General features: G+C 64.0%; 85 protein-coding genes and 4 pseudogenes. 50 read left to right on the top strand and 39 right to left on the bottom strand.

The features are described 5' to 3' along the window. The 7 genes and pseudogenes from ABD733_RS11405 to ABD733_RS11375 all read right to left on the bottom strand — a co-directional run. Positions 1 to 379 (bottom strand): annotated as a pseudogene (locus tag ABD733_RS11405) (hypothetical protein); the annotation flags it as partial. Positions 380 to 673: 294 nt separating this feature from the next. Continuing rightward, on the bottom strand, positions 674 to 1,213 hold the full coding sequence (locus ABD733_RS11400) for a hypothetical protein (protein ID WP_344796267.1): 540 nt from the start codon (positions 1,211 to 1,213) through the stop codon (positions 674 to 676). 194 nt (positions 1,214 to 1,407) lie between these two features. Then, positions 1,408 to 1,776, bottom strand: coding sequence for a hypothetical protein (locus ABD733_RS11395; RefSeq protein ID WP_344796265.1), 369 nt, complete (start codon positions 1,774 to 1,776; stop codon positions 1,408 to 1,410). A gap of 614 nt (positions 1,777 to 2,390) precedes the next feature. Further along, positions 2,391 to 3,227, bottom strand: coding sequence for an alpha/beta fold hydrolase (locus tag ABD733_RS11390; RefSeq protein ID WP_344796263.1), 837 nt, complete (start codon positions 3,225 to 3,227; stop codon positions 2,391 to 2,393). 573 nt (positions 3,228 to 3,800) lie between these two features. Then, positions 3,801 to 4,787 carry a PDDEXK nuclease domain-containing protein gene (locus ABD733_RS11385; protein ID WP_344796261.1) on the bottom strand — a complete coding sequence of 329 codons (987 nt, stop codon included), beginning with the start codon at positions 4,785 to 4,787 and terminating at the stop codon, positions 3,801 to 3,803. A gap of 2,182 nt (positions 4,788 to 6,969) precedes the next feature. After that, positions 6,970 to 8,637, bottom strand: a complete 1,668-nt coding sequence (locus ABD733_RS11380; RefSeq protein WP_344796259.1) for a RecQ family ATP-dependent DNA helicase — start codon at positions 8,635 to 8,637, stop codon at positions 6,970 to 6,972. A gap of 523 nt (positions 8,638 to 9,160) precedes the next feature. After that, positions 9,161 to 9,478 (bottom strand): hypothetical protein, encoded by a 318-nt coding sequence (locus ABD733_RS11375; protein WP_344796257.1) that lies wholly within the window; start codon positions 9,476 to 9,478, stop codon positions 9,161 to 9,163. 661 nt (positions 9,479 to 10,139) lie between these two features. Between ABD733_RS11375 and ABD733_RS11370 the strand changes: the two genes are divergently transcribed. The 3 genes from ABD733_RS11370 (at position 10,140) to ABD733_RS11360 (ending at position 13,092) form a co-directional block, all read left to right on the top strand. Next, entirely contained in the window at positions 10,140 to 11,126 is a 987-nt protein-coding gene (locus ABD733_RS11370; RefSeq protein ID WP_344796255.1) for a GAF domain-containing protein, read from the top strand. Between the two features lie 882 nt (positions 11,127 to 12,008). Beyond that, positions 12,009 to 12,545, top strand: coding sequence for a CHAP domain-containing protein (locus ABD733_RS11365; protein ID WP_344796253.1), 537 nt, complete (start codon positions 12,009 to 12,011; stop codon positions 12,543 to 12,545). A 103-nt stretch (positions 12,546 to 12,648) separates the two neighbouring features. Beyond that, a complete protein-coding gene (locus ABD733_RS11360) occupies positions 12,649 to 13,092 on the top strand; it encodes a hypothetical protein (protein ID WP_344796251.1) in 444 nt (147 codons plus the stop codon). Between the two features lie 717 nt (positions 13,093 to 13,809). Here the strand turns inward: ABD733_RS11360 and ABD733_RS11355 are convergent. After that, entirely contained in the window at positions 13,810 to 14,103 is a 294-nt protein-coding gene (locus ABD733_RS11355) for a DUF7882 family protein (RefSeq protein WP_344796249.1), read from the bottom strand. Between the two features lie 104 nt (positions 14,104 to 14,207). Here ABD733_RS11355 and ABD733_RS11350 point away from each other — a divergent pair, with 104 nt between their 5' ends. After that, positions 14,208 to 14,384: a hypothetical protein gene (locus tag ABD733_RS11350; protein WP_344796247.1), complete on the top strand. Its 177-nt coding sequence runs from the start codon at positions 14,208 to 14,210 to the stop codon at positions 14,382 to 14,384. A 259-nt stretch (positions 14,385 to 14,643) separates the two neighbouring features. Here ABD733_RS11350 and ABD733_RS11345 read toward each other — a convergent pair whose 3' ends face one another. Further along, entirely contained in the window at positions 14,644 to 14,922 is a 279-nt protein-coding gene (locus ABD733_RS11345) for a hypothetical protein (protein WP_344796245.1), read from the bottom strand. A gap of 373 nt (positions 14,923 to 15,295) precedes the next feature. Here ABD733_RS11345 and ABD733_RS11340 point away from each other — a divergent pair, with 373 nt between their 5' ends. Beyond that, positions 15,296 to 15,634, top strand: coding sequence for an SLAC1 family transporter (locus ABD733_RS11340; protein WP_344796243.1), 339 nt, complete (start codon positions 15,296 to 15,298; stop codon positions 15,632 to 15,634). A gap of 228 nt (positions 15,635 to 15,862) precedes the next feature. Here ABD733_RS11340 and ABD733_RS11335 read toward each other — a convergent pair whose 3' ends face one another. Beyond that, positions 15,863 to 16,807, bottom strand: a complete 945-nt coding sequence (locus tag ABD733_RS11335) for an AraC family transcriptional regulator (protein ID WP_344796241.1) — start codon at positions 16,805 to 16,807, stop codon at positions 15,863 to 15,865. A 73-nt stretch (positions 16,808 to 16,880) separates the two neighbouring features. Between ABD733_RS11335 and ABD733_RS11330 the strand changes: the two genes are divergently transcribed. Then, positions 16,881 to 17,858: an SDR family NAD(P)-dependent oxidoreductase gene (locus ABD733_RS11330; protein ID WP_344796239.1), complete on the top strand. Its 978-nt coding sequence runs from the start codon at positions 16,881 to 16,883 to the stop codon at positions 17,856 to 17,858. A gap of 300 nt (positions 17,859 to 18,158) precedes the next feature. On the opposite strand, the pseudogene ABD733_RS11325 reads toward ABD733_RS11330, so the two are convergent. Together ABD733_RS11325 and ABD733_RS11320 are read right to left on the bottom strand one after the other, a co-directional pair. Further along, positions 18,159 to 18,854 (bottom strand): annotated as a pseudogene (locus tag ABD733_RS11325) (NAD(P)-dependent oxidoreductase). Then, positions 18,851 to 19,348 carry a pyridoxamine 5'-phosphate oxidase family protein gene (locus tag ABD733_RS11320; protein WP_344796237.1) on the bottom strand — a complete coding sequence of 166 codons (498 nt, stop codon included), beginning with the start codon at positions 19,346 to 19,348 and terminating at the stop codon, positions 18,851 to 18,853. Before ABD733_RS11320 ends, ABD733_RS11325 begins: the two are co-directional and overlap by 4 nt. On the opposite strand from ABD733_RS11320, the gene ABD733_RS11315 reads away from it, so the two are divergent. Further along, entirely contained in the window at positions 19,347 to 19,946 is a 600-nt protein-coding gene (locus tag ABD733_RS11315) for a MarR family winged helix-turn-helix transcriptional regulator (RefSeq protein WP_344796235.1), read from the top strand. The two genes, ABD733_RS11320 and ABD733_RS11315, sit on opposite strands and share 2 nt — an antisense overlap. A gap of 58 nt (positions 19,947 to 20,004) precedes the next feature. On the opposite strand, the gene ABD733_RS11310 is transcribed toward ABD733_RS11315, so the two are convergent. Then, complete coding sequence (locus ABD733_RS11310) at positions 20,005 to 21,327, bottom strand: FAD-dependent monooxygenase (protein WP_344796233.1); 1,323 nt, start codon at positions 21,325 to 21,327, stop codon at positions 20,005 to 20,007. Here ABD733_RS11310 and ABD733_RS11305 point away from each other — a divergent pair. Further along, entirely contained in the window at positions 21,326 to 21,928 is a 603-nt protein-coding gene (locus ABD733_RS11305; RefSeq protein WP_344796231.1) for a TetR family transcriptional regulator, read from the top strand. The two genes, ABD733_RS11310 and ABD733_RS11305, sit on opposite strands and share 2 nt — an antisense overlap. A 47-nt stretch (positions 21,929 to 21,975) precedes the next feature. Here ABD733_RS11305 and ABD733_RS17585 read toward each other — a convergent pair whose 3' ends face one another. The 4 genes from ABD733_RS17585 to ABD733_RS11290 all read right to left on the bottom strand — a co-directional run bounded on the left by ABD733_RS17585 (position 21,976) and on the right by ABD733_RS11290 (position 25,088). Further along, positions 21,976 to 22,308, bottom strand: a complete 333-nt coding sequence (locus tag ABD733_RS17585; protein ID WP_425552909.1) for a DUF3024 domain-containing protein — start codon at positions 22,306 to 22,308, stop codon at positions 21,976 to 21,978. After that, positions 22,211 to 22,801, bottom strand: coding sequence for a recombinase family protein (locus ABD733_RS11300; RefSeq protein WP_344796229.1), 591 nt, complete (start codon positions 22,799 to 22,801; stop codon positions 22,211 to 22,213). The genes ABD733_RS17585 and ABD733_RS11300 overlap by 98 nt, the downstream gene beginning before the upstream one ends. 201 nt (positions 22,802 to 23,002) lie before the next feature. After that, positions 23,003 to 24,358 (bottom strand): sensor histidine kinase, encoded by a 1,356-nt coding sequence (locus tag ABD733_RS11295; RefSeq protein ID WP_344796227.1) that lies wholly within the window; start codon positions 24,356 to 24,358, stop codon positions 23,003 to 23,005. A 37-nt stretch (positions 24,359 to 24,395) separates the two neighbouring features. Next, positions 24,396 to 25,088, bottom strand: a complete 693-nt coding sequence (locus ABD733_RS11290; protein ID WP_344796225.1) for a response regulator transcription factor — start codon at positions 25,086 to 25,088, stop codon at positions 24,396 to 24,398. 143 nt (positions 25,089 to 25,231) lie between these two features. Here ABD733_RS11290 and ABD733_RS11285 point away from each other — a divergent pair, with 143 nt between their 5' ends. From ABD733_RS11285 to ABD733_RS11270, 4 genes are all read left to right on the top strand, one after another. Continuing rightward, positions 25,232 to 25,843, top strand: coding sequence for a hypothetical protein (locus tag ABD733_RS11285; RefSeq protein WP_344796223.1), 612 nt, complete (start codon positions 25,232 to 25,234; stop codon positions 25,841 to 25,843). 272 nt (positions 25,844 to 26,115) lie between these two features. Then, positions 26,116 to 28,374: an ATP-binding protein gene (locus tag ABD733_RS11280; protein ID WP_344796221.1), complete on the top strand. Its 2,259-nt coding sequence runs from the start codon at positions 26,116 to 26,118 to the stop codon at positions 28,372 to 28,374. A 330-nt stretch (positions 28,375 to 28,704) separates the two neighbouring features. After that, positions 28,705 to 28,998, top strand: coding sequence for a DUF4193 family protein (locus tag ABD733_RS11275; protein WP_344796219.1), 294 nt, complete (start codon positions 28,705 to 28,707; stop codon positions 28,996 to 28,998). A gap of 592 nt (positions 28,999 to 29,590) precedes the next feature. Then, positions 29,591 to 30,759, top strand: a protein-coding gene (locus ABD733_RS11270) for an IS3 family transposase (RefSeq protein ID WP_425552908.1) whose coding sequence is annotated in 2 segments (ribosomal slippage) — positions 29,591 to 29,882 and positions 29,882 to 30,759 — 1,170 coding nt in all. Because the reading frame shifts where the segments join, the coding sequence is not laid out codon by codon here. A 300-nt stretch (positions 30,760 to 31,059) separates the two neighbouring features. Here the strand turns inward: ABD733_RS11270 and sigK (ABD733_RS11265) are convergent. From sigK (ABD733_RS11265) to ABD733_RS17580, 3 genes are all read right to left on the bottom strand, one after another. After that, entirely contained in the window at positions 31,060 to 31,653 is a 594-nt protein-coding gene (sigK, locus tag ABD733_RS11265; protein WP_344796215.1) for an ECF RNA polymerase sigma factor SigK, read from the bottom strand. 248 nt (positions 31,654 to 31,901) lie between these two features. Beyond that, a complete protein-coding gene (locus ABD733_RS11260; RefSeq protein WP_344796213.1) occupies positions 31,902 to 32,141 on the bottom strand; it encodes a hypothetical protein in 240 nt (79 codons plus the stop codon). Positions 32,142 to 32,154: 13 nt separating this feature from the next. After that, positions 32,155 to 32,523 carry a MarR family winged helix-turn-helix transcriptional regulator gene (locus tag ABD733_RS17580; protein WP_425552910.1) on the bottom strand — a complete coding sequence of 123 codons (369 nt, stop codon included), beginning with the start codon at positions 32,521 to 32,523 and terminating at the stop codon, positions 32,155 to 32,157. 268 nt (positions 32,524 to 32,791) lie between these two features. Between ABD733_RS17580 and ABD733_RS11255 the strand changes: the two genes are divergently transcribed. The 5 genes and pseudogenes from ABD733_RS11255 (at position 32,792) to ABD733_RS17575 (ending at position 37,297) form a co-directional block, all read left to right on the top strand. Further along, positions 32,792 to 33,691 (top strand): bacteriorhodopsin, encoded by a 900-nt coding sequence (locus ABD733_RS11255; protein ID WP_344796211.1) that lies wholly within the window; start codon positions 32,792 to 32,794, stop codon positions 33,689 to 33,691. Beyond that, complete coding sequence (locus ABD733_RS11250; RefSeq protein WP_344796209.1) at positions 33,675 to 34,940, top strand: lycopene cyclase family protein; 1,266 nt, start codon at positions 33,675 to 33,677, stop codon at positions 34,938 to 34,940. The genes ABD733_RS11255 and ABD733_RS11250 overlap by 17 nt, the downstream gene beginning before the upstream one ends. Positions 34,941 to 35,023: 83 nt before the next feature. Then, entirely contained in the window at positions 35,024 to 36,061 is a 1,038-nt protein-coding gene (locus ABD733_RS11245) for a Brp/Blh family beta-carotene 15,15'-dioxygenase (RefSeq protein ID WP_344796207.1), read from the top strand. Between the two features lie 206 nt (positions 36,062 to 36,267). Then, positions 36,268 to 36,957 (top strand): annotated as a pseudogene (locus ABD733_RS11240) (YihY/virulence factor BrkB family protein); the annotation flags it as partial. Positions 36,958 to 37,048: 91 nt separating this feature from the next. Beyond that, complete coding sequence (locus tag ABD733_RS17575) at positions 37,049 to 37,297, top strand: hypothetical protein (RefSeq protein WP_425552906.1); 249 nt, start codon at positions 37,049 to 37,051, stop codon at positions 37,295 to 37,297. Between the two features lie 305 nt (positions 37,298 to 37,602). Here ABD733_RS17575 and ABD733_RS11235 read toward each other — a convergent pair whose 3' ends face one another. Then, positions 37,603 to 38,808, bottom strand: a complete 1,206-nt coding sequence (locus ABD733_RS11235) for a cation:proton antiporter (protein ID WP_344796203.1) — start codon at positions 38,806 to 38,808, stop codon at positions 37,603 to 37,605. Positions 38,809 to 39,104: 296 nt separating this feature from the next. On the opposite strand from ABD733_RS11235, the gene ABD733_RS11230 reads away from it, so the two are divergent. Beyond that, positions 39,105 to 39,650: a class I SAM-dependent methyltransferase gene (locus ABD733_RS11230; RefSeq protein WP_344796201.1), complete on the top strand. Its 546-nt coding sequence runs from the start codon at positions 39,105 to 39,107 to the stop codon at positions 39,648 to 39,650. Positions 39,651 to 39,729: 79 nt separating this feature from the next. Here ABD733_RS11230 and ABD733_RS11225 read toward each other — a convergent pair whose 3' ends face one another. Together ABD733_RS11225 and ABD733_RS11220 are read right to left on the bottom strand one after the other, a co-directional pair. Next, positions 39,730 to 40,809: an AI-2E family transporter gene (locus ABD733_RS11225; RefSeq protein ID WP_344796199.1), complete on the bottom strand. Its 1,080-nt coding sequence runs from the start codon at positions 40,807 to 40,809 to the stop codon at positions 39,730 to 39,732. 199 nt (positions 40,810 to 41,008) lie between these two features. Next, a complete protein-coding gene (locus ABD733_RS11220) occupies positions 41,009 to 41,692 on the bottom strand; it encodes a hypothetical protein (protein ID WP_344796197.1) in 684 nt (227 codons plus the stop codon). Between the two features lie 677 nt (positions 41,693 to 42,369). Here ABD733_RS11220 and ctaD point away from each other — a divergent pair. From ctaD to ABD733_RS11195, 5 genes are all read left to right on the top strand, one after another. Further along, positions 42,370 to 44,112 carry an aa3-type cytochrome oxidase subunit I gene (gene ctaD, locus ABD733_RS11215; RefSeq protein ID WP_344796195.1) on the top strand — a complete coding sequence of 581 codons (1,743 nt, stop codon included), beginning with the start codon at positions 42,370 to 42,372 and terminating at the stop codon, positions 44,110 to 44,112. Beyond that, entirely contained in the window at positions 44,113 to 44,445 is a 333-nt protein-coding gene (locus tag ABD733_RS11210) for a hypothetical protein (RefSeq protein WP_344796194.1), read from the top strand. Between the two features lie 166 nt (positions 44,446 to 44,611). Continuing rightward, positions 44,612 to 45,334: a DUF4396 domain-containing protein gene (locus ABD733_RS11205; protein WP_344796192.1), complete on the top strand. Its 723-nt coding sequence runs from the start codon at positions 44,612 to 44,614 to the stop codon at positions 45,332 to 45,334. A 5-nt stretch (positions 45,335 to 45,339) separates the two neighbouring features. Next, positions 45,340 to 46,551, top strand: coding sequence for a DUF2254 domain-containing protein (locus tag ABD733_RS11200; RefSeq protein ID WP_344796271.1), 1,212 nt, complete (start codon positions 45,340 to 45,342; stop codon positions 46,549 to 46,551). An 81-nt stretch (positions 46,552 to 46,632) separates the two neighbouring features. Then, positions 46,633 to 46,929, top strand: a complete 297-nt coding sequence (locus ABD733_RS11195; RefSeq protein ID WP_344796190.1) for a rhodanese-like domain-containing protein — start codon at positions 46,633 to 46,635, stop codon at positions 46,927 to 46,929. 67 nt (positions 46,930 to 46,996) lie between these two features. Here the strand turns inward: ABD733_RS11195 and ABD733_RS11190 are convergent, their stop codons facing one another. Next, positions 46,997 to 47,497, bottom strand: coding sequence for a DUF421 domain-containing protein (locus tag ABD733_RS11190; RefSeq protein WP_344796188.1), 501 nt, complete (start codon positions 47,495 to 47,497; stop codon positions 46,997 to 46,999). Positions 47,498 to 47,746: 249 nt separating this feature from the next. Between ABD733_RS11190 and ABD733_RS11185 the strand changes: the two genes are divergently transcribed. Both ABD733_RS11185 and ABD733_RS11180 read left to right on the top strand, forming a co-directional pair. Next, positions 47,747 to 48,703, top strand: coding sequence for an ROK family protein (locus ABD733_RS11185; protein ID WP_344796186.1), 957 nt, complete (start codon positions 47,747 to 47,749; stop codon positions 48,701 to 48,703). Positions 48,704 to 49,536: 833 nt separating this feature from the next. Continuing rightward, on the top strand, positions 49,537 to 50,016 hold the full coding sequence (locus tag ABD733_RS11180; RefSeq protein WP_344796184.1) for a hypothetical protein: 480 nt from the start codon (positions 49,537 to 49,539) through the stop codon (positions 50,014 to 50,016). A gap of 162 nt (positions 50,017 to 50,178) precedes the next feature. On the opposite strand, the gene ABD733_RS11175 is transcribed toward ABD733_RS11180, so the two are convergent. Together ABD733_RS11175 and ABD733_RS11170 are read right to left on the bottom strand one after the other, a co-directional pair. Beyond that, complete coding sequence (locus ABD733_RS11175) at positions 50,179 to 50,826, bottom strand: hypothetical protein (RefSeq protein WP_344796182.1); 648 nt, start codon at positions 50,824 to 50,826, stop codon at positions 50,179 to 50,181. Positions 50,827 to 51,148: 322 nt separating this feature from the next. Continuing rightward, entirely contained in the window at positions 51,149 to 52,231 is a 1,083-nt protein-coding gene (locus ABD733_RS11170; RefSeq protein WP_344796180.1) for a site-specific integrase, read from the bottom strand. A 402-nt stretch (positions 52,232 to 52,633) separates the two neighbouring features. Here ABD733_RS11170 and ABD733_RS11165 point away from each other — a divergent pair, with 402 nt between their 5' ends. From ABD733_RS11165 to ABD733_RS11140, 6 genes are all read left to right on the top strand, one after another. After that, positions 52,634 to 53,056 (top strand): DUF2185 domain-containing protein, encoded by a 423-nt coding sequence (locus ABD733_RS11165; protein ID WP_344796178.1) that lies wholly within the window; start codon positions 52,634 to 52,636, stop codon positions 53,054 to 53,056. 246 nt (positions 53,057 to 53,302) lie between these two features. After that, positions 53,303 to 54,073: a hypothetical protein gene (locus ABD733_RS11160; RefSeq protein WP_344796176.1), complete on the top strand. Its 771-nt coding sequence runs from the start codon at positions 53,303 to 53,305 to the stop codon at positions 54,071 to 54,073. Beyond that, positions 54,070 to 54,345: a hypothetical protein gene (locus ABD733_RS11155; RefSeq protein WP_344796174.1), complete on the top strand. Its 276-nt coding sequence runs from the start codon at positions 54,070 to 54,072 to the stop codon at positions 54,343 to 54,345. Before ABD733_RS11160 ends, ABD733_RS11155 begins: the two co-directional genes overlap by 4 nt. Positions 54,346 to 55,820: 1,475 nt before the next feature. Further along, positions 55,821 to 56,786, top strand: a complete 966-nt coding sequence (locus tag ABD733_RS11150; protein WP_344796172.1) for a ParA family protein — start codon at positions 55,821 to 55,823, stop codon at positions 56,784 to 56,786. Then, the gene (locus ABD733_RS11145) at positions 56,779 to 57,390 is read left to right on the top strand and encodes a hypothetical protein (RefSeq protein WP_344796170.1); all 612 of its coding nucleotides are present in this window, start codon (positions 56,779 to 56,781) and stop codon (positions 57,388 to 57,390) included. The genes ABD733_RS11150 and ABD733_RS11145 overlap by 8 nt, the downstream gene beginning before the upstream one ends. A gap of 201 nt (positions 57,391 to 57,591) precedes the next feature. After that, positions 57,592 to 58,713 (top strand): replication protein RepA, encoded by a 1,122-nt coding sequence (locus ABD733_RS11140; protein WP_344796168.1) that lies wholly within the window; start codon positions 57,592 to 57,594, stop codon positions 58,711 to 58,713. A gap of 1,506 nt (positions 58,714 to 60,219) precedes the next feature. Here ABD733_RS11140 and ABD733_RS11135 read toward each other — a convergent pair. After that, positions 60,220 to 60,933, bottom strand: a complete 714-nt coding sequence (locus tag ABD733_RS11135) for an SDR family NAD(P)-dependent oxidoreductase (RefSeq protein WP_344796166.1) — start codon at positions 60,931 to 60,933, stop codon at positions 60,220 to 60,222. A 159-nt stretch (positions 60,934 to 61,092) separates the two neighbouring features. Here ABD733_RS11135 and ABD733_RS11130 point away from each other — a divergent pair, with 159 nt between their 5' ends. Beyond that, positions 61,093 to 62,166 carry a hypothetical protein gene (locus ABD733_RS11130; protein WP_344796164.1) on the top strand — a complete coding sequence of 358 codons (1,074 nt, stop codon included), beginning with the start codon at positions 61,093 to 61,095 and terminating at the stop codon, positions 62,164 to 62,166. A gap of 1 nt (position 62,167) precedes the next feature. Continuing rightward, the gene (gene fabI / locus ABD733_RS11125; RefSeq protein WP_344796163.1) at positions 62,168 to 62,935 is read left to right on the top strand and encodes an enoyl-ACP reductase FabI; all 768 of its coding nucleotides are present in this window, start codon (positions 62,168 to 62,170) and stop codon (positions 62,933 to 62,935) included. Positions 62,936 to 62,957: 22 nt separating this feature from the next. Here the strand turns inward: fabI and ABD733_RS11120 are convergent, their stop codons facing one another. Then, entirely contained in the window at positions 62,958 to 63,281 is a 324-nt protein-coding gene (locus tag ABD733_RS11120) for a helix-turn-helix domain-containing protein (RefSeq protein ID WP_344796161.1), read from the bottom strand. Positions 63,282 to 63,583: 302 nt separating this feature from the next. Here ABD733_RS11120 and ABD733_RS11115 point away from each other — a divergent pair, with 302 nt between their 5' ends. The 10 genes from ABD733_RS11115 to ABD733_RS11070 all read left to right on the top strand — a co-directional run bounded on the left by ABD733_RS11115 (position 63,584) and on the right by ABD733_RS11070 (position 76,430). Then, positions 63,584 to 64,810, top strand: a complete 1,227-nt coding sequence (locus ABD733_RS11115) for a hypothetical protein (protein ID WP_344796159.1) — start codon at positions 63,584 to 63,586, stop codon at positions 64,808 to 64,810. Positions 64,811 to 64,823: 13 nt separating this feature from the next. After that, positions 64,824 to 65,165, top strand: a complete 342-nt coding sequence (locus tag ABD733_RS11110; RefSeq protein WP_344796157.1) for a hypothetical protein — start codon at positions 64,824 to 64,826, stop codon at positions 65,163 to 65,165. A 36-nt stretch (positions 65,166 to 65,201) separates the two neighbouring features. Beyond that, positions 65,202 to 65,927 (top strand): hypothetical protein, encoded by a 726-nt coding sequence (locus ABD733_RS11105; RefSeq protein WP_344796155.1) that lies wholly within the window; start codon positions 65,202 to 65,204, stop codon positions 65,925 to 65,927. 92 nt (positions 65,928 to 66,019) lie between these two features. Next, positions 66,020 to 67,381 carry a hypothetical protein gene (locus ABD733_RS11100; RefSeq protein ID WP_344796153.1) on the top strand — a complete coding sequence of 454 codons (1,362 nt, stop codon included), beginning with the start codon at positions 66,020 to 66,022 and terminating at the stop codon, positions 67,379 to 67,381. 88 nt (positions 67,382 to 67,469) lie between these two features. After that, a complete protein-coding gene (locus ABD733_RS11095; protein ID WP_344796151.1) occupies positions 67,470 to 69,107 on the top strand; it encodes a hypothetical protein in 1,638 nt (545 codons plus the stop codon). Further along, positions 69,104 to 70,675 (top strand): ATP/GTP-binding protein, encoded by a 1,572-nt coding sequence (locus ABD733_RS11090; RefSeq protein WP_344796149.1) that lies wholly within the window; start codon positions 69,104 to 69,106, stop codon positions 70,673 to 70,675. Before ABD733_RS11095 ends, ABD733_RS11090 begins: the two co-directional genes overlap by 4 nt. A gap of 26 nt (positions 70,676 to 70,701) precedes the next feature. After that, positions 70,702 to 71,964 (top strand): hypothetical protein, encoded by a 1,263-nt coding sequence (locus ABD733_RS11085; protein WP_344796147.1) that lies wholly within the window; start codon positions 70,702 to 70,704, stop codon positions 71,962 to 71,964. A 1-nt stretch (position 71,965) separates the two neighbouring features. Further along, positions 71,966 to 73,516, top strand: a complete 1,551-nt coding sequence (locus tag ABD733_RS11080) for a type IV secretory system conjugative DNA transfer family protein (RefSeq protein WP_344796269.1) — start codon at positions 71,966 to 71,968, stop codon at positions 73,514 to 73,516. Positions 73,517 to 73,518: 2 nt separating this feature from the next. Continuing rightward, complete coding sequence (locus ABD733_RS11075) at positions 73,519 to 74,031, top strand: DUF4913 domain-containing protein (protein ID WP_344796145.1); 513 nt, start codon at positions 73,519 to 73,521, stop codon at positions 74,029 to 74,031. 116 nt (positions 74,032 to 74,147) lie between these two features. Continuing rightward, a complete protein-coding gene (locus ABD733_RS11070; protein WP_425552905.1) occupies positions 74,148 to 76,430 on the top strand; it encodes an AAA family ATPase in 2,283 nt (760 codons plus the stop codon). A 95-nt stretch (positions 76,431 to 76,525) separates the two neighbouring features. Here the strand turns inward: ABD733_RS11070 and mobF are convergent, their stop codons facing one another. Then, entirely contained in the window at positions 76,526 to 80,536 is a 4,011-nt protein-coding gene (gene mobF, locus ABD733_RS11065) for a MobF family relaxase (RefSeq protein ID WP_344796141.1), read from the bottom strand. Positions 80,537 to 80,839: 303 nt separating this feature from the next. Between mobF and ABD733_RS11060 the strand changes: the two genes are divergently transcribed. Next, entirely contained in the window at positions 80,840 to 81,259 is a 420-nt protein-coding gene (locus ABD733_RS11060) for a hypothetical protein (protein WP_344796139.1), read from the top strand. A gap of 28 nt (positions 81,260 to 81,287) precedes the next feature. Here the strand turns inward: ABD733_RS11060 and ABD733_RS11055 are convergent, their stop codons facing one another. The 5 genes and pseudogenes from ABD733_RS11055 to ABD733_RS11025 all read right to left on the bottom strand — a co-directional run bounded on the left by ABD733_RS11055 (position 81,288) and on the right by ABD733_RS11025 (position 84,468). Next, a complete protein-coding gene (locus ABD733_RS11055) occupies positions 81,288 to 81,770 on the bottom strand; it encodes a hypothetical protein (RefSeq protein WP_344796137.1) in 483 nt (160 codons plus the stop codon). Positions 81,771 to 82,016: 246 nt separating this feature from the next. Next, positions 82,017 to 83,082: pseudogene (locus ABD733_RS11040) on the bottom strand (PDDEXK nuclease domain-containing protein). Positions 83,083 to 83,299: 217 nt separating this feature from the next. Beyond that, positions 83,300 to 83,881, bottom strand: a complete 582-nt coding sequence (sigK, locus tag ABD733_RS11035; protein ID WP_344796133.1) for an ECF RNA polymerase sigma factor SigK — start codon at positions 83,879 to 83,881, stop codon at positions 83,300 to 83,302. 75 nt (positions 83,882 to 83,956) lie between these two features. After that, the gene (locus ABD733_RS11030; protein ID WP_344796131.1) at positions 83,957 to 84,226 is read right to left on the bottom strand and encodes a hypothetical protein; all 270 of its coding nucleotides are present in this window, start codon (positions 84,224 to 84,226) and stop codon (positions 83,957 to 83,959) included. Positions 84,227 to 84,228: 2 nt separating this feature from the next. Next, positions 84,229 to 84,468, bottom strand: a complete 240-nt coding sequence (locus ABD733_RS11025; RefSeq protein ID WP_344796129.1) for a hypothetical protein — start codon at positions 84,466 to 84,468, stop codon at positions 84,229 to 84,231. 227 nt (positions 84,469 to 84,695) lie between these two features. Here ABD733_RS11025 and ABD733_RS11020 point away from each other — a divergent pair, with 227 nt between their 5' ends. The 3 genes from ABD733_RS11020 (at position 84,696) to ABD733_RS11010 (ending at position 87,015) form a co-directional block, all read left to right on the top strand. Next, on the top strand, positions 84,696 to 85,304 hold the full coding sequence (locus ABD733_RS11020) for a TetR/AcrR family transcriptional regulator (RefSeq protein ID WP_344796127.1): 609 nt from the start codon (positions 84,696 to 84,698) through the stop codon (positions 85,302 to 85,304). 88 nt (positions 85,305 to 85,392) lie between these two features. Beyond that, on the top strand, positions 85,393 to 86,358 hold the full coding sequence (locus ABD733_RS11015) for an AraC family transcriptional regulator (RefSeq protein ID WP_344796125.1): 966 nt from the start codon (positions 85,393 to 85,395) through the stop codon (positions 86,356 to 86,358). A gap of 318 nt (positions 86,359 to 86,676) precedes the next feature. Next, on the top strand, positions 86,677 to 87,015 hold the full coding sequence (locus ABD733_RS11010) for a hypothetical protein (protein ID WP_344796123.1): 339 nt from the start codon (positions 86,677 to 86,679) through the stop codon (positions 87,013 to 87,015). Between the two features lie 205 nt (positions 87,016 to 87,220). Here the strand turns inward: ABD733_RS11010 and ABD733_RS11005 are convergent, their stop codons facing one another. From ABD733_RS11005 to ABD733_RS10990, 4 genes are all read right to left on the bottom strand, one after another. Next, complete coding sequence (locus tag ABD733_RS11005; protein WP_344796121.1) at positions 87,221 to 87,697, bottom strand: MarR family winged helix-turn-helix transcriptional regulator; 477 nt, start codon at positions 87,695 to 87,697, stop codon at positions 87,221 to 87,223. A gap of 62 nt (positions 87,698 to 87,759) precedes the next feature. Continuing rightward, positions 87,760 to 88,542 (bottom strand): LamG domain-containing protein, encoded by a 783-nt coding sequence (locus tag ABD733_RS11000; protein WP_344796119.1) that lies wholly within the window; start codon positions 88,540 to 88,542, stop codon positions 87,760 to 87,762. Between the two features lie 107 nt (positions 88,543 to 88,649). Continuing rightward, positions 88,650 to 89,597 carry a S26 family signal peptidase gene (locus ABD733_RS10995; protein ID WP_344796117.1) on the bottom strand — a complete coding sequence of 316 codons (948 nt, stop codon included), beginning with the start codon at positions 89,595 to 89,597 and terminating at the stop codon, positions 88,650 to 88,652. 100 nt (positions 89,598 to 89,697) lie between these two features. Next, positions 89,698 to 90,345, bottom strand: a complete 648-nt coding sequence (locus tag ABD733_RS10990; protein WP_344796115.1) for a COG1361 family protein — start codon at positions 90,343 to 90,345, stop codon at positions 89,698 to 89,700. Positions 90,346 to 90,580: 235 nt separating this feature from the next. Here ABD733_RS10990 and ABD733_RS10985 point away from each other — a divergent pair, with 235 nt between their 5' ends. Continuing rightward, on the top strand, positions 90,581 to 91,063 hold the full coding sequence (locus ABD733_RS10985) for a MarR family winged helix-turn-helix transcriptional regulator (protein WP_344796113.1): 483 nt from the start codon (positions 90,581 to 90,583) through the stop codon (positions 91,061 to 91,063). Positions 91,064 to 91,454: 391 nt separating this feature from the next. Here the strand turns inward: ABD733_RS10985 and ABD733_RS10980 are convergent, their stop codons facing one another. Then, entirely contained in the window at positions 91,455 to 91,940 is a 486-nt protein-coding gene (locus ABD733_RS10980) for a hypothetical protein (protein WP_344796111.1), read from the bottom strand. Positions 91,941 to 92,165: 225 nt separating this feature from the next. Here ABD733_RS10980 and ABD733_RS10975 point away from each other — a divergent pair, with 225 nt between their 5' ends. Then, positions 92,166 to 93,203, top strand: coding sequence for a PDDEXK nuclease domain-containing protein (locus tag ABD733_RS10975; RefSeq protein WP_344796109.1), 1,038 nt, complete (start codon positions 92,166 to 92,168; stop codon positions 93,201 to 93,203). A 257-nt stretch (positions 93,204 to 93,460) separates the two neighbouring features. Beyond that, positions 93,461 to 94,039 (top strand): ECF RNA polymerase sigma factor SigK, encoded by a 579-nt coding sequence (sigK, locus tag ABD733_RS10970; protein WP_344796107.1) that lies wholly within the window; start codon positions 93,461 to 93,463, stop codon positions 94,037 to 94,039. Positions 94,040 to 94,412 lie beyond the last annotated feature (373 nt).

Genomic DNA, 94,412 nt, shown 5'->3' with positions numbered 1-94,412 from the left:
CGGTCAGGTTCAGGCCCGACCCGTCGTGCTCGAGGAGGCCCTGGACGTAGGGGCGGTAGTCGCCCTTGGGGGACCAGTACACGACCGAGCCGCCCGTGATGGGGAACTTGATGGTGCCGTCGGCGAGCGTCGCCGAGCCGTCAGTCGAGGGGGTCAGGCCGAGGCTCTTCAGCGCGGCGAGGAAGTTGCTGTCGAGAGCGACTCCGGTGTCACCGCCGAAGATCTCGGGGACCGCGGCGACGGGCGCCGGGATCTTCGCCGACGAGGCGGCGAGGTGGACGGAGGGGGCTGCGTTGGCGGCGGTGCCGATTCCGGCAGCACCGGCGATGAGGAGACCGGCGGCGGCGAAGCTGATACCGGCTTTGGAGATCTTGCGCATGAGCTGTTCCTTTGTTGGACGTTACGAGAACGTCTCATCGACGTCCGTTGGGTTTTCACCCGATGTGATGTGTTCGGCGCACCACGAAGGAAGGTTTGCTAGTGGAGTCGGTCGTGACCGTTTCGAGACTTTGGGCGTGCTGACGACGCTGCTGAAGGCCAAGCCTTGTCAGTCGTGAAGCCGAGGGTCGCCATGGCATGAATTGAGTCGAGTGCGGGTGAGAGTGCCGTCAGCGGGGGAGCCGCCAAGGGGGTTTGCTTCCTACGCAATGACGGGAGCTTCAAACTGCTCAGGTCAGTCGCTGTCGGTGGTGAGGCCGAGGGTCGTCATGGCGGCTTGGACGGGGTCGAGTGCGGGAGAGAGGGGTACGGTCGCGATGCCGGTCAGGAGTGGGCTGCGGACGCCGTCGGACGGTTGTTCGAAGACGGTCCAGAGTTCCTGGTCAGCCCCGAAGCGGGAGAGAAATCGGATGCCGTCGATGAGAGGAGTGCCCTCCTTGGTGGTCAACCGGTAGAGGCGTTCTCCAACCGCTTGGGTGAGAGGTCGGACATCCGCGTTCTGCAGAGCGGAGCCATCAAAGTCTGAAAGCCCTAGAGCTGCGGTTGCTCGAGGTTGGAATTCGGGCCACAGTGCAGCGACCGTTTCGGAGTGAGCGATGTCGCAGAAGCTCCCCGCAAAGGTTGCGGAGGTAAGCATGCGAGGTTCGAACCACTCCTCGGGTACCAGGCCCGCCGGAGACGTCGAGTAGAGCGCCGTGTCGGTCTCCTCGATGGCAATGCTGTCCATTCCCGCGACAAGTTGCGGGTCCGGTCGGAAGCGAGCAAGGACTTCCAAGAGTGCGCCTTCGGCGCGGGTAGCAGCGTATGTCGTGCGGTAAGTGTGAGGAACCGGGGCGTCCCACCGCCCAGAAAATGTGCCGGTGCTTCCGTCGGCGTATTTCCAGTCGGGCCAGTCCCAGGGGGATGGCTTCCGTCCTACCCGCCACACTGGTGCGGCCGCGCGGACGATGCGGAGCCTGTCGGTGGGGATCATCCGTTCGCGGCGAAAGCCTGCGCTGCGGCAATGACGCGGGGGTCGGCGCCGTCGGTCTCGAGAATGAACCGCGCCGGAGAGACATCGTCCAGTTGCGGGTTCATCCCTTGGAACCAGGCCTGCACTACGCGTGGGCGGTCCCGCTCGAGCAGGAGCTTGGTGACCCGAAATGCGACGCGGAGGCGCTGTTCCTGTCTCGGCTGGGGATTGCGGCCTTCTGCCCACTGCCGCACGGCGCGGGTCTCCTTCACTCCGGCTAGGTAGGCGACCAGCTGCGCACCGAGCAGGTTCCGCAACTCGTCGACGAGCTCGGGAACGTCTGTTCGCACCGATGCGGCGTACGCCGTCACTTCGATTGCAGCCATACCGTAATCCTATGTCGGATCCCACCCAGAATCACAGCTATGGTCCCGGCAGGACCGCTCAGGCGGATGAGAACACGACCCGGAGGAGCATCGCTCCAATGAGGGGGAACGGGTATTCGTGCAGCCGTGTGGAGTTCTTCCTCTGTGCGTAGAGAACCGCGGCCGGCCCGGGGGGAGGGCGCAGCCGCGGTCTCTGTGAAAGTACTTGCCTGGCCCCCGTCATTGTCCATCCTGGCGAGGGCGGTAGCCCCGGTCGTGGTTGGAAGTGGCCAAGCGGGAGTTCGAGGGAGAAGAGGGTGTGGTCATGCGCTGAACCTGACACCGATCAGCTGAGTCGACAAGTCCTCATAAGCGGCGACAAGACAGAGCAGGATCGTGGTCCCATACTCCGGGAACGCATGTCCTGCAGCCGCCGCGATGGCAGCTCGCCAACGGGGGGGGGGAGGAACATCTCTGTCGTCGCGTTGAGCTGCAAGTAAGGAGCAGCGAGGCGCCGGACGAGTCCGGCTTTGCGCAGCAAGGCAGGATCCCAACAGTCGCCTTCGTGATGCCGCTCGAGGGACTGGCGGCGCTGGCGCCCCTGTCGGTGGCAGGGGCGCCGCCGCGGCTCCGGGTCAGCGGGAGAGGAAGGCCACCACGACCCGGTTGAACTCATCTGCATCACTAACGTTCGCTCCGTGCGGGGCACCGTGAATCACGTGCAGCTCGGACCCGGCGATGGCCTCGTGCGTTCGCGCGCCCGACCCCTCGAACGGCACCGTGCCGTCACCGTCACCGTGGATGATCAGAGCCGGCACGGTGACTTTCGTGAGGTCTTCGCGGAAGTCGGTGTTTGCAAAGGAAGCCATTGCCTCGAGTGCCGCGCTCTTACTGGCCTGCTTGGCAAGCCGCAGAGCGTCCTGGCGTTCTTCTTCCGTGACTTTCAAGACGCCGTCGACGGAAAAGAACGAGGTGGTGAAGTCGTCGTAGAAAGCGTCTTCATCTTTTGTCAAGCCTGCTGTCATCTCGGCAGCGGCGTCCTTCGTCAGGGGACCATTCGGGTTGTCATCGGTCTTCATCAGGTACGGCGGAACGGCGGAGGCAAACACGACACTGCGCAGCCGCTCGACACCGTACTTGCTGAAATAGCGCGCTACTTCGCCGCCGCCCATCGAGAAGCCGACGAGGGTCACGTCGTTCAGGTCCAGCTCCTCGAGGACGCTGTGCAGGTCCTCGGTGAGGTGGTCGTAGTCGTAGCCGGTCTTTGGCTTGTCGCTCCGCCCGAAGCCACGCCGGTCGTAGGTGATCACTCGGTAACCGGCGTCTGCGAACACGTCGACCTGCTTGCTCCACGATTCACCGGACAGGGGCCACCCGTGGATGAGGACAACCGGGCGCCCGGTGCCGCCGGTGTCGTCGACGTGCAGGTTGGTGTCTTTGAAGAGTCCGTGGTGGGCGGTGATCTCGGTCATGGTGTTTCCCTTCCTCGGCCGCGTTTGCGACCTGCGTCTCTGTTCGTACTCGGTGACCCGGAGGACGGGTCGACACATCCGGAAAACGACCCAATCAGGTTTCTGCTTCGAGAAGCGCGACGCGACAGGCTCGCTGATCCAAGCATTTTCGAAGCCCGAACGCGCAATGCGATTCGCACCGAGCACTGTGGCTCGCTGCCCGCGGCAGAAACCGGCCCATATCCGATCGGCCCTTCGACGCAGAAGGCGTGGTCCTTTCGTCCACGACGACCTGCGTGCAGTCATTAGGGATCTGCCAGCGAAGTCGCTGAGCCCGTAAGCAACAGCCCAGGCAAGGGAAGGCCCTCCCTGAGGCTAAACCGAGCTGAGGCGGAGCGTCCTGACGCTTGATGCAATCCAACGGCTGCTGAATTCGAGACACAACAGCGATGGTCGGAGACAAGCAGGAGGTCTTCGTTTCAGCGGGGCCTGTCAGCCGATAATATTGATTATGTCAAGTAACACGTTTATGTCCCAGTCGAGGGATTTGGCTCGCTACTTCGAACAGGTCTGGACCGTGGCTATATCCAGACGTCACTCGTCATCCGGGTCCACCCGATTCAAGGCAGTAGCGAGGTCTTCCTCCGGCGGAAGAGCGGCTTGGATGCCTGGAGGGAGCAAGTCGTAGCTGGCAACTTCGATCGGGGTCTGCTGTGATCCGAGTGAGTAGCGGACGACAGCGTCGTTCTTGTTCGTCACGAGGAGCAACCCGACCGTCTCTGCGTGCTGGGGGCGGCGGAGCTTGTCATCGACCAACGCCACGTAGAAGCCCAACTGACCGAGGTTTTCGGGTTTGAATCTTCCTGTCTTCAGCTCGATGACGACATAGCGGAGCTGCTCGACGTGGAAGGACAGCAGGTCGACGAAGAGGTCGTCGCCCTCGACGTCGAAGTGAACTTGCCGGCCGACGAACGCGAAGCCGTCGCCGAGCTCGCGGAGCGTGTCGATGATCCGGTCGACAAGGGCCTGCTCAAGGCCGCGTTCCTTGACATCACCGTTGACGGCGAGGAAATCGAGAACGTAGGGGTCCCTTGTGATCTGCTGGGCGAGATCAGAATCTGTCCGGCCGAGGACTCGGTCGAAGTTCGACGGGGCCGCCTCGAACCTGGTGTGGGCCTGCGTCTTGATGTGGTGCTCGAGGACGTTCCGAGACCAACCATGGGCCAGTGCTTGGTCCGTGTACCAGGACCGGAGCGCCTGGTCGTTGAGACGATCCAGGAGGACGGTGACGTGACCCCATGGCAATTGCGCAACAGCCTGTTGCGCAGTTGCCGGATCCGGCCACGCTCCGGCGAGTGTCCGCATGTACGTCAGATTCCGTGGGGAGAAACCCTTCATGTCGGGGAACGCAGCGCGAAGATCTGCGGCAAGCCGAGCGATGACCTTCGCTCCCCACCCTTCCGCGGCCTGCCGTTCGGCGATCGTGTCGCCGATCCGCCAATACAGGCCCACCAGCTCGTTGTTCACGCGGCGTTGCGCGGTGAACCTCGCCGTGAGCACCTGGTCTTTGAGGGTCGCCAAAGTGGAGTCGTAGGACGATGGCACGGGGCTGGGTTAGACATCCCAAGCAGTCTGACGCAACCTGACGCCTCCGGCTTGGAGCGAATGTCATGACGCAACAGGCTGTTGCGTGATTGGAGAGACGAACCCAACTGCCTGAGGTTCCCCCGCAACGGGTGCTGCGCCTGCACTCACCCTGAGCCAGGCTGCCGCCGGCACCGGCCCCTTGCTGCCACGGGCGGGTACCGTCTGCGGAGTCGAAGGCGTTCACGACGTCTTCATTGGCCGGTGTTGCTTGCATCCCTGCCCGTGAAGCTTCTTGCAACAACATCGGCATCTTCAGAGGGGCACCGGTCTACTCGCGCCATTCCGGTGCCCCTCTTCTCCGCCTCAGAACTGCAAAGGGCTGAACTGCCCTCGACGGATTGCGTCGGCGGAGCGCGAGAGTTCGGAGAGCTCTTGCTGACTGCCCGGCACGTCGTTGCCGTCGCAACACCCTCCGCTCAGAGCAGAACTTGGTTGCACACTCCCCTGGCCATTGAACGGGGTCGGACATCATCAGTGGCGTCCCCGAGGTGCTTGCTGCGAAAGATGAAAGGCGCACTCCCTGACAAGTCCTCGACCTAGTCGAGCATCGCGGCTTCGACTTCCCGAATCCGACCCGGGGGAAGTGCTGCCTGGCGATCACCAGACCCGTCGATGCGCGTCAATCCATGTGCCTTGACTCCGAGATACAAGACACTTGTCTGATGGACATTCAGTCGGAGACCTTTCCTCCTCTAGAGCTGACGGCCTACGGGGGCGACCCAACAACCCCCTGGGCAATACCGAGAAGAACTGGCTAGAGGTCGAGATGGGCCTCTTGGAGTTCAGCATCCGTTAGCGACCGAGCATCCACGCGGCGCAGGATTGCCGCCCGAGCTCGCCTTTACCGGCTCGAGTGCGGTTGGCCTCTTCGCTAGCGTCGCGAGCCTGCTGACTTCGGGTGTCCCGCTGACCGTCTTCACCCATCGTCGTCGGCCGGTCCACCGAGCCTGATCGTCTTGGCTGATTCGGACGCGAAGCTCATCGATCGACGGCGAACACCACGGAGAGGCCTGCGAAAGAGATGGGGCGGAAAAGGCAACCCGAATGTCTCTTCCGCCCTCGTCCGTAACCCGAAACGGACGCCACCCTACTTAACGGTGATGACGACAGCCAACTCCTGAATAGCAACCTCTGGCCACAGGAATGAGGGGCCCGGCACGACACGAGGCAAAGCGCCTTGTCGCTCCTGCATTGCTGAAGAGAACCTATGAAACAGTAGGCCATGGTCGTCGGGGCGGGTCCTAGCTGCCGAGCCGAAGTAACGAGAAGGCAGCGGATCACTGCGTGGTCGTGACGTTCTTTTGAGGTGGCCTGTCTCGGCAGGCCCCTCGGGTGGGCCTGCCGAGAGAGGAACCGCCGGCCTTGTAGGGAGGCACGCGGCCACGGAGAGCAGAATTCGGGTTTTCTCTTCGTATTGCTGGTGGCTGACGCCACTCTACGGTCCCCCCTCCTGGGGACGCATAAGGCGATTGGCCCCACTTCGAGGGTCTAAGCGTTCGTCACGGTGCTGGCAGACGTCAAGCGCCATAATTAACGCCGCGGCTTGCACACCTGGGGTGTCGTCGGCGGGCATCCCGATCACAATCGGCGCCTCTTCACATGGCCCGCTACAGTGCCTCGTGATGAAAACCTGCATGACGTGGACGTTAGACGGTCAGCATTTCGAAGCATGTCAGTTTCACGACCGTGTCTCCCTGCACACGGGCAGAGATGAGCAGCGAGAGATCGTGGTGGTGGTGGCAAAGTCGACGTGGTCGACAAGAGTTGTCGGAGGGCGACGTTGGTTCTACTTTAACACCGGGTTGACAGTGGTCGCACCGGAGTTGATGGCTGCGCAGTTGAAGCGATGGTTCGCCGCCGTCGGCGCTATCGAGCTGTCGTAGGTGACCGGAGGACACTTCACTGGTGGTATCGGAGGCCGTTGCGGGTATCTGCACGCAGAGCAACCCCGCATGGCCATCCCGGTCATGACCATCTGACCGTGCTCCTTCGAGCAGATCCGGTCGCTACGCCCTGATTCCGCGGTCGGCGCTTTCTCGGCGATCCGGGGAGCAGTTCATGGTGGACGGCCCGCCGGTCTCATGACTGCTGAGGTAGACGGCCCGTGTCGGCGCGGTCAGGAAACCTCTTCGAGGAGGTGGTGCTCGGCGACGGCCTCGAGGGCGAGGACTTTGTATCCTTCCGATTTGAAGAACACGGTCATGCGGTCGGCCTCGTAGCTCATCACGGTGCCCTCGCCCCAGACGCGATGGCTCACATCTGCGTGGATCTGGAAGGGCACAGCATCCTGCCGGTCGGAACGCTCCTCGACACCCTGACCCGTGCCGGCCTCGACCCGGGCGCAGTTGTCACAGTTGCCGCACGATTCGGGAGTGTCCTCTCCGAAGTAGCCGAGGAGGAAGTGGCGCCGACGACTCGGGTGCTCGGCGAATGAGCGCATCATCTCGATCCGCGACTTCTCGACTCGATCACGTGTTTCGGCCACGTCCCTGGCCGAGGCGGCAGCGACCTCGGCAGTCATGGAGTCGACAGCGGAAAACCCTCTTCTGCTCTCGGAAAGGGCGCCTGCCTCGAGCAAGAGGTCGATGAGACGTGACACCGCGTTCTTTCCCAGGGAGAGTTGATCCTTGACAGCGGTGCGGCCGACGGGACGACCGGCAGCTTTGACAGTCGTGAAGACGGCTCGAAGGTCTGCCCTTCCCGGAAGCCCGGAAGCGAAGAAGGAACGAAGGGCGAGATCCTCAGGGCGGTAGTGCAGAGCCGCCGTGGCCGGACTGCCGTCGCGACCGGCACGACCGATCTCCTGGTAGTACTCCTCAAGAGAGTCCGGCACGTCCGCGTGAATGACGGTGCGGACGTCGGGCTTGTCGATCCCCATCCCGAACGCACTCGTCGCCACGACGATGTCGATCTCGCCAGCATGGAACGCTTCGTGGACCTGTCCCCGTTCGGACGAGCGTTGTCCGCCGTGGTAACCGACGACTCTGAGATCAGGACGCTCGGCAGAGATGGCCGCGGCGTAGACAGTCGTCTCTCTGCGCGTCGCCACGTATACGATCGCAGGCACCTGCGCCGACAGGGCATCGCGGACGACCGCCTCTCGCTTTTCGTGGTCCTCTTCGTGGCGGACCACGGACAGAGCGAGATTGGGCCGGTCGAAGCCCCGGCTTAGGACTAGAGGGTCGTTCATCCGCAGGCGCTCGATGATCTCGTCCCGGATCGGCTCGGAGCCGGTCGCGGTAAGCGCCAGGACCGGAGGGCGGCCCAGCTGCTCCGCGATCTCGCCGAGGTGGAGGTAGTCGGGCCGGAAGTCATGCCCCCACGACGACACGCAATGGGCTTCGTCGACGACGAGCAGCCCGACATCGGCCGACCGCAGCCTGTCCATCGTGGCATCGCTGGCGAGTTGTTCCGGAGCCAGGAACACGTACGTCACCGATCCCGCAGCCAGCTGCTCCCAGCCGGCGTCATTCTCCGCCTCAGTGTGTCCAGAATTGATGGCAATGGCCTTCGGCGCCAGGGGGTGCCCCACCAGACCAGCGACCTGGTCGGCCTGCAGAGCGATCAGAGGGGAGACCACCACGACAAGGCGCTCCATCACGGCGCCGGCGACCTGGTAGATGGCCGACTTTCCGACACCCGTCGGCATCAATCCCACTACGTCACGCCCCTCGAGGAGTGCCTCGACCGCTTCGAACTGAGCTGGGCGCAGGTCGTCCCACTCGAACAGCGCCGCTGCGGTACGCGCGATCTCCGCCGCCCGATCGGTGGACGCGTTCTTCATGAAAGACCCCTTGCTCGTGAGAATCCCACTTCATCCGGCCGCACGGCGACACGCCCACCACTGCCAGTCGATCCTCGGTATGTAGCCCCACCTGGCACGCGCAAGCCCTACTCTCTCGCGCTCCTTCACGCCCAAGCCGCTCACCCCAGCACCGACCTCCACCTGGCTTCGCCGCAGCTTCGGCACTACCAGCGCTGGCACGATCGAGAATGTGGCCCCGCGTCCTCGTCGCACAGACGACGCGCACATCGACATCACCCCTTCGGGCATCGAAGCCCCAGCGTGCGTACGGGCACGAGCTCCGTACACGGTGCGGCAATGACGATGTCCGGCTCAGGAAGACACACAGCCCAACCGGCATCGCCGAAGCGATGTTCAGGTATGGGCGCTAAGGGGAAAGGGACCTCTTGCGTGAGAGTCGTCTTGGCGAATGTTGAGCGCCGTCCCGCGTTACGTGCCGCTCTGGCGGCGGCCTGCCGCGAGAGGGTGCTTGTCGGGAGAGGAGGACGCGTAGGAAACGTCATCAGTGGACGGTGTTGGCCGTGGTCGGCCTCGGCAGTCGTCGGCGCATGATGCTCACCGGTTCATCCCACGGGCCGGCATCTGCCAGCACGACCGCGAAAACATCGTCGATCATCCCAGTGCGGATCTGCACACGCCGCTCCGCCGCAATGCGTCGCACCTGATGCCTGAGTTGTTCCACCGGCGTGGTCGTGTCGCACCGCAGAACCGCCTGCCCGCGCTCCTGCGCGCGATCGACCAACCTGCCTGCGAGAACCATCACGTCCACCCCACCAGTGTGATGGGCCGCGACGAAGACCGCCAGGTGGTCTGACTCCACCCAGCGATCCTCCTTCAGGTCACAGCACACCGTTGGCGCTGCTCCTGGCCGCATCGACCCTCCGGTTCCGTTTCCGGAACACGCGCAGGCGGCAGGAGCATCGCGACGGGTCGGATTTCACGTGTCCTCCTTCCACAGGTGCAGCAGACGAGGTCAGCTGCCGCCGGTTGCGGATCAGCGCAGCGACTCCGGCGGGCCTGTCCAACGGAGCCCGAACCGACGCCGCGACTGCGCGAAGTGCGACCCCGTTGTGGGGAGTAGGGACGACGCTCTACGGAAGGTAGTGTTGCGGCCACCACCTCAGACGGAGATGCGCTCACGCTCCATTACGGAGACCTGCATGCTGCCCTCCAGCCTGATTCCTCTTGCCCGAACCGTCATGCGCCAAAGGATGCGAACCGTGTCCGCCCGGTCCGCCGGTGTCCCGAAGCCCAACGACACCGCTCACGGCAGCGTCGACGCTCCCACCGGACACCGAATCCTCGTCCTCGGTAACGAGTACGCGGTCTCGTGGGGTGTCCGCACGCATGCCCTCGCCCTACCCGGCCAGCTGGCCCGCGAACTCGCTCTCAGAACCGGGCGGGGTGCGGACGTGGATGTTTGTGTCCAGCCCGGCATGTCGATCACAAACCTTCTCCATTCCCTCCCTGACAAAGGCGGGATGGAGTACGACGCCGTTGTCGTCCTCACCGGCGTGGGCGATGCCTTCGAACTCCTCGCCCCCTTGGAGTGGATGGGACACGTGCGCGCACTGACGGACGCATTGAAAGCATCGACACCGCCCGGGACCATGATCACCATGGTGGGAATTCAACCCGTCAGCTCGGTGAATGTGACTCACACCAAAGAACACGGCCTCGTCGACCGGTGGGCCGCTGCGTTGAACCAGATGACCCAGACCGTCCTCCTCGGCGATCCGCGCGCCACCTACCTGGCCCCACCTGACATCGCCGATGGAAGGCTCGACGACGTCGATCGGATGCGTTTCAAGAGCCCCGCGGTCTACAAATCCTGGGCGACGGTCCTCGCCCGTCACCTCGTGCCCGTTCTCGTTGGCCCCCCTCCGGTGATGAAAAGTGGCGAGGGTTCCCCGGCCGGTACCTCCATGTCGCCAAGTCGGTGGACGACATCCGGTACGACCCCGTCAGGGCTCACCGCCGCTGCGGGCAGCAACCCCTTAGAGGTACGGCGACGCCTCGCAGCCATTCACACTCTCGGGATTCTGCATTCCCCACCAGAAGTTCCTCTCACTGCGATCGTCCGCCGAGCACGGGACTTGTTCGCCACACAGGCTGCGGTGTTCTCCGTGGTGACCGACACATACCAGTGGAACAAAGCACAAGTGGGATTGCCCCACTCCCAAATCCCGATCGCAGAATCGTTTTGCGCGACGACCATCAAGACAGCAGAACCTCTCGTCGTCGAAGACGCCTGGTCGGACCCTCGCATCGCCTTCGACACACTGATCCGCTTCTACGCCGGCTGCCCAGTTATGGCTCCTGACGGGACACGAATCGGAGCGCTGTGCATCTTCGACACCCACCCTCGTGATGCTGCCACCATCGACGTGGGCTTCCTCCAACAACTCGCCCAAGACATCAGCGACCATCTCGTCACGCCCGACGACACCGATCGACTTACCGGATGACGCCAACAACGTCCGCGCCCACCAAGGGTAGGAGCCAGGTTGGACGTCGCCGGAGCTGCCCGACTCCCCCGAGCTAGCGGTTCCTGACGTCGTAGCGGACAAGACGCACGAGGAACACAAGCAGCAGAAGCAGACCCGGTCGCCGGGTCCTGTGTAAGATCGCGATGGAGTCGCGCCGGACCTCGATCACGTTCACGACCGCAACGAAGCACGTCGGCGCCTTTCGACAGCCTCCGACACTCACCTCCTGCACCACGACGACATCGCGGAAACAGGTCGCGGCAAAGTTCCGGTCGCTTCCTGCCTGTCGCGTGAAGCGTGCAACTCAGCACTCTCGAGAGAGAGCCCCATCAGATCGGTGCGCCTCAAGCGCTGTGATGCCTCTTCCTCTTTCGTTCAAGAAGCAGTAATGTCACCCGCACCGAGGCCGCCAGCCGGTCAGCATCGCGTCGGACACGACCTCGCGGGACCGCCACCTTCCTCGCCGGCCGCTGCTGGAGCATCGCCGACGAGGACACGGGAGACAAGGACGTCTCCCCCGGGCGGGCCGTCGCCGACCCGACGCCGACGGCCCGCCGGCTCCCCCTCAAAGTGCGCGATCGCCGTCGAGCCGAAAACCGCCTGCTTCTGCCACGGCCCCCGCAAAGCACCTTGCACAGGGTCCACGAGAACCGCACCTCGAGAAGGAATTACGACGTCCGTGACCCGAGGTCCTTCCACGGTAGGCCCCGGCGATGGGAGCAGTCGATGAGCACCGGATGGCCGGGGGAAGAAGGGCTGCCATGGCCGCGGTCCTCTCACTATGGCCCTGACAGTTGCGGAACGGTAGGGGCATTTCGGACGACTTGAGCTCTCCTCGGAGCCGGTGTGAGGGTTGCGCTCATGAATGATTCCTCAATGAAGATGGACACCTCAGCCCTGCTGAGCCGGCGCTCGCTCCTTGTCGGAGCTGGCGGACTCTCCCTCGCGACGATCGTCGCTCTCTCCGGCCCCGCCGAACGCGCTCATGCGGCGGCCCCGACCACCCCGTCGGACGTCATCACCCTCGCGAAGAGTTACGAGGGCAACAACCTCGCCCAGATGAATGCCATCTGGACATCGAAGTACGACACCTCAGCCGACTGGTGCGCTACCTTCGTCAGCTGGTGCCTGCGCGGCACCGACACGGGCTTCAGCCGCAGCTCCGAAGCGTTCTACGACCTCTGCACCCCCGTCTCCGCCGCCAACGTCCGCCAGGGCGACATCGTCTGGTACTACGGCGTCGGCCACATCGGACTCGTCCGCTCCCACAGCGACGGACACATCCGCACCGTCGAAGGCAACGCCGGCACCGGAAACGCCTCCACCAACCACGTCAAGCTCTACGAAGACCCCTGGGACACCACCGGCCGATACAAGTTCGCCCGCCCGAAGTACTGACAGCCCCGTCAGGCAGGCGGTCCCGCAGCATCCTTCGCATCACTCCCAGACCCGATCCGTCTCACCCACCTGCACATCAATGCAGATCCCAAAGGAGAATCTCATGAAACTTCGAGCCCGCATGCTCGCGGCGTCCCTCCTCGGCGCCGTCGCCCTCACCGTCGGCGTGTCCGGACCGGCGTTCGCCACCACCGCCTCGGAGAGCCACAACTTCACCTCCACCGACTCCAACGCCTCCGCGACAGTCACCCTCGTGTGGAGCACCAGCTCGACATACCACATCAGCTACGTCGAGCACGACCTGAAGGCCGACGGCAACGGCCCTTACATCAACTACAACATCCAGACCGTCGGCAGCGGCAACTTCGGCTACATCTCTCCCTGCACCAGCGGCGCCGGCGACAACTGCGCCGACCAGGTGCCCTCCGACAGCAGCGTCGGGGTGAAGTACGTCGAAATCCGCCTCTGCAACGGCCACGCACCCGATTGGGCCAGCCACTGCAGCAGCTGGTACGACTTCAAGAACAAGTACTACACCGCCTTCTGAGAACCCCCTCCGCGCGAGGACAGCAAGGAACGGACGGAGCGCCGCCGGAGCGACCGTCCAAGACGGGTGACCCGCACGACGAGTTCGATCAGCACTGGACATGGGCACGTTACTTGGAGCGGCGCAATCCTCCCCGCTCTCCGCCGCCCGTGATCGACCCAGCGGCAACCCTCCAGAAAGAGCGGATCTTCTCAGAACCTGTCCCGGTTAGGTCATGTCACCTGTCCCACCTGGCAACGAGAAAACCGAGCGCGGGCCGACGCGGGCCGGAAGGGGCTGGGTCCTCGCCGCGTCGACGCACTCCACTTCGCCGTACCAAGCAGCTGTTCGCCGCACCGGGCAACCGACCCGAACCGACGGGCCCTGTCGGTCTGCCGCAGCACCTCCCCCCAGCTCGGCGTGATCTGGCGCCGCCTCCAGCAGCCGCTGCAACCGCTATTCGAGGACGAAACAACCTAGGTCGAACGCGGGGACAGCCACATCCGAGTGTGGGGCCCCGATCCTCCAGGTCGACGATCTCAAAGACAACCAACATGGAGGCCGTCAAAAACGTAGAAATATGACGGCCGTTGTGAGAGTCAAAATCGACAAACGCCGGCCCCACAATCAGGGTTTCGAGCCGTTACCGTTGCTAGACACCGACATCGACACCCGCTGGCGACGTGTGACTGTGGTCTTCGTCAGGGGTGGATTCAGCCACTGGAGGACGACCTCAGGTCAGAACGGTTCCGGAGTGACGACGAGCCCGGTCCCGGTCATCGCGCTGTGGGCGAGCTTCTCGACCCACGCCCGGTTGATCCGTGGCACGCGGGACCCTTCGTACTCGAAAAGAACGGGTATCCCCGGGGTCAGCCACGCACTCAGCCGGCCGCTCCCCGAGTCCCTCGAAATCGGCCAGGTCACGTAGAACTCCCGGCCCCCGGCGCGAGCTTCGTAGATGGCGATCTGCAGATGCACGAGAGTGCGGTCGTCAAGCGGAAACACCTCACCGCCGTAGTGCAAGAACCCCATGCCGCTGACAGTACCCGCACACACCACCCCCGCCTGCAACGGAGACTTCTCAGATCCGAGATACGGACCGTGCGGTACAGCCCTTATGGGGGCACCCTGGAATGATGTCGACTTTTTCCGGTCACCTGCTCGTATTCTCATTCCTGGCGGTCCTCGTCACCGCCACCAGACCCCGCCGCTCAAAACCCGCCTATGCCCGCAGCGCCCAGACTCGGCAACACCCGTCCTTGAATAGCGCCGACTACGGCACCAACATCGGCACCATCCGCTTCACCGCTTGACGACTTCGGTCTGGATGTCGCGCGGCTACTCCTCAACTAGCCTGTTTTCCCCCGTCAAATCGCTACTCGGAGCTTGTTCGCCTCGCCGCCGAGCCGAACGGAAACCGCAAGGTCCGCACCGATGAAGTCCGCATACGCCGGCCCGGTGGCGGAGCACAACTTCACGCCGTCGCTTCAAGCAGCCAAACACCCTGCTCAGCATGTCGCCTCGCCCGGTGACGCCGACGTGGCGGCCGACCCGGATCCGAGAAGTGCGGTCCTAGAGAAGCCCCTCAAGCCCGAGGAGGTCGATCTCTGGTCCGGGCGGGTTCTCTCGCATCTCCTCGTACTCGCCTTCAGTCCGCTCGATCTGTTCGAACCGGACCGGACGGGTTGCGCTGACGAGAACACTCACAGTGCCGTGACCTACTGATTTAAAGTCCACGAACGTCGGTGACGTCCGAGCCGCGTCTTGAATGCGCTTCCGCAGAGCGAGGACATCTTCGGCCGAATCAAGGAGAAAGCTCTGCCCGTCGATCCGGATCTTCGTGATAACCATGCGCCTCCCACCGCTGGTTACGACGCTACGTGAAGAACCAACACACGCAACACCCTTGACATGTCGGGCCGTCGTGTCCTCCTGCGACAACCACCGGATAGTCCCCCCGCTCGAAGGCGTAACGATCGAAAAATGTCGGTGACGGTTGAAAACTGAGCAGTTGTGACGGTCGAAAAGTGAGCACTTCAATCCACGATTGGATGGGTGATCACTTTGGAAGATTGGGCGTTGATTCGTCGGCTTCATCACGGCGAGAAGGTCCCGCAGGCCGTCATCGCGAGGCAGCTCGGGATTTCACGGAACACGGTCGCGAAAGCGTTGGCGGCCGAGTCGCCACCGAAGTACGTCCGGCCGCCAGCGGGGACGGCATTCGATGCTGTCGAGCATCAAGTCAGGGTGCTGTTGGTCGAGTCGCCGTTCATGCCAGCGACCGTGCTGGCGGAACGTATCGGCTGGGACGGGTCGGCGTCCTGGTTCCGTGAACAGGTCCGGAGGGTCCGCCCTGACCTGGTGGTCGTTCACTTTCCCCGTCGATACCTGCGTCACCGGACTTTCGGGACTCGCCCTCCACACCGGGCTTATGGCCCTGCAAGTTCTCGCCTGCATCTACTACGCGGGACTCCTCGCCGCGTGGATCACCGTCGCGATCCGTACTTTCCACGGGAGCGTCATCCGCGGCACACTCCTCACACCACCACGCGCCACCGCGTAGAAAATGAAACGCCCGTCGGGCGGCGGTCAGCGCGTATGAACTCGTAGTCTCAGAAAACTAAAGATTTACGAGACGTCTCACTTGGCCACAATTCGCGCCACCATTCCTAAGAGTCGCAACGGTAGGTGGCCAACTTTTGGCACCGCTTGGCGGCCCGTGCGGGGATCTAGGGGGCAAGTCAGGGTCCGAGACTCCCCTTCGCCCAAAGAGGCGACTGCACTTTGATACCTATCCGTTCGCGCTCAGCAGCCGTCGGTAGTTGAGGGGAGAGTGGCCGACCTCGCGCTTGAAGGCGTTACTGAACGCGCTTTCGGACCCGTAGCCCAGATCTGTAGCAAGGGCTCCGACGCGGACGTCGGGGTCGCGCAGTGCCCGTTGAGCGAGCACCATCCGCCAGCGTGCCAGGTACGACAAAGGCGGGGTGCCGGACACCTTGCGGAACCGTTCGGCGAACCCGCTGCGGGACATGCCTGCTAAGCGGGCGAGTTCTTCAAGGCCCCACGTTTCTCCGGGTTGCTCGTGCATGAGTCGCAGCGCGGGGGCGAGCGTTTCGTCGGCGAGGAGGCGGAGCCATCCGACGGGCGGCTCGTCCTGTTCCATGTAGGCGCGAAGAAGCTCCAGCAGCATCATTTGACCGTTTTGTCGGATGGCGAAAGCGGAGCCAAGTCGCCCGCTGGATGCCTCTCGAAAAAGTTGTGCGACGAGGCTCGCCAGTCGGGATGCTGCCGGCGTTTCGGCGCGGACGTGGACGAGGCCTGGCAATGCGGTTTTGAAGAGCTCCTGCCCTGTCGGATTGACCTGAATCCAGCCGCCGATCAGAACATCGTCTGTTGTGAGATCGGCGGCGGACAGTGCCATCGAGTCAAAGCTCGCCTCCGGAATGAGGTCGGCCACTGGGCCGTCGCCTGTCCCCCCTCGCACCTCGACGGATGTGCGGTGGTTCAGCAGCACGACGTCACCCGCAGATAGGTAGACGGGGCCTTCCGACCCTCCGGGCCCGTCGACGCTCACGTCGGCAGACCCGGCGACGACCGCGATGAACTTCAGCGGCTTTGATACAGCCGTTCCTGCCACCCAGGGGCCCTGAACGGCGAACCCTCCGGTCATTATCGCGCGCACGTTTACCTGCTCGAACACGTCGGAGAGAGCGTCCGGCTGCGTTTCGAGGGGCATACCTGTACTTTTACGCATGTTTTCTGGATCCACAAGTATTCTTCGTCCACACTTCAGTGACGAGACTGGACCAATGATCAATCAGCAGATTTCCTTGGACACTCCCTTCACCGCTGCCTCGACTGCGTCCGATGTTCTTGCCGGACTCGACCTCACCGGCAAGGAGGTCATCGTCACCGGCGGTCACAGCCGCCTCGGTCGGGAGGTGACCCGCACCCTCGCCGCGGCCGGGGCCACCGTCACGGTCGCGTCACGAGATACAGCCCGCGCGGCCGAAGCCGTCGCGGGCATTGACGGCGTCCGCGTCGAGCAGCTGGACTTGACCGACCCCGTATCCGTCGACGCCTTCGCCTCGCGGTGGAATGAGTCGGGACGTCCGCTTCACATTCTCGTGAACAGCGCCGCAGTCCTGTTCGATCCGGAACTCCGACTCGATGCGCGGGGCATTGAACTTGCTTTCTCCACCTCTCACCTTGGACACTTCCAGCTGACGCGCGCACTTCTGCCGGCTCTCCGCGCGGCGCACGGAGCCCGCGTCGTCACGGTCACGTCCGGTGCGGCGCGCATCGGCGAGATCCGGTGGGACGACCTCAGCTTCAGCACCGGGTACAACCCGGTTGCCGGCTACGCTCAGTCGAAGCACGCCAACACTCTCTTCACCGTCGAGCTCGACCGCCGTTTCGCCGCAGACAACATCCGTGCCTTCGCAGTCCACCCCGGTGTTGTGATGGGCCCCGGCCCTCACGCCCCCGCCCGACTCGACTCACTGCGGGCACAGGGTCTCGTCGACGACAACGGCGAGACCATCATCAACCCCGAGGTAGGCAAGAAGACCATCGAGCAGGGAGCTGCCACGGTCGTCTTCGGTGCAGCAAGCCCACTGCTCGACGGCGTCGGCGGTGTGTACCTGAAAGACAGCGACGTCGCACCGATCGACGACGAAGTCCGACCAATGACGGCCAACAGCATCCCGGCCGACGCAAACTCGGCAATGCTCGACGGGGACGACGCATCCCGCCTCTGGCACCTGAGCGAACAACTCCTCGGCTAGTCATCGCGAGGCCCGTCCGACGCGTTGCTCACGGACGGGCGTCGCTCGCTATGAAAGCGCTAAGCGACTCCGGTCGCGACTGACCACACCCTTGAGCGTCTCGTAAAACTAAAGGTGTAAAGACATCTCACTGCTGTCCGACCGAGGGGCGCTATGGCCCACAGTTGGGCGCATATGTGGTGTCTTGTTAAGCCGTTTCGCGCCGGGCTGGGGATATTCGTGCGGGTCAGGCTTTTTCGAGACGCGCCGAAAGGTGGCATCGGGTGTCCCCGGGGACGGAGAGCGGTTGGCCCTACCCGGTCAGCGTTTGAGCATTTCGTGCCAGATCATGTAGCGGGCGCTGGCCGTCATGCCGGGGGTCGTCATCGCGGCGACTTTCCGGATGAACCGGTCATCGTCGAGTTGGTCCAGGAGCATCGCGGCGAGATCCTCCCGCGAGCAAATTCCACCTTCGATCCGGTCTTCCGCGACGGCGTACCCGGTGCCCGGCTGGTTGGTCAGTCCGGGCGGCCGGACGATGGTCCAGTCGAGGTCGCTGGCCGACACCGTGCTCTCCATCTCGGCCATGTCGTCTTACACGGTCTTGCCGACATGGTCTCGCATCAGCGCCCTGAAGAAGGTCCCGACAGGACCGGTCTGCTGAGGCGGCCCGAGCCCTGACGAGGTGACAACGATCAGCCGCCGCTTCTCGTAGCGGTCCATCGCAGCGATGAGTAGTCGTGCACTCGTTGAATACACCTTCACCGGCTGCCTGGTGAACGCAGCTCCGATCGTGCAGATGACGGCGTCGGCGTCCGCTACGGCAGCATCGATCACGGACGGATCGGTGGCATCCCCCGCGGTAACCTGCAGTCGCTCATGCCGGATCGGGAACGTCTCCGGGTGGCGCGTCAGAGCGTCGACTTGATGGCCGCGCTCAAGGGCCTGTTCGACGGTCCGCCGGCCGGTCGGCCCGTTCGCCCCGAGAATGAGGAGACGTGCGGAGTTGCCGGTCACAGTTCGACGGTGTCGTTGTGGATCGGGTCCTTGTCCGGGTTCTTTCGGACCGCAGCGCGCAGGGCCCCCGTGACGAAGGCGACAGTGCTGTTCGGGCCTTCCCAGTATTCCGCGCTGTCGGCTTCGACTTTGATCAGCGTCAGACCAGGAGTGTCGAGACCCTCCGGGAACCAAGCCTGGAGCACCTTCGAATACAGCTGCTCAGCCTTGGCCCGGTCATGGACGACATGGGCGGTGCCGGCGATGGAAGTCCACGAGTGATTCCCGTTGTCGGAGAAGGACACGTTTACCTCCGGCATGGTGCTGATCTGCTCGACCTTGGCCGAGTTCTCGTACGCGAAGAACCACAGGTCGCCGTCCAACTCGGCTTTCTGAAGCGCCATCGGACGGCTCACGTGCTTGCCCGCCGGCGTCATAGTGGTGAGCATGGCGACCTTCGCCTTGCTGACGAGGTCCGCCACGTGCTGGCGGTCGGTGGAGGTTGTGTCTGACATGGCGCACCCTTCGAAGAAGAAACAGTTTTCTGTAAGTTACGCCGTGTGCCTACTGTTGGAACTCAGGAAAGCTGAGAGGTTCGAGCGGTGTGAGCGAGAGGTGGCGCAGGTGGCGGCTGATGAAGACGGTGGTCTTGACGACATATTGACGTGGAACGCGGTCCGGGTGGCGCGGTTTCTCGGCGGACGGATGGCTGCACGGCTGGCGGGGCACGGGTTGAACCCGATCCACTTCGGGGTGCTCGCTTACCTCGCCGAACAAGAGGAGATGACAACAGCCGACATTGCCCGCTCCGTCCTTGTAACACCGCAAAGCATGTCGCCCCTTCTCGATGGTCTGGAACAACGCGGGATGGTCCGCCGGACGGGGGTCCGCGCTCGAGGTCAACGAAATCCCGTCCAAATCACGGCTGTCGGCCGAGAGGCACTCGCCACAGTGTGGGATATTGCACAGGCCACGAACGATCTCACGGACGCCGGTCTTACCGCCGATGAGAGCACGCAGCTAAACCGTCTCCTAAGGCAAGTCCTTGGTGCGACCAACGACACCGGGCAGTTGGACACTCGATTCGACGCCTCAGCCCAGATGGGGCTCTGAGAGATGCGCAGGCCAATGAGCATCACCCGCCGGATGCGAAGACCACACCCCGCGGGCGTCAGACCGCAGCACGGGCGGGTAGGTCGTCGTAGTCCGGCAGGGCCCAGGCGCCACCTCGGTCGGTCGACGCTCGTGCCGCGATACGTTCTGGTATTTTCAGAGCGCAGGCAAGTCGGAATGCCACTTGGAGCGCGGCAACACCGATCTTAGGTTTCGGCAACCCGAGGGCGAGCAGGCGTGGCTTAACAGCCGCCTGGATCTCGTCGACGAACGGCCTGAGGGTGGTGTCGTACCGGCGCAGAGCTCCTGCGAGGTCGTCCGGCGTTGCGGCGATCTCGCCCGCGAGGACAAACGCTCCGACGAGACCTCCAGAGATGCCCATGCCGCTGTAGGGGGATGCGCAATGCGCGGCATCACCAAGGAGAACAACCCTCCCTTTCGACCAGCTATCGATACGGACCTGCAGGACCTCTTGTGAGTAGAAAAACGGCGCCGTAGCCATGCCGTCAATAAACCGCTGCGCCTGCCAGCCGGCATCCCGGAACCGGTCACCCCAGAAACGTTGCTGATCCTCGATGGGGGCGCGGTGAATGGCGGAGGCTTCCTCTGACGAGTTCCGGAGCACAAAGTACGCCTGCGTCTCAGAAGGGTTATGGCTGCGACGCATGATCTGCCGCCCCCCGGCCGCCGGGTAGGTCTCCCGGACGTCCCCATCGGAAGCAACGCGGGGAACGAACCAGTACGCCATGTGCAGCCCAGTCCGCCAATACGGGTCTTCCCCCTCCGCCCTGATGGACCGACGAATTCTTGAGCCCTGACCGTCCGCGCCGACAAGAAGGTCGAATGTCTCCGCCGAGCCATCAGAGAAGTGCGCGGTCACGTCGTCACCGGTCTGATCGAAACCGTCAACGGACACCCCGAAACGATAATCGACGTTCTCTTTCGTCGCCCCGTAAAGGATGCGGACCAGGTCGCCCCGCATGATCTCGAACTCCGACGTGAGCGTCTGCTTGCCCCGACCGGATGTGTTGGCCATGATCGTTCCTAATTTCTTGCCCGCTGAGTCAACGAACGCGACCCCCGGCTCGTGGACCAGATTCGCCCGGACCTCATCCATCAACCCCATAGCTCTGATCACCTCGATCCCCTGCCCTCGCAGGTCGACCTGCGCACCCGTCGCTCGAAGCGCCGGGAACCGTTCGGCGACTGTGACCCTGTGTCCCGCCCGCGCCAACCAGAACGCCAGTGCGGGGCCCGCAACCCCGCCACCCGCAATAAGTACCTTCAGTGACTTCTTCGTGACCACAACAAACCCCTTCTCCCTATCAGTGATAGCTGACATCACGCAGTCTGCACCTATCGGTGATAGCTTGTCAACCATGGCCAAGATCGAAAGGGTCGCCGTTGTGCGCGAGGCACTGGCGCTGCTGGATGAGGTGGGGCTCGATGGGGTCAGCACGCGCGCCCTGGCTCGCCGGCTCGGGGTGGAACAGCCGTCGCTGTATTGGCACTTCCACAGCAAACAAGAGCTGATCGCGGCGATGGCCGCGGCCGCGCTCGAGCCTCACGACGAAATGCCCCTGCCGCAGCAGGGCGACGCGTGGAGCTCATGGTTCCTCGACAACTACAGAAGCTTCCGAAGTGCTCTTCTCGCCCGCCGTGACGGGGCAAGACTCCACGCCGGGTCCGTCCCGGACGTTGCATCACGAGATCGTTTGCTGAAGAAGTTCGCGTTCCTTGTCGAGTCAGGAGTTCCCCAGGCCGACGCCATTGCCGGGATGCTCGCCGCAAGCCGGTTCACCGTCGGTAGCGCACTCGAGCAACAAGCCAATCCCGATCTCGAAGATGAGCGCGAGATGAACCTGACCGTCCCCAGCCACGACCAAGCGTTCGAAGCGGGACTTGTCATGCTCCTCAACGGGCTTCAGCAAACCGCCTCACAAAAGATCCCGAATCGAAGCAAGGGGCTTGCCGTCCCATAGGTGCCCGCAAGGCAGCGAATACCAGCCGTTGGTTATAGGGCCGGCAATTATGCCGTCGCTGATCTCACTGTGGGTATCTCGGACATGACCCCGAGAGCGCGAGCCCGCCGGTTAGCGGAGCTAGCAAGCAGAGGCAGCCAGCCCCAGAAGATGGAGTCGCTACTACCGGCAATGACATCGAGCAGCTCCTGCATGTGCCGGGTCGCCGGCACTCGGTCGTACCGGTGGAACCGAACGTGCCGATCCCGCCAATACAGAGCCTTAAACCGTTCCAGGGCAAAGTCAGGAACCAGCACGAGCGATCTCCCGGGCGCGCCGGTAGAACGTCGACCGGGACAACCCAAGATCGCGGAGCACCCCGGCCGCGGCCTCTCCCCCATCGATCAACCGGATCGCGTTCCGAATCTGCCGGTCGGTGACCTTCTGCGGGCGTCCACCAAGATCCCCTCCCGAGGTGCGCCGCTTCGCGACGGAGTCCGTAATCCGTTCCCTTTTAATGTCGAGCTCCATCTGCGCCAGAGCCGACATGACCGTGAAGACCATCGACCCCATCGGCGTCGACGTGTCGACGTCCCCTCCCCCGAGGTTCAATACCCGAAGGCCTGCTGACCTGGCTCGGAGGCCCGCGGCAAAATCGAGCATGTTCTGCGTCGAACGACCCAAACGATCCAACGTCGTCACCACCAGGGTGTCCCCGTCATGGATCGCGTCGAGAGCTCGATCAAAGGCCGGCCTCGACGCTCGAGCACCCGAGACGCCCAGGTCAACATAGAGGTCGTCGCGGCGAACGCCAGCGGCCAGAAGGTCGGCTTCCTGCCGATCCGTCTCCTGCTGCCTCGTCGACACCCTCGCATACCCGATCAGCTTCCCCAACGCATCGCCTCCAGGTGTCCCAAAACCAACGATGAGCACACCAATTCAAGCAGATACTTTCAGCACATAGATATGGGAGCTTGGGCGTGCCGGAAATTCAAGCCACGTTGCGTTCAGATGACGCCCGCAGTAGGACATCCCATATCCCTAGGGATATGAGAGGGGCACTTCCCGCCAACCATGGTTCTAGCGCAAGAAGTGTCACTGCAACGGAAGCGTCACCTCAAAAATTGCCCCGCCGCCGGACGCTCGAGTAGCGGTGATGGTGCCCCCCAGGCGCCGTACCAGTCGTGCAGCGATCGAAAGCCCTAGCCCGGTGCCGACGGGCCGGTCGCCGCGGTAGCGGTCGTGGAGGACGCCGCGCTCGAACGCATCGGCCGTGTCGCCTGGGGTGAGACCGGGGCCCTGGTCGCTCACGGTGATTTCCGCACGCGGCACCGAGGCGTCCTGGGCCCGCGTGATGTCGGAGACCCTGACCGAGATGATGGTGCCGGCCGGTGACGCCCTCAGCGCGTTCTCGAGCAAGCCGTCGACCAGCTGTCGGACTCGCATCGGGTCGGTCGTGACCGGGATTGGCGACGGCGCGTGCACGTCGATACGTACCGACAGTGCGTCAGCCCGAGCCCGCCACGCGGTCGCCGACGACACGACAACTGCGACGAGATCGAGGGGTTCGGGCCGGATGACGAAGTCGTCGGCTTCGAGGCGCGCCAGCTCGAGCAGATCCCGGGTAAAGGCCTCGAGGCGCCCTGTCTCAGCCACGAGTGTTCGCCCGATCGTTGGCAGAGCAGCCTCGGGCACCAGCCCGTCGGCCAGAGCGTCGGCGTAGCCCCGAATTGCGGTCAGCGGCGTGCGGATCTCGTGCGAGATGGACATCAGGAACTCATGCTGGCGCCCCTCCGAAGCGGCCAGGGCGGCGTCGAGGGCTGCGAGGGCCTGCTCGATGTCGGCCACCTCCGCGATCCTCGTCTCGTCATCTCCGGATGTTTCACGGGCTGCCACCACACCGCGACGTCCGCCGGCAAGCTCTCGTGCTGACGCGGCTGCTCGACGGAGCGGGCGTGAGGCGAGGCGGGCCACCAAAATGCCGACGCCCACCGCCACGACAACACCGAGCGCCACGGCGATCGCGAGACGTTCGACGAGGCGGCGGTTCGCCGACTGCACGAGCGAGAAGTCCTGCGTGGCGACCACGGCCTGCGAACCCGAGATCGTCGTCCCCTCGACGAGCACGGAACGACCATTCGCGGTGACACGCTCGGAGACCGCGCCATTGCGAGCCAGCCGAGTGAAGGCCCTGTCGGAAACTCCTGCTCCTGAGGCGGGGGTAAGTCGCCCCCCCGGCCCGACAAGCACGACCCGGATGCCGCGAACGTGGCTGCGGTCGACGTTGCGCACGAGAGCGGCGCGATCGTTAATGGGCGCCGCTGCCACGACCTGGATCGTCGACCGCAAAACGTCGCGCGTCTGCGCCACCGCGACCTGGCGCACGAGTTGGAACGCCACGACACCGGTGGCGACGGCGGCAAGGAGGGCGACGCTGACGGTGGCGAGCACGATGCGCGACGCGAGTGACGAGCGACGACCCGCCACGTCAGCGTCCTGCCGACGGGGAATCCAGCGCGTAGCCGACACCGCGGATGGTGCGCAGACCAAACGCTTCGCCCAGCTTCGACCGCAGCTGGGCCACGTGCACGTCGACGGTGCGGCTCCCCCGGTAGTCGGCCAAGCCCCAGACCGCGGACAGCAGCTGGCTACGGGCGAACACCTGACCGGGGCTCGCCATGAGATAAGCGACGAGGTCGAATTCGGTCGCCGTCAGCTCGACTGGTGCGCCGCCGACCGTCACACGACGCTCACGCTGATCCAGGCGCAGCTGACCGAGCTCGAGCATCGTCGAGCGGCCGCCGAGGGCGCTTCGACGAACGAGGCCTTTGACACGCGATGCCAGCTCGCGGGCCGAGAAAGGCTTGGTCACGTAGTCGTCAGCACCGAGCTCGAGCCCCAGGATGCGATCGATCTCGGAGTCGCGGGCGGTGACGAACACAATCGGCGTCCAGTCGTCGGCGTCGCGCAGAGCGCGGCACAGCTCGATGCCGTCCATCACCGGCAGGCCGATATCGATGACGGCAGCGACCGGCCGCAGACGGCGGATCGCGTCGAGCCCGCTCTCGCCATCGCTCGACACGTGCACGGTGAAGCCCGCGTCGATCAGGTAGATGCGCTCGATGTCGCCGATGGCCGGCTCGTCCTCGACCACCACGACGAGGCCGCGGCTGTCGCTCATGACCCCATTCAAGCGGATGCGCGTCGCAGCCCCCGCAGCTTTACACGATCCGAACATGCGCCTGACGCTCCACCGACACAGCTCGAGCACGATGATCTCGGCGCCGATCGTCGGCGCACCCCGAAATGCAGGAGACCCACATAATGTCGTTCCGCCCTCTTTCGACCACCGCCCGCTTCGTGACCGTGGTCGCTACCACCTGCGCTCTCGCGGCCGGGGCGTCGCTCATCGGCGTCACCGCGGCCGACGCCGCGACGCCCACCTCGACCCCCACCGCCTCGTCGACCACCGCCTCGTCGACCACCGCGCTGGACGCCCCCAAGGCCAAGGTGACTCTCGCCGTCCCCTTCCGCGCCCTGAACCCCGCAGGCCTCCGCCAGCTCGTCGGCAAACTGCCGACGGCATTGAAGACCGACCTGAAGGGCCTTAAGGGCAAGAAGGGCATCGATCGCCGAGAAGCCGTCAAGGCGATCGAGACGAAGGCTCTCGACGGGGGCTATGGCACCGAGATCAAAAACGTCACCACCACGGCAGAGGCAGCCTGGAAATCAGTGCCCGCCGCGCTTAAGACCGACCTCAAGACGCTGAAGGGCATGGACCGCACGCAGCGCATGGCCGAACTGAAGAAGATTGATGCGAAGGCCCTGGCAGGCGGCTACGGCTCGTCGGTCGAGTCGTACGCCAAAGAGTTGCAGGCGGCAGCAGCGAAGCGCGCAGCCGCAGCTGCGGCACCCGCTCTTGGCGCCATGATCTAGCAACCCACAGCAGAACTTCAACGGGTTAGGTCTCTAACCACTCCACCCGAGTGTCCCAGAACCGGAGAGCCTCAAAACGCATGCATTTCAGGAGTGGCGAATAACTGCCTCCACACCTCGGACTTCCGCCGCGACTCCACTCCAACGGACTCCGACCACGTCCATGCCCCGTTTTGGGCCTAGAACCAGGATGACCGTGGCTCTAGCGTAGGGACCCGGGGCCAGGCCATGACCGGTGGCCCTGTTCCGACAAATGGGGGTGAACCGGTCCAATGCCGTTCACCCTTTCCACGATCCCGCCGCACTCTGATGGCGAGGGCTCGCTTTGTCTCGGCGTCGAGCGGGGCGTCGTCATCGTCATCAGTGTCGTGGGTTTCCTCCTGGCCCTGCTCGCAGTCCCGGATTTCTCCCACGATCACCTTCCTACGACCAGCCCATGGATGCTGGAATCCGTCGTCTTCGGGATGCTTCAGGTCGCCGCACCACCTCTCGCACTGACCAGAAAGGGCGCCCCGGCAGCCGTGTGGCTGTGGGTGTCGGTCGCAGCGAATGTAGCTCTCCTAGCGTTTGAGCCCTTCCTGCTCAGGACACCGCTGCCGGATGGGGCGACACCGTGGTTGCTGTCGATGGCTCTGGTCGGGTTCGGGTGTGTGGCTGTCTCGGAGAAGCGGCCCATTCGTGCGGCGGTGATCTGTCTAGGTCTCACGGCCGCGCTCACCACCGTTTACGCGGGCCGCATCCCAGCCAGTCACAGCATCATCGACGGGGTGGGCCTTGCCCTGCTGTCTTGCAGTCTGGTTGCGGGCATGAAAGTGCTCCGGGCCCGAGCCGACCGGGCCGACAGGATTGAACACGACGCTCAACTCTTGTTCGAAACACAGAACCGGCAAACGGCGCTGGAGAAGGAACGCACCGCCACGGACTCGCTGCTACATGACTCTGTTCTCGCGGCGTTCCTTTCCGCCGCCAGCGGCGAAGCCCCCGACCGGGCAACCAGCATGGCAGCGTCAGCACTGCGGGTCATTTCGGACACCAATGACCACCCGGTGATGCACGCCGCCACCATCCGGTGGGAAGACGCAGTCAAGAAGCACCTTGCCGAGTGGGAGCTTTTCCGCCCGCACGCGCGTATCGACCTCGCACCCCACCTCGACGTAATCTTGCCGCCAGCGACGGCGGATGCTCTCCTCGCGGCCGCTCTTCAAGCGCTGACGAACAGTGTCAAACATGCCGGCCCCGTATCCCACCGCTCCCTCATCGCCACATCGCTGCCGGGTGGCGGAGTGCAGATCTTGGTCTCCGACGACGGCAAAGGGTTCAACGCGTCCTCGATCTCAGCGGAACGCCTCGGCGTGAGGGTGTCGATCCTAGAAAGCGTCCATCAGGCCGGCGGCTCGGCAGACATCCGATCGATCCCCGGACAGGGCACCACCGCCACCCTCCGCTGGCACCCCCCGACACCGTCACAGACCTCAGGGAGCAAACCGAAGGCGGTTCGGATTGCTCTCATCCCGCAACACCAGATGCTCCGCATTTTATCGGCGGTGGTGATCATGGCGATCCTCACCGCGATCTCCGAAACCGCGTTGTTCTCCCGCGCCATCGGTCCCCTCATCGCTGCCGGCATCGGCCTTCTTCTCCTGCCGGCTCTTTTCCGGGGCGCCAAGACCGGGACCATGCGTCGGCTAACCGCGTGGGGTATCGCAGCTGGTGGAATGGTGCTGTGCTGCACCGCGACCATCGGTCTCGACCCTTCCGCGGTTAATGCCGGGTCCCTCTACTGGTACACCTGCGGCATCCTCGCCGGAGCCGTCATCGTCTGGACCACCGGCCACCCCGGGCCGCCCATCGTCACCCTTACCTTCCAAATTGCACAGCTCACTCTCTGGGCCGGTCCCACCGGCGCCATCCGGCTAGGGCTCGCCGCGGAAATTGTGATCGTCATCGCCGGCCTGATGATGCGGCGCGCCATCCGACGCGTGAGCGTCGCCGCAGACATCTCCGCCGACACCCAACGCACCCTCACCCTCCAACAAACACAACTCGACGCCTTCCACCTTGAACGCCGAGACCGCCTCCACCACACCCGCGCGACCGCGGCGCCCATGCTTCACCACATCATCAAGCAGCGCGGCCTGCTCGATCAGGTAGGCCGGACCGAGTGCCGTGTCCTCGAGCAAGCACTCCGAGACGAAATCCGCGGCCGACACCTGCTGAACCCGACCATGCGGGATGTCATCTCCACCCACCGGCGCCGCGGCGCTTACGTGCAAGTCCTCGACGACGGCGGACTCGACCACTACCACCCCGACACCCTTAACATCCTTATCGACAACGCGGCCGCCCAGATCAAACAGTTGCGCTCGGCCCGCATTATCCTCCGCACCGGAACCTCCGACACCGACACCGCGATCACGATCGTCGCGTCCACTCCCGACGAAACCGCCGCAGCCCTCGGCCTCGACGCCGACGACGACGTCGACCTCTGGGCCACCATCCCCCACCCCCACGAGGTGCAACTCGCCGCCTAGACACCAACAACCTTTACGCTCAGCCGAGCGTCTCAAATACGGTCCCGACCTGACATGGATGTCGGACTCGGCTACCAGGAAGCCCACTCCCCTAGCCGGAAGCCATCCCGTTTGGTTGATCTCCGGCAAGTCCGAAATGGGTGGGATACAGGAATCGACCTCGCTGCCGAGGGTGCTTCCGTCCACCGCAGACAGCAGGAAGGTTGCGACAAGCGCGAATAAGAGTATTTTACTCACTCGACGGCGACCGGGAATGAACACGTAGTCAGCGCTGTCTATAGTGGCGGCGGGCTGCCGCCCGACCACTCCCCCAGACCCGCAGGAGATCATATGGCTGCCGACTACGACGCCTCACGCAACCCACCGGAAGCTGACGACAGCGTTGTCTCGATCGACGCTCGCCCAACAAAGGCGACCGGTCTGGCGGCTGATCTCGACGATGGCGACTCGGCAGACGGATTCGAGCTCGACGCCTCCATCGTCGACGAAGCCCTCGACGTCGTCGTGCTACCGATCCAGGAAAACGAGTTCACCTGCATCGAGTGCTTCCTCGTACGACCCAGAATCCAGCTCGACCACGAAACAAAGCTCGGACCGGTGTGCGTGGAGTGCGCCGCCCTCTAGCCCGCACGCGACGCAGTCAGTGTCGCCTTTCGTTGAGAGCCCCGCGTACAACTGCCGCAGGACTCTCAACGGGACCCTAGAACGACGCCCAGCGGGTCCCTGCTTCGTGTCGTCTTGGGCTGTACCTCAAAGCAGCAATGCGACCGCCTATGGCGCCACCTGAGGGTGTGCAGACAGCGATTTGCTTTCATTCGAGAGCGATTCTGATCGACCGCGTACTGTGAGATCAGGTCGCCCCGGTCCTAGGTGCCTTTCCCTCCTGTCCGGCGAGTCGATGCTCAGTGCAGATTGCGACCTCATGACTTCTCTTCAACCGCGGCCTCCTGCGCCCACCACCCGGGATCATCACGAGTTCCCTCCCGGCTTCCGTGGCACCACTGCGGGAAAGGCAGCGAAACCCACCAGCACCTACACGGCCCTCCTGGCGAAAGTCCGCGACGCCGGCCTCCTCAAACGCCGCACCGGTTTTTACGTCACCACCTTCACCGTCGTGAGCGTGCTTCTGGCCGCAGCTGCGACCGGATGGGACTGCTGAGGGTTCGGTTGACTCCGATCGGTAGGAGCATGTGCTCCTGCTGGAAGGATGTTCATCATGGTGAAGGCCTATCCACCGGAGTTCCGGCGTGACGTGATCGCGGTCGCCCGCCGAGGCGAGGCGTCGCATCGACAAGTCGCGAAAGACTTCGGGATCTCCGAGACGTGCTTGCAACGGTGGCTTCGAGCGGCAGACCGCGACGAGGGGCTCGATCCGGTGTCAGCGTCGACCGCAGCTGCAAAGGCGGCTGAGCAAGCGGCCCTGAAAGAGGCGCAGAAAAGGATCCGGCTGCTCGAGCAGGAGAACGAGATTCTCCGCCGGGCGGCCGCGTATTTCGCTCAGTCCCAGCTCCCAAAATGAGTTACCCGCTGGTCCTTGACCTTGCCGCTGACGGGGTCCCCGTCACGGTGGCCTGCCGGGTGCTCGGCTTCTCGAAGCAGGCGTTCTATCGGTGGAGGAGCAACCCGGTCAGCCAGCGCGACTGGGACGACGCCCACCTCACGAACGCGGCTCTCGACGCTCATGAGGACGACCCGACGTTTGGGTATCGGTTCATCGCCGATGAGTTGAAGGCCGCTGGCCATCGGACATCGGAGCGACGTGTCTGGCGGTTGTGCTCCCAGCAGCGGCTCTGGTCGCTGCACTCGAAGAAGCGGGGCCTGAACCGCAAAGCTGGCCCACCGGTGCACGATGACAGGGTCAAACGGGAGTTCACGGCACCGGACGTGGACCGGCTCTGGCTCACGGACATCACCGAGCACGAGACGGCCGAGGGCAAGCTCTACCTGTGCGCTGTGAAAGACGCCTGCTCCCGTCGGATCGTGGGTTACTCGATTGACCACCGGATGAAAGCGTCCCTCGCTGTCAACGCGCTTCGGATGGCTGTCGACCGCCGGAGCCCGGCCGGCACCGTGGTTCACTCCGACCGGGGCAGCCAGTTCCGGTCCAAGAAATACGTCCGCGCTTCGAGCGAGGCGGGCCTGCTCGGCTCGATGGGAAGGGTCGGTGCGTGCGCAGATAACGCTGCAATGGAATCGTTCTTCGCGCTCCTGCAGAAGAACGTCCTGAACCGGCGGAAATGGGCCACAAGACAGCAGCTGCGGCTGGCGATCATCACCTGCATCGAGGCCAGCTATCACCGGAAACGACGCCAACGCGGCCTCGGCAAGCTGACACCGGTCGAATACGAAGCAATAATCAACCCCCAGACCGCAATCGCGGCCTAGGAAACCGAGTCAACTAAACCCTCAGCAGTCCCCATGGATCCAGTAAGTCAACCGGCAACCGATCAGGCAAGGCACACGCTGTCGCCTTCTGCTGGCACGGCAATCGCCCTAGCCGTCGACAACCCGGCCGGCTCAGTCTCTCCGGGCCCCTAGACCGGCAGGACCCGCCCCCGCCACTCCCCCACACGCGATGCGGGCGGGCCCTGCCCTTCACGAAGCTGCCGCCGAAGACAAACTCACCCGAGGGGCGACGATGTTGAGCCTGGCGACGTGATCATCAACGTTGCGGTGAAGCGTTGGTCAGGCCGCCGACTGCGGGAGGGAAACATCAACCAGCTTCCGAAGGGCGATGAGGCTGTCACGGAGGCGTGTTTTCATGGTTCCGACCGGTGCCCCGGCCACCAGAGCAGCCTCTTTATGCGTCAGGCCCTGAAAGTACGTCAGCTGCAACGCTTGCTGTTGAACGTCAGTGAGCTGCCGCATGGCCTTGGTGACGCGCTCATGCTCCGACCGCGTTTCGACCTGCTCAACGAAGTCCTCCCCGCTGTCCTGATAGTCGCGGATACCTACAGCAAGATCCCGGGTGCGGCTGGCTTGGGAGGCCCGAACTCGATCGATGGCGCGGCGGTGCGTCATCGTCAACACCCATGCCGCCGCATTGCCCTTCGCCGGGTCGAACCGGGACGCGCTCTGCCACAGCTCAAGGAACACGTCCTGGGTGACTTCTTCAGATTGCGCCGGGTCGATCAGGACGCGTTTCACCAGGCCGAACACGCGGCTGCTGAGCCGGTCGTAGAGCACCGCGAACGCGTCACGATTCCCCTCGGCAACGAGGACGAGAAGGTCGTTGTCCGTCCGAGGGGTATCGGCAGGAATGGCGGAGGCGAGAGTCATGAATGTCCTTGCCGGCCAAGGAGCCGTGGCCGATACGTCTCGTGAAACAGATCGGTCACGCACACCGAACTCTATGCCAATGCATGAAACTAGGGACCCCCACTTCAGGGGTAGACCGCAGAAACCACCACCGACTCCCACGACTGGGACCGGGAGGCGACGACGAAGTCGACCTAACCATTGGGGGAATGGACAACGACCGGATCGTCCTTTTCCGGCATCGGCTTGGCCATCCAATCGCTCCGTGATCAAGCGACGTCCACTTCACGAAACGTAGGCGCCGGCAGTTCTTTCTCCATCCGAGAAAACGCCGCCGCGATGGGGACGTCGGTGGACGAGTGCGCCACGATCGACACAGCGATCGCGATCACGATCAGGTGGATTAACGCCGCCGAGTGCACGGCACCGCTTTCAAGGACAAGGAGCCCGTAAAGAACGGAGAAGGCTCGCGGCTCCGAGGACGGGTCCAAAATATCGACGCTGATCAATTTGAGCTCTGGCCTAGGAATGTCGATTAGTCAGTATTCGGTGACCGAGATCTTCATCACCGTCTAGAGCCGAAGCGAGTGCTCGAGATGCCCGAACAAGAGCCTTCCGGTCAGGGGCGCTCAGAACCGTCAGGAGGGTGCTGAGTTCTTCTCGGCGCCGGTCAAGAGCGTCCCTCACGAGTGCTAACCCGCTGTCCGTGGCGGTGACGATCACCTCACGCCGGCTTTTCTGTCCCGCCTGCTTGAGCACATATCCAGCACCGATAAGCCGATTGACGATCCTCGTGATACCAGAGGCCAAAAGGCCCAACTCCAGCGCAAGATCGGAGCTGCGCATGGGGCCTCGGGTCCCTAGGAGGACGAGTACGCGGTATTGCTGCATGGTCACACGTTCCAAAGCTGGCGCGAGAGACTTCGCGATCAATCCGAAAGCCGCTATGGAACCCGCCAGAAGGACGTCAATGTCTTGATCATTGTCAGTCATCATGGTTGATTCTAAGCAACCTGCTTCAGGAAAAATCCCCCGACACTTGCTTAGGGACAATATTTGTCCCCCGAATGGTGGGAATGTCGTCCACTTTTTGGACGCAAACACTTGTCACAGAGCAAGCTTTAGGTGATCTCACTTTCTTCGACCCCGAAAGGCTCTGATGCAAGACTCACTCTCACCCTGGCAAGCACACCTGACCCTCGCGGAACACTCGATCATCATCTACGCCCTCTCCGTGGCCGGCCTGGCGCTGTTTGCATTCTTCGTCAAGTCCTGGACATCCCGTAACGAGGTCACCTCGAGGTACCGAGGCGGCATTTACGCCGGGATGGCCATCACCGGGATCGCTTTCTTGTCTTACGTGCTTCTCGTGGTCGAATTCGCGATTGGGTACCAGCGTCGCGGGAACATGTGGATCCCGAATGCGAACGCACTCCTGTCCTGGGCGCCCAGATACTTCGATTGGACAGTCACCGTCCCACTTTTGATCATCGAACTGCTCGCTGTTGCCACCCTGGCGGGGGCCGCGGCGCGTCGGCTCCGGGTCATCGGCGTCGGCGCCGCGTTCCTAATGATTTCTACCGGCTATATCGGTGGGGTCGTCGTCGACTCGGGAACGAAAATGGGCGCCCTGTGGCTATGGGGCATCATCTCTGGCATCTTCATGGTGATCCTGTACGTCCTCATCGTCTACATCGTCGTCAAGGGCCGCCGCGATCTCGCCGGCACGGAAGCTGCCGCCACCCTTCGCAACGCTGGCATGCTTCTGGTCGTGACGTGGCTGGCGTACCCGGTGATCTTCGGTCTCCAGGGCTGGGGTCACGGCGGAGCCATCATCACCTGGATGCAGGTCATCCTTTCCATAGCGGACATCATCGCGAAGGTCGGTTTCGGAACGATGATCCACAAGATTGCCAAGATTCGCTCCTCCCAGGACGTCACCCTCGGCGTCGACACCCTGCCGGAGGCCGTCTGGGTGTCCTCGGAGAAGCTGTCCGATGGTGTTGCCCCGCAAATGCGGTGGAGCGAAGCACACGCTGAGCATGACGCTCGGCACTGACCCGTCCGGTACCGCCACCACGACCGCCTCGGCGAAGGGGACTCCTCAACGGGGCTTCCTCCGCCGAGCGGTCCGGGAGAATATATTCCCGGTCGCTGCGGACATCGCGATCCTCGGCGGTGGGTGCGCGGGCCTTGCCACAGCCGTGGCCTTGCACCGCCTCCTGCCGGATCAAAGTGTCGTGGTCCTGGATGGAAGAACCGGCCCCGACCCGCGCACCTGGTGTTTCTGGGATCAAGGAGAAAACCCCGTCCCCGAGGCCGTCACGGGCACCTGGGACCAATGGGAAATCCGAACCTCCACCGGAACGTCCATCGGCTCCGACCCTCACCATCCATATCGAATGATTCACGCGGCTGACTACCGCCAGGCGATGACCCGCAGACTTACTCACACCGGCGCGGCAGCGACGGTCGCCGGCCTCCATATCGCCGATGTGCGCCAGGAATCCAACTCGTTCGTCACCTCCACCGCCCTTGGCACTGTCACGGCGCCGACCACCCTCGATGGGCGTGGGCCTGCACACCTCGACCCCGTCCCGGAGGGGCGTACCCGGTTGCAGCAACGCTTCCTAGGCCTGTGGGTGCACACCACCAAACCCGTGTTCGACACCAGCACGGTGACTCTGATGGACTTCACCGTTCAGGCCCCCAACGGGCCGGTGCAGTTCATGTACGTGCTCCCGGTCAGCCCGACGGATGCGCTCGTCGAGTGCACCGAGTTCAGGCCCGACTCGCACGGCGACGAACCCTTCCGGAACGTCATCAATTCCTACCTGACCAGTCGGTGGGGCCTCCAAGCACACGAGTGGGAAGTCACCGCACAAGAGGCCGGCAACATTCCCATGACCGACACTCCCCCAGCGCGTGGTTCGGTTCCCGCGATCGGTGTCCGTGCCGGCGCCACCCGTCCCAGCACCGGATACGCGTTCACCCGCATCCAACAGCACGCCACTAGAACGGCCGAGGCGATCCGGGACGGGTCACCCGTCCCCCTCATCACGGACTCTTGGCGGACGCGGCTCTTGGATGCGATCTTCCTGCGATTTCTCCGAGACCAACCAGAACACGCACCCGACACATTCCAACGCCTTTTTGGCCGACTCCCTGGTCCCCTCACTGTCCGTTTCCTCACCGAACATTCCACCGTCCTCGACGAGCTCCGAATCATCGCCGTCCTCCCGAAACGACGCTTCATCCGCGCTGCCTGGACCACTTTCTTGGAGCGGCTTCGATTGGTCCCCGCATGACCGCCACTACGGTCAAAACAAACCCCTCAGGCCCGGTAGACGACTCACTCCGCCACCTGATTATTCGCTGGGTCCTCACTCCAGTGACCGTCACACTGGTCCTCGTCACCGTGACCGCCGCCGCGCTCGCCCTGGCCGGCCGTCCGATCCCGATGGCCATTCAACTGATCCCCTTCGCCATCAGCATCGTCGTGTTCGGTCTACCTCACGGCGCCCTAGATCACCTCGTCCCTGCGCGTCTACGACCGGGAACGCGCACCTGGCAGTCGATCGCCGTCATCGTGATCACCTACCTGGTTGTCGGGGGTGCAACAGCAGCTATCTGGGCGCTGAACCCGTTATGCGGGTTCGCACTATTTCTCCTGCTGACGTGGTTCCACTGGGGACAAGGAGATCTCTACATCGATCACTTCTTTGGCAACGCCGCCCCCACTCGAATCGGCTCCGGCATTACCGTCGCGCTTCGCGGGGCACTCCCGATGCTGGTGCCCCTCGCTTGCCACCCCGCCTCCTACGCAAACGTCATCAACCAAACGGCCCGCTCCACAGGCACGGATCATGCCCTCGTGCTTGGCGCGTTAACTTCCCCCGGCATCCGCATCTGTGCCGGAATCGTTGTCCTCGTCCTGGCGCTGGCGTCCACCTTCATCCTCCACCGTTCACACCAGCCCCTGCGGCGCCACATCAGCGAAATGATCGTCTTGATCGCCTTTTTCGCCGTCGTCCCACCAGTGCTCGCGGTCGGTCTCTACTTCACGCTCTGGCACTCTGTCCGCCACATTCTCCGCTTGGAACTCACCGACCAGGATTCCCATCGTGACCTCCAAAAGGGTTTGCTTCTACGCCCATTAGCTCGATTCCTCCGGCAAGCATGGCCAATCACCGTGATCGCGATCGGACTGCTCGTCGGCCTTGCCGCGACCCTCCGTACCATGAACCTCGGTACCTACCTCGTGCTGATAGCGGTCCTTACCAGCCCCCACGCTGCGGTCGTCACCTGGATGGATCGCCAGCAATATGTCACCACCAGGATAAGAAGAGAACGAAAAGAGATTGGCTCTACCTGCGCAGAGAAGGCCGATCCTGCCGCCCCTAGCGGCTGCCTACAAAGTACGTTATGAGAACATTCCCACACGAGGTCATCCAAGGCATGGTTCGAAGCAAGGACCACCACCCGCCACTCATGTTCGGGCGGCACCAAGACACGCACTCATCCCGGGCGCGCTGAGCATTACTGCTTCGTCCGCGTCACGGGTGTTGCACGGACAACGGCGACATCGCACGGCGTAATACTGCCGGGGGCAAAGGGAAAAGAGCACTCAAGCACGTGGCGGACACCGATTTGCTCTCACAGCTGAAAAGACGGATCTGGTTGCATGTTGTTCGGCGTGCCGCCCAGGAATTCTTGTGGGACCGATGCACCGACCTGGCCGCGGTCCTCACGTACCACGCGCTCTTGTCCGTCTTCCCGGCGCTGCTAGCGATCGTGGGCCTTCTTGGCGTCGTTGGTCAGGCCAAGGCCACGACCACGGCCCTTCTGAACATCGTCCAAAGCGTCGCACCAACAACTGCCGTCGCGTTGCTGCAACAACCCATTGAGCAGCTCATCGCCTCCCCCAGCGCGGGCTTCGCTCTCCTCGTGGGAATTCTTGCAGCGTTGTGGTCCGCGTCCGGGTACGTACGCGCGTTCTCCCGCGCGATGAACCGGGTCTACCGGGTCGAGGAGGGCCGCCCATTCTGGGTCGTCGCCCCCGTCATGTTGGCCGTGACGGTTGCTTTGCTGATCGTGATCGCCATCATGGGGGTTGTCCTCGTCATCTCCGGACCCATCGCAGAGACCCTCGGGGAGCTCGTCGGTCTGGGCGAAACGGCGGTGATCGTATGGGGCATTCTCCGCTGGCCGCTGCTGGTGGCGCTCGGGATCGCGGTCCTGGCGATGCTGTATCGCGTCACCCCGAACGTGGTTCCGCCGAAGGCCCGGTGGACGAGTATCGGGGCAGTCATCGCCCTCGCCGGGATGGCGGTCGCGTCGGCCGGGTTCGCGTTCTACGTTGCGAACTTCTCTCACTACAACAAAAAAAACCTACGGAACCATCGGCGGGGTCATCGTGTTGGTGTTGTGGATCTGGATCCTGAACCTCGCGGTACTCTTCGGCGCCGAAATCGACACCGAAACCTTAAGGGCAAGGCAACTCCGAGAGGGACTGCCCTCCGAAAAAAACCTTCAGCTTCCCTTGCGCGATGACAGGGGCATCCGAAAGCGCGAGCAGCAGAAAGCCGACGTCATCCACGACGGCGAACAGCTCCGCAACCGTCCGGCACCCCACGAGCGAGTCGGCGGCCGCAGCGGACCTTGAGTGACCGGTGGCTACCAACCTGTGGCCGTCTGCAGTCTTCCCAAGTTGCGACAAAAACCGTCAGGGTTTTGCTCTCCTACGAGGCCAACGAAGACACCGGCTCCGTTCTCAGCGGCGCGAGCGACGTCCGATGCCTTCCGAGTACGGTGCACCCATGAGCGACGACGAAAATACAACGACAGAGGCCACCACTCACACCCAAGACGGGGACACGACGAAGAAAACGACCACCACGACGCACACGGAATCGACCACAACCGAGTCGTCGTCCTCGAGCAACGAATAGCTTTCTCTGCTTCTCAAGATCAAGCGGAGTCAATCCGTTGGGGCTTCGTCGTAGCGGGCAGTTCTTTCTCCATCCGAGAGAACGCCGCCGCGATCGGGACGTCAGTGGACGAGTGCGCCACGATGGAGACAGCGATCGCGATCACGATCAGGTGGAACAACGCCGCCGAGTGCACGGCGCCGCTTTCAAGGACGAGGAGCCCGTAGAGGACGGAGGCGAATCCTTTCGGTCCGAACCAGGAGGCGGTGAGGCGTTCCTGCCATCCGAGCTCACTCCGCAGCAGGGCGAGCTCGACACCGATCGGGCGGGCAACGATCAGCAACAACACGGCGAAGAGGTAGCCGCTGATGGGCACGTCCGCGAGGATCGTGGGGGTGATGAGGGCGCCGAAGATCAAGATGGCGAACAGTTTCACGAGTTCGCTAATGATCTCCCCGAACTCTCTAAATGCGTCGCGGGCTTCGGGTGCGACGCTAGCGATCGTGATCCCCGCACTGAACGCGGCAAGATACGGGTTCGCGCCCGTGGCCGCGGTCACCCCGAAAACCAAAAGTCCTGTTGCCACTGGCGCCAGCACTGTGTAGAGCTTGGTGGCGCCGAAGAACGGCAACGCCGCCAGCAGGCGGACCGCGACGGGGACACCGACGCCGATTCCGATGCCGGCGGCGAGGTCGATGATCAGGGTCGGGAGATCAACGGTGGGGCCACCGCTAGAGGCGATCAGGATCAGGACCACGGGGAGGGCGAGGCCGTCGTTGAATCCGGATTCGACACTGAGCAGGTGCCGGAGGCGGTAGGGGATCTCGACCCGGCCGACGATCGCGGACGCGAACACCGGATCCGTCGGCGCCAACACGGCCGCGACCAGGAACGCTTCCGGCCACGACAAACTAGCCACGAACACGCCAAGCACGGCACTCACACCGAAGGTCAGCGGCATCCCGAACAGCAGTGCCCGTCCGGGGAGCCGGTAGGCGCCTCGGAGGTCTTTGATCCCGATGAGTTGCCCGTCGGTGAACAGGACCGTGAAGAGGGCGATTTCGGACAGGGTGGACACGGCGGGGTCGCCGGGTTGCAGGGTGATGACGCTGAGCATGCCGTGGCCGAGGAGGAACCCGGCGACCAGGAACAGGACCGTGGTGGACAAAATGGTCCGGTTCGCAAACCCCGAAATCAGGATCGCGATCAGCAAGGTGATCGCGAACGCGAGCAGCACAGCGGTCATAGCTTCATCCTTCCCTGTCGCAGGGGTGTGACCGAACGCCGCACCAAGGCCGCGGTGCGAAGGACGCCGATACCTAGCGGTGTTGCGTTCTGGTGACAATGAGGCCACGTCACCGGCTGTGGCGCTCCTGCCAGCGAGAAATGGGCTACAGCTTGACACCTATGACGCTTCTCGACCCCCCACGTCCTGCGGAGCCGGTATTTGGTGGCGGTCCGTCCGCCTCGTATGCGGTGGCCCTTCGCACCCGAACGAATCTTGTTCTGCATCGGAACGATGGCTCCGAGGAGCTTCTCCCCGTGACGCGGTGGCTGGACGGCCCAGACGAAGCCGATCTGGGCGTGCTGCGGGAAGCGGCCGGCCCAGTCCTTGATGTCGGTTGCGGGCCGGGCCGCATGCTCGACGCGGCCGCCCAGGCAGGGCTGGTCGCTGTCGGCATCGACACGGAAAAAGCCGCCACAGATCTCACGCGACAGAAGGGGTTCAACGCGATCACGGGCAGCATCTTCGACCCCCTCCCCGGAGAAATCTTGTTCGGGACCATCCTGTTGCTGGATGGCAACGTCGGGATTGGCGCTGACCCTGCCGCCTTGCTGGCCCGGTGCCGGGACCTTCTCGCCGCGGGCGGGACGGTGATCGTGGAAACACACCCTGAGGCAGACCGTAACGACGTGTTTGTGGCGCATCTCGCCTCGGCAGATGGTGGGGACCGTTCGGACACGTTCCCGTGGGCCGAAATCGGCGCTGTCCCGCTTACCGGGTATGCCGCACGCGCGGGGCTCTACCCGGTGCAGCACCGGATGGGAAACCACCGCACGTTCGTTCACCTTCAGCACCGCAGGTAATAACGCCCAATATCGAACGGCAGCACCACCGTCGAGTCCCAGCGCAGGAGGTCCAGTCGGACGACGGGGGCTCTTCGGGTCAGGAATGTTCGGGTCGTTTCTGGCGGGCGAATTCCGCGGGTTTGTCCGGCCCGTTCCAGATGGTGACGATCCCCCACGCCGTCGCAGCCAGGGGAACCGACAAGATGGCTCCCACGATCCCGCCGAGGATCGTGCCCGCAGTCAGGGCGATCAAGATGACGAGTGGGTGCAGTTTGAGGGTGCGGCCCATCACGACGGGTTGAAGGAAGTTGCCCTCGAGCTGATTCACCAACACCACCACGGCAACGACCCAGAGGGCGGCGACGGGGCCGTTGGAGACCACAGCGACGAGAGCGGCAAGGATCCCCGCGGCGGTCGCGCCGACCAGGGGCACGAACGCGGCGATGAACACGATCACCGCCAACGGGATCGCGAGGGGCACTCCGATGATGAGGAGCCCTGCCCCGATGCCGATCGCGTCGACCAGGGCGACGGTGGCAGTGCCGCGCACGTAGCCCCCGAGGGTTGTGACGGCCTGGTCGCCGACCCGCTGCGCCCGTTCGAGGCGGTGCCCGGTGAACGGGCGGCACAGGAACGCCCAGATGCGGGGGCCGTCTTTGAGGAAGAAGAACAGCACCACTGCGAACACGGCGGCGGAGGTGGCGAAGCTGCCGGCCGCGGATACCCCGGCGAGGGCCCCGGTGCCGAACTGTTTGCTCGACAGGAAATCCAGCACTGACGCTTTGGCGTCCTGGAACTGCTGGTCGCTGATTGGGAGGTTTCCGGCTAGCCGCCGGACCTGGTCGGCCCCGTCCACCGCAGAGGCCGCCAGGTCGCCGAACTGCGACTCCACGCGCAGGACAATCACCCACACGACCGCACCGAAAACCCCGAGGACGGCCAGGAGACTGACCCACGTCGCGACCGCAGACGGGACGTGATGCCTCCGGAGGAAGTCAACCAAGGGGAACATGGCGGAGGCGATGATCAACGCCAGGACGATCGGGATGATCACCACGCTCAGCTGCGTCATCCCGAACACCAGCGCGACAGCCACTGCCGCCACCAGAAGTACTTGCAAGCACCGGGTCGCGAACGTGCCAAGAGAGTCAGACCACAGCGTCTCGGGCACCGACACCCGCGAAGGCTCACGCTCGGGCGGGGTAGTCCGGTGAAGGTGGCCCATCAGGTGCGAGCCGGTTCGTCGTCGCGGCCGCCGGGTTTGGGGTCGATCATGGTGTGTCGCTTTCAGAGGTGGTGGGGAAGGGGAAGGGTAGGAGGGTGAGGGTTGGGGGACTCTGCCCTCCCACCCCGTCTAATGGGCCGGGCGGTCGGGGTTAGGCGCCGTAGCCGGCGCGGTCCACCTTCCGGTGGTAGCGCATCCCGGCGAGGCCCCCGAGGAGTGCCCCGATCAGGGCGATCACGGCGACGGCTAGGACGGACAAGGTGGTGCCGAGGGTCATCTGCCCGGACATCGACGGCAACGTCCCGATCCGGTCCAAGATGTTGTACTGGCTGCCCGCGATCGCTCCGATGACGCCGAGGACGATCGTGATGACCAGCGCCCACAACCACACGGCAAGGCCCTGCTTCAGGCCGGAGAAGCGAGTCATCCGCCCGGCGACATACCCGCCGGCGAAGTAGGCGATCAGGACGACGACGAGGAACACGATGACCGCGCCGATACCTGTGGTGGTCTGGTTATTGCTGGCCGTGTTCGCGGCGTCCCCGTTGGTGGTGGCGTTGATGCCGTATCCGATCGCGGTGAGGATCCCACCGAGGAGGACGGTGAGGCCGGTGGCGGTCAACCAGCCGAAGAACGCCACCCCGAACTTCATGCCGCCGTATTCCTCTTTTTCCCGCGCGATCGCGGCGTCGCGGGAAATCGAGCCGGCGCCTTGTGCGGCGACGGCGGCGCCCAAAGGTTCGAACGCGGGAGCCGGCCCGGCATCGGTGGGGGCGGTGTAGTCGCGGCCCCTGGGGGTGCCGTAGTTGGGGTCGGATGGGGGTGTGGTGGTCATGATCATGCCTTTCATAACGGGTCGAGAGAACTGTGGGATCGCCTTGGGGCGATGTGATGTGGGGCTTGGCTGCGGGACCGTTGCTGTCGTTGTCGGTCGTCGATGTGCGTCGCGCGCGGAGTCTTCTTGTCCCGAGAGGTCCCGACGAGGCGCGTTATGGATGAAGGGTGCTGGTCGGGTGAGGAGCGGTGGCCGAGCCGACCGCATAAATGGCGATCTCTCCTAGGAGCACCATTCCCGCAATGAGGACGACCGCGACGACACCGCCCCGCAGGATGCTCGGAGGCATACGACGCATCCGCTGTTCCGCCTGAGGCTGACGAGACCTTCGGCGGGAGCGGAACGAGGAGGCCGGTTCCATGACTGCGTCCTGTCGACTGAGATGGGAGAAGACGAATCAGGGGTCTAGGACCGTCGTGACCATTCTTCCCGCAAACACCGGAATGGGTTACAAATCCGCGAGCCGTCCACAACGAGGAGGGTCTCGGGCGCCTAGCAGCTACTGAATGCCGTGCTGCCATCCGCCGGGCCGAATCCGTTGCCTCTAGCGTTTCGATGCTCGGTATCGCTATTTACCTGCCCGAAATTGACCATGGCGCTTTGGCGGAATATGGTCGCCATCGGTAGCCCAAGACCTAGGTCGCCGACAGATTGCGTCTCAATGATCGGTGGTTCCCATGACGACCCATGCCCCTCAAACCCGATCCGACGTGCCGGCCGAGAGACGCGACTTCGTCACCACCCGTGTTGGGCGCAAAGGCAATCGCATCGTGTCGTGGGCGACGTCGACCGATCACAAGGTGATCGGGAACATGCACCTGATCACCTCGTTCAGCTACTTCCTCATCGCCGGCGTCCTCGCCCTGGTGATCCGAGCGCAGCTGTTCGAGCCGGGACGGTCGGTCGTGGCATCGAAAGAGCAGTACAACGAGCTGTTCACCATGCACGGCACGATCATGCTGCTCCTGTTCGCCACCCCCCTCTTTTCTGGGTTTGCGAACGCCCTCATGCCACTTCAGATCGGGGCACCCGATGTCGCGTTCCCAAGGCTGAACGCGTTCGCTTTCTGGTTGTACTTCTTCGGCGCGATCGTCGTCGTCTCCGGGTTCTTTACCGCCCAGGGGGCAGCGTCATTCGGGTGGTTCGCCTACGCACCCCTGTCCGACACCACCTTCACCCCAGGCCTCGGCGGAAACCTCTGGGTATTCGGCCTCGCCCTCACCGGGTTCTCCACGATCCTCGGCGCGGTGAATTTCATCACCACCATCATCACCATGCGCGCGCCCGGGATGACGATGTTCCGCATGTCCCAATTCACCTGGACCACCCTGGTCACGTCGATCCTGATCATCATGGCGTTCCCCGTCCTCGCCGCCGCCCTGTTCGGGCTGGGCTTCGACCGGGTGTTCAACGCGAACGTCTTCAACCCCGCCAACGGTGGCGCGATCTTGTGGCAGCACCTGTTCTGGTTCTTCGGCCACCCCGAGGTGTACATCATCGCGTTGCCGTTCTTCGGCATCATCTCCGAGACCATCCCGATCTTCAGCCGCAAACCCATCTTCGGGTACAAGACCCTCGTCTACGCAACCATCGCGATCGCCGCACTCTCGGTGACGGTGTGGGCGCACCACATGTACGTCACCGGGTCGGTGCTGCTGCCGTTCTTCTCGCTGATGACGATGCTGATCGCCGTGCCGACGGGGGTGAAGATCTTCAACTGGGTCGGCACCATGTGGGGAGGGTCGATCACTTTCGAAACCCCCATGCTCTGGGCCATTGGGTTCCTGATCACGTTCACTTTCGGCGGCCTGACCGGTGTGATCTTGTCTTCCCCGCCGCTGGATTTCCACGTGTCGGATTCGTACTTCGTGGTGGCGCACTTCCACTACGTCGTCTTCGGCACCGTCGTGTTCGCGATGTTCGCCGGCTTCTACCTCTGGTGGCCGAAGTGGACCGGCCGGATGCTCAACGAACGTCTTGGGAAGATCCACTTCTGGTTACTGTTCATCGGTTTCCACATGACGTTCCTGATCCAGCACTGGCTCGGAGTTCTCGGCATGCCCCGCCGCTACGCCACCTACCAGCCCTCGGACGGGTTCACCTGGCTGAACCAGCTCTCCACCACCGGAGCCATGCTCCTCGGGGTGTCCATGCTCCCTTTCCTCTACAACATCTACATGACCGCCAGGAACTCACCCAAAGTCGAAGTCAACGACCCCTGGGGGTACGGGCGCTCCCTCGAGTGGGCGACGTCGTGCCCGCCACCGCGGCATAACTTCACGTCCATTCCCCGCATCCGATCCGAGTCCCCCGCGTTCGATCTGAACCACCCCGAAGCAGGCATCGCCCACGGGGTGGGCCCACTGAAGGACGCATCTGACTCCGACGTCCACGACCTCTCCGACGGGAAAATCAAATAGATGAACTCCTCTACGAAACCCTTGGAGATCCTGCGCGCCGCATTCGGTCTCGCTGAGTTGCTTTTCCCCGATCAGGTCGCCGAGCACATCCTCGGCCACCCCGCCGACCCGCGCGAGCGTGTCTTCATCCGGATCCTCGGCGGCCGCCACCTCACCCAAGCCGCCATCCTGCTGATCCTCTCCCGGCGGACAGCGCACCGGTTAGGCGGGGTCGTCGATCTTATCCATGCCGGCACCATGGTCGCCGTTGCCGTGACAGACCCCCGCCGGAAGGTCGCCGGCACCGTCAACGCCACCGTCGCGGTCGTCTTCGCCGCCGGCGAACTCCGGTGACGGAGCTCAAGAGGGTGCAGCGTTGGGACAGGCGTTCGGCCCTCGAACGTTGTTTCCAGGCCCTACTTGCCGACTATCGGTTGTTGTGCATGCGACGCGGGACGTGTCGGCCTGCGTACGGTGAACCCATGACGTACCGAGCCCCCAGCGTGCACACCCTCCACCGATGACCCTCGGCCCGGAAGGCTTTCCCCTCTGGCTGACCCTCCTCGCATCCGTTTCTCTCTTGGTCGGAATCGGATGCGCTGCCTGGGTCGTTATCGACGTGGTCCGTCGTCCGCAGAAGATGGGGGTGATGAATGTGGTGTGGCCGGCCACGATGCTGTTCGGCAGTGTGGCCTGGCTGACCTTTTACCGCCGCACCGGCCGCGCACCCCTCAAAGGCTACGATGACCACTCACCGGAACACGGCATGCCTGTCGCCGTCGCGACCGGGACCAGCCACTGCGGTGCCGGCTGCGCCATCGGGGACCTCGTCGGCGAGTTCTCCCTGATCGCCATCCCCGGGCTCGGCGCCCTCCTGGGTCTCGGGTCGCTGTATCAGGATGAGATCTTCGCCGGGTGGATCGCCGACTTCGTCCTCGCGTTCGCGATAGGCATCGTGTTCCAGTACTTCGCCATCGCCCCCATGCGCGGCCTCACCCTCCGCCAAGGACTCCTCGCCGCCCTGAAAGCCGACACCTTGTCGATCTCGTCCTGGCAGGTCGGCATGTACGGATTCATGGCCCTGGCGCAATTCCTAATCCTCCCCGCCCTGTTCGGTGGGAGAGCGGCGGTTCTCAGCCCGGAGTTCTGGTTTGTGATGCAGATCGCGATGATCATCGGATTCGCGACCGCGTACCCGGTGAACTGGGCCCTCATCCACACCGGCATCAAAGAAAAGATGTGACCGTAATGCGCTTTTTTGTTCTCCGCGCCCGGGAATCGTTTTGGTTTCTCCCTGCCGTCTTCGGGATCGCCGCCGTCGTCCTCGCGGAGCTCCTCGTAACCGTCGACCAGGTCCTCATCGACCACGGCACCCGAATCCCGTTCCTCGATGCACTCAGCGCCTCCGCGGGCAGGAGCATCCTGTCGATTATCGGCACCTCCATGCTGACCGTCGCCGGCACCTCGTTCTCCATCACGATCTCCGTCCTGGCGACCACCTCCTCCACCTACGGGCCACGGCTGGTGCGGAACTTCCTCGCCGACCGCGCCAACCAGATCGTGCTGGCAGTGTTCACCTCCACGTTCCTCTACGCTCTCGTCGTCCTCCGCGCGGTCCGGTCCGAGACCGACCAGGGCAGCGGTTTCGTGCCCACCCTTGCGACCCATCTCGCCGTCGTTTTCGGGGTGCTGGACGTGGCGGTGCTGGTGTTCTTTATCCACCACATCGCCGATTCCGTGCAGATCACCACCCTGCAAAAACGGGTCCAAAACGACCTGCTGGCAGCCATCAATCTCATCTACCCAGAAGACGTCGCTGACGACACCACCACCGCTACCCGCCAGCCGGCACTCATCGACACAGCACCGGTCCCGTCGAAATCCGACGGATACGTCCAACAGATCGACCTCGACGAGCTGCGGGACATCGCCAAAGACGCCGGTTGTGTCCTCGACGTCGTCGCGATGCCAGGAACCTTCGTCATCCCCGGAGACCCTCTCGTCCGCGTCTCCCCCGCCGACAAAATCACAGATGTCCTGAAGAAGGTGCAGGAAGCGTTCACGTTCGGGACCGCCCGGACGCCGCATCAGGATGTCCGCTTCGCGTTGCAGCAGCTCGTCGAAGTCGCCGTCCGCGGCCTCGCCTCCGGAACCAACGACCCCTACACTGCCGTCACCGCCCTCGACCTCGCCAGCACCGCCCTCATCCCGCTTCTCACCCGGCCACCCTCCGCCACCGCCCTCACCGACGGCGACACCGCCACGGTGATGGTGAAGTGGCCGGCACCGGACGACCTCATTCGAGACGTCTTCGCGGGCGTCACGACGTATGGGCTCGAGCATCCCCTCGTCATCGACGCCGCTACCCGCCTGGCTCACCGGCTCCTCGAGACCGCCCCTAACTCCACCGAACTCATCCTCAGGGACGCTCTCGCGACGCTGAATTCTTCTCGCTCCTGAACATCCCGCCCAGCAGAGGAATCGGGTGTGTACCGTGGCCCGCGACGGTCCCGACGGGCCCGATCACACAGGAGGATCCCCATGACAGAAGCGACCGTGGACGCCCTCGCCGCCGCCACAACCCCGACCCTGATCGACGTGCGAGAACCCAACGAATACCAAGACGGTCACATCGAAGGTGCTATCAACATCCCGCTCGGAGACCTGGCCGATGGAACGAGAGACGTCCCTAACGCTCATCCGGTGTACGTCATCTGCCACTCCGGTAAACGCAGCGCACAAGGCGCCCAAATCCTCACCGACCACGGCCTCGACGCAGTCTCCATCCGAGGCGGCATGAGCGAATGGGAAGCATCAGGGCACCCCACCGTGGTTTAAGCGAAACGCAAACGTCCCAGGCCGCGCCACGAGCGCGACCAACCTTCGAGTTTGCCTGGGCCCGTTGTCAGGTAGGCGGAAGGCTCGACCGGTCACCTGCGGAGTCGCGGCCGATGACGCTAAGGGTTCCGTTGGGTTCCAACACCACCGCCGCCACCAAGGCGATATCGCCATACCCGCCACTACGGATCGCTTGATCAATCTGGGACGACGTGATCCGGCTCGACCGCGTGGCCTCCTCACGCGCGACCCCGTCCTTGACCAGGGTGACGGGGCGTGACGTCACGGCCCGGCGGACGACCGGGAACCGGGTTGAGAGCCATGCGACGAGGAACTGCAGCGCTGACAGCAACAGCAACGCTGCAGCTCCCTCCGTCCAGGACACGTCCGAGCTCAGAAGAATCGTCGCGAGGGTGGAGCCCAAGGCGACGGTGACTATGAAGTCGAACGCGTTCATCTGGCTCAATGTGCGCTTGCCCGACAGACGCAACGACACGATGAGGAACGCGTAGGCGGCGGCGCCGACGACAATCACCCGGACAAGTTGAGCCCACGAATCAAACCACATCAGCACACACCCTCATTCAGCATCGGCGACGCCACAGGACCGAGCGCTCCCCTCACCCAACACCACGCCCACGGTCACCGTTCGATCCCCTTCACCATGCTTGCCACGATGACCTTTTCTCCACGACGACGGGTCGGCGTACGCCCCAGGCTCCCAGCGGCGCTGCTGCGATGAACCCGTGCACCGTGTTTCGGCAGGCAGGGCCGGTAGCGTCACCGGCAGTCACGTCACTCGATCAAAGGTTCCCGGATGAGCACAACAGCCATGACCATCGTCGGCGTCGACGTCGGCGGCACGAACATCGAAGTCGGCGCCGTCGACCCTGACCACCACGTCCTCGACCGCGCCAAAGCCGCCACACCCGAGACAGGCCCGGAAGATGTGATCGCTACCATCGTCGACCTCGTGCGCTCCCTCGACGCCTCCCCCACCGCCATCGGGGTCGGAATCCCCGGCGTCATCCACGAAGGACACGCCCTCACCGTCCCCAACCTGATCGGCTGGACAGAGAACGTCGACCTCATCGGCCCGCTGACGAAGCAACTCGGCGTCCCGGTGACGCTCGGGAATGATGCCAATGTCGGCCTTCTCGGGGAATGGGTCGCCGGTGCTGCGCATGGTGGGAAGAACATCCTCGGACTGTGGATGGGAACCGGTGTCGGTGGCGGCTTGATCCTCGACGGGCGCCCTTACACCGGGACCCGCGGTGCAGCCGGTGAGATCGGGCACGTGATCGTCCAAGCTGGCGGAGCACTGTGCACCTGCGGCAGGCGCGGTTGCGCCGAAGCGTATGCCGGGCGGCGATCCATGCGGGGCGTTGCCACCGCGATGGTCGACGCTGGCTGGAAAACGTCCCTGTTCGACATCCGCGACGACGAACACAAAACGAAACTCACCTCCAAAGTCTGGGCCCACGCCCTCGACGGCAAAGACCCGCTCGCGGTCAAACTCTTCGACACCGCCATCGAGACCCTCGGAGTCGCACTCGGTTCCACGAACAACCTCCTCGACCTGGACCGGGTCGTCGTAGGCGGCGGGCTCGCCGAGAAACTCGGCCAAGACCTCGCGGACCGCCTCCACACGGCCGCCGAGCCGTGGATGCTGCAACCCAGTCCCGATCTGCAGTTCGTCGTCTCGACCCTCCAGGATGATGCCGGTGTCGTCGGCGCCGCAGCCCTTGCCCGGGCCGCGCTCATCAACCCCTGAGTCGCGCAGCCACAAAACCCCTACTCGATCACGAACGACATCGACGCACTCACTTCACGCAGATCCCCCGACCCACGCCTGCTCCAGATCCGTGACAGACGGACCATCCTGGACGACTTCTTGGACCGTCACGCGGACACCCTAGGGCCGTAGAGACGGTCCGACAGCTCGCATAAGACGGCAACCCCCAGAAAGAGGCGGGGTGTCGACGTCACCCGAAGACGTCAACCCCTCGCACCCTTCACGTCAACAGCGGCACACCCGAATGCGCGGCCGGACACGCCGACACTACGCGCCGCCAGCTCGCTTTCATAGTCGGCAGAACACCCCTACACAGAGCTGCGGCACCCGAGATCGGCAGCAGTGGTGGAAGCGCGTGTCCTCGTAACGGGACGATTCGAGGACACGCGGAACCGGCCACCACGGGTGAGTTCGGGCCCACACCGGCAAACGGTTCTGCGCCCCGTCGTTGGGACGCTTCCCGACACCCTACGACGCAGAACCTCTTTCTTGGTATCGGATTCAGAGGCGTGGAGCCTCCGACTCGGCAGGCGAACACACCATCCCTACCCGTTCTCAGGGAGACGAGTGCGTCGGATAGCGGTCGTCATCGCGGACTCGGGCAGAAAACCTCCACTCGATGCCGCCAGCAATGACCTGACTTCCTTTCAGGAGTTGCCGCGCAAGGTCGAGAAGAACTGGTTGCGCTTTCCGCCCTTCTCGTCACGGCCGGCCCCTTGAAGACCCGTGTGCGGGCTGCGCAGGCCGGGACACTGCCTTGGTCGGAAGTCAACGAGCAAGAGGTGCGGGCGACGAGACCGCACACTTGACTGATGAGTAGATCACGCGGTGTCGCGGAATTCGATCGGGCGGACCTGCTCGCTAGGACACGGGAATACGTTGAACGGGCCGTCAGCGTCGATCCGGACGCCGGGTTTTCCCTCAGCGACATTGCGACGCCCGCTCAATGGCGGCTCGTGTTCACCTCCGCCATGGGCCCTGCTGTCATCGTCGAAGCCGTGGCGGGCGCCGTCCTTGCCCTTCTCCCTTGCGCCACCACCGCCCACAACACCTTGACATCCCTCAACCCGAACCAGCTCACCTCGCCCGGAACGGCTAACACCGGCGACTTCGAAGCCGCCCGGCGCTGGCTCCTCACCGACCTCGACCGGGCCACTCACACCCGACAACGCGCTGCGGCAGTCGTGTCCGACATTCGCACCATGGGAGCGCACCGACACCCCGCCCACCTCGCAGCCCTCGTCCTGGCGGTCGTGATCGTCGCCAACCACGCCGCCTTTAGACCCGAATAGGGTTGGCCGATAGCGATGATTCCAGGCAGGACATAAAAAAACGGCGTCCCCCACGGTGATGTTGATTAGCCGGATAAGTTCGCTCGGAAGTCGCTCTCGACGAAGGTGTTGCGCCCCTGGCATCGTCGCGACCGTCGATAGTCGCGACGCCCCCGGTGCGTCTTACTTCGCCGCCGTGTTGTCGGGTTCCGTGAGCAGTGTCTGTTTGACGAGTTCCGCTTCGGCCAAAAGCTCCTCGAGGTACTGGTTTGCGCTGTCGAGGTGGTTGAGGACGTCGTCTTGCGCGGCTGCGAGTTCAGTGGAGGTCGCATCCCGGTACCTTCCCTCCGCCCGGACCACCGGGTCAAGGGTTTCTGTCCGCCCTGTAGGTATGCGTCGTTGCCCGATGATTGTCGTGATCGCGCGCACGCTGATCGGTTCCCCGGTGCCGACTGCCCCGGTCCGGTCGATCGAGGGCAGCAACGCCACCCCGGATCGCCACAGGTCCCCCACTGGCAGCTCACACACGTGGACACCCGGCACCGCGGTCGTCGGATCCAGCAAGGGAAGGAATGAGGCCCTGAGGCGTTCGTAGTGCGGGGCGATCACGGAAAGCCACCCCGCGACCGCACATCGAGGACACTCCCCCGGTGACGCCGCCCGCGCGACGGCAGTGCCCTGAATGCTGATCACCCCCAAGCCACCAACCTCGATGACCGCAGGGGTGACCTTCCGGGCTTGCTCCCGGGTCAGGCCGAGGAATCCGGTCAGAACGATCAGGAATCCGTCACGCCGGCCGACGAGCCCCGTGGGGAACCGGAACCTCGACACTTGCCGTAACGCACCGGCCGGATCCAGGAGTCCTGGCCGAGGCGACCAGAGACTGTCCGGCAGGTTCGTCAACCGCGGCGCGTCTACCACCAGTCCCGCGCGGGCATGGACAGCCAGAATGACCGCGATGCGAGCGATCTGCGTGGACCTTGCCGCCGGGGAACGCATCAAGGAACCCGGCCAGCGTGTCCCGGGATGCCGGCAGCGGGGATATGTCGGAGGAGGCGCACCAGTCAGCGAACAGACCCCACGCCCACGATTCCTTGGCGCCTTTGATCGACGCCCCGGCCGTGCCCCTGGTCGACGTCATCGTTATCTCGATTCAGAGGCCGAGGGTGGTGACGGCGTTTTGCTCTAGCGGTGCGTTCTCCCGGGCATACACGTGCACCGTCGCCGGATTCTTGTGCCCGGTCTGCCGCATGATCTGGTGATCCGTCGCCCCAGCCCGGATCGCCTGCGTCACAAACCCCGACCTGAGCGAATGCCCGGTGATGTTCCTGGCGGGAATCCCGGCAGCGTGGGCGCGCTCGGTGACCATCCGCCCGATCGCATCCCCCTGCACCGCCGTCGCACGAATAGTGCCAGTTTTCGCCATCGACCGAAACAACGGACTCCTGCCGGGAAGGGTCCCGGTCCACGGGTCCTGGCAGACGTGGATCGCAAGGTTTTGACCACGAAGAGCACGCATCACCTCGGGACGGCCCTGCTCCTGCGCCTCGAGGAGCCGGTACCAACGGCGGAACGCACACGGCGGACACGTCGCCGAGTTCGCCCCGTACGGCAGCGCCTTGATCTGCCCGCGGCCTTCCTGGTCCGTCTTGGACGAACGGACCCGCACGTGAAGGCCATCCTCCTCATGCAGGAAGACATCCCCCACAAGCAGCGCGGACAGCTCAGATCGGCGGAACGCTCCGGCAAACCCGAACACCAAAAGGGCGATGTCCCGGGTTCCCTTCACCCCGGCGGGAAACGACGTGACATTGGTTCCAAGGACCACCTTGCGAAGATCCCCGACCAGGAGCGGGCTCGCCCGTTTCGTGGGCCGATGCGTGCTCCGGCGGATCCCATTCAGGGTGTCGGTGACTTGCCGGGCGGTGCAGGGGTTCGGGAACCCCCGCTCGTGATGGCCCCAGGCGATCGCGGCGACCCACCGGCCGATCGACGCCGTCGAATACCGCGGCAGATCCTCAGGGGTGCGCTGCAGGGCTTTCTCCGCGAGGTACTCCCCCACTTCCGTCGCGGACCGCGGGAAAGACAGCTGCTCATCGACGAGGTCCTCGGGGATGGGTTCCTTCTCTGTGTAGCCCGCCAACCAACGGCAGAACATCCGAAGATCTGACTCATAAGAGCGGCGCGTGCCTTCCGACAAGGCGGCACGCCGAAAACCGACCGAAGCCGACGTCAAGTCACGAGCCGCGACCTCTCCCCCCACCGGAACGGCTCGCACCTGAGGGCCAACGCCTGATGACACAGCCGCTACGCCAGGCGACCCACCGCTCGTCACAGCCGACTTCGCGTTGCTCATGAGGACTCCCTTTGCCGAACGCGCCCATCCAGACACTTTTCGCACCCGAAAGAACCCTACCGAGGTCAACACGGGTAATGCGCCTTATACGACGTTTGAAACGCGGGAGTGAAGCGAGGAGGCATGAACGCCAGCTCCGGAAATGGCGAGTAGCAAAGGCAAAAATGCAGGGGTAGAAGTGAGAACCCTCTGACGGCACATTTGCCATTCGGGGGCGCCGTTGGGTCGATTTCGTCATCGGGGCTCGACGGCCACGAAGCCACTCCCCCACCAGGAGGCGCAGTGAAGAACCCCTTCGCCCGCAAGACGACACCCACCACGGAGTCTCCCGCGGCCGATGAAGTGCCGGAAGTGCTCGGCAGGGGCACCGGCCTCAACGGCGCCGACATCATCGAGCTGGGCGTCTCCCACGCCGCCTGTCTCGCGACGAACCGGATCATGGTCGACGGCGCCCCGATCAGATTCGCCCTACGCAACCCGGATCGCGTCAGCCCGCACGACTCGGGCTGGAGTTTCTTCGCAGGCGACGAGAACGATGTCTACATGGACGCAGTCTCGAATCATGGCGTCTACGCCATCAACACGGTTGCGAACTACGACCCGGTCATCATCCGGATCCTCGACGAAGCTCCCGGTACCGCCTGGGTTCGCAACGGCGACATCCTCATCCCCGAACCCCAAGGGTTCCCGGAGCCGCGTGACTGACTCGCAGAACGATAACCGCTACTGCCCATACCTCCTGAAGCCGATGGGCCTTCGGCTCAACGGCCGCACGTACCTGCCCGTCGAGGCTCTTCCTGTCGAGATGGACGGCCTGACGGTCGGCTGGTCTGGTGGAACGACGACGACATGGCGGCCAATTGCGAATACGTCCCCTTCGACATGTCCGAGTAAAAGAGCTTCGGCCCGGGCCGATGGTTCGACTCCATCGAGTGACGCGTCCAGGGCGGCATGCTTCCGTCGCAGGCGGTCGCCGACATCCGCGCCCACGGCATCGACGACGCCCCCGCGTACCGTGGCGAGCCGGGAACGATCCCGGAAGGCGCCCAGCCCACCCGCCTGCCCTACAAGCAGTTCCTTCACTATTTCGGGGGCTACGGATCGCGCAACGCCCGGCGCAACGACGACATGACCTTCCAACGGGCTCACACGTTCGAGTGGCGCATCCCAGCTGACGCACCCGTGTCTTACATCACCTGGGAGCGAGGCGGCGTCGTAATGGGGTGGCTGTGGTGGAACGACACCCTCGACGCCGCCTGGCACATCCCGAACGTCACCGAGCCCGGCTCGCGGATCGAAGACGGAATCACGCTTCAGTTCAATCACCCCTGGGCCTGGCGCATGGCCGACCTTCACGAAGACGGCGTTTCGGCCAGTCGAGCCATCCAAGAACTCATGAACGTCGGACCGAACGATGACGGCAGCATCGTCCCTCCCCAGCAGCCCCTCATCGCTCAAAACCTGCGACACCTTCAGGAGGTGACGGGATCCGCCGCGTACGAGGAGGCGCAGAAGCGGTACATGCACGACTGGCGGGCCGAGACCAGCGCTCGTGAAGCCGCGGAGCGTATCTACTACGCCGCCCGTCCTGACGAAGCTGAAGCCCCTCCGACCGCTCCCCCGACGCCACCTCTTGCCTCGGCCCCCGCCGTTGCCCAAAAGGCCCCGAGCGCAAAGCGTCAGGCACCCCGCTGGCCGTTGGGCCGGGGGTCCGAGTCGTGAGTGACGACGACATCATCCGAGACGGCGAGCGCAGGATAGCGGCCATGACGTCCGAGGAGAGGAACGAGCTCCTCCACCGTCGTGATGGGTACTACGCCTTCGATCGACACCGTGATCTGCCGCGTGGCCGTCGCTACTTCTACAAAATCGTCGGCGCGGACCAGTTCGAACTGGTCGATGGGGCTTGGAAGCTGCTCGGGCAAATGGTGACATGTAAGCACGAGCCGCGGTGGTGGCTCATGACAGGCGAGGAAAGCTTTCCACCGTGTTGACCATTCTGAACTCCCTGTGGGAACGCCCAAATAAGTGGGATTTTGTTCGCCCCTCACGTCAACGCGTCCTACTCACCAAAAGCCTCCATCCGCGAACAGACATTCCGCCCGTTCCGTGGGAGGTCTATTCGCGTTTCGGACATCTATTCGCGAGACGTCGGACTTCTACTCGCGCATACCGGACTTCTGTTCGCAGGAGTGCGAAGTCGCTGACCGGTTCGAAGTTAGCGCCGTACAGCGCGTTGTTCCCTGGGTGGCGAGGCATGCTGCCCAGCAGTCGGCTGAGTCGCGTGGAGCTTCGGGTCATGCCGAGGCCTATGCCGACGACTGAACCCCAGGCGGACTCAGGCACTCCCCCGCGACCTCGACGCGGAAATGCGCCAGGACGTCGTCGGGGTCTCGACCGCTTGTCCTGGACATGTGGACGAATGTCATCGTCGTCTTATAGGCAAGGCCGAATGTCATGTCTGCGCTGGGGCCAATGAAGAGCCGGTTGGGGTTATGGGCGGGTGGCTCCATGTCGTCTTCCTTGCCAGGGCAGCCTGCATGGAGTGACGGAGTTCTCGAAGGGCCTGGTTCCGTGCCGAGCGGATAGCTCCGGAGGCCATCCGCAGTTGGTCCCGCTTGCGGATGATGAACTCGTCTTTGACACCCCAGGTCGCTAGGTGCGCGTGAGTGAGCTCCATGACGAGCTCATCGTCGAAGTCGTCGCGGAGGGTCGTCGCTCACCGGGAGACATGCGCCGCAGCAGTAGCGAGCCGCACATTGCCGAAGTGCCAGCGGTGATGGTTGACGTCTCCGCTCAGAGTTGCATCAACCAAAGCCAGGCCAGGCCCCATCCCGAGGCGGTTATCGCCTTCCGTGGTCGTCCCCCAGGGTCGGTTCACCCCGGGTCGCCGCGTGAAGCCATGCGGCGAAACGACACTGAGAGACAGGCAGCCTGCTTCACTGGTGTGACTGGTGACACCAGTGAGGCTGGTGCGACTGGTGACACCGGCAATTATGTTGCCCGCCCGAGCAATGCTTGAGACGGGTGAGTGGTGGGCATCAAATGCCGCCACGCCCCAACGGCGCTGTACGGCTGTCTGAGGGAATAAAGGTCCAATGTGGGCCAACTACCTCAACCTGCCCGAGTTCGTTTGATACACGCGATTTCGCGCTAACTGGTGACACTGGTGAGACTGGCGAGCGTTTCCTGGTGAGACTGGTCACAACTCTTTCGCTGGTCTTGCTGTCGTCACCAGTTAGGGCTGCCTGGTCACACCAGTAGTGCCAGCAAAGCCGGTTTGCCTATAATGGTGATGTTGGCCCAACAGTTGTCACCTTCGTCACTGGTGGCACCACCTAGGCTGGTGAGAATGGTGACGCTCATGAGCAACCTGCGAACTTCATGAAGCTCGTGGCATCACCTGCCTCACTGGTGAGACCAGCCACACCAGTCAACGGGGAAGCGACCCCGCGCGAGGAGCATCTAAATGGCAATCACACTCGACCGGTCAGCGCTCCAGCGCGTCGTAGCCGTCATCAACAACAAAGGCGGCGTCGGCAAGACCACTCTTTGCGCGAACGTCGGCGGCATCCTCGCCGCAGGCGGCTGGCGGGTTCTCATTCTCGACCTCGATCCGCAGGGGAACCTCGGACTCGACCTCGGCTACCACGGTACCGAGCAGGACGACGATGGCGCCGGCCTGTCCAAAGCGTTGCTGTTCGGTGAGACCATCGCGCCGGTGAAAGCCATCCGCGAGAACCTCGACGTCGTCCCCGGCGGACGCCTCGTAAACCACATCGCACGCAGCCTCGGGCAGCAGATGGGGGAGTCCGGCAACACCAGCGCGCAGACGCGTCTCGCCCTCGCCACCTCACTTGCGCCCATCGCGCTCGACTACGACATCATCCTTCTCGACTGCCCGCCGAACACGGACGTCATCCAGACCCTCGCCGTCGCCGCAGCCAGGTACGTCCTCATTCCCACCAAGGCGGACACCGCCAGCCTCCAAGGGCTCACCTTGACGGCTGAGCGCCTCGAGCAGGTGACCGATGTGAACCCCGACGTCGATTTGCTCGGCGTCGTCGTCTTTGGCTCCGGGGCGAGCTCTACGAATGTGCGCCGCGGCTTCGCAGATGCCGTCGTCGCTGAACTCGGGGGAGAAGCTGCCCGAGAGATGGTCTTCCAGAACTACATCCGCCATGCCGAAGCGACGGCTATGGCGGCACGCGAGAAGCGACTCCTGGTCCACGAGCTCGACGCGAAAGTGAAGAACGCGCCGAAATGGTACGAGGCATTGAAGGCGGGGGAGAAGGTCGAGTCACCCGGGCCACAGTCCGCGGGCTCCGTCGCGGACAGCCTCTTTGCAGTCACCCAGGAGCTCATCGCCAGACTCACACAGAAAGAAGAAGACGCGGCCGCGGCCGCCGAGACGAAGGCTGACACCTATGTCTGACACCTCGAACCGTTCCATCGGCGCTCCACCGCCCATCCGCCGCAGCGGGGGGGCAGCTTCCCTCATCCGGGAGAACCGACCTATACAGCCTGCCGAGGCGCCGGAAGTCTCGGGGGAAGCAACGCCGGAGCGTTCCATCACAGGCCCGCCGCCGGCACCCCGCATTGCGGTCCAGCAGACCATCGCCTCGGCGCCCGAGCCGGATCTCAAGCAAGCGGTAGCCCCGGAACCTGCAATCCCGGTTACAGAAGACGCCCCGTCGGCTGCGCCCGCGGCATCAATCGCGCCGTCACTTCCCGCAACAACCGCCACGGCACCGGCCTCTACGCCATGGACGCGCAAGAAGGGCGCCGCGCCAGCTGTCGAGAGCCCCGACGACATCATCAAGGTGACGTTCGAGATTCGCCGAGGTGACCGGGACGCGTTCAACGCTGCCTTCGCGATGGCGAGCGCCCGCGAGTTCTACACGTCCCCCAAAGAGATTCTTCAGCGCATCTACAACGCGGAGACGAAACGTATTGAAGACGCGTACAACGATGGTCAACCTTTCCCGCTTCGAAAGAAGCAAGCGCCTCGCGGAACTCCCATCCAGCCGCGAGGGTAGTGCGAGGACCACGGGCGTGTGTGCGAGTTGGTTCGCGGCAATGTCGGTAGATACCTGTAGTTATCGGGGAGTGCGGCGCGAGTTCCCTGCGGTGAACCGCGACAAGAGTCCCGACACGCCGACTCGCGTCGGGGGCAATGTCCGAGACTCAAGCCATGCTGGCCGCACACGGAATCCAATATTGGACCTGGGGAGGCCAGGATGACGAGCGACGCAGCTGCCGACACCGGCGACAAGTGGCATGAGGACGGCGACGAGCCGAATGCGGTCAGCTCCCTGGGTGAAGCCGCACCGCGCATCGAACCGGTGATTCCCGCAGGCTTCTTCAACGGTCTCGAGATGACGAAGGATCAGGTCCGGCTGATCGATTATCGGAGCTCTCTCGAACGTAACGGGGGCCAGCCGGACGAAATTGCGTTCTCCGCCCGCGTGTGGGCGCAGGTGTCCCTGCCATACAAGGATCCAGGGGAGGTGCCGTTCTGGGTCCGTCGGAACGGGAACATCACCCTGCGCGTCCAGCCGGCCGCCGTCACAGACCGTGCCGGCAACGACACTGCCGCGTACCCGTTCGGAATCTTCCCGCGTCACATCATGACCTGGATGGCAACGGAAGCGGTTCGCACCAGGAAACCGACCCTCGAGCTCGGCGACGACATGCAGGAATTCATGGAGAAGCTGCAGATCAAGGCTGGCGGGAACAGCCGGAAGTTGCTGGCGAACCAGATGGAGCGCGTCTTTGGTTCCCGCCTCAGTGTCGAGGGTCTCGTCGTCGGCGCTGACGGAACAGGGTATGGCCACTCGAAGGAGTACTTCCCGATTGCCGACAGCACACAGCTGTGGTTCAACGAGAAGGACGAGTTACGTCAGCCCGGACAACCGGGACTGTTCACCTCGAAGGTCACCCTCTCGGACAGGTTCTACGAGTCCATTATCGAACGTCCGGTACCAGTGGACCCCGGCGCGTTGCAGGCGCTTGGTGCCAAGCCTCTGACGTTCGACATCTACGTCTGGATTGGGTACCGGCTCTACGGCATCGAGTACCCGACGAAAATGGCGTGGGCTGAGTTGCACAAGCAATTCGGGTCCCAAACGAAACGACTCCGCGATTTTCGCGCAGCCTTTGCAGGCGCCATTCGCGACATCGCCATCATTATGCCGGGTCTGCGCTACGAGCTCGAGCCCGACTACTTCGTCCTATACCCGAGCCCGACTCCGATTGAGCAGACAGCGAAACGCCGCATTGTACGGACGCCGAGGTCGTCTGGGGCTCCAAGGAATCTTCGCGCCGTCGAGCCTCCCGAGGCCGATGCCGGGGACGAGTAGGCCCGGCGCGACACGAGTCACTTTCGCCAGAACCGGCCCGCGAGCAGAGTCCCTCGGGCCGGTTTTAGCGTCCTCGGCGCGAGAAGAATCCCTCGATGCTGCGGCGGAACGTCGACGTCAGCGGCGGTGTGCGACGGGGGACTCTTGTCGCGCTCAGCCGTGGGGCGTGACGCTTCGACGAGGGGCTGAGTGGGGGACTCTTGTCGCGCTCTCTTGAGGGATTCTTGTCGCGCATAACCGGGCTCTCCAGTTACATGCACACCAGTGCTTGCGAGTCCGCCAATATCATTGCTGTGATCAGGGGACTCTTGTCGCGGAGACGCGCACGGGATTCTTGTCGCGCACCGACTGTTCGCCGGCACACTTGATGTCTGCTGCGGAACGAACCGCCAGAAGAATCCCTCGGCATACGGCCCATCAGCCTCGAGGGATTCTTGTCGCGCCTGGCAACAATCGGCGGTTGGCGTCGCCGCTGACAACCCATTCAAGAGCACGGGCGAGTGGAGGCCCGCGAGAAGAGTCCCTCAGCGCGACAAGAGTCCCTGAAATCGTGAGCGCGAGAAGAGTCCCTCAGGCGAACCTCATCAATTTCAGCGCTCAGAGCCGTTCTGATCCTCCCGGTGTAGTCAGTCTTGAACTTCGGGGGTCGAGTCGCTCAAATAGGCCCCGCAGGGCCTCTCAGAAGCATTTCCGGTTCGCGAGCAACCTGCATTCCGAGGTGCACTTCCTTCATCCCTGCTGCTTTGGAGTTCTCCACTTGGACGCTGTTTCTCCCCTCTTTACTCACGTTAAGAGCGGCCAGTTTTACAGGGTGCTTTACGAGGAGGAAGTACAGGAGGGGTTATCCACACCCCCGCGGATCCTTGTTCTGACACCGATTGCAAGTCTTCGCGGAGCACGGTTAGCGCGAACAGAGTCCCTCCAACCGCGAACAGAGTCCCTTCAAATCGCGAGAAGAGTCCCTTATCCACAGGCTCTCGGCAAGGGTAAATCGAGGGACTCTTGTCGCACCCTGGATCTCGAGCAAAACTGTGGATAAGTCGGCGCGGCGAGGCGTTTGAAGGGACTCTTGTCGCGCACTACGACGCAGCCCTGTCGGGGCGCCGGTGTTGAGGGACTCTTGTCGCGCTGATGTCTCAACGACGCGCGCGCAGTGTGCATCGAGGCTGATCGCCGGGGGAGTCGCGTAGGGTCCAGGAACGGGAGCGCTCGCGTGTCGTCGACAATCGTGGCCGTAACGACGACGTCTTGGATATGGCCGAGCTACCCGAGGCCAGGCCGGACCGAGGAGGCACTGAGTACGACGAGGAGCCTTCCGGCTGCTACGCCCTGGGTGTGTGTGACGAGCGCCCAGCGGCGCTCCGAGACGCCACCCTGGTCGAAGGCCGACGTGGCGACCCGTTCGGGCTTTAGGTGTCCTGCCTCATGACGTTGTGACCTCAACGTCATTCGCCTCGCAAACCCTTAAGTCTGGGGCCGTGAAAAGCGAACTTCGAAAATGCGGAGTCAGGCGCCGAATCCCTCGCCACCAGTTACGGGGATTACGGCCCCAGTGAGGAAGGTGCTGTGTGCGGTCCAGTAGATGACGTCTGCGATTTCTTCTGGTTCCGCGAAACGACCCAGGGGTGTTGCGGCGAGCATCTTCGCCCGGTTCTCTGAGGTGAGTGGGGCGATCATGTCGGTTTCGGTTGTTCCGGGCGCCACCGTGTTGATTCGGATGCCGCGTGGTCCGTATTCCCACATGGCCGAACGCATGAAGCCCTCTAGCGCGGCCTTGGATGCGGTGTAGTGACTGCTGCCTGGGATTCCCGTGTGGGCGCTTTCCGAGGAGACCAGAACGATGGAACCCGATCGTTGGCGGTTCATAAGCTTGGCGGCATGCTTGACGACCATCATCGAGCCGATGGTGTTGACCTCAAATACCTCCCGAGCACTCTCCGCCGTCATTCGGACGAGGAGTTCTTGCCGGGTGATCCCTGCGTTGACCACGACGACGTCGAGCCGACCTGTCGAATCCAGCACAGTCCGCACGGCGGATTGAATGCTGGATTCGTCTCTGACGTCGGCTTCCACGCCCGTGACGCCGGCCGGCACTCCGGTTCCTCGGTGGGTGCCGGTGACGAGATCGCCTCGTTCCGCGAAGAGCTTGGCGGTTGCAGCTCCGATGCCGCGGGACGCTCCAACGACGAGGACTGACTGCGGCTGTGTTCTTTGATGCATGCCTCGATTATCTGTTACGTTGTGACCCGTGCGGGGGTAGACCCCTCGTAAGTTTGGTCGCTGGATAGCGGCTCAGGCTGGACACTCTCAAGCGCTTGGCGCCGGTGTGCAGCTGCATTGCGCCTTCGCTGGGAGTCCCAGAGAAGGAAGGCGGAATGCATGGCGGAATCACAAATCAACGCACTCGGACAGTGGGTCGTCCTTGACCGTTTTGGTGACACGACAACGCTGCTCGCCGTTGGGAATCAGGACCTTGACGGGGTGAGCCCTCGACGCCACCTTTCTCAGGTCGGCCGTCAGGTGCTGCTGCCAGCGCTGACCGAGGCCCTTTCAAATGGCTCCGCAGTTGATCGGGTGGCCGAGTTTGGTGACGAGAGCTACGTCGTGCGGGTCAAACCGATCCACACTCCCGACAAGTCGCGCGTGGTTGGCGCGTACGGGATCTACACGGAAGAGGGGAGGCAACTGCCCCCGGAACCGTTGATTGGTGCTTGGCAGTGGACCGTGGACCTCACAGGAAACAACGTGGGTGACACGTCTTCCCTCTGGGACGACAACCTGTATGAGCTGCATGAGTTCCCGAAGTCAGCGTCGCAAAGTTCACGAGGTCCGGTGGGGGACTGGTTGACCCGACTATTGCCGTACGAGGAACGGGCACGGGTAAAAACCACAGTGGACGCGGGGTTGGCGGCGGGGAACAACGTTCACCAGCTCCTCACGTTTGGAGCCATCACGCGATTGGGAACACCCAACCCTGGCAAGAAGCAGCTGTCGCTGGTGGGCTCAGCGGTACCGATCGAGGGACGGCCAGGCGTGCACTTCGCCTACGGGTTTACCAGAGAGGTTCAGCGGCCAAGCACGTACCGGACTACTGGCCTCGACGTCGTGGATCCGACAGAGTTCACGCGGGCTTACTTCGCGCTGGCGTCGGAGACGGCCTTCGCCGCCGTGGATTGCGCGCAGTCCTACACGTTCATGACGTCTCCGAGCTGGGGGCTTCTTGGCTTCTACGAACCGTTCGAGGGGGACATCGCTGCTCTCGCTACGGAGAAGGGCCGGCTCGAGTTTGAGACTTTCATCGAGCAGGCCCGCCAAAGCGACGGTGAGACCCAGCTCGACGTCAAGCTTCTTCGCGCCGATGGGACGACCGACTGGTTTCGAGTACGGGCGGCGCGCGTGGACAAGGCAGGGGACTCCAGCCGGTACCTGATCCTTTCGATTGGAGCGATCTGAGATGGGGCTCCTCGAAGGAAAGACGATCCTCGTCTCAGGGGTCTTCAACGAGACGTCGATTGCCTACCGTGCTGCCGAGGTCGCCCAGCAGCAAGGGGCGACGGTCATCCTGACGGCCTTCGGCCGGCGACGCCGCATCACGGAGGCGATCGCACGTCGCCTCCCAACGACGCCACCAATTGTTGAGTTCGACGCCACCCTTCCGGAGGACGTGGGGCTGCTCCATGACCAGGTCGCCCAGCACGCGGACCACCTCGACGGCGTCGTCCACTGCATTTCCGCGAGCTTCCCGTCCGTCGTCGGAGACCACTTCGCGAGTGCGGAGTGGCAGGACGTCTCACACTCTTTTCAGGTGTCCGCGTACTCCTACCAATCTCTCGTGCGCGGAGTCGACAAGCTCCTCGTCGACGGCGCAAGCGTCGTGGGATGCACGCTGGACGGTTCCGTGGCCTGGCCTGTGTATGGCTGGGCCGGCGTGGCCAAAGCCGCCTATGAGTCCACGAATCAATATTTAGCCCACCACTACGGCCAACGAGGCATCCGCTGCAACCTCGTGGCGTCAGGACCCATTGAATCCTTCACGATGAAAGCGATCGAAGGCATCGATGAAGTCGACGGCATGTGGGAGAGCCGAGCGCCACTGCATTGGGACAGCACCAACAGCCGCCCGGTAGCCCGGTCGATCGTGGCGCTGCTGTCCGACTGGCTGCCGGCAACCACAGGATCCGTCATCTACGCAGACGGAGGATTCCATGCCGTCGCCTATTGATCGGCGAGGCGGAGACGGACGGTCAGCCGAGAAAGTACTCGAGGAGCTGCGCCAGCTCCCTCGTAACAACACTTTGCTTGGCCCAGTGTTTGACGCCGGGACCACGTCGACGCGTGCCCTCCGGGGCGTCATCCTCCGTGTAACCGCGATCGCGCAATTCAGCCAGGGCGTTGAACATCGACGGCTTACTCATCGACGGCTTCACAACGTCATAAAGATCCGCAACGGTCCGGGGCTCCTGCAAAAGAGCTCGAAGCACGAGGACACGCGAGGGCGAGGTCAGCATCTCCTGAAAATGGGCGACCTCATCGGGAGTGTGCCTCATCAGGTTCTCGGGCCTCGGCATGCGCCCAATTGTGGCGCTAATCGAGAGGCCACACCCGTCCGCTGCTGACATAACCCCGCCACAGTCACAGTCTCAATTGCGACTTCCATAGTTCAACCCGGGATCTCGCAGCCTTCAAACAACTGACGCCCCTTCGGGCGTCAGCGATAGCTATGCCATTTCCCCGGCCGTTGCTTCAAATTTGCTGGCCTTGACGACTTGACCTCAAATTGCGTGGGTTTTTTGCAGTGATAGTTGGAGAGTCGGGGATGGGCTGCTAATTCCTTCAACTGATTTAGGCACGATGCTAGGAGACGAACGAAATGAGTGACATCAACTCGAACACACCGGAAGAGGTGTTCGGCGGGGCAGCGCGCGCCAGCGACTACATCGAGGAAGACACAACGTCCATCACGCCGCACCTGGAGCGACGCGTGAAGGCTGAGACGCCGACTGAGGGGCTGCCAAAGCTGCCGCCGATGCCGAAGAGCCCAGTGCGCCCCGAAGGTGCGCCGCCACGTCCTGAGCCGGTTCTGGCTGCGGTGCCCCCGGCACCGTCAACGCCGGCCGAAGCGCCCGTGGCGAGGTCGCGGGATGAGAGCTTGTCGGTGCTGTTTGGGGGAGCGGCCTCCGGGCTCAGCGCGACTTCGTCAGCTCCGGTGAAGTCGAGCAAGGGGCTGCGGGGATTGTTCCGCATGGCCCCTAGCCCGGCCGAGCTGGCCGAGCAAGAGCACCAGGCGCGCTGCTTGGCGAACGAGACGATCATCCGTCAGGCGACCTGGACCCGGCACGTGCGCATTCTCGTAGCGAACAAGAAAGGCGGCGTCGGCAAGACCCCGACCTCGATTCTTCTCGGCGGGGTCATTGCGGCGATCCGTGGCGGCTCGGTGGCGATCTGGGAAGTTTCCGACGACCCGGGAGCGCTCAACTACCGGGCCGAGGGGAATGCCCTGATCGGCCTTGGTGAGTTGGTGCGCGACGCCGACACCATCACCAGCGCCGGGCAGCTCATGGGCTACGGCGTCCCGCAAACCTCGTTCGCGACGGTCTTCGGCACCGTCTCCGAGGACCGTCCCGCTCTGACGTTCGAAGACGTGGTGAAGGTCTCCGACAAGATCGGGGAGTTCTACGGCATCGAGGTCATGGACTCGGGCAACGTCCCCACGTCCTCCGCGTTCCAGGGAGCGGCGTCCGTGGCCGACATTCTGGTCGTGCCGGTCATGAACTCCGGCGACGCCGTGGTGCAAGCCATTCAGGTGCTCAACGTCCTCCGTGCCGGCGACGCCCACTCCAAGGCCCTCGCGGAGAACGCGATCGTCGTTCGGCTGAAGGACGGCCGCCCCGAGAACGCGGCCGTGGCCGACGAAGTTGCTCGCCTCCTCCACGACGCAGGGGTGACTCAGCGCCACGAGGTCCCCTACGACGCCCACATTGCCGAGCGCGGGCAGCTCACGGTCGGCAAGCTCGCTCCCTCCACTCGAGACGCCTTGGCCGCTGCGGCCGCGGGCGTCGTCCGTTCGCTCCAAACCATCGTCTCCACCGCACGCTGAAAAGGACCCACCCATGCTTGATCTGCTCGCCACAACCGCCCTCCACACTCACCAGCTCGTCGCTGCGGTGGACAACCCTCTCGACGGGCTCGTGCCCGATTTTTCGTTCGGTGGAACGAAGTTCACGCAGCTCTGGCAGAAGGCCATTACCGCGATCTGGGGCATCGGCATCCTGATTTCGATCGTCTACCTCGTGATCGGAATCGTCGGCATGGCCGGTGCATCGGGCGAGGTCAACCCGAACCCTCAGGCCCACGCGGTCGGTCGAAAAAATGCCCTCTGGGCTGGCGTCTCTCTCGGCGTCCTGGCTGCTCTGGCGCTCGTTGTCGGCGCGATCCTAACCTTCGCCACCTAACCCACCCGCCACTCAACTTCTCAGGGGAGATGAACCATGCGCATGTACTCAGCATCCGGCCGTTCTCGGTGGCCAATCGTCATCGGGGCCGCGGTCGTCGTGGTCGCGGTGGGTGGCGGCATCGTCTACGCGACCAACCGTGGGAACAACCAACCTACGGCGACCATCACCACCAGCGCGCCCGCTCCGGCCGTCACGTCGATTCCGACTGGGGGCACGTCCGGTAGCGGCGACAACGAGAACGACGAAGCCCCCACGGGCTGCCTCGGAGGCCAAGACCGCGACGCGCCAATGGTCCTGGCAGCGCAGAAGGCGGCTAAGCACAGCACTTACGGGGCTGTCGAGGTTGCGACGTCGTTCTACCGCTGGCTCTGGCAGTACCCGACGCCTAATGCCTCCGACGCGGACACCGTGTCGAAGAGCATCATGGCGATCACGAGCCCCGTGGCTTATCGAGACCTCGCCGGGGCGTATCAGAGGGCCGGCGACAAACTCGCGGCCGGGGAAGTCCCCCCGGGGACGTCGTTCCACGTGTCGACCACTAACGGAATCTGGCGCGTTACGGAGCACTCGACGTCGAACCAGGTTTACGTCACCTTCGCCGTTGGCTATGTCATCGACGGGGCATTGAGCCCCACCAAGACCACCGTGAGCGGATTCGTCATGGATTGGGAGAACGGTGCCTGGCGCATCGAAAAGAGCATCGTCCCCGATCAGACCGTCTTGGCCAACGGCGGTACTCGATATACGGGAGGCTGCTGATGTCGGCGGCCGGAGACGTCGCCTGCGCCGTGAGCCCGGTGGGCTGCGCGATCGTTAGCGGTGGGAAAGCCATTGGAAACGCCGCTAGCGGCGTGGGTGATGCAGTCAACACGGCCAAGGGCATTGCTGATTTCTGGTCGGACCCGGCGGGCAACACTTTCAACATGTTGCAGGACGGGGCCAAGAGCCTGTCCGACACAATCATGCCCGCCATCACGAAAGCGACCCTGCCGGACCTGACGGCGGATTGGTTCATCAACGCCTACAAGGTCTCGTTCGCTCTGGCGATTTTCGTGATGGTGGCGCTGATCATCCCCCAGGTGGTGCGGACGGCACGCGGCCAGCAGTCCGGCCGTGACCTTGCGGAATCGCTGGGGCTCTACGCCCCCCTGTTCTTGATCGGTGCAGCGTTCGGCCCGTTGCTCGGGTCTTTCCTGGTCCGGTTCTTCGGCGCGCTGTCGGACTCCCTCATTTCGTGGGGGATCAACTCGTCGTCGCAAACGATCGTCGACAAGTTCTCAAAGATGCTTTCCGCGAAGGACAACGGGGCGGGCCTTGCCGGGGGAGCGATCGTGGGGGCGCTGCTGATGTTCTTCATGATCATTGGCCTGTTGATCGTGGTCCTGATCCTGATCGTGCAGCTCATCACCCTGTACTTCACAGGTGTCTTGTTCCCGCTCGGGTTCGTCTGGATCATCGACAAGTCCAAGCGGAAGTTTGGCACCAAGATCGCGTACCTCTGGTTCGGCATTTTGGCTTCTCACCCGCTGCTGTTCTTCATGCTTGCGATCGCCTACAGCATGGTCTCGTCCAGCGTCGACGTCTTCTCCAAAACCCCGACCCTGGAACGCACCGTGACTCTCGTGGTGTCGATCCTGTCGCTCGTCCTTGCGGGCCTCTCGCCTGTACTGCTGACGAAGTTCGCGCCCGTGCTCCCGATGGGTGGCGCGGGCGGTGCGCCGGCGGGCCCGATGATCGGGTCTTCCTCGATGCAAGAGGCAGACGCGAAGTACGGCGACTCCGGGGCCGGCGGCAGCGGCGGCGGCGGTTCGGCTGGTTCCTCGACCAGCTCAAAGGGCTCGCCTGCGAGCACGACGTCGGCCGACGCCGGCTCGGCCGCACCGGACACCGCTTCGGCGGGCAGCAAGGCAGCAGCAGCGTCCAACGGCGCTGAGACGGCTTCTGCGGGCGCAAAGGTCGGGGCCGGTGCGGGTGCCGCGGGCGGCGGCGCTGCGGCCGCAGAGGGCGGCGCTACGACCGCAGGAGCGGCCGAATCCAGCACGGGCATTGGTGCAGCGATCGGCATTCCGACGATGATCGCTGCCGGCGCGAAGGCCAGCTTTGACACGACGAAGAAGATCGGTGACTCGGTGGGCGCTGCCGCGGTCGAACCGGTCGTGGATCACGAGGAGCACTACGGAAGGGACCGGGCCCATGAGTCACACCGAGACTAAAAAACCTCCTTACGTCCGCTACCTCGGTGGGGAGTCGGGGCACCGGTCGTTCTTTGGTGGCACCGCGTCGCGGCCCCGGATTATCGCCATGGCGATCTTCATTGGTGGCGGGATGATCGGCGTCGCCTTCGGCGGCGGCCTGCCGGTCCTGTTCATAGCTGCGGCCGGGGTGGGCGTGACGATGCTCGTCACGGCCACGACGCACCGCGGGACGATCTTGCAGCGCCGGACGAAGCGGGCCCGCTGGAAGTCGAGGCAGCGCCTCGGGACCGACACGTTCATCCCGTTCGATGACGCCGAGTGGGACCGCCTGCAGAAGCAGGCGGCCAAGGCCACGAAGAAAGAGCAAGCCGAGACAGCCAAGCTCCTCCGCCAGATGCGGGCAAACCCGGACGGGTCAGACGGCATGGGTTGGTTGCAGTACAGCTCCAAAACGCCCGGTATCGCCTGGCACGCCCCCGTGGGACAGCAGCCCTACCTCTCGGTCGCGTTCGCGGTCTCTGGTCAGATTCGCGGGATGGAGTCGGCCGGCGCGCTCACCCGCGCGGCGGCCGGCTGGGGCCGGTTCCTGGCACGCCGCGCGTCGCCCGCCTCGCTGATCAGCGACGTGCAGACCCTCACCCGCGTTCTTCCGCCCGACACGGCCATGCAGGATCGGTGGGTGTTAGAGCGCATGGAGAGCGCCCCTGTCCTCGGGGATATGCCGACTGATGAGGACCGTGCTTTGCATGCGATCCGCCTTGCCTCCTACGAGGCTCAGAAGCGTTCGTATAGCGAAGTCATCCAGCTCACCAGCCAGGACGCCATGGTGCAGCGGCACTACGTCGTGGTGTCCTGGCCGCTAACCCAGAAGTTCACGGACGCGGCCGCGAAGTTCGGGTCCGGGCGGGACGCCTGGCGGGCCCTCATGGCGGACCAGATCGTGGCGACCGTTCGTGGTCTGGTCGACGCACGCATGGGGACCGTTCGCCCGCTCACGGCGAAGCAGACGGTGGCGGTCATCCGGCACCAGCAGAACCCGAACATGCCCATTGACCTGGCCGGCCCGGTGAACCCGCTCCGCGACGTGGGCCTTGCCTCCCACGATGAGTTCTCAGCTCACGTGGTGGAGTCCTACGACCCGACGATCCTCCGCCGCGGCGACCCAATCGAGGACGCTCCCGGGGTGACGTGGTGGCATCGTACCGCGGCGATCCACGGCGAGAACCTGGCCGTCGCCGGCCGCTCTCCGCTGTGGTGCCTCGACCTTCTCGTGGGCCGTGAGCTGACGTTCGTCCGCTCGGTGTCGTTCCACATGCACCTCATCCCGGCCGGGCAGGCGAAAGCAGCCGCCCGGGCCGACGTCGTGCGCGACATGGCCGGCGTCGTAGCTGAGCAGCAGAAGGGCCGGCTCGTGTCGGACGACTCGACCACCCGCATGTCGGCCGCCCAGCGTCGCGCGAAAGACCTCGAAGCGGGCTCGCACCACCACGGCGCGTCCTGGGTCGGCTACATCACCATTTCGGCGCCGACGCGGGAAGACCTTGCTCAGGCGTCACGGCAGCTTGAAGAGGCGTGCGCGACCGGGCTTGGGATTGACTTCCTTGACTGGCAGGACTCTTTCCAGGCGGCCGCCTCTGGGACCACCTGGCCCATTGGTCGGGGCCTGCGCCCCGACTCTCCCTCTCTGGCAACGCGTGCGATCGGCCGTCTGGCCGGTCGGAGCGAAAAGGAAGCACTTTCATGAGCAAGCACGCCCCCCTCACTAAGGCGACGCAGGACAACACCACAGCCGCGCAGACGCCGGCCGACAGTACTCGTCGGGGCGCACGCGCCGCGGTGGTGGAGACCAAGCGCCGGCCCCGGCTGGCGAGCATTCCGCTGCTGTGCGTGTTCGTGCCCCCGGAGGCCCTGGCCCCGGCAATCACGGGCGAGGAGGACGCACCCGGTCAGGGCGATCGCCCGGTCGCACGGTCGTTGGACCTGTCGCCGTTCGAGCTGCCGGGCTCTCGCCTGCGGTCCTCAGCCGGGTCGGCGTCGCGCGGGTGGTACGCCCCCACGATTTCGGGCGCTCCGACGACGACCCGGCAGGCCGAGATTCTGAACACGGGCATCATCGGCGCTCCGACGTCGTTCCGCGGTGTCGTCAACGGCCGAGACAACCTCTCCTCGACGTCAATCAGCCACGACGCCCCGACCGCCTACAACATGCAGCCGCGCGAGCTCACGAGCCCGAACGTGCTCCTTCTCGGCACGGTGGGCGCGGGAAAGTCGTCCTTCACGAAGACGGTCATGGTCATCCGGCCGCTGCTGCTGAACAAGCACCGCGCAGTCGTGTTCGACAAGAAGGACCAGGGCGGCGTGGGTGAATACACCGGCGTCGTCCAGCGCATGGGCGGGACCCACTTGCTGTTCAACCCGGACGGATCAGGCACCCGCCTGAACCTCCTCGACCCTGAAATTGTCCGTGGCACGGGCTTTCGAGGACAGGGCGCTCTTGTGAACGCTGTGGCGCGCATCGTCCGGGACGACACCCCGTCGACGGTGTGGGAGCGGAAAGCGACCAGGTACGCCCTTCAGCTGGCGTTCGCCTCGTTCGACGACGGCCGCGTGCCGACCCCCGCGGACCTGCTGCCGTTCCTCGGCCAGGTGCCCCAGGACAAGGACCTGTCAAAGAAAGCCGCCGACCGGTTCCACCAGGCCGGCCTCACGATCCAGTACGCCCTTGATGACCTCCTCGAGGACTTCGCCGGCACCTTCGACGGCGAAACATCCAATGACGTCGACCTGAGCCAGAAGCTCACGACGTTCGACGTCTCCCAGCTCCCAGACGACGGCCCGGCCGTGCCGACGGTGATGGCGATCGGGAACATGTGGCTGATGGGGCGGCTCCGGCAGGAGCGCGGCTTCATCACGAACGTGGTTTACGAGGAGGGCTGGCACATGATCGGTGGCCCCTCGTCCCGGCTCGTGAAGTCGAACCAGAAGCTCTCCCGGTCCCTCGGTATCTCCAACGTGTTCGTGATGCACAAGGGCACCGACATTCCCCCGGACAGCCCCGGCTACACCGTCGTCCAAGAAGCACAGACGATCTACGCGTACCGGCAGGACCGCGATGAGGACGCCCGCTGGGTCACCCAGACCTTCAACTTTGCCCCCGACACGCAAGAGGTTCTGATGAACCTCCGTCCCGGGAACTGCGTCTTCAAATTCGGCTCGAACCCGGAAACGCACATGCAGCACATTCGCTCCCAGTGGGAGGCCGAAGTGACCGACACGGACGAGGCCATGGAAGCGGGCGCGGCCACCGCGTAATCGGTTCTCGGATCAGGGGAGAGACGATGAGCAAGTGGATTGGCGGCACCCTCGTGGTGCTGCTTCTCGTATTCCTGTTAGCGGGTGCGACGCTGATCGGTGGCGGCGGCCCGCAAACCTCGGAGGCGTGCGCGGGCACGGCCGTCAACATTCAGACCGCCGCGGCCCACACGGCGATCGACGGGTACTCCGGCGACCAGCTCGTGAACGCTACGGCGATCATGAACGCCGGCGCCGCCCTCGGCGTCAACACGCAAGGGCAAGAGATTGGCGTCATGACCGCCATGGGCGAATCCACGCTGGAAAACATCACCTACGGGGACAAGGCCGGCCCCGACTCGCGCGGGCTGTTCCAACAGCGAGACACCTGGGGCACCCTCGCGCAAAGGATGGACCCCACCACCGCGGCGACACTCTTCTTCCAACGCCTCTTGAAGGTGCCGAACTGGCAGAGCATGGCGCCTTCGGCCGCTGCTCACGCGGTGCAGATCAACGCGGACCCGAACCACTACACAAAGTATTTTGACGCGGCCCAGGCCGTCGTGCAGGCGCTCACGGGCGGGCAAGCGGCGTGCGCGTCGACAGTCTCGGTGTCGGGAGACGCGAAGGCCCTCGCTCAGAACCTAGTCAAGGGCATCGACAACGGCACGATCACGGGCCTTGCCCCGGATCACCTGAAAGAGATTCGCTGGATTGCCGAAGGGCAGACCGTCGCGAGCTGTGGGATCGACACCCGCATTTTGCAGGTCATCACCGTGGCGTATCAGACGTTCGGGAAGATCGGGATCTCCGACATTAATCGGGCGTGCACCGGGCAGCGGCCGGGTGCCGGCAACGCGTCCGCGCATGTCGTCAATGGTGGCGGCCATGCGGTCGATTTCTACAGCCTCGGTGGTGTCGTCACCAACGGGTGGGACGCGAACGCGATCAAGCTTCTAAAGACCCTCGACCCGATCATGGCGTCCGACTCGGGCACCGGGCAGGCCGACTGCCGCGCCGCGCACGGCGACTCGCTGACGCTCACCAACATCAGCCGGCAGGTTGCCGACTCCTGTAACCACGTTCACGTCGAGGTCGACCCGATGGGGAGCGAGCCCATGAAATTCAACGTCAAAGAGGCCACCTCGACAGACAAGGGATTAGAGAATGAAAAGCACCCGCACCAACGTCCTCGTCGGCTTCCTCTTCGCCTTGCTTCTAGGTGCCGTGTACCTCGCGATCCATGCCGGCGCGGCCTTCTCGCACTCCGCGGGCGACTACCCCTGGAACCCCTTCCAGCTCTTCGGTGACATGACGCTCGGCGGAACACCGCTACCGAAGTCCGCCCCGGTCTTCATGTTCGTGTTTCTCATCGTCGCGGTAGCTGCCTTCACGGGCCTGCTTTCCTGGCAGGCCCGTCGTGCCGCGAACAAGCGCAGCAACGTCGCCCTGGCGCACATGGCCACGAAAGCGCAGACCAAAGTTCTCCGCGTGAAGCAGCGCACCGCCGAGACGGCCCGCCTGCACCCGAACGTCGACATGTCGTGCGGGCAAAACATCGGACGGACGATCGGGAGCCGCGCCCTGTGGGTCTATCAGGGCTGGCGTGAGACGGGTGTCTACGTGTTCGGCACCGGCCGGGGTAAGACGAGCGCGTTCGTCATCCGGCACTGCCTGGAAGCGCCCGGTCCGTGCATCATGACCTCGAACAAGGTCGACGGGGTGCGGGAAGTCATCGCCGGCAGGAAAGACCAGGGGACGGTGTACTTGTTCGACCCGCACCGCATCTACCGCGACGAGCTGACCCCCGATTTCGTCTACAACCCACTCTCGGACATTGAGACTTTGGAAGATGCCACAGAGCTGGCGATGATCTTCGAGGCTTCCACCCGTGGCGAGGCCGATAAGGGCGGGGACGCCCAATTCGACACGGACGGCCGCGACCTGCTCTCAGCGCTGCTGCTGGCGGCCGCGGTCGATGACCTGGGGCTTCCGACCGTCTACCGGTGGTTGTCGAGCAACTTCGGCCAGGAAGCCCAAGTCATCCTCAACGAGCACGGGCTGAAGGGTGTCGCTCTCACTATTGGGGGTGTCCTGAACTCGGCCGAGAAGACGAAGCAGTCGACATTCAGCACTGCCCGCCGCATGGCGTCGGCGCTGAAAAACGACCGCCTGGTGGCATGGACGGACACGGCCATTCGCGAAAAGGGCGGGGTGCGGTCGTTTGATCCGGCCGAATTCGTGCAGGGGAAGGACACCCTCGTGCTGCTCTCGAAAGACGGTGCCGGATCCGGCGGCGCGATCCTGACGGCGCTCGTGCGCGCGATCGGCAGGAAAGCCGAGAGCGCCGCACAGCGCAACGGCGGCCGATTGGCCGTGCCGCTCGTCATGGAGCTGGACGAGTGCGCCAACATCGTCCGGTGGCCGGAGCTGCCGTCCCTGTACTCGTTCTACGGCTCCATGGGGATTATCCTCAACGCCTACTTCCAGTCGAAGGCTCAGGGCGTCGAGGCCTTTGGCCGCGGCGGCTGGCAGGCCCTCTGGGACGCGGCCGCGAATCGGGTTTACGGCGGCGGCGTCGCCGACCCCGATTTCCTCGGGGATCTCGCTCAGCTGATCGGCAAGTACGACGAGACCACCTACGGCACCTCGACCGGCCGAGACGGCCAAATGTCGTCGTCCACGTCGACCCGTCAGGTGAACACCCTCGACGTCGACAAGCTCGCGAACCTCCCGGAATGGCGGGTGGTCATGTTCAACTCCAAGTGCCGGCCCGTGATGCTGACCTCTCAGCCGTGGTTCCGCGACCGGGAGCTGAAAGCTCAGATCGACGGCCACGCGCTCGTGGCGAAAGCGGCGTGACGATGAGCGATGAACCGACATACGAGGACGAGCCCGAGATGGACCCGGCCGAGTTCGAGGGCGACGAGGGCGACGCGGTTGACCCGCGCAAGGACGTCGACCCGTTCGAGTCGGACCCGGAGAGCGAAGGAGACGCGCCGGAGTACGAGCCCATCGACAATCGAGCTGACTTCCTCGACTGGTTCGATCAGCACTTCCACACAGTGGAGGCGACAGGCAGCCGGGAAATAGCGATCTGGTGCCCGGAATGGTGGCTGCACCCGGAAGTCAACGCCCGCCTATGGGCGCTGTTTCGGGCGCACCAAGCGGTCGAGCTGAGCCTGTCGCTTGATGCGCTGTCGGATTGGTGGCTCAACCACTGGGACCGACACAAAACGATTATCTTCGACGCCCAGACCGGCCCCTTCAAAGACTGCGACATGACCCAAGGACACCTGTACCAGCGGACAAAGGGCCGCAATAGGCCTATCGTCTCCGCCGCCATCCCCCCTGACAGTTGGCATCCGCCAGTCTGAATCCAGCGTGCTTCAGACCGGGGAGCGCGACAGGGCTGAGCTATTCTCGAAGCTGAGCAAGCATCATTCTGCAAAGATGCAGATTGGGCAGCTCTTAAACAAATGGGGGTTGGCCAATGCTTGTGCGAATCGAGAAGGTCCAAGGCATCGGACTGCTGCACGATGCGCGGGGCTCTGCGTACAAACTGGGAAGATTCGCGCTCCTCTATGGAGGAAATGGCCGTGGTAAATCCACGCTGGCCAGTGTTTTTCGCTCAAGCGCTACGGGAGACTCCACAACCCTCGAGGAGCGAGTGACGGTTGACGCAGGGCATAGCCCATCCGTAATCCTGCAGTTCGACGGAGGCCATAAGGTCACGTATGACGCAAAAGCCTGGACCGAACAGCGGTCAGAATTCATCGTCTACGACGCCGAGTTCGTCAACAGAAATGTCTATTCGGGAACGGAAATAACGCCGGATCATCGGAAGAACCTGCTCGACTTCGCGCTTGGCGACAGTGCTGTCGCCGCGCGGTCGACCGAAGAGCAAGCTTCTCTTGCTCAACAGCGGGCCTCTATGAAAATTCGCGACCTCACTGCTCGCCTTCAGGTTTACGCCGTGGCTTCAACGGTGGCAGTGTTTCGTTCCCTGCGGCCGGTAGAGCAACCGGACGCTAAGAGGAAGGCAATCACTGAACGACTTTCGGCTGCTACCCGCGCCGAGACGATTCTCCAGCAACCCCTCCCAGCCGAGACACCCGAACCGACACTAGACATCGGGGCGGTCTTCAAGGTTCTAAACCAGACTCTGGATGATATTCAGTTGGAGGCTGAGGCAGCCGTGGAAGCTCATGTCCAAACCGTTGGACTCTCAGAAGTGACGGCCTGGATAAGCGAAGGACAGCAATTTGACAACCACGAGATCTGCCCATACTGCGGGCAAGGAACTCAAGGATTATCGCTTATTCGCATGTACCAGAGCCACTTCAATCGGGCCTATCAGGACCTTCGTCTTGCGATCCAGGCCTGCATAAAAGGAGTACTCCAATCGACAGACCCTGCTCTTTTCGAAGAAATCGTCGCCCACCGCAAGCAAACCAACGAACGATTGACGGCTTGGAAGCCATACGTCGACCTCAGCCTCCTCACGGAGGAGCGCGACGAGCTTTCTGCCACGTCGCTTAACAATCTTCGCGAGTTGCTCCTGAGTCTCCTCGCACGGAAAGCGCTTGCGCCTTCCGACCAGATAGCCACGGTAGAAGAGGAAGACGACGCCCAACGACTGTGGGGCCAGTTTCTCCAGGTTGTAACGGAGACCAATGAGCTGATTGTGGCTCAGCGCACAACTATTGGCATCTTTCAAGATTCGCTCAGAGGCCAAGAACCCGAACTCATAGCTTCAGAGCTCAAGCAGCTCGATTTGGCGATACTGCGCCACACGCCAGAAGTGGTGCAACTCGTCGACGAGCTAGTGACGGCGGAAGCGTCGCTGAAAGATGCAGAGCAGTCGAAGAAGACGGCGAGAACAGCTCTGACTGCCCTGATGACCGCCACTCTTTCGAAATACCGAACCGACATAAACACCCACCTCGCTAGCCTCGGTGCCTATTTTGCGATCGACGAAATTAAGACCAACTACATGGGGAGCGCTCCCCGTACGGATTACGGCATCACACTTCGTGGCACTCCGATCAAGTTGGCCGGTGGCCTTCCGTCATTCGCAACGGCCCTCAGCGAGGGCGACAAGCGATCGATGGCTTTCGCGTTCTTCGTCGCGTCGACGCTGGCCGACCCGCAGCTCGACCAAAAAATCGTCGTGATCGACGATCCCGTAAGCAGCCTGGATAAAGCTCGGCGCGAATACACCACCGAAATTCTCGTACGCATAGCGAAGCAGTGCGGGCAACTTATCGTCCTCGCTCACGATGCGGTCTTCCTTCGCGACCTGCGACGCGCCCTGGTCAAGGCAAGAATCGACGGCGACATCACGAACATGCAAATAGCGCGAGCACCCGGTGATTATTCCGATTTCGGACCCGTCGACCTCGACCGAGAATGCGAGTCGGCCTACTACACCAACTACCGGACCGTAACCGACTTCGTCGCCGGTACGACAACGGACCGATTAACGGCAGCGAAGGCGATGCGACCACTGCTTGAGGGGTACCTGCATCGGCGCTATCCGGGGAAAATCTCGGATGGTGTCATGCTCGGAACAGCTATTGAACAAGTCGACCAGGCTTCCCCGCCGAGCCCGCTGGTCCACGCCCAGCCGGACGTTGCAGAGATGCGGTCTTTGAACGACTTCGCTGGGCGTTTCCACCACGATACGAATCCTGATTCAGCGTCGGAGTCTCCAGATGAGCAGTCGGTTCTGGCATACGGGCGGAGAGTGCTGGACCTTGTGCACGGAGCCTGACAAGCAGTTGTAAGCGCCTGGCAGTGTGAATGGATCTGGGGCCTTTGGATCGTCCGCTTGTGTTCCGGTCTTGACGGTGAACGGTGGTCGTGCTTCTAGCGTTCGAGGTCTTGGTCTCGAGACCGGCCCTCGCGAGGCTGGTGAGGCGAGTCTTTCCGGTCGGCCACCTTCTCGACCTTGACGTTGAGTCCCTGCTTGCGTAGCTCCTCGGCGCGCTGTGCCGCTCGACGCTGCAGCTCCTGCTGTGCTTTCTGGGCCGCGGTGAGCGTGGATCGTGCTTGGTCGGTGCCGGGCGGTCGGGTGGTGTCTCCCGTCCGCCGCTGCGCGAGGTCCGCGGCTCTGCGCCGCTGCTCTTCCTGGGCAGCCCGAGCGGCGGTCTGCGGCTGCGTGGACGCAGCCCGGCCCTGTGGGGGCGTGACACTTTCTCGTGCGCGCTGGGCGGCGCCCGTCGCCGTCGCGGCCGCCCTCTGCTTATCGGCTTCGATCGCCGCCGGCTGGCTGCTCAGCTCCCATGACTTGTGGAGCGCGGTGACGCGGGCTGCGAGATCCGCGCCCACGGCGCGCTCTCGGTATTCGGCCGGCACCGCCTCGGGGCTGGCCTCATCGACGCGGTACTTCTCCCGGAACACGGAGACCTCGGCGGCCAGCTCGGTCCACTGCTGCCGCTTCGCCGGGTCGGCGGGGACGCCGCCCAGCTCGGCCGACCACTCGGGCCTTTCGACGGCGACCGTCGCGCCCCTCTCCTCGAGGCGGGTTTCGAGGTAGTCGTACCGCTCTTGCAGGTGTTCCCGCCAGTCAGGGGCGGTGTGCTCGGAGTCGAGAGCGCGGCGATCCGCAATCCACGCCGGCACAGCTGGCACCGACTGCTTACGGTCGTAGGGAAGCGCGTCGACGTGCGCGGCCGTGTTCGCCGTGATCCGGGCCGAGAGAACGGCCGGCCGGTCCTCGGCCCCGTCCATGTCGCGCTCGGTCCAGGACCGGTAGAGGGCGTCGGCCGGCTCGAGACCCTGCGCCTCCGCGTGGCGGAGAGCTGCCTCGACGGCTCCCCAGCTCTCGTGCTCTCGGAGAGTCACGGCTGTGTCGTGGCCAAGGGCCTGATCGGCCACCTTCTCGAACCTCAACGCGTCAGCGCGTTCCGTGACGTCGCTGTACTGGTCGATGAGGGTCACGAGGTTGTCGACGCGGGCGTGCTCATTGCGGATCGTCTCGGTGGCCGACAGCCTGGCGTCGGACGTGCGGGCGATCGAGGCGAGGACCTCGGAGACTGGCTGCGCCTCCTCGGTTTCGACGTACAGGTGGTTCTCGAGCCGGCCACGGGTCAGGCCGACATAGGCCAACTCCTTGGACGTCGTCGCGTCCGCGAGGACGTGGGCGGTGTCGGCGGTCATGCCCTGAGTGCGGTGAAGGGTCGAGGCGTAGCCCAGCTCGACGGACTTTTCCACGTACTCGCGGGGAAGGGTGATCTTCGCCCCGCTTTTGATGCCCGTAACCGTCAGGGAGCCGTCTTGGTGGGCCTTCTCGACGGTCCAGATGTCGTTGTTCTTCACTCGGTCCCGGCCCCCGCCCGTCTTCAACTGGGAGTCGTTCATGCGGGTCACGATCGTGTCACCTCGGTAGGCCGACAGGCCGTCGTGAAGCGGTGCTGATTCCTTGCCGCGGACGAGGCCCTGCGACATGCGGAGCGCTTGGGCGCGACCGTTCAGCTCCGAGACGGTTGCGTTGGTCTTCGCGACCATGACCGACTGCAAGCCGGCCTCGGTGTCGTGCTGCCAGCCCGAGAAGACGTCGGCTGTCATCCGGTCGACGTCGCCGCCCGTGACGCGACCGTTGTCGACATACCAGGCGAACGGGTCGCCGGTCCCGGTGGGGTCGCGGAGAAGCTTGGTCGCTTCCGCCTCTTCCCGGTTGGAGAACCGGTGAAGGACTTCGAGCTTCACGGAGCCGACCTCGTGCTCTAACAGCCGAAGCGCCCCGCCGGCCTCGACCGCTGAGAGCTGCTTGTCGTCACCGATGAGTCGGACGTGTGCGCCGTGGCGTTCCGCGATCCGGGTTACTTTCGCGAGGTTGGTGGTGCCGGCCATGCCGGCCTCATCAACCACGATCACGTCTCCCGGTTTCAGGTCGACGCCCTCCACGGGTCCGTCCTGGTGGAGGAGTTCGGTGAGGGTGCCTTTGCCGTGGGTGAAGGAGTGGATGGTGCCCGCGTCGACGCCGATAGCGTCGGCCATGACTTCCGCCGCGGCGGCGGAAGGGGCAAGCCCGATCATGCGGCCGCCCTCGGCTTCGACGGCTCGTGCGGCCACTTGCAGGGCTGTGGTCTTACCGGTGCCGGCAGGGCCGGTACCGACAACGAGGCGGCTGCTCGACGTCGCGAACTCGCCCGCCAAAGCACGCTGCCCGGCGTCAATGTGCGTGCCCTCAGCCTCCGCGATCCGATCGAACGTTTCCCGGCTGACGGGACGTACGGTGCGATCCCGGGCGGCGTCAAGGAGTGTGTCTTCTGCGACGAGAACGGTCCGTGAGGTGAGGAGCTGCGAGCCCTTGTGCTCGTAGATGCTCACCCCGTCTTTCCGCGTAAGCGGCTGGAATGCTCCGTGCGGTGCGGGCGGGGTGACGGTGATCGAGTCGGTGGTGAGAGCGTGCTTGGTGATCTGCTCCACCGTGCCCTCGACGACGTTCCCGCGGGTTCGTTCGGCCTGTAGGAAGCGTCGCGTCTCGGCCTCGATCATGTGCGGTCCCCAGACCGCGTGATGCTCGGAGACGGTTTCGACCACCCGGGCGGACGCCTGCTCAATCGTGATTCGTTCGGTATTGCCGGCCCCTGTGTTGCCGGCTCGAGCGGCTGCCCGAGCGTCGCGGAGAATCGTATCGACCACACGGGCACCGACGGCTTGCGTGGCACGCTGCCGCCAGGCGGTGCGGAGGTCCGCCAGTGAACGCGCGGTCTCCTTCTTGGGCCGGGTGTCGAGGGTCGCCTGCTGCGCCAGAGCGATCCGCGCCTTCAAGTCAGGGGCACGGCCGTTGTCTCGCCGGTAATCCCGTTCGAGCTTCTTCATGGCGTCTTTGATGCCCGCCGACCGGGTGGAGAACCCCTTGTTCAGGCGGTCGTCCACGCCCGCGATTTCCACGACGGGACGCTTGCCGCGGGTGACCTCGCGCAGTTCCGTGGTGACACCCAGACCTTCGGTCACGCGGTCCATGACGCGCTGGTTGTAGAACTCCGACGCGGCAACCCCCTGCCGGTGGAGAAGCTTCGAGTCGATGGTCCGCCACTTCCCGTCGACGCCCTTGACCTTATTCGCAACCACCACGTGATCGTGGAGCTGCGGGTCACGGGTACGGGAGTCGTAGTGCCGGAACCGGGTCGCGATCAGGCCGCCCTCGACGTCGATCTGAGCGACACCATTCGTGCCAGCGCGGGTCGCAATGGCCTCGTCCTCGAGGTACTTCACGGTGTCCGCGATAGCGGCCTCGTGGGCGTCCTCGATCACCTTCCGGGTGTCGTTGTCCCCGAGACCCCACAGCGTCGACACACTCTTAGCGGGAGAGAACACCAGGTCGAAACCAGCCACAGCCTGCGATGTCGGACGGGACGCTGCGGTGATGTACCGGCCCAGTTCTTCCTGGTCCGCGGGAGGCCGACCTTTCGCCTCGCGGAACGCCCGCGCGCCCTCGCGGACGCGGATAGCGCGCCGTTCCTCGGCGTTGGGCTCGCGGTGTTCAATGCGCTCGAACCGGGCGTAGCCCTCGTCAATGGCGGCACGGAGACCGGTGCCGCCTTGCTCGTACGAGTAGTAGCTACGGCCCAGCTTCGCCATGGCCTGCGCGTCCTCGGCGGACTTTCCCAACGCCTGCGCGTCGGCAATTATCCGATCGGCGTCGGGATGTAGGCCCTCACCAAAGAGGGCCTTCATCTGCTCCTCAGAAACAGTGCCCCTGACGCCAAGGGCTTCGAGGCCCGAGCCGACCCACACGCCGGGAGGGTTGCCATCTGCGGTGTAGTAGTCGCCCAGTTCGCGGCCCGGTTCGCGCTTGATATCGGCCGTCGCGGTCTCACTCGTGTAGTACGCATACCCGTCTCCCGCGGACAGGATATGCATGGTCATCACAGGGTTAGATTACCTCACTAATTCATAATGCCAGAGGTGTGACGACCTGGTGACTGAGGAACGAGAGAACGATCGGCCGTGATCCGGGAAGGATCACGCGGTAACGGGACGGAGACTGCAGGGGTCGAGAAGACGCAGAGAGGAACGAGCGGAGTCGACGACGTGCAGTCGCAGTTCCGGGACCGAAGGCGCTCAGGTTACTCATGTAGCGGGGGAGTGGCTACGCCCTGCACCATGGATCGTGTTCATCGGGGCCGGTGGGCATACTGGATCAAGTCGATCGATCAGGGGAGCACCATCATGGCTGAAGTCCGCAAGTCCGCCACCCAAGCTGCCGCCCGCAAACGCGCCCGCGAGAAAGCCGCCGCGTTCCGGGAAAAGCAAGACAAGCTCGAGCAACTCGCCGTGGACTACTTCGTTGCCACCGACGCGCTCGAGTCCATCGAGCGTGAGATCGAACAGGAGCTCGCTGCCGTCCGGGAGCGAGGCGACAAGAGGGTCGCCGAGTCCAAGGCGGGGGCCGATGACGTCATCGCGGCAATGCTCGATCTGGGCGTCACCCGAAACGAGGTCGCCGACCGGCTAGGCATCACCACCCGCGAGGTCAAAAAGCTTCCCGTGGTTCGAGGAATGACGTCCACGTCCGAGGCGCCCGCAGCCCCTCTTGACCTTGCCGAGGAGTTCCGCGACGAGCGCGATGAGGTCCCCACTTCGGTGTAACCGTTAGGTGGACCTAGCCGCCAGGTGTTTAGAAGAGCCGTGGGTGGGTGAGTTCGACACCAAGAAGTGCAGCGCTGATGAGCTCGGGTTGCCAGCCGTGGTCGAGGATCACCGTTCGAAGGTCGAGTGAGCGTTGCACGCGCACTTGCCGGGGGAGGTCTCCCAGGCGAAGCGTCTGCCGGTTTCGGTAGCGGCCACGCTGGGCGCGGTCGAGCATGTTCTCACGGTGCGTTCCGGGAGCGACATGCGACACGTCTAGGTCAGCGGTGGCATGAACACAGATGGGGATGTCGCAGGCATGCAGCAGCAGCGTCGACATCGGTAGGGGTTCGCCGGTGGCGAGTTCGTACGCGTACCGCTGCGGCCGGACCGCCTGCTGGCCGGCCTGGCGTCGGATCCAAAATCGACCATACCCATCGTCGGAGATCGCTCCGGTCCAGAACCAGCAGTCTTCCGGTTCGGGCCCCTTGACGACATGCGACCAAAATCGGTCAACCTCGCTCCGGATCATGCCGTGCCCGCCGGGTAGGCAAGGTCACTTGACCACACGACAAGAGCCCACCGGCCGCCGCCCCCGCCTGCGGTATCGAGGGCGGCGTGCTCGGAGTCGTCGTCCGTGTGGCGGTCGAGAGCGCACTGGTAGGCGATGCCTTCGGAGACGTGAAACGAGGAGCAACGGGCCACAGGGAAAGGCTACGGCTTGACGTAACAGAGCCCGGCTTTTGACCGTGGCGCGGCGGCGCCAGTCGAGGAGGGGTCAGTCCTTCGAGGAGGTGTCGTCGGTCGGGGGAGTGGTGGTCCAGTCCAGGGCGGCCGCGATTTGCTCGACCGTGGGGAGGGCTTGCTGTTCGGCTTCGGGGAGAGTGTCGTACGTGTAGGAGGACACAGCCATCGGGGACCCGGTCTGGCCGAGTGCATAGCGGACGGTCTGGGCGTTGTGTTCACTGCAGATGAGGATTCCGACGGTGGGCCGGCCGGTGAAAGTCGCGGCGCATCTTGTCGTCAACGACCGCGATGTAGAACCCAAGCTGCCCGGTGAAGGCTGGTTGGAACTTTTCCGTCTTCAGTTCGACGACGACATAGCGAAGCTGCTCGGTGTGGAAGAACAACAGGTCGACGAAGAAGTCGTCATCGTCAACGTCGAAATGCACCTGCCGTCCCACGAACGCGAAGCCGGCACCGAACTCACGAAGTGTTTCGACGATGCGATCCATCAGCGCCTGCTCGAGGTCCCGTTCCGCGACCTCGTCGGTCAGGTCAAGGAAGTCGAACACGTAAGGGTCTTTCGCGAGCTGCCGGGCGAGGTCTGAATCAGAGCCGGCCAGTTGTCCCGCGAAGTTAGTTGGGGCGGACCCGATCCGCTGGCGGGTGCGGTTCATGATCTGGTTTGTCAGGACGTTGCGGGACCACCCGTGTTCGGCCGCCTTTTCGGCGTACCAGTCCCGGTCGCCTTGACTCTCGAGCTTGTCCAGAAGGACCAGGATGTGACCCCAGGGCAACAGTCCAGCAGCCTGCTGGACTATCTGCTCCCCGTCGGGCCACGCCTGCGCGAAGGACCGCATGTAGAACAGGTTCGACCGCGAGAAACCCTTCATCGCCGGGAACTCGGCACGCAGATCCTCCGCCAGCCGCGTCACGACCTGAGCGCCCCACTGCTGCGCGTCTTGCCGCCGAAGAATTGTGTTCCCGATCGACCAATACAGGCGAATCAATTCCGTATTTACACGGCGCTGCGCGGTCAGACGAGCGGCCCGAACGCGTCCCTTCAGCTCGGTGAAGACCTCGGCGTAGTCCTTGGGTAACGAGTCCACGTCAGAAGTCACGCTCCCAGCGTAGCCAGCGCGAGTCCAGCAGCTTGCTGGACGGACTTCATCGGCGGCGGCACGGCTGGCCTACTCTCCCTGCACGACTTCGTCGAAACCACGAGAGGCCGGTTGCCAGCGGCATAGCTAGCAGGAAGAAACCTGCGCTTCGCCGCACATCACCAGGGAACATCGACCGTGCGCGAAGTAGGTCGGGTCGACGAAACGACCAGCGGTCCTAGGCCGCTTTGGGCTTCATAACGCGCCGGAGCGCGATCAGCCCGTCGCGGAGGCGGGTCTTGACGGCGCCGACGGAAACGTCTAGTTGCTCGGCGATCTCGGCCATTGTCATTGACTGGAAATAGGCGAGCTGGATGACTTCGCGCTGCAGGGAAGTAATGTGTGTCATCGCTTTCGTGACGTCGGCGTGCGCGAATCGGAGGTCGATAGTCTCGGCGACTTGGTCGTAGGGTAGGGGCTGGTCGCGGATACCGATACGCATGTCGCGGTCGCGGGAGGCCTGGGATGCGCGGACGCGGTCGATGGCTCGGCGGCGCGCGGTGGTGATCATCCAGGATGTCGCCTTGCCTTTAGAGCTGTCGAACCGTGCGGCCCTTTGCCACAGCTCGAGGTAGACCTCTTGGGTCACTTCTTCTGATTGGACGGGATCTCGGAGGCACTGGGTCACGATGCCGAGGACTCGTGGTGCTGTGCGGTCGTACAGCATCGCGAAGGCACGTTGATCGCCGTCTGCTGTCAGGAGGAGGAGGTCGTCATCACTGACGAGCGCGCCGTCGGTCGTGGCCGGAAAAGGTGGCATGTGTCCCTTGCTGCTTGATGGATTCGGCGCCACGGGGTCGTAGGAGGAGGCGGAGAGAAGTGGAAGCGTCGCAGGTCAAACGGCGATGCTAGTGTCCCTGGCGTGTGCGGTGCCCAAGCGGATGAAGTCGGCGTAGCTGACATCGACTGTCTGCGGGAGGCGCGTGACGGGAGCCATCCGGGGCGCCGCGATCTTGCGACGCTTCGGGTAGGTCTGGATGCGGGCCGCGGGCACGCGTAAGTTACGGCGGTACAGGCTGGCCTCGGTGGGAGTCGCCTGGAGGGCGCCGGTGACGCGCTCGAGGCGCTCCTCGTGTCTGAGGCTGCGAAGGTCGATGATCGTCATGGTCAGCGTCCCAACCCGAGCATCAGCGCGATCGCCGTGGCGGAGCTGCCGACGAGAGCGGCTGCCACTCCGATTCCGGTAACGGCGGAGACGTGCCTCGCGACGAATGTCGGCGTAACCGTGGCGCGTCCCTTAGGCGAGTAGCGGAAGCCGCTGGTGGGAACGAGACGGACGCGAACGGCGGCGGCGAGGTGGCGGCCGATGGCGGGGGAGATTGTGATGGGGGCGATGACGTCGGACATGTGTTGCTCCTTTTCGAGGCTGAGCCTCACCGGTCGGAGTGATGCCGTCCGACAGGACTGAATCTAGAAGTGCGGCGCCAGCCAAAGTGTCGATCTGCGCAAATCAGGCCGTGCCCCGCGCTTATCGGCCAACTGGGTCCGCGCATTTCGGGTCAATTGCCCGTCTCGGTCGAGGGCCACCCTCCGGCGTCTAGGGTCGGACGTGGCCAACCACCGAAAGAGAGACCATGACCCACCCCTCCACCACCGTCGTGGAGGACGCCTCTGACCGGGTCGCCCTCATCCTCAGTGCCGACCATCTCTTCACGATCGGTCGCATTCGTTCCACGAGTCTCGGCGCCGTCGAGAAACACGCCCACCGATCGCACGCTGCGTTCATCAAAGTATTCCGGGACAGAGACGACCTCATCGTCGCCGTCCTCGACTACCGACATGCCGCTTGGAACAAGCACCTCGCGGACGCCATAGCCGTCTCGCAGGATCCTCGCGACAAGATCTTGGCGATCTTCACCTACCTCGAGACGTGGTTCGCCGAGCCGACTTTTCACGGCTGCGCCTTCGTCAACGCCTACGCCGAGCTCGGCCCCGAGATCCCCTGGGTCGCCGACTACGCGGCCCGCCACAAGCACGTCTTCATCGACCTCGTTACCCGCCTCGCGCTCGAAGCCGGCCTTCCCGAGAGCGCTGGAACGAGCATCGCCCTCCTTGCCGAGGGGGCTCAGGTCACCGCGGCGCTCACTCGGACGATCGCACCGGCCCGAGAGGCGCGCTCCGCGGCCGCGATGCTGATCGCGCTCTACCAGAGCGGGCAGGCGCCAACTGACTTCAGCCTCTGAGCAGGCGAGCGCCCAGAGCCAGAAGTGGCTAGGCCAATAAACGCGGCGACGAGCGCAGGGCGGGTCACTGCTGTGGGATGATCCTCTCGTGCCGAGCGCCCCGGACCCCCGCGTCCACATCGACGCCCAGGGCGGTGATCTGGAGCAGGCTATCGACCTGTTCCAGGACGGATATAACGGCAACACTTTTGCAGCCGAGCGCTCCGAGAAGCCGTTCTTCTACCGCCACACGGCGATCGGCGACGCAGCGATGACGCTCCGGACCACCCGGTTTGATGGGCACGTCACGGGCGAGATCGCGCCGGGCGACGACTACGTGATCTCGTGGCTCACCGAGGGACGGGGCCACTTCGACGTCGGCCGTCACGATGCCCAGCTCGACCTCGGCCAACCGATGGTTTTCACGACTGACCGGCCCTTCGCGTTCGACTTCACCGACGTCAAACAAAGCCTCGTTCACTTCAACCGCGCCACCCTCGAGGGCATCGTCGCTGAGCACCGAGGCACTGCCCCTGAGGCGCTGCACCTCGACCACACCGTTGCTCCGTCGGAGGCGTCGGTCCGGTCCTGGAGGAACACGATCGCCTTGGTGTCGCAGACGGTCCGCGACGAGTCGTCCAGCCCGATTCTCCAAGCCGAGCTGACACGTCTCGCGGCCATTGCTCTACTGGGCATGTTCCCGCCGGCGCGTGCCGCGGTCCCGGCGGCCCTGCAGTCCGCCAGAAACGCTCACCTGCGCACGGCGGTCGAGTACATCCACGCCAACGCCCATCTCCCGATCACGACGACGAGCGTCGCCGCGGCCGCCGGCATCAGCCTCCGCGCCCTCCAGGAGGGCTTCGTCAGGCACTTGGAGATGACGCCGAACGCGTTTCTCCGTGGTGTGCGCCTCGACCGGGCCCGCGACGACCTGGCGGCCGCGGGGCCGGGTCAGGTCGCCGTGATCGCGCACCGATGGGGGTTCGGCAACCTCGGCCGTTTCTCCCACGCCTACAGTCAACGATTTGGCGCACTTCCGTCAACCCAGAGTGGCGGTGCAATCAGTCAAGCCTGACGTGCTGATAATGTACGTTATGTCAAATACTGGATTGCCGATTTGGAGGCCGCCCGGAGCCATCGGGTGATGTGGGAAGACACGAGACGAGGAGCCGGGACGTCGATGTGTCCGTCGGAGTAGAAGACGTCACGGCCTCCGGTCTGGTCACGGGATCAGATGAGCGAGGGGACGATCGCGATGATGTCCTATTGGTCGTCGCTGGTGCCTCGCCAGAGGAAGACGTCGGCGTCGGACGCGCAGGCACTTTAACGCTGACCATCCACATGCCACTGTATTCGCGTTTCCATGAGGGCAGGATGCTACTGGGCGGCGAGGGTGAATGAGGTCGCTCCGCGCATTTCGGCCAAGCACCTCGAAGAGGCGCTGAGGGTGGCGTCAGGACCCGCAGGAAGCGGCGCCGAATTCCAGGGCTGGGCAAGCGTCATCGGGGAAGGCGATGTCGACGGTCCCAGCGTCATAGGCTCGATGGTGTCCATATCGAAAACGACGGGCCAGCCGAGGATGCAAGAAAAAACTCACCGTCCGGTTCTCGACTGCTGGAACCTCTACGAATGCACCGCCGGAACGGAAGGAGTCGTCGGTGGCGGCTTCGAGGGCTGTGATGTCTGTGTCCTCGGCGACGAGGACTTCGCGAGCCCGACGACGGAGCGGTAACGGAGCCTGATTTTCCGAAGACGAGCAGCTGGCGCTCTGTCTCGGCTCTCTACGCTCCCTGGCGACGGGGATCAATTGGGGCGGTGTATTCCTGCTGACGGTTGACAGATCAGCCGGGCAGGTCTGCCCCGGGTTCGGGCTGGAGACTGACGCCGTGCGCTGGTCGTGCAGCTGTGGGGCGAAACCCGCTCTCCTTGTTTGGCGCCTAGGCGGGTGAGATCTCGGAGAGAGCTGGTGTGAGAGCATCCGCAAGCGTTTTTAGCGTCGAAGCTGCTGTCTGGATCGCGGGTCCGACGAAGGCGCCATTGAACGCGTCCTGGTAGGTGGTGCGGATGTAGCCGACTGCTTTGATGCCGGTGTCCGTGAGGTGCAGGGTCTGGCTGCGCCGGTCGGAGGGGTGGGGGCGTCGGCTCAGGTGACCGGATCTCTCCAGCCGATCTACCATTGCGGTGATGGACCCCGTGGTGTGGTGCAGGAAAGTGGCGAGGTCCTTTGGTGTCGGATCCTGGGCACGAAGCAGGTACACCAGCGCCCGCACATCCGTCGGGCTGAGGTCCAGGACTTCGGAGATGCGAGTGCTCATGCGAAGGCTCTGGGCCTGGAGGTACTGGTAGGCGCTCAGGAGGTCGAGGAGATCAGCCTCGTCGACGTTGTCGGGGGCGTGGGGAAGGAGGGAGGTCATGGCGGGGTCCTGGTGCGGGTTGGTGATTCGGGCTCCGGCCTGAGGGCGGGGCTTGGGTGGTGTTATTGGCCTGCTGCGTAGTGGTTGGAGATCTGTCCGGCGGTGAGGACGGTGGAGTAGACGGCGGCGTAGCGCATCTGTCCGGTGAAGTAGTAGTTGCTGGCCGTTCCCGGCCACCCGCTGATGGTGTCGTAACCGATCCGGAAGTAGCCGGTGTAGTTCTCCGCGGTTGTGTATGTCGTGTTGGAGGCGACCAGGGTGCCGTCGGCATAGAGGCGCATGCCGGTGGAGGCGGACATGGTGGCAGCCACATGGTGCCACTTGCCATCGGTGTAGGACTGCGGTGACGTGACGACCTGGATGCCGCCGTTGTAGGCGCCGAAGACGAGTTTCCCGGATGTGTTCAGGTACACCTGCCGGTCGTGCTGGCCGGAGGTGGTGATCTGGTTGCTCCCGAATCCGATCAGGAGCCCTCCTGCGACGGTGGTCTTGAACCACACCTCCTCGCTGAAGGTCGTCGGGTTGGCGTAGGAGGAGGGGGTGGTCACAAAACTGGAGCTGCCGTTGAGCGCGTAGGCTCCCCCGGTGTCTCGGGGGCAGGCGATCGGGGTGGCGGTGCTGGTGGTCATGGCGCCTTGGTACGTGCCGTTGGCGGCTGTGCCATCGCTGTCGATCGCGGTGGTCGACCCCGACGCCTCGTTGAGGTAGTACTGAAACGACGATCCCGCACTGTCAGCGGCTTCGGCGGCGGAGCACTTGAAGTACGGGGCGGTGGCGGCGGTGTTGCTGCCGTTTCCGATCTTCGCTGTGAATCCGGCGGTGGCGAAAGGGGTTGCTCCAGCCATCGCCCACAGCGCGGCCACTGAGAGCACGGCCACCGCAGCGACGAGTAAGGCGAAGCGTGGCCGCCACCGGAGGGGCTTAGTTCCGGGGGCGGAGCCGTTCGGAGCATTCACGGGGTGGCTGTTTCTTTCGGGGGCAGTCCCACGATCATGGTCCAGAGCAGTGGCGCGCAGCACACTCCGATGAGGGCGACCCATCCCCACAAGCCCAGGTGTAGGCCGGTGGAGAGGCTGTAGAAGGCTTGGTGGGCTGAGGCGGGGACGGTGACGTGGCCGACCTGTCCGGCAACGAGGTCGGCGTGGGTGCCGTGCAGGGCCTGCACGCGGATGGGCAGGAGACCGGTCGAGACGACCGTGGCGCCCGGGTGTCCGCCTTTCGTGGTGACTTGCTCGACGACGACCCCGGTGAACGGCTTCAAGACGAACGCGGCCGCCGACACGGCCAAAGACATGCCGCTGAGGCGGTAGGCCGACCTCTTCGTCGCGTCCTTGACACGGGAGGTAGCGAGGAACACGACGACGATTCCGAGGAGGACGATCGGCACGCCACGGATCAGCCATCCCAGCCCGGGGAGGATCGTCACCGCCTTGCCGACGAGGTCCTGGCCGGTCACCTGCCAGGGGTCGGTAGCGCCGTTGATGTCTCCTCGAGTGGTGAGGAGACCGTCGGCGCTGATGGCGATGATGCGGTGCGTGTAGGTCTCAGCCAGGTTCGTCGGAGGGTGGAAGGCCACCACGTCTCCCACGTGCAAGTCCGACACGGTCGTGGGCACGGTGAGTACCAGGGTGCCCACAGGCGCGGCGGTGCCCATCGAAGGGGTCTTCACGATGAACCATGCCCCTCCGTGGAAGTGGAACAGCGCAGCCGCAGCGATGAGGGTCGTCGCGGCGACCGCGACCAGCCCGGACAAAACGGTGACGACGATCGGGCGGTGAGAGCGGGGGGTGATCTGCTCGAGGCTGATCGGGTGTGGCGTCAAGGGGACCGACGTGATGTCGGGACGGGTCACAGTCGACCCGGGGGCGGGGTCCGTGTCGGTGTCTCGAGTGTCGGTCACGACGTCAGGTCCTTCTGGTAGAGGGGTGAGCAGGGGCCCCGATTCGGCGGAGCCCCTGCTTGGGAGCTGGAGTGCAGCGCAGCGGATGTGCTCGGAGCTGCTAGCTGGCGTAGTTCCAAACAAGCGGCAGCGACGCCTGCAGGCCCTGATAGGTGTTGCCTGCGGTCGAGGAGAGAGTCACGGCGAAGGTGAAGCCAGTGGTGCCACCGGCAGCGACAGCGGGGAGGGTGAATGCCGATGATCCGGCCAGCGCGGCGAGCGTGCCGGAGTAGACGACGGCGTTAGCGGTCGTGTTGGTGATCACGACGGACAGCTTCGCGCAGAGATCGGTCGCGCTGCCGTTGCTCGTCCCGGCATTGGACTGAGCGCAGGTGGCACCAGGGGTGAGCGTGAAGGTGCTCGCTGCGACCGTGCCGGTGTTCTTGATGGTAATCGGGGTGGTGACGGTCTGGCCGGGGATCATCGTGGTCGATCCGCCGAACTTGTTGATCGTGGCGCACGTGGCGGTGTTGTTCGACACGGACCCGCCGTCGGTGGAGGTACAGGTGACCGTCGCGCCGGAGTTCTGCTCCTGCATGGTCAGGGCGCCTGTTGCTGCCGTGTTGGTGGAGTTGGTGATCTGCGCGGCGAAACCGGAGAGGGTTCCAGTCATCGTCACAGAGAGGAGGACGGCGGCGAGGACGCCGGTCGCCAGTGCGAGCGGGGCGAAGCGGATCCGCTTGGCCTTGGGAGAGGTGGGGTTCGACACGAAAGGCTCCAAAAAAAGTGGGTGGGACTCAAAGTGGATGAGATGGTGACCTGTTCGACTATCGGCTCGCTTAGGAGTGTTGTAAGTCGTTTGCCAGGTTATTCGGTACTGCGTTAGATCAAGCATCAATTAGTTTGATCATTGAGCCAAGTCCCCTCTTGGGGGGCCGCGTCCATTTGTTCCGAACCGGCTTCATGACCGGGTGTCGGAAGAGTTCGAAGAAGGAAGACCGCACATGACATCCAAAGATTCGCAAAGCGCACCCGCTGATGCGCCCGTGAGTGCTGGGGACGTTCGGGCGTTGACGGCTGCATTGGTCGAGATCGATTCCGCCCATCGGCGTATCCGGCATCGTCTCGCTCATGACCTCGGCTTCTCCACCTCCGAGCTGACGGCGATCTACCTCGTCGGGACCATCAAGGACTGCACGCCCAAGCAACTGGCCGCTGAGCTCGATCTCTCCACGGGGGCGATTACGGCCATGGTCGACCGGCTCGAGAAATCAGGACACCTCGAACGCCGCGTGCATCCTTCGGATCGGCGACGGCAGCTCCTTGTCGCCACATCAAAGGGCAGGGCGGCCAACGAGGCCATCATGCGCCTGTATGACACCGCGATCGAGAACGTGGTGGAGAGTTTCCCCGGCATGTGCGACGCCGATCTCGTTGAAGGCCTTCGCCGTGCCGCGGAGGCGATCGACAAGGCGGCATGGTCTTGATGCGCACATACCTCGGGAACGCAAAGCCGACCGCACCATGCTTTCTGGGCAGTCCAACGCGTTGAGAGGGCACGTCCCAAGTTGCTTCTGAACCGAGCCGTGCCGAAAGTGGAGGAAGTACGTACTGGGCGGCGCCAGCACGCTGTAAAGGGCAACTGAGCGGCACGGACAGATCTGACACGGTCTGGCCGCGCCGCTTTCCGGCGCTAAATCGCACGTGTCGAAACCGTGCCGTGCGGAGCAGCTGGTTCTCCGAACGGTGGCCGCCAAGTGGCTGCCTGGGGATCCCTCGCAACTCACTGCCGTGGCCACTGATATATATTATTTCAACTGCGGGTTTGCTGCGTTTGGGATGGGGCGTGACCGTTAGGTGGCTTCGGCGTGCGCGGATTTAGAAGAGTCGTGGGTGGGTGGTTTCGACTGCAAGAAGCGCGGCACTGATGAGCTCTGGTTGCCACCCGTGGTCGAGGATGACGGCGCGGAGATCGAGGGAACGTTGGACGCGCCCTTGGCGGGAGAGCAACCCCAGCCGGAGCGTGTGCCGGTTCCGGTAGCGGCTACGCTGCGCACGATCGAGCATGTTCTCCCGATGCGTTCCCGGAGCCACATGCGACACGTCCAGATTGACCGACGCGTGGACGCACATTGGGATGTCGCATGAATGCAGAAGAAGCGTCGACGGGGGCAGTGGTTCGCCGGTGGCTAGTTCGTACGCGTACCGCTGTGGGCGCACCGCCTGCTGGCCCAGCTCGCGCCGCACCCAAAACCTCCCGTAGCCGTCGTCCGAGATCGCACCGGTCCAGAACCAGCAGTCGTCCGCCTCTGGTCCCTTGACCACGTGAGACCAAAACCGATCGACCTCGCTCCGGGTCGTCACGGTTTTTCCCCTCGACGCGCACGGGAGGTACCGCGGCGGCTTCGACTGCCCGCCGGGATTCTTAGGAGGATCATGTCAAGTCCGAGGGGCGCGCGTCGACATGCCTCTCGGGACAGAGCGGGGAGGCGCTTTGCGTCATGATTCGATCATCGTGCGGGCGGGGGTTTATCTCGCTGCGGCGCGCTGCTGACCAGGCTCATGGTCATCGGTAGCCTGGTGACTATCGTGACGAACTCTGTGGAACGTGCTGACTACGCGGTCGTGCTGTCCGACCTGAAGAGCCGTGTTCGAGCAGCACGGTTCAGTGCCCAGCGACGCGCCAACACCGAACTCGTTCACCTGTACTGGCGGATCGGTAAGACCCTCGTAGAACGCGGCGAGACTGCAGTCTGGGGGAGCGGCATCCTCGAGCAGCTCGCGAAAGACCTTCGGACCGAGTTCCCCGAGATGAAGGGGTTTTCGGTCACGAACTTGAAATACATGCGGCAACTCGCGACCGCCTGGACCAGCGAAGAAGATTTTGGTCAGCAACTTGCTGACCAATTGCCGTGGGGGCACCTCATGCTCCTTCTCGGACGCCTCGACCACCAAGACGAACGCGCCTGGTACGCCCAGCAGAGCGTGGCCCACGGCTGGTCACGGAACGTTCTCGAGCACCACGTCCGCACCCAGGCCATCACTCGATTTGAAGCGGCCCCGACCAACTTCACGCAGATCCTCGAACCAACCGACTCCGACCTGGCACAGCAGATCGTTAAGGACCCCTACGTCCTGGACTTCCTTCGGGTTGACAGCGATGCAAACGAACGTGACATCGAACTAGCGCTCGTCGACCACATCATCCGAACCCTCCAGGAGCTCGGGTCAGGTTTCTCCTTCGTCGGACGCCAAGTGCACTTCGACGTCGACGGCGACGACTTCTACGTCGATCTGCTCTTCTTCCACGTCGAACAACTCCGCTACGTCGTCGTCGAGCTGAAGACCGGCAAATTCAGACCCGAGCACGCCGGCCAGCTCGGCTTCTACGTCGCCCTCGTCGACGATAAACTCCGCCGCCCCCAGCACGCGCCCACGGTTGGGCTCCTCCTTGTCACAGGCAAGAACGACTCCGTTGTTCGATACGCCCTTGCCGGGAGTAAGGCCCCTGTTGCCATCGCGAGCTACGACCTCTTGCCAGCAAGGGAGAAGGCGTCCCTGCCGTCCGAAGAGCAGCTCGCACAAGCCCTGCGGCCTCTCACGGCCGACTCGCCGGAAGTCGAGTAGACGCACGTCTGTTTTGCCAAGAGATTGGTCAGCAAGCTGCTGACCAATAGAGACGGCATTTCGTGCCTGGACAAAGCAGTCCGGCGACAAACCTGGACCATCCCAGTAAGACTGGGACTCCGACCCGAAAAGCGTTGCCCCTCTCAGCGGGGGAAGCGATTTCCATGCAGAGGCATAGAGTTCAGAAGCTGCGCCGGCGTTTCCGGCGGACAATGCTGCGGCTTCATCTCTAGCCGGTCAAGGACACTTTCCCCGTTATGACGCTTGCCCCCGCTCCGTCTGCCGATACACCTCGGAGCGATGACGATCTCCTCCTCCTTACTGCAGAAGGGAACCGGGAGGCATTCACGCTTCTCTACGACCGGACAGCCGCTCGGATCCTCGGTCTCGTCCGACGGGTCCTCATCGACCAGGCACAGTCCGAGGAAGTCACCCAAGACGTCTTCCTGGAGGTGTGGCAGAACGCAAAGAGATTCGACCCAGCCCGCGGGAAGGCGCTGTCATGGGTACTGACGATCGCCCACAGGCGCGCCATCGACAGGGTGCGTTCCTCACAGTCGAGCAGAGACCGGGACTACAGCGTGGGGGTCCGGGACTACGAAGCCTCCAGAGACGACGTCGCCGAGTCTGTCGAGACCCGACGGGAGCATCAACGCGTCACGAGTGCGCTGAGCCTTCTCACCGACCATCAGCGTCAAGCGCTGGAGCTGACGTACTACCGGGGGCTCACCAACGTCGAAGCGGCCCTGCAAGCCGGAGTTCCGGTCAACACCATGAAGTCCCGCCTCCGTGACAGCCTCATGGCCCTGCGCCGGCTTGTCGCGGACGCCGCCTAATACCGGACCGGAACGCGGTTTCACGGACTTCTCTTATCGATCCGCTTGAGGAAGGAACCCGCCGCACCCGAGGGTACGGCGGGCCCTATCGGTCGTCCGGAGAATCCATTCTCCGGACTGATCTCCCCTCGAATGCGCTCGACGGGAGACTCTCGGTCGCGAACGCCGTCTCGGCGCCCGGAGAAGTCGGAGAACGAGAACGAGCCCGCCGCGGTGTGCGGCGGGCTCGTGGTCGTGGAGGAAGAAACCTACTGGGCGATCTGGGCGGTGATGGTGGCGGTTCCGACGAGGAGGCCGGCCTTGACGGCGTCGGTCTTGAAGGTGCTGTCGAGCAGCTTCGCGGCGTCGGCGGAGACGTGGACGGTGGTGCCGG

The organism is Frondihabitans peucedani (assembly GCF_039537585.1).
GTDB lineage: Bacteria > Actinomycetota > Actinomycetes > Actinomycetales > Microbacteriaceae > Frondihabitans > Frondihabitans peucedani.
This window is presented reverse-complemented; position numbering and strand designations above follow the sequence as displayed.

What these genes read in the sequence shown, in the direction of transcription:
- ABD733_RS11090 (WP_344796149.1), top strand. Translation starts at nt 69,104, where the DNA reads ATGAGCAAGCACGCCCCCCTCACTAAGGCGACGCAGGACAACACCACA.
- sigK (WP_344796133.1), bottom strand. Translation starts at nt 83,881, where the DNA reads ATGCCACCTTTTCCGGCCACGACCGACGGCGCGCTCGTCAGTGATGAC.
- ABD733_RS11220 (WP_344796197.1), bottom strand. Translation starts at nt 41,692, where the DNA reads ATGACCACCACACCCCCATCCGACCCCAACTACGGCACCCCCAGGGGC.
- sigK (WP_344796215.1), bottom strand. Translation starts at nt 31,653, where the DNA reads ATGACTCTCGCCTCCGCCATTCCTGCCGATACCCCTCGGACGGACAAC.
- ABD733_RS11210 (WP_344796194.1), top strand. Translation starts at nt 44,113, where the DNA reads ATGAACTCCTCTACGAAACCCTTGGAGATCCTGCGCGCCGCATTCGGT.
- ABD733_RS11060 (WP_344796139.1), top strand. Translation starts at nt 80,840, where the DNA reads ATGGCTGAAGTCCGCAAGTCCGCCACCCAAGCTGCCGCCCGCAAACGC.
- ABD733_RS11145 (WP_344796170.1), top strand. Translation starts at nt 56,779, where the DNA reads ATGTCTGACACCTCGAACCGTTCCATCGGCGCTCCACCGCCCATCCGC.
- fabI (WP_344796163.1), top strand. Translation starts at nt 62,168, where the DNA reads ATGGGGCTCCTCGAAGGAAAGACGATCCTCGTCTCAGGGGTCTTCAAC.
- ABD733_RS11075 (WP_344796145.1), top strand. Translation starts at nt 73,519, where the DNA reads ATGAGCGATGAACCGACATACGAGGACGAGCCCGAGATGGACCCGGCC.
- ABD733_RS11185 (WP_344796186.1), top strand. Translation starts at nt 47,747, where the DNA reads ATGAGCACAACAGCCATGACCATCGTCGGCGTCGACGTCGGCGGCACG.
- ABD733_RS11390 (WP_344796263.1), bottom strand. Translation starts at nt 3,227, where the DNA reads ATGACCGAGATCACCGCCCACCACGGACTCTTCAAAGACACCAACCTG.
- ABD733_RS11110 (WP_344796157.1), top strand. Translation starts at nt 64,824, where the DNA reads ATGCTTGATCTGCTCGCCACAACCGCCCTCCACACTCACCAGCTCGTC.
- ABD733_RS11360 (WP_344796251.1), top strand. Translation starts at nt 12,649, where the DNA reads ATGAAACTTCGAGCCCGCATGCTCGCGGCGTCCCTCCTCGGCGCCGTC.
- ABD733_RS11370 (WP_344796255.1), top strand. Translation starts at nt 10,140, where the DNA reads ATGGAGTACGACGCCGTTGTCGTCCTCACCGGCGTGGGCGATGCCTTC.
- ABD733_RS11330 (WP_344796239.1), top strand. Translation starts at nt 16,881, where the DNA reads ATGATCAATCAGCAGATTTCCTTGGACACTCCCTTCACCGCTGCCTCG.
- ABD733_RS11205 (WP_344796192.1), top strand. Translation starts at nt 44,612, where the DNA reads ATGACCCTCGGCCCGGAAGGCTTTCCCCTCTGGCTGACCCTCCTCGCA.
- ABD733_RS11000 (WP_344796119.1), bottom strand. Translation starts at nt 88,542, where the DNA reads ATGGCTGGAGCAACCCCTTTCGCCACCGCCGGATTCACAGCGAAGATC.
- ABD733_RS11200 (WP_344796271.1), top strand. Translation starts at nt 45,340, where the DNA reads ATGCGCTTTTTTGTTCTCCGCGCCCGGGAATCGTTTTGGTTTCTCCCT.
- ABD733_RS11355 (WP_344796249.1), bottom strand. Translation starts at nt 14,103, where the DNA reads ATGGGGTTCTTGCACTACGGCGGTGAGGTGTTTCCGCTTGACGACCGC.
- ABD733_RS11275 (WP_344796219.1), top strand. Translation starts at nt 28,705, where the DNA reads ATGGCTGCCGACTACGACGCCTCACGCAACCCACCGGAAGCTGACGAC.
- ABD733_RS11380 (WP_344796259.1), bottom strand. Translation starts at nt 8,637, where the DNA reads ATGAAGAACGCGTCCACCGATCGGGCGGCGGAGATCGCGCGTACCGCA.
- ABD733_RS11350 (WP_344796247.1), top strand. Translation starts at nt 14,208, where the DNA reads ATGTCGACTTTTTCCGGTCACCTGCTCGTATTCTCATTCCTGGCGGTC.
- ABD733_RS10985 (WP_344796113.1), top strand. Translation starts at nt 90,581, where the DNA reads ATGACATCCAAAGATTCGCAAAGCGCACCCGCTGATGCGCCCGTGAGT.
- ABD733_RS11190 (WP_344796188.1), bottom strand. Translation starts at nt 47,497, where the DNA reads ATGTGGTTTGATTCGTGGGCTCAACTTGTCCGGGTGATTGTCGTCGGC.
- ABD733_RS11005 (WP_344796121.1), bottom strand. Translation starts at nt 87,697, where the DNA reads ATGACCTCCCTCCTTCCCCACGCCCCCGACAACGTCGACGAGGCTGAT.
- ABD733_RS11310 (WP_344796233.1), bottom strand. Translation starts at nt 21,327, where the DNA reads ATGGTTGACAAGCTATCACCGATAGGTGCAGACTGCGTGATGTCAGCT.
- ABD733_RS11095 (WP_344796151.1), top strand. Translation starts at nt 67,470, where the DNA reads ATGGCGATCTTCATTGGTGGCGGGATGATCGGCGTCGCCTTCGGCGGC.
- ABD733_RS11305 (WP_344796231.1), top strand. Translation starts at nt 21,326, where the DNA reads ATGGCCAAGATCGAAAGGGTCGCCGTTGTGCGCGAGGCACTGGCGCTG.
- ABD733_RS11280 (WP_344796221.1), top strand. Translation starts at nt 26,116, where the DNA reads ATGCCGTTCACCCTTTCCACGATCCCGCCGCACTCTGATGGCGAGGGC.
- ABD733_RS11020 (WP_344796127.1), top strand. Translation starts at nt 84,696, where the DNA reads ATGACCCACCCCTCCACCACCGTCGTGGAGGACGCCTCTGACCGGGTC.
- ABD733_RS11085 (WP_344796147.1), top strand. Translation starts at nt 70,702, where the DNA reads ATGAGCAAGTGGATTGGCGGCACCCTCGTGGTGCTGCTTCTCGTATTC.
- ABD733_RS11030 (WP_344796131.1), bottom strand. Translation starts at nt 84,226, where the DNA reads ATGACGATCATCGACCTTCGCAGCCTCAGACACGAGGAGCGCCTCGAG.
- sigK (WP_344796107.1), top strand. Translation starts at nt 93,461, where the DNA reads ATGACGCTTGCCCCCGCTCCGTCTGCCGATACACCTCGGAGCGATGAC.
- ABD733_RS11150 (WP_344796172.1), top strand. Translation starts at nt 55,821, where the DNA reads ATGGCAATCACACTCGACCGGTCAGCGCTCCAGCGCGTCGTAGCCGTC.
- ABD733_RS11025 (WP_344796129.1), bottom strand. Translation starts at nt 84,468, where the DNA reads ATGTCCGACGTCATCGCCCCCATCACAATCTCCCCCGCCATCGGCCGC.
- ABD733_RS11335 (WP_344796241.1), bottom strand. Translation starts at nt 16,807, where the DNA reads ATGCCCCTCGAAACGCAGCCGGACGCTCTCTCCGACGTGTTCGAGCAG.
- ABD733_RS11290 (WP_344796225.1), bottom strand. Translation starts at nt 25,088, where the DNA reads ATGAGCGACAGCCGCGGCCTCGTCGTGGTGGTCGAGGACGAGCCGGCC.
- ABD733_RS11365 (WP_344796253.1), top strand. Translation starts at nt 12,009, where the DNA reads ATGAATGATTCCTCAATGAAGATGGACACCTCAGCCCTGCTGAGCCGG.
- ABD733_RS11130 (WP_344796164.1), top strand. Translation starts at nt 61,093, where the DNA reads ATGGCGGAATCACAAATCAACGCACTCGGACAGTGGGTCGTCCTTGAC.
- ABD733_RS11080 (WP_344796269.1), top strand. Translation starts at nt 71,966, where the DNA reads ATGACGCTCGGCGGAACACCGCTACCGAAGTCCGCCCCGGTCTTCATG.
- ABD733_RS11250 (WP_344796209.1), top strand. Translation starts at nt 33,675, where the DNA reads ATGACGCTCGGCACTGACCCGTCCGGTACCGCCACCACGACCGCCTCG.
- ABD733_RS11140 (WP_344796168.1), top strand. Translation starts at nt 57,592, where the DNA reads ATGACGAGCGACGCAGCTGCCGACACCGGCGACAAGTGGCATGAGGAC.
- ABD733_RS17580 (WP_425552910.1), bottom strand. Translation starts at nt 32,523, where the DNA reads ATGCAGCAATACCGCGTACTCGTCCTCCTAGGGACCCGAGGCCCCATG.
- ABD733_RS11135 (WP_344796166.1), bottom strand. Translation starts at nt 60,933, where the DNA reads ATGCATCAAAGAACACAGCCGCAGTCAGTCCTCGTCGTTGGAGCGTCC.
- ABD733_RS11315 (WP_344796235.1), top strand. Translation starts at nt 19,347, where the DNA reads ATGGCGCACCCTTCGAAGAAGAAACAGTTTTCTGTAAGTTACGCCGTG.
- ABD733_RS11340 (WP_344796243.1), top strand. Translation starts at nt 15,296, where the DNA reads ATGCTGTCGAGCATCAAGTCAGGGTGCTGTTGGTCGAGTCGCCGTTCA.
- ctaD (WP_344796195.1), top strand. Translation starts at nt 42,370, where the DNA reads ATGACGACCCATGCCCCTCAAACCCGATCCGACGTGCCGGCCGAGAGA.
- ABD733_RS11235 (WP_344796203.1), bottom strand. Translation starts at nt 38,808, where the DNA reads ATGACCGCTGTGCTGCTCGCGTTCGCGATCACCTTGCTGATCGCGATC.
- ABD733_RS11395 (WP_344796265.1), bottom strand. Translation starts at nt 1,776, where the DNA reads ATGGCTGCAATCGAAGTGACGGCGTACGCCGCATCGGTGCGAACAGAC.
- ABD733_RS17585 (WP_425552909.1), bottom strand. Translation starts at nt 22,308, where the DNA reads ATGGGGGAGAGGCCGCGGCCGGGGTGCTCCGCGATCTTGGGTTGTCCC.
- ABD733_RS11055 (WP_344796137.1), bottom strand. Translation starts at nt 81,770, where the DNA reads ATGATCCGGAGCGAGGTTGACCGATTTTGGTCGCATGTCGTCAAGGGG.
- ABD733_RS11285 (WP_344796223.1), top strand. Translation starts at nt 25,232, where the DNA reads ATGTCGTTCCGCCCTCTTTCGACCACCGCCCGCTTCGTGACCGTGGTC.
- ABD733_RS11195 (WP_344796190.1), top strand. Translation starts at nt 46,633, where the DNA reads ATGACAGAAGCGACCGTGGACGCCCTCGCCGCCGCCACAACCCCGACC.
- ABD733_RS11180 (WP_344796184.1), top strand. Translation starts at nt 49,537, where the DNA reads ATGAGTAGATCACGCGGTGTCGCGGAATTCGATCGGGCGGACCTGCTC.
- ABD733_RS11160 (WP_344796176.1), top strand. Translation starts at nt 53,303, where the DNA reads ATGCTTCCGTCGCAGGCGGTCGCCGACATCCGCGCCCACGGCATCGAC.
- ABD733_RS11120 (WP_344796161.1), bottom strand. Translation starts at nt 63,281, where the DNA reads ATGCCGAGGCCCGAGAACCTGATGAGGCACACTCCCGATGAGGTCGCC.
- ABD733_RS11255 (WP_344796211.1), top strand. Translation starts at nt 32,792, where the DNA reads ATGCAAGACTCACTCTCACCCTGGCAAGCACACCTGACCCTCGCGGAA.
- ABD733_RS11345 (WP_344796245.1), bottom strand. Translation starts at nt 14,922, where the DNA reads ATGGTTATCACGAAGATCCGGATCGACGGGCAGAGCTTTCTCCTTGAT.
- ABD733_RS11105 (WP_344796155.1), top strand. Translation starts at nt 65,202, where the DNA reads ATGCGCATGTACTCAGCATCCGGCCGTTCTCGGTGGCCAATCGTCATC.
- ABD733_RS11320 (WP_344796237.1), bottom strand. Translation starts at nt 19,348, where the DNA reads ATGTCAGACACAACCTCCACCGACCGCCAGCACGTGGCGGACCTCGTC.
- ABD733_RS11070 (WP_425552905.1), top strand. Translation starts at nt 74,148, where the DNA reads ATGCTTGTGCGAATCGAGAAGGTCCAAGGCATCGGACTGCTGCACGAT.
- mobF (WP_344796141.1), bottom strand. Translation starts at nt 80,536, where the DNA reads ATGACCATGCATATCCTGTCCGCGGGAGACGGGTATGCGTACTACACG.
- ABD733_RS11115 (WP_344796159.1), top strand. Translation starts at nt 63,584, where the DNA reads ATGAGTGACATCAACTCGAACACACCGGAAGAGGTGTTCGGCGGGGCA.